The organism is Paraburkholderia sp. RL18-101-BIB-B (genome assembly GCF_046026985.1).
Lineage (GTDB): Bacteria > Pseudomonadota > Gammaproteobacteria > Burkholderiales > Burkholderiaceae > Paraburkholderia.
Genome location: NZ_JARESV010000004.1, coordinates 1 through 115,343 on the forward strand (window position 1 = coordinate 1; position 115,343 = coordinate 115,343).

94 protein-coding genes and 1 pseudogene (1 of these 95 running past the window's edge) are annotated in these 115,343 nt (G+C 63.0%); 49 read left to right on the forward strand and 46 right to left on the reverse strand.

Features of this window, described 5'->3' with window-relative positions:
- Positions 1-19: 19 nt before the first annotated feature.
- The 4 genes from P0D73_RS08350 (at position 20) to P0D73_RS08365 (ending at position 3,612) form a co-directional block, all read left to right on the forward strand.
- Entirely contained in the window at positions 20-1,336 is a 1,317-nt protein-coding gene (locus P0D73_RS08350; protein WP_408431296.1) for a DUF3443 domain-containing protein, read from the forward strand.
- Between the two features lie 140 nt (positions 1,337-1,476).
- Positions 1,477-2,070: a hypothetical protein gene (locus tag P0D73_RS08355; protein WP_408177233.1), complete on the forward strand. Its 594-nt coding sequence runs from the start codon at positions 1,477-1,479 to the stop codon at positions 2,068-2,070.
- Between the two features lie 97 nt (positions 2,071-2,167).
- Positions 2,168-2,986 (forward strand): alpha/beta fold hydrolase, encoded by an 819-nt coding sequence (locus P0D73_RS08360; protein WP_408430864.1) that lies wholly within the window; start codon positions 2,168-2,170, stop codon positions 2,984-2,986.
- A 395-nt stretch (positions 2,987-3,381) separates the two neighbouring features.
- Positions 3,382-3,612 carry a hypothetical protein gene (locus P0D73_RS08365; protein ID WP_132378762.1) on the forward strand — a complete coding sequence of 77 codons (231 nt, stop codon included), beginning with the start codon at positions 3,382-3,384 and terminating at the stop codon, positions 3,610-3,612.
- 89 nt (positions 3,613-3,701) lie between these two features.
- Here P0D73_RS08365 and P0D73_RS08370 read toward each other — a convergent pair whose 3' ends face one another.
- The gene (locus P0D73_RS08370) at positions 3,702-5,930 is read right to left on the reverse strand and encodes an NADP-dependent isocitrate dehydrogenase (protein WP_408430866.1); all 2,229 of its coding nucleotides are present in this window, start codon (positions 5,928-5,930) and stop codon (positions 3,702-3,704) included.
- Positions 5,931-6,342: 412 nt separating this feature from the next.
- Between P0D73_RS08370 and P0D73_RS08375 the strand changes: the two genes are divergently transcribed.
- A complete protein-coding gene (locus tag P0D73_RS08375; protein ID WP_408430869.1) occupies positions 6,343-8,526 on the forward strand; it encodes a TonB-dependent siderophore receptor in 2,184 nt (727 codons plus the stop codon).
- On the opposite strand, the gene P0D73_RS08380 is transcribed toward P0D73_RS08375, so the two are convergent.
- Positions 8,523-9,461, reverse strand: a complete 939-nt coding sequence (locus tag P0D73_RS08380) for a LysR family transcriptional regulator (RefSeq protein WP_408314271.1) — start codon at positions 9,459-9,461, stop codon at positions 8,523-8,525. The genes P0D73_RS08375 and P0D73_RS08380 overlap by 4 nt on opposite strands.
- Positions 9,462-9,589: 128 nt before the next feature.
- Between P0D73_RS08380 and P0D73_RS08385 the strand changes: the two genes are divergently transcribed.
- Complete coding sequence (locus tag P0D73_RS08385; RefSeq protein WP_408430872.1) at positions 9,590-11,305, forward strand: MFS transporter; 1,716 nt, start codon at positions 9,590-9,592, stop codon at positions 11,303-11,305.
- Between the two features lie 65 nt (positions 11,306-11,370).
- Here the strand turns inward: P0D73_RS08385 and P0D73_RS08390 are convergent, their stop codons facing one another.
- From P0D73_RS08390 to P0D73_RS08410, 5 genes are all read right to left on the reverse strand, one after another.
- On the reverse strand, positions 11,371-12,213 hold the full coding sequence (locus tag P0D73_RS08390) for a N(5)-hydroxyornithine transformylase PvdF (RefSeq protein WP_408314274.1): 843 nt from the start codon (positions 12,211-12,213) through the stop codon (positions 11,371-11,373).
- 34 nt (positions 12,214-12,247) lie between these two features.
- Positions 12,248-14,473, reverse strand: a complete 2,226-nt coding sequence (locus P0D73_RS08395; protein WP_408430875.1) for a TonB-dependent siderophore receptor — start codon at positions 14,471-14,473, stop codon at positions 12,248-12,250.
- Between the two features lie 45 nt (positions 14,474-14,518).
- Positions 14,519-15,889, reverse strand: coding sequence for a lysine N(6)-hydroxylase/L-ornithine N(5)-oxygenase family protein (locus P0D73_RS08400; RefSeq protein WP_408430878.1), 1,371 nt, complete (start codon positions 15,887-15,889; stop codon positions 14,519-14,521).
- Positions 15,890-16,004: 115 nt separating this feature from the next.
- Entirely contained in the window at positions 16,005-21,029 is a 5,025-nt protein-coding gene (locus P0D73_RS08405) for a non-ribosomal peptide synthetase (RefSeq protein WP_408430880.1), read from the reverse strand.
- A gap of 75 nt (positions 21,030-21,104) precedes the next feature.
- The gene (locus P0D73_RS08410; protein WP_408430883.1) at positions 21,105-30,791 is read right to left on the reverse strand and encodes a non-ribosomal peptide synthetase; all 9,687 of its coding nucleotides are present in this window, start codon (positions 30,789-30,791) and stop codon (positions 21,105-21,107) included.
- A gap of 281 nt (positions 30,792-31,072) precedes the next feature.
- Here P0D73_RS08410 and P0D73_RS08415 point away from each other — a divergent pair, with 281 nt between their 5' ends.
- Positions 31,073-32,839: a cyclic peptide export ABC transporter gene (locus tag P0D73_RS08415; protein WP_408283884.1), complete on the forward strand. Its 1,767-nt coding sequence runs from the start codon at positions 31,073-31,075 to the stop codon at positions 32,837-32,839.
- A gap of 63 nt (positions 32,840-32,902) precedes the next feature.
- Here P0D73_RS08415 and P0D73_RS08420 read toward each other — a convergent pair whose 3' ends face one another.
- From P0D73_RS08420 to P0D73_RS08450, 7 genes are all read right to left on the reverse strand, one after another.
- Positions 32,903-34,003 (reverse strand): ABC transporter substrate-binding protein, encoded by a 1,101-nt coding sequence (locus P0D73_RS08420; RefSeq protein ID WP_408177245.1) that lies wholly within the window; start codon positions 34,001-34,003, stop codon positions 32,903-32,905.
- A gap of 5 nt (positions 34,004-34,008) precedes the next feature.
- Positions 34,009-34,824 (reverse strand): siderophore-iron reductase FhuF, encoded by an 816-nt coding sequence (fhuF, locus tag P0D73_RS08425; protein ID WP_408283888.1) that lies wholly within the window; start codon positions 34,822-34,824, stop codon positions 34,009-34,011.
- Entirely contained in the window at positions 34,824-36,932 is a 2,109-nt protein-coding gene (fhuB, locus tag P0D73_RS08430; RefSeq protein WP_408177247.1) for a Fe(3+)-hydroxamate ABC transporter permease FhuB, read from the reverse strand. The genes fhuF and fhuB overlap by 1 nt, the downstream gene beginning before the upstream one ends.
- On the reverse strand, positions 36,929-37,774 hold the full coding sequence (locus P0D73_RS08435) for an ABC transporter ATP-binding protein (protein ID WP_408430885.1): 846 nt from the start codon (positions 37,772-37,774) through the stop codon (positions 36,929-36,931). The genes fhuB and P0D73_RS08435 overlap by 4 nt, the downstream gene beginning before the upstream one ends.
- Positions 37,771-38,793, reverse strand: coding sequence for a TauD/TfdA family dioxygenase (locus tag P0D73_RS08440; protein WP_408430888.1), 1,023 nt, complete (start codon positions 38,791-38,793; stop codon positions 37,771-37,773). The genes P0D73_RS08435 and P0D73_RS08440 overlap by 4 nt, the downstream gene beginning before the upstream one ends.
- A gap of 85 nt (positions 38,794-38,878) precedes the next feature.
- Positions 38,879-39,118 (reverse strand): MbtH family protein, encoded by a 240-nt coding sequence (locus tag P0D73_RS08445; protein ID WP_408314289.1) that lies wholly within the window; start codon positions 39,116-39,118, stop codon positions 38,879-38,881.
- 133 nt (positions 39,119-39,251) lie between these two features.
- Positions 39,252-39,923 carry an RNA polymerase factor sigma-70 gene (locus tag P0D73_RS08450; RefSeq protein ID WP_408314291.1) on the reverse strand — a complete coding sequence of 224 codons (672 nt, stop codon included), beginning with the start codon at positions 39,921-39,923 and terminating at the stop codon, positions 39,252-39,254.
- Between the two features lie 301 nt (positions 39,924-40,224).
- Between P0D73_RS08450 and P0D73_RS08455 the strand changes: the two genes are divergently transcribed.
- The 4 genes from P0D73_RS08455 (at position 40,225) to P0D73_RS08470 (ending at position 42,530) form a co-directional block, all read left to right on the forward strand.
- A complete protein-coding gene (locus P0D73_RS08455) occupies positions 40,225-40,527 on the forward strand; it encodes a glycerol-3-phosphate responsive antiterminator (protein WP_408430891.1) in 303 nt (100 codons plus the stop codon).
- Positions 40,527-40,835: a putative quinol monooxygenase gene (locus tag P0D73_RS08460; RefSeq protein WP_408283897.1), complete on the forward strand. Its 309-nt coding sequence runs from the start codon at positions 40,527-40,529 to the stop codon at positions 40,833-40,835. Before P0D73_RS08455 ends, P0D73_RS08460 begins: the two co-directional genes overlap by 1 nt.
- Positions 40,835-41,995, forward strand: coding sequence for an iron-containing alcohol dehydrogenase (locus P0D73_RS08465; protein ID WP_408177469.1), 1,161 nt, complete (start codon positions 40,835-40,837; stop codon positions 41,993-41,995). The genes P0D73_RS08460 and P0D73_RS08465 overlap by 1 nt, the downstream gene beginning before the upstream one ends.
- Before the next feature lie 283 nt (positions 41,996-42,278).
- A complete protein-coding gene (locus tag P0D73_RS08470) occupies positions 42,279-42,530 on the forward strand; it encodes a hypothetical protein (protein WP_342960841.1) in 252 nt (83 codons plus the stop codon).
- Positions 42,531-42,636: 106 nt separating this feature from the next.
- Here the strand turns inward: P0D73_RS08470 and P0D73_RS08475 are convergent, their stop codons facing one another.
- The 4 genes from P0D73_RS08475 to P0D73_RS08490 form a co-directional block, all read right to left on the reverse strand.
- Positions 42,637-43,056 (reverse strand): histidine kinase, encoded by a 420-nt coding sequence (locus tag P0D73_RS08475; RefSeq protein WP_408283900.1) that lies wholly within the window; start codon positions 43,054-43,056, stop codon positions 42,637-42,639.
- A gap of 72 nt (positions 43,057-43,128) precedes the next feature.
- Positions 43,129-43,914 (reverse strand): COG4705 family protein, encoded by a 786-nt coding sequence (locus tag P0D73_RS08480; protein ID WP_408283903.1) that lies wholly within the window; start codon positions 43,912-43,914, stop codon positions 43,129-43,131.
- Positions 43,915-44,103: 189 nt separating this feature from the next.
- The gene (locus P0D73_RS08485; RefSeq protein ID WP_408283906.1) at positions 44,104-45,498 is read right to left on the reverse strand and encodes a sensor histidine kinase; all 1,395 of its coding nucleotides are present in this window, start codon (positions 45,496-45,498) and stop codon (positions 44,104-44,106) included.
- Complete coding sequence (locus tag P0D73_RS08490; protein ID WP_408430894.1) at positions 45,488-46,165, reverse strand: response regulator; 678 nt, start codon at positions 46,163-46,165, stop codon at positions 45,488-45,490. Before P0D73_RS08490 ends, P0D73_RS08485 begins: the two co-directional genes overlap by 11 nt.
- Before the next feature lie 260 nt (positions 46,166-46,425).
- Here P0D73_RS08490 and P0D73_RS08495 point away from each other — a divergent pair, with 260 nt between their 5' ends.
- The 8 genes from P0D73_RS08495 to P0D73_RS08530 all read left to right on the forward strand — a co-directional run bounded on the left by P0D73_RS08495 (position 46,426) and on the right by P0D73_RS08530 (position 53,486).
- The gene (locus P0D73_RS08495; protein ID WP_408283909.1) at positions 46,426-47,445 is read left to right on the forward strand and encodes an ABC transporter substrate-binding protein; all 1,020 of its coding nucleotides are present in this window, start codon (positions 46,426-46,428) and stop codon (positions 47,443-47,445) included.
- A gap of 39 nt (positions 47,446-47,484) precedes the next feature.
- The gene (locus P0D73_RS08500) at positions 47,485-48,279 is read left to right on the forward strand and encodes an ABC transporter ATP-binding protein (RefSeq protein ID WP_408177258.1); all 795 of its coding nucleotides are present in this window, start codon (positions 47,485-47,487) and stop codon (positions 48,277-48,279) included.
- 16 nt (positions 48,280-48,295) lie between these two features.
- Positions 48,296-49,162: an ABC transporter permease gene (locus tag P0D73_RS08505; protein ID WP_132378807.1), complete on the forward strand. Its 867-nt coding sequence runs from the start codon at positions 48,296-48,298 to the stop codon at positions 49,160-49,162.
- 458 nt (positions 49,163-49,620) lie between these two features.
- On the forward strand, positions 49,621-49,887 hold the full coding sequence (locus P0D73_RS08510) for a hypothetical protein (RefSeq protein ID WP_132378809.1): 267 nt from the start codon (positions 49,621-49,623) through the stop codon (positions 49,885-49,887).
- A gap of 344 nt (positions 49,888-50,231) precedes the next feature.
- A complete protein-coding gene (locus P0D73_RS08515) occupies positions 50,232-51,665 on the forward strand; it encodes a tetratricopeptide repeat protein (protein ID WP_408283914.1) in 1,434 nt (477 codons plus the stop codon).
- Positions 51,666-51,764: 99 nt separating this feature from the next.
- On the forward strand, positions 51,765-52,247 hold the full coding sequence (locus P0D73_RS08520) for a glycoside hydrolase family 108 protein (RefSeq protein ID WP_408283916.1): 483 nt from the start codon (positions 51,765-51,767) through the stop codon (positions 52,245-52,247).
- Positions 52,247-52,939, forward strand: coding sequence for a hypothetical protein (locus P0D73_RS08525; protein ID WP_408283919.1), 693 nt, complete (start codon positions 52,247-52,249; stop codon positions 52,937-52,939). The genes P0D73_RS08520 and P0D73_RS08525 overlap by 1 nt, the downstream gene beginning before the upstream one ends.
- Before the next feature lie 229 nt (positions 52,940-53,168).
- Positions 53,169-53,486, forward strand: a complete 318-nt coding sequence (locus P0D73_RS08530) for a DUF4148 domain-containing protein (protein WP_408283921.1) — start codon at positions 53,169-53,171, stop codon at positions 53,484-53,486.
- Between the two features lie 344 nt (positions 53,487-53,830).
- Here the strand turns inward: P0D73_RS08530 and P0D73_RS08535 are convergent, their stop codons facing one another.
- The 6 genes from P0D73_RS08535 to P0D73_RS08560 all read right to left on the reverse strand — a co-directional run bounded on the left by P0D73_RS08535 (position 53,831) and on the right by P0D73_RS08560 (position 60,673).
- Positions 53,831-54,079, reverse strand: coding sequence for a hypothetical protein (locus P0D73_RS08535; protein WP_132378817.1), 249 nt, complete (start codon positions 54,077-54,079; stop codon positions 53,831-53,833).
- 204 nt (positions 54,080-54,283) lie between these two features.
- The gene (locus P0D73_RS08540) at positions 54,284-55,330 is read right to left on the reverse strand and encodes a phytoene/squalene synthase family protein (RefSeq protein ID WP_408430897.1); all 1,047 of its coding nucleotides are present in this window, start codon (positions 55,328-55,330) and stop codon (positions 54,284-54,286) included.
- 119 nt (positions 55,331-55,449) lie between these two features.
- Positions 55,450-56,334, reverse strand: coding sequence for an amidohydrolase family protein (locus P0D73_RS08545; protein ID WP_408283925.1), 885 nt, complete (start codon positions 56,332-56,334; stop codon positions 55,450-55,452).
- Between the two features lie 34 nt (positions 56,335-56,368).
- Positions 56,369-58,270 (reverse strand): feruloyl-CoA synthase, encoded by a 1,902-nt coding sequence (locus P0D73_RS08550; protein WP_408431298.1) that lies wholly within the window; start codon positions 58,268-58,270, stop codon positions 56,369-56,371.
- Positions 58,271-58,314: 44 nt separating this feature from the next.
- Entirely contained in the window at positions 58,315-59,766 is a 1,452-nt protein-coding gene (locus P0D73_RS08555) for an aldehyde dehydrogenase (protein ID WP_408430900.1), read from the reverse strand.
- 79 nt (positions 59,767-59,845) lie between these two features.
- The gene (locus tag P0D73_RS08560; protein ID WP_408283929.1) at positions 59,846-60,673 is read right to left on the reverse strand and encodes a p-hydroxycinnamoyl CoA hydratase/lyase; all 828 of its coding nucleotides are present in this window, start codon (positions 60,671-60,673) and stop codon (positions 59,846-59,848) included.
- A gap of 167 nt (positions 60,674-60,840) precedes the next feature.
- Here P0D73_RS08560 and P0D73_RS08565 point away from each other — a divergent pair, with 167 nt between their 5' ends.
- The 9 genes from P0D73_RS08565 (at position 60,841) to P0D73_RS08605 (ending at position 71,728) form a co-directional block, all read left to right on the forward strand.
- Positions 60,841-61,311, forward strand: a complete 471-nt coding sequence (locus P0D73_RS08565) for a MarR family winged helix-turn-helix transcriptional regulator (protein ID WP_408314309.1) — start codon at positions 60,841-60,843, stop codon at positions 61,309-61,311.
- A gap of 347 nt (positions 61,312-61,658) precedes the next feature.
- Entirely contained in the window at positions 61,659-62,888 is a 1,230-nt protein-coding gene (mhpT, locus tag P0D73_RS08570) for a 3-(3-hydroxy-phenyl)propionate transporter MhpT (protein WP_408314378.1), read from the forward strand.
- Positions 62,889-62,951: 63 nt separating this feature from the next.
- Entirely contained in the window at positions 62,952-64,091 is a 1,140-nt protein-coding gene (locus tag P0D73_RS08575) for a porin (RefSeq protein ID WP_408314311.1), read from the forward strand.
- 10 nt (positions 64,092-64,101) lie between these two features.
- Positions 64,102-65,835 carry a tannase/feruloyl esterase family alpha/beta hydrolase gene (locus tag P0D73_RS08580; RefSeq protein ID WP_408314313.1) on the forward strand — a complete coding sequence of 578 codons (1,734 nt, stop codon included), beginning with the start codon at positions 64,102-64,104 and terminating at the stop codon, positions 65,833-65,835.
- Positions 65,836-66,195: 360 nt separating this feature from the next.
- Positions 66,196-67,671, forward strand: coding sequence for an ATPase domain-containing protein (locus P0D73_RS08585; protein ID WP_408283938.1), 1,476 nt, complete (start codon positions 66,196-66,198; stop codon positions 67,669-67,671).
- Between the two features lie 6 nt (positions 67,672-67,677).
- Positions 67,678-68,028 (forward strand): response regulator, encoded by a 351-nt coding sequence (locus P0D73_RS08590; protein ID WP_408177269.1) that lies wholly within the window; start codon positions 67,678-67,680, stop codon positions 68,026-68,028.
- A gap of 201 nt (positions 68,029-68,229) precedes the next feature.
- Entirely contained in the window at positions 68,230-69,663 is a 1,434-nt protein-coding gene (locus tag P0D73_RS08595) for an MFS transporter (protein ID WP_408283941.1), read from the forward strand.
- A gap of 38 nt (positions 69,664-69,701) precedes the next feature.
- A complete protein-coding gene (locus tag P0D73_RS08600) occupies positions 69,702-70,901 on the forward strand; it encodes a CaiB/BaiF CoA transferase family protein (RefSeq protein WP_408177271.1) in 1,200 nt (399 codons plus the stop codon).
- A 2-nt stretch (positions 70,902-70,903) separates the two neighbouring features.
- A complete protein-coding gene (locus P0D73_RS08605; protein WP_408430904.1) occupies positions 70,904-71,728 on the forward strand; it encodes a citryl-CoA lyase in 825 nt (274 codons plus the stop codon).
- A gap of 15 nt (positions 71,729-71,743) precedes the next feature.
- Here the strand turns inward: P0D73_RS08605 and P0D73_RS08610 are convergent, their stop codons facing one another.
- A complete protein-coding gene (locus P0D73_RS08610) occupies positions 71,744-72,508 on the reverse strand; it encodes an IclR family transcriptional regulator (protein ID WP_132378845.1) in 765 nt (254 codons plus the stop codon).
- Between the two features lie 280 nt (positions 72,509-72,788).
- Here P0D73_RS08610 and tehA point away from each other — a divergent pair, with 280 nt between their 5' ends.
- Positions 72,789-73,805: a dicarboxylate transporter/tellurite-resistance protein TehA gene (gene tehA / locus P0D73_RS08615; RefSeq protein ID WP_408283947.1), complete on the forward strand. Its 1,017-nt coding sequence runs from the start codon at positions 72,789-72,791 to the stop codon at positions 73,803-73,805.
- A 48-nt stretch (positions 73,806-73,853) separates the two neighbouring features.
- On the opposite strand, the gene P0D73_RS08620 is transcribed toward tehA, so the two are convergent.
- Both P0D73_RS08620 and bla read right to left on the reverse strand, forming a co-directional pair.
- Positions 73,854-74,318 carry a DUF4126 domain-containing protein gene (locus tag P0D73_RS08620; protein ID WP_408283950.1) on the reverse strand — a complete coding sequence of 155 codons (465 nt, stop codon included), beginning with the start codon at positions 74,316-74,318 and terminating at the stop codon, positions 73,854-73,856.
- 257 nt (positions 74,319-74,575) lie between these two features.
- Positions 74,576-75,523 carry a class A beta-lactamase gene (gene bla, locus P0D73_RS08625; protein ID WP_408430907.1) on the reverse strand — a complete coding sequence of 316 codons (948 nt, stop codon included), beginning with the start codon at positions 75,521-75,523 and terminating at the stop codon, positions 74,576-74,578.
- A gap of 100 nt (positions 75,524-75,623) precedes the next feature.
- Here bla and P0D73_RS08630 point away from each other — a divergent pair, with 100 nt between their 5' ends.
- A complete protein-coding gene (locus P0D73_RS08630) occupies positions 75,624-76,502 on the forward strand; it encodes a LysR family transcriptional regulator (protein WP_408283955.1) in 879 nt (292 codons plus the stop codon).
- Here P0D73_RS08630 and P0D73_RS08635 read toward each other — a convergent pair.
- Together P0D73_RS08635 and P0D73_RS08640 are read right to left on the reverse strand one after the other, a co-directional pair.
- Complete coding sequence (locus P0D73_RS08635) at positions 76,499-76,756, reverse strand: hypothetical protein (RefSeq protein ID WP_132378856.1); 258 nt, start codon at positions 76,754-76,756, stop codon at positions 76,499-76,501. The genes P0D73_RS08630 and P0D73_RS08635 overlap by 4 nt on opposite strands.
- Before the next feature lie 68 nt (positions 76,757-76,824).
- Positions 76,825-77,322, reverse strand: coding sequence for a lecithin retinol acyltransferase family protein (locus P0D73_RS08640; protein WP_408284007.1), 498 nt, complete (start codon positions 77,320-77,322; stop codon positions 76,825-76,827).
- A gap of 471 nt (positions 77,323-77,793) precedes the next feature.
- On the opposite strand from P0D73_RS08640, the gene P0D73_RS08645 reads away from it, so the two are divergent.
- Both P0D73_RS08645 and P0D73_RS08650 read left to right on the forward strand, forming a co-directional pair.
- Entirely contained in the window at positions 77,794-78,081 is a 288-nt protein-coding gene (locus P0D73_RS08645) for a hypothetical protein (RefSeq protein WP_408283957.1), read from the forward strand.
- Between the two features lie 5 nt (positions 78,082-78,086).
- A complete protein-coding gene (locus tag P0D73_RS08650; RefSeq protein ID WP_408314327.1) occupies positions 78,087-78,857 on the forward strand; it encodes a PP2C family protein-serine/threonine phosphatase in 771 nt (256 codons plus the stop codon).
- A 24-nt stretch (positions 78,858-78,881) separates the two neighbouring features.
- Here P0D73_RS08650 and P0D73_RS08655 read toward each other — a convergent pair whose 3' ends face one another.
- From P0D73_RS08655 to P0D73_RS08695, 9 genes are all read right to left on the reverse strand, one after another.
- Positions 78,882-80,237: a sigma-54 interaction domain-containing protein gene (locus P0D73_RS08655; protein WP_408283959.1), complete on the reverse strand. Its 1,356-nt coding sequence runs from the start codon at positions 80,235-80,237 to the stop codon at positions 78,882-78,884.
- Complete coding sequence (locus tag P0D73_RS08660) at positions 80,237-83,293, reverse strand: peptidase domain-containing ABC transporter (RefSeq protein ID WP_408177279.1); 3,057 nt, start codon at positions 83,291-83,293, stop codon at positions 80,237-80,239. The genes P0D73_RS08655 and P0D73_RS08660 overlap by 1 nt, the downstream gene beginning before the upstream one ends.
- Before the next feature lie 67 nt (positions 83,294-83,360).
- On the reverse strand, positions 83,361-84,113 hold the full coding sequence (locus P0D73_RS08665; protein ID WP_408177280.1) for a peptidylprolyl isomerase: 753 nt from the start codon (positions 84,111-84,113) through the stop codon (positions 83,361-83,363).
- 37 nt (positions 84,114-84,150) lie between these two features.
- Positions 84,151-85,524, reverse strand: a complete 1,374-nt coding sequence (locus tag P0D73_RS08670) for a beta-barrel domain-containing protein (protein WP_132378868.1) — start codon at positions 85,522-85,524, stop codon at positions 84,151-84,153.
- On the reverse strand, positions 85,502-88,084 hold the full coding sequence (locus P0D73_RS08675; protein ID WP_408430909.1) for an FHA domain-containing protein: 2,583 nt from the start codon (positions 88,082-88,084) through the stop codon (positions 85,502-85,504). The genes P0D73_RS08670 and P0D73_RS08675 overlap by 23 nt, the downstream gene beginning before the upstream one ends.
- Before the next feature lie 229 nt (positions 88,085-88,313).
- Positions 88,314-89,768, reverse strand: a complete 1,455-nt coding sequence (locus P0D73_RS08680; protein WP_408177282.1) for an efflux transporter outer membrane subunit — start codon at positions 89,766-89,768, stop codon at positions 88,314-88,316.
- Between the two features lie 226 nt (positions 89,769-89,994).
- The gene (locus tag P0D73_RS08685; RefSeq protein ID WP_132378874.1) at positions 89,995-90,276 is read right to left on the reverse strand and encodes a hypothetical protein; all 282 of its coding nucleotides are present in this window, start codon (positions 90,274-90,276) and stop codon (positions 89,995-89,997) included.
- Positions 90,277-90,579: 303 nt separating this feature from the next.
- Positions 90,580-91,014, reverse strand: coding sequence for a DUF4399 domain-containing protein (locus tag P0D73_RS08690; protein ID WP_132378876.1), 435 nt, complete (start codon positions 91,012-91,014; stop codon positions 90,580-90,582).
- Positions 91,015-91,061: 47 nt separating this feature from the next.
- Positions 91,062-91,565: a DUF4399 domain-containing protein gene (locus tag P0D73_RS08695; RefSeq protein WP_132378878.1), complete on the reverse strand. Its 504-nt coding sequence runs from the start codon at positions 91,563-91,565 to the stop codon at positions 91,062-91,064.
- Between the two features lie 367 nt (positions 91,566-91,932).
- On the opposite strand from P0D73_RS08695, the gene P0D73_RS08700 reads away from it, so the two are divergent.
- The gene (locus P0D73_RS08700; protein ID WP_408430912.1) at positions 91,933-93,906 is read left to right on the forward strand and encodes an SUMF1/EgtB/PvdO family nonheme iron enzyme; all 1,974 of its coding nucleotides are present in this window, start codon (positions 91,933-91,935) and stop codon (positions 93,904-93,906) included.
- Between the two features lie 56 nt (positions 93,907-93,962).
- On the opposite strand, the gene P0D73_RS08705 is transcribed toward P0D73_RS08700, so the two are convergent.
- The gene (locus P0D73_RS08705; RefSeq protein ID WP_408314333.1) at positions 93,963-96,107 is read right to left on the reverse strand and encodes a serine/threonine protein kinase; all 2,145 of its coding nucleotides are present in this window, start codon (positions 96,105-96,107) and stop codon (positions 93,963-93,965) included.
- 415 nt (positions 96,108-96,522) lie between these two features.
- On the opposite strand from P0D73_RS08705, the gene P0D73_RS08710 reads away from it, so the two are divergent.
- The 13 genes and pseudogenes from P0D73_RS08710 to P0D73_RS08770 all read left to right on the forward strand — a co-directional run.
- Positions 96,523-96,801: a hypothetical protein gene (locus tag P0D73_RS08710; protein ID WP_408177286.1), complete on the forward strand. Its 279-nt coding sequence runs from the start codon at positions 96,523-96,525 to the stop codon at positions 96,799-96,801.
- Between the two features lie 88 nt (positions 96,802-96,889).
- The gene (locus P0D73_RS08715; RefSeq protein WP_132378884.1) at positions 96,890-97,174 is read left to right on the forward strand and encodes a hypothetical protein; all 285 of its coding nucleotides are present in this window, start codon (positions 96,890-96,892) and stop codon (positions 97,172-97,174) included.
- 183 nt (positions 97,175-97,357) lie between these two features.
- A complete protein-coding gene (locus tag P0D73_RS08720; RefSeq protein ID WP_132378892.1) occupies positions 97,358-97,567 on the forward strand; it encodes a hypothetical protein in 210 nt (69 codons plus the stop codon).
- 316 nt (positions 97,568-97,883) lie between these two features.
- Positions 97,884-98,090, forward strand: coding sequence for a hypothetical protein (locus P0D73_RS08725; RefSeq protein WP_408177287.1), 207 nt, complete (start codon positions 97,884-97,886; stop codon positions 98,088-98,090).
- A 675-nt stretch (positions 98,091-98,765) separates the two neighbouring features.
- Entirely contained in the window at positions 98,766-99,044 is a 279-nt protein-coding gene (locus P0D73_RS08730; RefSeq protein WP_408177286.1) for a hypothetical protein, read from the forward strand.
- An 88-nt stretch (positions 99,045-99,132) separates the two neighbouring features.
- A complete protein-coding gene (locus P0D73_RS08735) occupies positions 99,133-99,417 on the forward strand; it encodes a hypothetical protein (protein WP_132378884.1) in 285 nt (94 codons plus the stop codon).
- Positions 99,418-99,600: 183 nt separating this feature from the next.
- Positions 99,601-99,810, forward strand: a complete 210-nt coding sequence (locus P0D73_RS08740; RefSeq protein ID WP_408246234.1) for a hypothetical protein — start codon at positions 99,601-99,603, stop codon at positions 99,808-99,810.
- Positions 99,811-100,210: 400 nt separating this feature from the next.
- Positions 100,211-100,498: a DUF3303 domain-containing protein gene (locus P0D73_RS08745; RefSeq protein ID WP_132378894.1), complete on the forward strand. Its 288-nt coding sequence runs from the start codon at positions 100,211-100,213 to the stop codon at positions 100,496-100,498.
- Between the two features lie 7 nt (positions 100,499-100,505).
- Positions 100,506-102,143: an MFS transporter gene (locus P0D73_RS08750; protein ID WP_408430915.1), complete on the forward strand. Its 1,638-nt coding sequence runs from the start codon at positions 100,506-100,508 to the stop codon at positions 102,141-102,143.
- Between the two features lie 118 nt (positions 102,144-102,261).
- On the forward strand, positions 102,262-102,876 hold the full coding sequence (locus tag P0D73_RS08755; RefSeq protein WP_408430917.1) for a TetR/AcrR family transcriptional regulator: 615 nt from the start codon (positions 102,262-102,264) through the stop codon (positions 102,874-102,876).
- Positions 102,877-102,969: 93 nt separating this feature from the next.
- Positions 102,970-104,196: a YbfB/YjiJ family MFS transporter gene (locus P0D73_RS08760; protein WP_408430920.1), complete on the forward strand. Its 1,227-nt coding sequence runs from the start codon at positions 102,970-102,972 to the stop codon at positions 104,194-104,196.
- Positions 104,197-104,350: 154 nt separating this feature from the next.
- Complete coding sequence (locus P0D73_RS08765) at positions 104,351-104,506, forward strand: DUF3309 family protein (RefSeq protein ID WP_012429014.1); 156 nt, start codon at positions 104,351-104,353, stop codon at positions 104,504-104,506.
- 150 nt (positions 104,507-104,656) lie between these two features.
- Positions 104,657-104,761, forward strand: a pseudogene (locus P0D73_RS08770) (sugar dehydrogenase); the annotation flags it as partial.
- Here P0D73_RS08770 and P0D73_RS08775 read toward each other — a convergent pair.
- The 5 genes from P0D73_RS08775 to P0D73_RS08795 all read right to left on the reverse strand — a co-directional run bounded on the left by P0D73_RS08775 (position 104,757) and on the right by P0D73_RS08795 (position 111,042).
- Positions 104,757-106,103: a four-carbon acid sugar kinase family protein gene (locus P0D73_RS08775; RefSeq protein ID WP_408430923.1), complete on the reverse strand. Its 1,347-nt coding sequence runs from the start codon at positions 106,101-106,103 to the stop codon at positions 104,757-104,759. The pseudogene P0D73_RS08770 and the gene P0D73_RS08775 overlap by 5 nt on opposite strands.
- A 26-nt stretch (positions 106,104-106,129) precedes the next feature.
- Positions 106,130-107,428, reverse strand: coding sequence for a ribulose-bisphosphate carboxylase large subunit family protein (locus tag P0D73_RS08780; RefSeq protein ID WP_408430926.1), 1,299 nt, complete (start codon positions 107,426-107,428; stop codon positions 106,130-106,132).
- Positions 107,425-107,964: a VOC family protein gene (locus tag P0D73_RS08785; RefSeq protein WP_408430929.1), complete on the reverse strand. Its 540-nt coding sequence runs from the start codon at positions 107,962-107,964 to the stop codon at positions 107,425-107,427. The genes P0D73_RS08780 and P0D73_RS08785 overlap by 4 nt, the downstream gene beginning before the upstream one ends.
- A gap of 103 nt (positions 107,965-108,067) precedes the next feature.
- On the reverse strand, positions 108,068-109,954 hold the full coding sequence (locus tag P0D73_RS08790) for a TRAP transporter large permease (protein WP_408314342.1): 1,887 nt from the start codon (positions 109,952-109,954) through the stop codon (positions 108,068-108,070).
- 62 nt (positions 109,955-110,016) lie between these two features.
- A complete protein-coding gene (locus tag P0D73_RS08795) occupies positions 110,017-111,042 on the reverse strand; it encodes a TRAP transporter substrate-binding protein (RefSeq protein WP_408314344.1) in 1,026 nt (341 codons plus the stop codon).
- A 198-nt stretch (positions 111,043-111,240) separates the two neighbouring features.
- On the opposite strand from P0D73_RS08795, the gene P0D73_RS08800 reads away from it, so the two are divergent.
- A complete protein-coding gene (locus tag P0D73_RS08800) occupies positions 111,241-112,296 on the forward strand; it encodes a LacI family DNA-binding transcriptional regulator (RefSeq protein ID WP_132378910.1) in 1,056 nt (351 codons plus the stop codon).
- A gap of 500 nt (positions 112,297-112,796) precedes the next feature.
- Complete coding sequence (locus tag P0D73_RS08805) at positions 112,797-113,165, forward strand: hypothetical protein (RefSeq protein WP_132378912.1); 369 nt, start codon at positions 112,797-112,799, stop codon at positions 113,163-113,165.
- Between the two features lie 74 nt (positions 113,166-113,239).
- On the opposite strand, the gene P0D73_RS08810 is transcribed toward P0D73_RS08805, so the two are convergent.
- Complete coding sequence (locus P0D73_RS08810; protein WP_408431300.1) at positions 113,240-113,860, reverse strand: LysE family translocator; 621 nt, start codon at positions 113,858-113,860, stop codon at positions 113,240-113,242.
- 393 nt (positions 113,861-114,253) lie between these two features.
- On the opposite strand from P0D73_RS08810, the gene P0D73_RS08815 reads away from it, so the two are divergent.
- Positions 114,254-114,727, forward strand: coding sequence for an Lrp/AsnC family transcriptional regulator (locus P0D73_RS08815; RefSeq protein WP_408177297.1), 474 nt, complete (start codon positions 114,254-114,256; stop codon positions 114,725-114,727).
- Between the two features lie 40 nt (positions 114,728-114,767).
- On the opposite strand, the gene P0D73_RS08820 is transcribed toward P0D73_RS08815, so the two are convergent.
- Positions 114,768-115,343, reverse strand: partial view of a YbfB/YjiJ family MFS transporter gene (locus P0D73_RS08820; protein WP_408314346.1) — the 3' portion only. Its footprint extends 654 nt past the window's final position; the window shows 576 of its 1,230 coding nt (coding positions 655-1,230); its start codon lies beyond the right edge, outside the window; its stop codon occupies positions 114,768-114,770.

A 115,343-nucleotide genomic window follows, 5' to 3' on the forward strand; every position in this document is an offset into this window, starting at 1 on the left:
TACAAGGTCGCTTGATGGAATGGGGCTTAAGTTGAGAGCATTGGGGCTCGGATTGGCACTCAATCTCGCCGGCTGCGGCGGCGGTGGCGGTGGCTCCAGCAGCAACTCCACGGCAAATGCACCGGCTGCCGCCAGTGCGCCGACGGGACCGGGCGGCACGACGTCCAATCCCCTTACCAACGACTCGACACCCAACGTGCTCGCCGTCGACGCGTCTGCCGTGCCGACGCCGGCCGGCCCCGGCAACACGATGTCGGTGACGGTGAGCGGAACGGGCATTCACAACCAGCCGATGGTCAGCGTCAAAATCTGCGCGCCCGGCTCCAACGCGACCGCGAGTTGCACGACGATTCCGAACGTGATCGTCGATACGGCATCGTTCGGGCTGCGTCTGGTTCGCTCAGCGATTCCGAATGCCACCTTCAGTGCGCTCACCGCCGAAACGGATCAGTCGAGCGTCCTGCCGCTCGCTGAATGCGCGCTGTTCGGCAGCGGCTATGCATGGGGTTCGGTGCATCTCGCGGACATCGCGCTGTCGAGCGAGATTGCACCGTCGGTGCCGATTCATGTGATCGGCGATTCAGCGCTAACCCTTGCCGCGCCGAGCGAATGCCAAGTGGGCCGGCCATTGGCCACCGCCGGCGATCTCGGCGCAAACGGCATTCTCGGCATCGGCGTGAGCCCGACGGACTGCGGCTCGCAGTGTGCCCTGACGACGCTCTCGCAGTTCTATTACACCAATGCCGGCAATGCCACCTCGGTGCCCATCGCAAAACAGATCAGCAACCCGGTCGCGCGATTCCCGCAGGATAACAACGGTGTGATTCTGGAAATGGCGCAGGTGTCCGATAGCGGCAGCGCGACGGCTCAAGGCACGCTCGTGTTCGGTATCGACACGCAGGCCAATAACGTGCTGAACGGCACGGGCGCGCCGATTATCCGAACGGACCTGAACGGCGACTTCACGTCGTCCTATGGCGGCACCACGTTCACGCAGACGTTCTTCGATTCGGGCTCGACGGTGCTGTTCTTCCCGGACACGACCATCGCGCGCGACGTGTCGTCGGGATACTACATTCCGGCTGCGACCGTGGGCCGTACCTCGACGCTGGCGGGGACCAATCCGGCGAGCGTGACACTCGGCTTCAATATCGCAAACGGCGCGACGCTGACTTCATCGGGGAATAACGCATTCAATAATCTCGGCATCTATATGACCCGGCAGTTCGACTTCGGTTTGCCGTTCTTTTATGGCCGTCATGTGTATTACGGGATTTCGGGCCGCGCTTCTTCGGGCGGTGGCACGGGGCCATATGTGGCGTACGTTTCTAGCTAAGTGTCGATAATCCCGCGCGGTGTTTATCGTCAATGCCGTCGATATCCACTGTTCGCGGGACATGCAAAAGCTCGCTTGACAGAGCAGCAATCAAAACAGTGCAGACCGCACGATTTTTTTGCGTTGTCCCGGGGGACTTTATGAACAAGATTGCGATGATTTGCCTGAGTGCCGCTCTCGTCGGCATTCTGAGTGGCTGCGCCGGCACGAACTTCGTCCGTCCCGATGATGCGGCTTTGCAAAACGGCAAAACGACTATGACCGACGCGCGAGCAAAGTACGGCAGTCCGTTTCGCCAGAGCACCGTCACCAAGAACGAGGAAGACGTCACGCTGCTGTCTTACGCGTACGCATCCACTGGCGGCACGCCGCTCGAAACCGGCGTGATACCGGCGCGCTCACTGGAACTGGGCTTCTGGAAGGACGTGATGGTATCGAACGTATTCGTCTCAACATTCAAGGATGACGCCAGTACGTTCGACGCGTCGAAGCGCTCGGCCATCGTCAAAGGCACGACGACTCGCGATCAGGTCATTGCGTTGCTGGGCAGACCCGCTGGCTATGCTGTCTATCCGATCATCAAGGACAAGAATGGCCAGGCCCTCGTTTATGCGTACCACACCACGAGCGGTTCGGCGTTCAACCTCAAGTTCTCCAAGCGTGATCTGATCGTGACCATCGACCCGAATGGGGTGGTATCGGATGTGAGTTACGAGTCGTCCGGTATGCAGTGACAGCGGACTTGTCGGCACGCAAAAACTCGTAGGTCGGTTGATCTTCTGGTGGCAACGCTGGCAACCTAGCGAATCCCATACAGCGGAGACAACAGCGATGGAATCCTCCACCAACCCGCACGACGACGACCTCGAACAGTTCGAAGCTCACGGCGCGGCGCCGCTGCCGGTCCCGAGCGACGAAGGCTATGCCGAGCACGAAGGCGCGCGAATCTGGTACGCGTCGTATGGCGCCGGCGCGCCGGTGATTCTGCTGCACGGCGGTCTCGGGCACAGCGGCAATTGGGGCTACCAGGTGCCCGCGCTGCTCGGCGCGGGGCATCGCGTGGTGGTCATCGACAGCCGCGGCCACGGCCGCAGCACTCGCGACGCGCGACCCTACCGCTACGAGCTGATGGCGTCCGACGTGCTGGCCGTCATGGACGCGCTGCAACTCGAACGCGCTGCGCTGGTGGGCTGGAGCGACGGCGCCTGCGTCGCGATGGTGTTGGGCAGCGCCGCGCCGCAGCGCGTGGCGGGCGTGTTCTTCTTCGGCTGCAACATGGACCCGAGCGGCACGAAGCCGTTCGTGCCGACGCCGGTGATCGAGCGCTGCTTCAGCCGTCATGCGAAAGACTACGCGCAGCTATCGTCGACACCGGACGACTTCGAGGCGTTTGTCGGCGCGGTCAGCACGATGATGAAAACCGAGCCCAACTATTCCGCCGACGATCTGGCTCAGATCGATGTGCCGGCCGCGATCGTGCAAAGCGAGCACGACGAATTCATCAAGCCGGAACACGCCGACTATCTCGCCCGCAGCATTCCCGGCGCGGAGTTGATCCTGCTGCCCGGCGTGAGCCATTTCGCCCCGCTGCAACGGCCGGCGCAATTCAATCGCGTAATGCTCGATTTCCTGCGCCGGATCGCGGGTTGATTGGGACGGCGGCGCTCGCCACGCTGCTTTGCCATCCGGCCCGCCCGCACGAGGGCCGCACCTGAACCCCTAAAATTTCACGATGCGGAACGATCGCGCGCTTCGTAAAAAATCGTGGTGCGTGGCACAAAACCGGCATTTCGCAATGCCGCCCCACGTTGCACATCACGAAACACAGACGATAAGTCTTTCTTTTTGAAGGATATTTTTTGATCAAACGAGGCGTCTAACAACCACTTGCGACACTACCTGCTGACGTAGACTCTTTTACAAGAGCCGGTGCTTCAGTAGTCGAGCGGAGTGGGATAGGCGGAAATATAGTCTGAAGAATCCCAACCTGTGAAACGAAGCCGCCACGGCATCGCGGTTTTTAAATGGCAATTGGGAGACTAAAAATGAAAGGCTTTCGCTTCGGTTCGAATCAGGGTGCTTTCTACATTTTGCCGGGCCACGACGGCTGGGAGGCAACCTACGGCAACGAAACGCTCGGTGAATTCGCCAGCCCGCAACAGGCGGCCGACGACCTCGCGCGCGGCTTGATCTGCCCGCATCTCTCGGAAGGCGACGACACGTCGACGCTGGAAATTCCAGAGAAGCTCAGCGATTGGGAAATCGTTCACGTGTGATGGCCGGTATGGCCGCTGCTCACGTTGGAGTAAAAACGACGATGGCGCTCGAAAGCGCCATCGTAATGTTTACCGCTTACTTCGTTGCTTTAAGCAACCGCGTCCACGATCTTGTTCAGCGTGGCGCTCGGGCGCATGGCCTTGCTCGTCAGTTCGACATTCGGACGATAGTAGCCGCCGATGTCCACCGGCTTGCCTTGTGCCGCACCGAGTTCTTCGACGATCTTCGCTTCGTTCTCAGCCAGTGCCTTCGCCACGCCGGCGAACTGCGCTTGCAGCGCGGCGTCTTCGGTTTGCGCGGCCAGTGCTTCCGCCCAGTACATCGCGAGGTAGAAGTGGCTGCCACGGTTGTCGATACCGCCAACCTTGCGCGCCGGCGACTTGTCGTTGTCGAGGAACTTGCCGGTTGCCTGATCCAGCGTCTTGGCCAGAACCTGCGCCTTCGGGTTGTGATAGGCGCTGCTCAGATGTTCGAGCGACGCGGCCAGCGCCAGGAATTCACCCAGCGAATCCCAACGCAGGAAACCTTCTTCGACCAGTTGCTGAACGTGCTTCGGCGCCGAACCGCCCGCGCCGGTTTCGAACATGCCGCCACCGGCCATCAGCGGAACGATCGACAGCATCTTCGCGCTGGTGCCCAGTTCCATGATCGGGAACAGGTCGGTCAGGTAGTCGCGCAGCACGTTGCCGGTGACCGAGATCGTGTCCTTGCCGGCGCGGATACGCTCGATCGAGAACTTGGTCGCTTCGACCGGCGTCATGACGCGGATGTCCAGACCGTTGGTGTCGTGGTTCTTCAGGTATTGCTCGACCTTCTTGATGATCTGGGCGTCGTGCGCGCGCGCCGCGTCCAGCCAGAACACGGCAGGCGTGTTGGTGGCGCGGGCGCGGTTGACCGCCAGTTTGACCCAGTCCTGAACCGGTGCGTCCTTGGTCTGGCACATGCGCCAGATGTCGCCCGCTTCCACCGGTTGTTCGATCAGCACCGTGCCGGCAGCGTCCGTCACGCGAACCACACCGTTTGCCGGGATCTGGAACGTCTTGTCGTGTGAACCGTATTCTTCAGCCGCTTGCGCCATCAGGCCGACGTTCGGCACCGTGCCCATCGTGACCGGGTCGAACGCGCCGTGCTTCTTGCAGTCTTCGATCACCGCCTGATACACGTCCGCGTAGCAACGGTCCGGAATCACGGCCTTGGCGTCGTGCAGCGCGCCGTCCGCGCCCCACATCTTGCCCGACTCGCGGATCATGGCCGGCATGGACGCGTCGACGATCACATCGCTCGGCACGTGCAGGCTGGTAATGCCCTTGTCCGAATTGACCATGGCCAGTTGCGGACGCTGTGCGTATTGCGCTTTGACGTCGGCTTCGATCGCTTCGCGCGTTTCAGCCGGCAGGTCTTTCAGGCGCGCGTACAGATCGCCGATGCCGTTGTTCGGGTTGAAGCCGGCTTGCGCCAGCACGTCGGCGTGCTTGGTCAGCACGTCTTTGTAGAACACCGACACCACGTGACCGAAGATGATCGGATCCGACACCTTCATCATGGTGGCCTTCAGGTGCACCGAGAACAGCACGCCCTTCGCCTTCGCGTCGGCGATTTCCGCTTCGATGAAACTGCGCAGCGCGTTCTTCGACAGCACGGAAGCGTCGATGATCTCGCCTGCTTGCACGGCGGTCTTTTCCTTCAGGACCGTCTTCGAGCCGTCGGCGGCCGTCAGTTCGATCTTCACCGCGCCGGCTGCCGCTATCAGCGCCGATTTTTCGCTGCCGTAGAAATCACCGCCGCTCATGTGCGCGACGTGCGACTTCGAGTCCGCGCTCCAGGCGCCCATCTTGTGCGGATGCTTGCGTGCGTAGTTCTTGACCGACAGCGGTGCGCGGCGGTCCGAATTCCCTTCACGCAGCACCGGGTTGACCGCGCTGCCCTTGATCTTGTCGTAGCGAGCCTTGACGTCTTTTTCAGCGTCGGTATTCGCGACGTCCGGGTACGCCGGCAGCTTGTAGCCCTGATCGCGCAGTTCCGTGATCGCGGCCTTCAGTTGCGGCACCGACGCGCTGATGTTCGGCAGCTTGATGATGTTCGCTTCCGGACGCGTGGTGAGTCCACCCAGTTCCGCCAGATCGTCGGAGCCCTTCTGTTCCGCGCTCAGGTAGTCGGGAAATGCAGCGATGATCCGGCCGGCAAGCGAAATATCGCGCGTCTCGACGATCACGTCGGACGAGCGCGTGAACGCCTTCACGATCGGCAGCAACGAGTAGGTCGCCAGAGCAGGCGCTTCGTCGGTCAGGGTGTAGATGATCTTCGGCGGTGTGGACATGTTCGGTGCTTTGCTAGGTGAAGTGTTAGACAGAGCGTTGGGTGGTGCCGACCGGCGCGTTGCGGCAAAACAACAAGGCGGCGCGACGCACGGCACTACTTTCTACGGCCAGAGCGTGAGTATATGCGTGTTTTCCTCTACTCGCTGCTAAACAAACATATCCCGGAAACACCCTCCAAGGGGCCGAGCCCCGCCGGATAAGGCTTTGGGCCGATTTCACCTTGTCTTATGACAGATGTCTTATAGATGACTAAGAACTCGAAACAAACAGATTGTTAATGCGAATCAGATGCATTACCATTTGAGAGCAGTCGCGTTCTTACACTTCGATTACTTAACCACCCGCTTCCGATGACGTCGTTTCGCACATTTCTGGTGCGCGGCGAGCGTCACTCTGTCCAATTCGAACAACATGCAGAAATTCTTTGTCGCCGGCCGACCGGCGTTTGTGCGCGGCCAACGCCGTACTCCCTCGCTGCTGAGCGCGGGGCTTCTGGCCAGCGTCGGTTTGACGCTTTCCACGCTGTCGACTCCGGGCTGGGCGCAGGTCGCGGCCAGCGACGCCGCCGCGACGCTGCCGGCCGTGAGCGTCTCGGCGGCAAAAGACACCACCGTGGCGCAGGCCGACACGGTCAGCGCAGGCGCGCTGGGTTCGCGCAAGCAGGTGGACACGCCGTTTTCGACTCACATCGTGACGAGCGACGAAGCGCAGGATCTGTTCGCGACGACCGCCAACGATCTGTACAAGTACGATCCGGCCGTGTCGGTGATCAGCGAAAACGCGATCAGCGAAAATTCGATGTTCACCGTGCGCGGCATGCCGATCGACACGCTGAACAGCATCAAGGTGGACGGCCAGACCTTCCCGTCGTGGGATACGGATCTCTCGCTCGAACCGTTCGAGCAGGTCGAATTGCTCAAGGGCCTGTCCGGCTTCATGTATGGCTTCGGCTCGCCGGGCGGCATCGTCAATTACGTGTTGAAGCGTCCCACCAACACGCCGTACCGCAGCATCACGGTCGGCTACAGGTCGGCTGGCGTATTCAGCGAGGCCGTCGATCTGGGCGGCCGCTTCGGCAATGACGACCGTTTCGGCTACCGCCTGAACCTCGTCAACGAAAACGGCAACACCGCCGAGGACCATGGCCACGTGCGCCGCCAGGTCGCCTCGCTCGCGTTCGACTTCCGCATTACGCCGGACTTGACGTGGAGCGCCGACGCGTTCTACCAGAAGCGCAGAACCAACGGCACGCTGTTCGGCCTGATGTTCGGCGGCGACGCCGGCGGCATTCCCGACGCGAGCAAAGTCACCCACGCGCTCACGCAACCGCAGAACTACTACGAGACCGAGATGGCCTCGTTCGGCACGGGCCTGGATTACCGCATCTCCGACAACTGGCACGCGAGCCTGAAGTACCGCTTCGCCAAGGAGAACCGCACCAATTCGGATAGCTTCCTGTTCGTTTCCGACGCCGCAGGCAACTACTCGAACACGCTCTATGCGGCCATGACGCGTTACTTCTACCAGAACGTCGACGGCATGGTGCAAGGCCATTTCAACACGGGCAGCATCAAGCACGACGTGGTGGTGGGCGCCGGTTTCGAAACGCAAACCAGCGAATACAGCAACAGCACGGGTTGGAACGAAGGCTACTTCCTCGGCAACGGCAATCTGTACGCCAGCACCTTGCTGACCAACGACGAAGTCAGCATCGGCTCGGACCTGTACCGTCAGCAGCGCATCACGCAAGCCGCCGTGTACGCGAGCGACACCGTGCAGCTCACGTCGCGTCTGTCGGCGCTGGTCGGCGTGCGCTACACGCAATATCAGCAGCACGTGTACGACCCGAGCGGCGCGGTGTCGTCGCAATACCAGGCGGACCCTGTCACGCCGACTTTCGCGCTGATGTTCAAGACTGATCCGTACTCGACGCTGTACGCGAGCTACGTCGAGTCGCTGGAACAGGGCGGTGCCGCGTCCAACACCAACCTCAACTACCCGGACACGTTCGGCCCACTGCGCAGCAAGCAGTACGAAGTCGGCTTTAAAACCGACCACGCCAAGTGGGGCGCCAACCTCGCGCTGTTCCGCGTCGATCAGGGCTACAACTACACGAACGTCGACAACATCTTCGTGCAGGACGGCACCAAGCGCTATCAGGGCCTCGACGCGAGCGGCTGGCTTGCGCTCACCAGCGAATGGCGCGTCATGGGCGGCGTAATGTGGCTCGACACGAAGGCCATGGACGTCAACGATCCGACCGTGGAAGGCAAGCGCATCTACGGCGCGCCGCGCTTCACCGTGACGGGCCGGATCGAATACAACCCGTCGTATCTGCGTCCGCTGACGCTGGCGTTCGGCGGCAAGTACGTCGGCAACCAGGCCGTCGACGCGCAGAACACGCAGTTCGTGCCGGCTTACACCACGTTCGATCTGAGCGGCCGCTATGAGACGAAGATCGCCGGCAAGGACGTGACATTCCGCGCGGGGATCAACAACCTGTTCAACCGCCGTTACTGGACGACGGCGTGGGGCTACTACGTGGCGCCATCGCCGACGCGCACCGCCGTAGCCAGCGCAACGCTGCAGTTCTAAGCATCGCGTGAACTCGGGGCGCCCGCGGCGGGCGCCCCGATCATGGCGGGAATCTCCGCGACCAGCGCATCGATCGCGCAGCGCGTTTTCAGCGCCAGATAGCGACTCTTCGGCCACACCAGGTGGATCTCCTGAGCAGGCCGGAAACAATTCTCCATCACCGTCACCAGCTCGCCTGTTTGCGCATAACGGGCCAATAGCCAACTCGGCAGCCACGCGAGGCCGAAGCCGGCGAGAGCGGCATCGACAATACCCTTCATGTCGTCGAAACCAAGCTGCGGCTGAACTTGCGCGCGGCGGATTTGCCCGTCGACGTCGACCACATCCCACGGCTGCGCCGACCCTGCCCGCAAGTAGGCAATCACGGCGTGTCCGCGCAATTCGTCGACGCTCGCCGGCGTGCCATGCCGCGCCAGATAGGCTGGCGCGGCGCCGATGCTCGCGTGCTGCATGCCGAGCTTGCGCGCGGCAAGACTCACGCTGTCCGCGAGCGGACCCACGCGCACCACGAGATCGAAACCCTCTTCGATCACGTCGACGAAGCGGTCGGTAATCGAAATGTCGATCTTCAATTGCGGATGCTTGCGGGCGAGGCCGAGCAGCACGGGCGCCACGCAGTAATGACCGAAAGCCTGCGGCACGCTCACACGCAATCGGCCTTTGGGCTCGCGTCGCCCAGAGTCCAGATCGGCTTCTGCGGCTTCGAGTTCGGCCAGCGCGCGCACGCAGCGGTCGTAGTAAGCCTGGCCGTCTTCGGTGAGGCTCTGGCTGCGCGTCGTCCGATTGAGCAGGCGTACGCCGAGACGCTTCTCCAACCGCACGATCACTTTGCCGACCGCCGAGCGCGTCAGGTTCATCCGTTCCGCCGCGAGCGCGAAACTGCCCGTTTCGACCACGCGCACGAACGTCGTCACACCATCGAGGATGTCGCTCATACCCTTTGCCTTATTGGTTCCCATTGAGACACATTTCTGGGACTTTCATGCGTCAATGGGGACATAAATTCCCCCTATATTACACAGTCCGTGGTGGGCAAGCCCATCGACTAACAAGGTGAAATTTCATGTCCAATGATCCGATCGCGCCGCCACGGCGCGAAGAACGGCCCCGCGCGGCTGCGACTGCAGAGCATCGAGCGATCTCGCGCGAGCCGCGCCCTGCACGAACCATCGCGAGCGAAACTTCGCAACCGGCCACCTTCCTCTCGCTGCGCAAAAACACGCTGGCGTTGGGCGCGGTGTGTCTTGCGTCGCTGATGTTCGGCCTCGAAATCTCCAGCGTGCCGGTGATCCTGCCGACGCTCGAGCGCGTGTTGCACGGCGACTTCAAAGGCATGCAGTGGATCATGAACGCGTACACGCTCGCGGTGACCACCGTCCTGATGGCGACCGGCACGCTGGCAGACCGATTCGGCCGCCGACGCGTCTTCGTGATCGGCATCGCCCTGTTCGGCATCACCTCGTTGATCTGCGGACTCGCGCAAAGCGTGCCGACGCTGATCGTCGCGCGCCTGTTGCAAGGCGCGAGCGGCGGCGCCATGCTGATCTGCCAGGTGGCCGTGCTATCGCATCAGTTCAACGAAGGACCCGAACGCGCTCGCGCATTCAGCGCGTGGGGCATCATCTTCGGCATCGGGCTCGGCTTTGGGCCGATCATCGGCGGGGCGATCGTGGCGCTATCGAGTTGGCAATGGGTCTTCTGGGTGCACGCGCTACTCGCTGTCGTGACCTTGACGCTCGTTTTCAGCGGCGTGCAGGAATCGCGCGACCCGCACGCGCATACGCTCGACGTTGCCGGCATCGTCACGTTGTCACTGGCGGTGTTCGGGCTCGTGTATTTCATCACGCAGGTTCCGGCGCTCGGCTTCGGCGATCCGCGAGCGCTTTTCATCATCGCGGTAACACTGGTCGCCTTCGTGGCTTTTCTGTTTGCGGAGAAGCTCAGTGCGCGTCCCATGTTCGACTTTTCTGTGTTCAGGATTCCGCAGTTTTCCGGCGCACTGATGGGCTCGGCGGGCATGAACTTCAGCTTCTGGCCGTTCATGATCTATCTGCCGATCTATTTCCAGATCGGTCTCGGTTATGACAGCGTGAGCGCCGGACTCGCCTTGCTCGCCTACACGTTGCCGACGCTGCTGTTTCCGCCGCTCGGCGAACGGCTCGCATTGCGTTATGGCTCGGGAATCGCCATACCTGCCGGCCTTTTCACAATCGGCCTCGGCTTCATGCTGATGCGATACGGCAGCAGCGCCGCGCATGCTGACGTGTGGACCATGTTGCCCGGTTGCGTGGTGGCGGGCGCGGGCCTCGGCCTCACCAATACGCCCGTCACCAATACGACGACCGCCGCGGTTCCCGCCGAACGCGCGGGCATGGCCTCGGGCATCGATATGAGCGCGCGGATGATTACGCTCGCGATCAACATCGCGTTGATGGGCGCGATCCTGGTCGGCGGCATTCTGTTCAATCTGAAGACGCGACTGCCGAAGTCGCTTGACACCGCGCCGCTCGGCAAGCTCGCGGAGAAAATTGCGGCCGGCGATGTCGAAGCGATCAGAACCGGGATGCCGGCGTTGACACAAATCGACCCTTCAGGAAGCGTCGTACATGCCGCGTTGATGCAGGGCTTCGGCTGGGTAATGGTCTACGGCGGAGTCGGCGTGTGGGTGCTTGCTGCGCTCAGTTTCGTGATTTCCGGCAGCGCGTCGCGAAGACTTGGCGTCAAGAAGCACACGCCCGCGCAGCAGCAACAGCAACCAGCCCGATGCGACGCGTGCTGAACAGTGCTCCGTCGACGGCGGCGTGCGCCCACAAGTAGCATCCAAAGCGGCGCACGCTTCGCCAATCACGCCTCGACTTGCACCGACTGCCCGGCCATCATCGCGAGCCCTTCGTTCAAAGCTGGAAAAAGGCTGCGGTTGAAATTGTTCCAGCGCAGTTCGAGGATCGTATCGTCCTTATCGATTTCGGTATTCAGCACGTCGTGAATCACCTCGCCAGAATCGATCCCGTTGTCGACGTAGTGAAACGATGCGCCGGTCAGATAGAGCGGTTCGACCGCCACGGTTTCCATCGTCTTCCAGTTGACCACTTTCTTGCCGCGCGCGCCATAGAGCGCGTCGAGCGTCGCATACGCGCCGCGCCGCTCGTACGGCGATTCGGCGCGCGTGACGCCCGGATGGATATTCACGATCTTGCGATAGAACGGCGCACCCGGCCGCACCAGTTCGTCGAGAATGATCAGCAAACCATCCAGCACGACGATATCGGCCTTCAACTCCACCAGCGTATCGAGCAGATGCTTTTCAAAGGCGCTCTTGCCTGCCGGGCGGCCTGGCGCATCGACCGGTTCACGCCGATACGTCGACGGAATCGCGAGCAGTAGATCGTTGACCGGCTTGCCCTGCACACGCAAGTTCGGAGGATAGAACCAGCGCTTGCCCGGCTCATAGGCGAAGCCATATTCCTTCAGTTTCTCGCGATCCACGCTGGAGCCCGCATCGTCGTCGTAAATGACTTTTTCGAGCGAGTACTGATCGCCTAGCTCGGTGCCGTTGAGCGCCTCGACGAGCGACTCCAGCACCGACTTCATGTAGCGCGTGCCGCTCTTGTACGCGATCTCCTGGCCGGCCTTGTCGGCGGCGGCGTTTCTGAGCGACCAGATGTAAACGAGTTTCTTCTTCGGCATAGTCGGTTCCTATGTGTGAGTCATTGCCACATGCTTACCAGTCGTATTTCGCGGTTGCGATCACCGTGCGTGGATTCCCATAGAAACAGGTATTCACGGACTGGCAACCGCTCACGAACCGGCGATTGAAAATGTTCTGGCCGTTCACCGCGAAGCGCCAGTTGCGCGTTTCGTAGTGAACCGCTGCGTCGTACACGGTGTAGCTCGGCACATACAGCGAGTTGTCGGCGGCGCCCGCCGCGCCGCTCTGGTAGCGAATGCCCGCACCAAAGCCGAGACCTGCCAGCGGCCCGGCATGCCACGTCCAGTCGCCCCACAACGACGCCATCTGGCGTGGCCGCGGAATATCCACCGGCCACTTGCCGAGCGTGTCGTCGCCGGCCTTGATGTTCTTCACGTCCTGATACACGTACGCGGCGATCACCGAGAAGTTGCGCGTGACATTGCCCACGCCGCTCAACTCGATCCCGCGCGAACGCACCTCGCCGGTCTGCACGCTGGTGCTGCCGCTCGGGTCGATCGCGAGGTCCGGCGTGACGACGTTGGTCTGGTTGATCTGATAAACCGCCGCGCTGAGCATCAGGTTCTTGCCGGCCGGTTGCCAGCGCAAACCGGCTTCGATCTGCTTGCCTTTGGTCGGCTCGGCAATACCGCCGCCGGCGATCTTCACGCCGACCAGCGGATTGAACGACGTCGAGTAGCTGATGTACGGCGACAATCCGTAATCGCCGAGGTACACGAGCCCAACCCGCCCGGAGAACGCATGATCGTTCTGTTCGAGGCGGCTGCCACCGGCGATGTCGTTCTGCGCGGTGTTGCTCCAGTCCTGACGCCCGCCGAGCGTCAGCACCCAGCGTTGCCACTTGATCTGGTCCTGCGCATACACGCCGAACGCATTCATGGTCGACTTCGTGTCGGTGCGTGGGAACGCGTCCGGTCCGCTGAAGATCGCGTTGGTGATCGGCGTATACACCGGGTTGTACATGTTCAGGCTCGGACCGGTCGCCATCGATTCGCTATCGGTGGTCGACTGCCGGTTGTATTCGAAGCCCAGCAGCACCGTATGATCGAGCGGACCCGTGCCGAAGCGGGCCAGCGCCTGATTGTCGACATCGAAGCGGCTGTAGTTCATCTGGTACAGACCGACATAGCGCAGCAGCGACGCCTCGGTCGGATCGGCCGGATCGAGACCGCCGCCGAACACCTGCCCCTGATCGAGCGAGAGATGCATCAAGCGAGTGTTCTGCCGGAACGTCCACACCGGATCGAACTTGTATTCGAACTGATAACCCACCGACCATTGCTTCTTGCGGTAGTGCGAAAACTCCGGATCGCCCGTGTACAGGTCCGGCGAAATCTTGCCATTCGGATTCGGCAAAATCGTGCCTTGTGCCGGCAAGAAGTTATTCGATGCGTCGCCCCAATCCTGCAGATAAGTCGCCTCGACCGTCAGCGAAGTCTTCGCGTTCGGCTGCCACTTCACCGAGGGCGCCAACGCCACGCGCTGCTCCGGATTCGGCCCGGTCTGCGAATTGCCGTCACGTCCCACGCCGAGGAAACGATAGGACAGCGTGCCGTCCCTATCGACCTTGTCGCCCACGTCGAATGCGATCTGCTTGCGCGCGTAGTCGCCCAATTGCATTTCCACTTCGCGAATGCGCTCGCCGTTGGCGAGCTTGCTCTGCACGTCGATGATCGCGCCCGGGTCGCCCTGGCCGTACAGCACCGAGGTCGGACCGCGCAGCACCGTGATGCTGTCGATCATGTACGGATCGACACGCCAGCTCGCGAGATTGAGCGTATTGGGCACTTGCAGGCCGTCGACGAACACGGTCGGCGTGAAGCCGCGCAACACCGAATACCAGTCGGAGCGTACATCCGCACCATAGGTCGAGAAGCCCGGAATGTAGCGCAGCGCCTCGTTGATGCTGGTCGCGCCGGTCTCCTCGATCTGCAGTGCGGTAACGACGTTGATCGTCTGCGGAATTTCCTTCAGCGGCGTGTCGGTCTTGGTGCCGGTGCTGCTACGGCGTGCAACGAGGCCCACCGTGTCGTCATTGTCGGCCGAGCCTTCGACGCTGATCGAAGGCAGCGTACCGGCCGCAGTCGCGCCCGCTTGGCTCGTACTGGTGTTCTGCTGCGCATTGCCCTCGGTTTGCGCCGACTGCTGCGCCTGTGCGGTAGCGGCTGCCGCCGCATAAAACGCCACGCTCGCCGCGGCGGCGGTTGCACTCCGGCGCGTGCCTATTGCCCACTCCATCTCTCGATGCTCCAGGTTCTTCCGCGGCCAAAAGACCGCTTTTTATTAAAGAGCGAAGGCCATGCGGCCCACGCTCGTCGCGTTTTCTTGTGCTTGTTGTGTCCGGCCGGCCGACCGGTCTTGCGATGTGTGATGTGCGAGCGAAGCGGCGATTTCGTCTGAGCGCAGCGCGAGCACCGACAGCAGCGTGTCGGACAACCCGTGACTGTCTTCGCAGCAGCCCTGCAGGTAAATGCGCGGTTTGAAGCTCGCCGGCGTGGCGAGCCGGTAATCGCGTTCGACGTTGCCTTGCGCGAGCGCATCGCCAAGATGCGGCGCAAGCCCTTCCAGCAAGTCGAAATGGGTGTCGCGGCGATATCCCGTTGCAAGCACGAGCGCGTCGAATTGCTCGGCGCGTGCGTGACCGCTCAGACGGTCACGCAATGTGAGTTCGATCTGGCCGCCGGCCGTGCGCACTGCCGTTTCGATGCCGGTGTTCGCCAGCAGCCGGTGGCGCGGATCGGCGGACACGTTCTGCACATAAAGCATTTCATAGATCTGCTCGATCAGCGGACGGTCGACCACCGCGTAGTTGGTGTCGCGAAAGCGCTCGATCAGCGAGCGGCGGCCGTCGCGCGGCTGCGCGTAGACGATATCGGTAAAAGCGGGGCTGAAGATTTCGTTGACGAACGGGCTGTCGTCGGCGGGTTTCAGCGCGCTCGAACGAATGATGAGGCTCGCGTCGACGTGCGGATAGCGGCGCGTCAGATCGACGAACACCTCGGCCGCGCTCTGTCCCGCGCCGATCACCGCCACGCGTTTTTGCGCGCCGCTCGCGGGTCCGACCGCGCGGTCGATGGAAGTCAGGTACTGCGACGAATGCACGATGTTGTGCGTGCCGAGCGCGGCGAACGCCTCCGGCACCTGCGGACCGCCGCCGATGCCGACCGACAGCGCCCGCGTCACACGTTGCCATTCACGGCCTTCGCTATCGCGCGAGAAAACCCGCAGCGCTTCGACGTCGTTCGCATTCGTGGCGCTCTTGACCGCTTCGATGCCGGTCACGGTCTGCCCATAGTTCACGCGATCGTCGAACGACGCCGCGACCCAGCTCAGGTAATCATGGAACTCCACGCGCGTCGGATAGAAGTTCTTCAGATTGACGAAATCCGCCAGACGTCCGCGTTCGTAGAGATAGTTGATGAACGTGAAGCGGCTTTTCGGATCGCGCATCGTCACGAGATCCTTGAGGAAGGAAATCTGCATCCGGCAATCGTCGAGCAGCATGCCGCGGTGCCAGCCGAATTCCGGCTGACGCTCGATGAAGCAATGCGCGAGGTCCGACACGCCGGCCTCTTCGGCGAGCCGCACGGCAAGCGCGAGATTCGACGGTCCGAAGCCGATTCCGATCAGATCAAATACAGTGTCTCTGTGCATGTCGCAGGTCCTTATCGGTGGAAGCCGGCGCGCCGGATGCGCGGGCCGGTGAAAATCTTTCGTGATTGATGCCGTTTTTTATTGACTGCGTTTTTTGCCGGGTTTTGTGCTCGGCCTACGCGCCGTCGCGTAATGCAGCAACGTTCGACGCCTGCGCGACGAGCCTCACCGCCAGTTGCGCGAAGGTCGGCGCGGCGAATACGTCGGCGATCTCCAGCGCATGGCCGGCGACTCGCGCGGCATCGACGAAGCGCACCACGTCGAATGAACTCGCGCCCGCCTCGAACAGGTCGTCGTGATGCGCGGGCGTGTTGCCCTCGAAGAGATCGCCCCAGACGCGTTCAAGCGCCTGGGCGCGCTGCGATGCTTCGTCGTGAGATGTCGTGCTTGCCTGCGCGCCGGTCGCGAGGCTTGCGGACTCCAATGCAAAGCGCGCCGCCGAAGCACCCAGTTGCTCATGCGGCGCATCGACGAACTGCTGCACCACGTCCAGATAGTCGGCGGTCAGTACCTCGACAAAGCGGCCGTCCACCAACTCGTTCGCATACGAAAAAGCGCCGGTCACGCGTCCGTCGGCGTGCTCGACCACATCCAGTTCCAGTTCGAACACCACTCGATGCCGCACGTCGTTGAAGTCGTCGAGCGTGAGGCCGGCCCAGTCGCGTTCCGCTGTTCCCGCCGGGCGCAGGTAGTTGAACATCACTGAGAAAAGCGGATTGGCGACTTCGCTGCGCGGAGCGCGCAATGCCGCCACCACGTCGGCGAATGGCGTATCCGCATGCGCATAGGCGGCGAGCGCGGCGTCTCGGACTTCGGCGAGCAGCGTTGCCGGCGTGTCGGTTTTCGCGAGCCGCGTGCGCACGACAACGGCGTTGATGAAGAGTCCGAGCGCGCGGCGCGCGGCCTCGCCTGTCAGTTCACGCGTCGAGGCGAGAACGCCGACCGGTTGATCGGTGACGCCCGTCGCACGATAGAAGGCTACGTTCAGCGCGGCGTGTAACAACATAGGCAAGGTGGCGTGAACCTCGAGCGCCATCGAGCGGGCGCGGCGCACGAGCGCCGGGCTGAATTCGAACGCAAGACGGCCGGCGCTCCAACTCGGCGACGCAGCACGGCCCGACGAGGGCGACGGCAGCACATGCGACTGCACATCCGCCAACGCATCGCGCCAGAACGATAGACGCGCCCGCGCCGCGGCGACCGGCAGGATCAGTTCCTGATGCAAGGGCGATCCCGATACCGAAACCGCCGGCGACGCGCCTCGCACAATCGCGACATAAGTGGTCCGTACATCATCGAGCCATAGATCGATCGACTGACCGTCCGACACGATGTGATGCACGACCAGCGACAACACGTGATCCTGCTCGGCAAGGCGCACCAAGCGCACACGCCAGAGCGGGGCATCGTCGAGCAGATGGAATGGCGTGAGCGCGTCTTCGTCGGTCAGCGCGACACCGGCATGCTCACGGGCAGCTTCTGTCGGATTGCCGGACAGATCGATCATGCCGAGCTTAAATGACATCGGCTCGGCGACTCGTTGGCCCGGCAATTGCCCTTCACGTTCAACGAGCCGCACACGCAACGCCGGATGCCGCGCAGCTGCCTGAGCAAACGCTTCGCGCAATGCATCGACATCGAGCGCGCCACGCAAACGCAGCGCAACAGGAATGTTGTAGGCCGCGCTATCCGGCTGCGAGCGCCACAGGAACCACAAACTCAATTGCGCGGAAGAAAGCGGCAGCACGCCGTTCGCATCGGGCACGAGGCGTGAACTCGAAGCGCCGCTCGAAGCTTCGTTGCCGACATCGGCCATCGCCTCGCTGCGTGCCGCCGCCATCACCCGCTGCGCGTATTGCGCGAGCGTCGGCGCTTCGAAGAGCGTGCGCACCGGCACATCGCGTGCGAGCCGTTCGGCCACGCGCGTCGCGACACGAACCGCCGCGAGCGAATGCCCGCCGAGCTCGAAGAAATGATCGCCGCGGCCGACACGCTCCACACCCAGCACTTCGCGGAAAATCTGCGCGAGCGCGGTTTCGAGTCCCGCTGCGGGCGCCTGATAGGCACGCGCGACACGCTGCGGCTCCGGCAACGCCGCGCGGTCCACCTTGCTGTTGGCATTGCGCGGCAACGCGTCGAGCACGACGATATGCGCGGGCACCATATAGTCGGGCAACGTATGACGCAGATGCGCGTCGAGTTCGGCCGCATCCGCGCGTGTGCTGCGTTCACGCGCTTCGGCGCTCAATTCGACATACGCGACCAGCGCCGCTTGCGCACCCTTGCCATGCACGATCGCCACGGCTTCGCGCACATCGTCGTGCGCGGCGAGTTGCGCTTCGATCTCACCCAGTTCGATCCGCAAGCCGCGCAGCTTCACCTGATGATCGACGCGGCCGATAAAATCGAACACGCCGTCCGCGCGCCGCTTGACGAGGTCGCCTGTACGATAGAGCCGCGCGCCCGGCGCGCCGAACGGATCCGGCACGAAGCGCTCGGCCGTGAGCGCCGGCCGGTCGAGATAACCGCGCGCGACACCCACGCCCTCGCCGCCCAGATACAACTCGCCGATCACGCCGACCGGCAGCGGATTCAAGCGTGAATCGAGCACATGCGCCGAACGCGCGCCGACCAGCGTGCCGATCGGCAGATAGGCGCTGTCCGCGAGCTTCGTACTGTCGTCGGTCGGATAGAACATCCACAGCATCGGCGTGATGACGGTTTCAGTCGGCCCATAACCGTTGACGATGCGCGCATTCGGAAACGCCCTGCGCATCAGCGCGAACGCTTCACGCGAGGTGGCTTCACCGCCCACCGTCAGCGAACGCAAGCTCGGCGGCGCACCGTGTGCGAGTGCCCACTCGGCGAGTTGGGTCGCGCAACCGGGCGGCACGTAGGTCATGGTCACGCCTTCGCGCACCATCATCCGGCAGGTTTGCGCGGGCGGCCACAGCGTGTCCGCCGTGATCGCCACAGCCGCGCCGGACATGTACTGCGAGAACCAGCCTTCATGCGCGCCGTCGAAATTGACCGACTGGAACAGCAGGAACACGTCACGCTCGCCTGCGCCGTAGCGCTCCGCGATCGCCGCGCAGTGCAATGCAAACGAACCGTGATCGACCACCACGCCCTTCGGCTTGCCCGTCGAACCCGACGTATAAATCACATATGCCGCCTGGTGCGGCGACACACGCGGCAACTCGACATCCGCCGCCGACTGTTCGTTAACCGGCGGTTCCTCGTCGATCAGCCACAACCGCAGACGATCCGACTCCGGCAACGCTGCGAGACTCGCGCGTTCCGTGATGACGTGCGTGATCTGCGCATCGTCGAGAATCTGTGCAAGACGCTCACGCGGATGGCTCGGGTCCAGCGGCACGAATGCACCGCCGGATTTCAGCGCGGCGATCAGACCGACCAGCAGGTCCACCGACCGGCTCAGCGCCACGCCGACCCGCATCTCCGCACTCACTCCTGCCGCGACGAGGCGTTGCGCCAAACGCGCGGCTTGCGCATCCACTTCGCCGCGCGTAAGCGAGCGATGCATATCCGCGACGCCCCGCGCGTCCGGCCGCGCGTCAGCGTGGTCGGCCACGCGCTGATGCACCGGCCTGAATCCCGTCTCATGCGGGAGCGCCGTGCTATTCCACGCGTCGAGTTGTGCGCGCTCCGCTTGCGGCAACCACTGCAAATCTCCAACCGCGATGGCGGGTGCTGCCATCGCATTCGACAGCAACTCGATGAATCGCGCAGCGACGCGCTCTATCGCATCGGCGTCGAACAGGTCGAGCGCGTAGATGAAGTAGACATCGATCGAACCGTCGTCCCGTTCCTCGAAGCTCAGCGTCAAATCGAACTTGGCAAACGGCGCACCCGACGGCAACTCCGTCATGCGCACTTCCGCGAGCGACGGCAGACGGCGCCGCGCGCCATAAGCGGCCATCACCTGAAACAGCGGATGATGACTCGCGCTGCGCACCACGCCGAGCGCTTCGACCACCTGTTCGAACGGCACGTCCTGATGCGATTGGGCGTCGATCAGCGTTTGCTGCGTCGCGCCGACCAACCAAGCAAACGGCTGCGCTGGGGGAACCGGCGCGGCCAACGTGAGCGTGTTCACGAAGAAGCCGACGAGCCCGGCCACTTCGCCGCGATCGCGATTCGCCGCGGGTACACCGATCTGAATCTGCGTTTCACCCGACGAGCGCGCGAGCAAAGCACTCAATGCCGCCAGCAAGACGGCAAACGGCGTCGCGCGCTGCGCATTGGCCAGTGTCTTTACCTGCTGCGCGAGCGCGGCATCGATAACGAACCGATGCCTTGCACCACGCGCGCTGCGCTGCGCCGGACGCGGTGCGGCGCCTGGCAACATCAGCACGTCGCGATTCGCATCCAGCCGTTCGCGCCAGAACGCCAACTGGCGCTCACGTTCTCCCGCGTCGAGCCAGCGGCGCTGCCACAACGCGAAGTCGGCGTACTGGATCGGCAACGGCGCGAGCGACACCGCTTCGCTCTTCGCATACGCGCGATAAAACGACGCCAGTTCGGCCAGTATCACGTCCGCGGACCAGCCGTCGGAGACAATGTGATGCGTCGTCAGCGCGAACCAGTGCGTGGTCGCGTCGAGACGAATCAGGTGCGCGCGCATCAACGGCCCGAGCGACAGATCGAAGGACTTCGCTTCGTCGGCCCGTGCGATGTCGGCGGCGCGCGTCTCGCGCTGATCCGCGGGCAATGCGCTCACGTCACTCGCGTGCCAGGGGCAGCGCGACGGCGCATGCACCGTTTGCAACACGCCGTCGCCGCTTTCGGTGAAGGTCGTACGCAGCGCTTCGTGACGCGCGATCAGCGCATCGCACGAAAGACGCAGCGCGTTGGCATCGAGCGCGCCGTCGAGCCGTAAGCGTTCGGTGATGTGATACGCCGCCGGTTCATCGATCATCCGCGCGTGCAGCCACAAACGCGTTTGCGCAAACGAAGCCGGCACGCTCGCCGTGCGCTCGGCGCGCGGTGGAATCGGCAGCACGCGAAAATCGATGCCGGCGGCGTCGAGCTTCGCGAGAAAGGCCTTGCGCTGCGCATCCGGCAACAGCGCGAAGCGTGACGCGAGGGAAAGCAGATCCGGTTTGGCAGTGGTCATGCTGGGTTGTCTCAGTACGGGTCGGCTGGTCGACGGATCGACGTGTTGGGCGGCGTATTGGGCCGCGTATTGGGCTTATTGCAGCTCGAATTCGTCGAGGAGTGCATCGATCGCGCTCGCGGTATCACCCGCGCCGTGTGCACCGCGCTCGGCAAGCGCGCGATCGATCGCGGCGGCACAGCGCTGCAAGGTGCGTTCGTCAAACAAGGTGCGCAGCGGCAGAATCAGCGTCCAGTGCAGGTTCGCCTGCGCGTTGGCTTGTGTCGCGAGCAGCGAGTGACCGCCCAGCGCGAAGAAGTCGTCGTCGCGGCCAATCGTGTCGACACGCAGCACCCGTCTCCAGATCCCGGCGAGTTCACGCTCGGTCTCGGTGGCGGCCACGCAGACGGCGTTTTCCGGGGCCATGCCGCGCACGGGAGCCGGCAGCGCGTGACGGTCGCATTTGCCGTTCGGCGTGACCGGCAGTGCATCCATCGCGATCAGATACGAAGGCACCATGTATGACGGCAGTTGCGCGCGCAAATCGTCGAGCAGTGCCTGCGTGTCGAGCGCGTTGTCCGCGCCGCGCGCCACGTAGCCGATCAGTTGCTCGTCACGCACGATCACCACGGCGTCATGCACGCCCGGCGCCGCACGCAACAGCGCTTCGATTTCGCCGGGCTCGATGCGCTGGCCACGTAACTTCACCTGCGTATCCATGCGGCCGAGATAGTCGAGCGCGCCGTCCGCGCGGCGGCGTGCAAGGTCACCGGTTCGATAAAGCCGTGCTCCATGCGAGAACGGATCGGGAACGAAGCGTTCCGCCGTCAACGCAGCACGGCCGAGGTAGCCGCGCGCCAATCCCACGCCGCCCAGGTACAGTTCGCCGATCGCGCCTTGCGGCAGCGGCTGCAACGCCGCGTCGAGCACGTGCAGTTGCACGTTCGCAATCGGATGACCGATCGGCACGGACGCCGCGTCTGCATCGGGCGCGCCGCATGTCCAGTGCGAAACGTCGATGGCGGCTTCAGTGGGGCCGTAGAGGTTGTAGAGCCGCGCGTGGGGCAATTGTTTTGCGACGCGAGCCACTAGTTCCGGCGCGAGCGCTTCGCCACTGGCGACGATCCGCTCGATGCTCGTGCAGCGCGCCGCCGCGTGGAAGTCTTCCAGATGAGCGACGAAGGCGGCGAGCATCGACGGCACGAAATGCAGCGTCGTGACACAGTGTGTTTCGATTGCCGCGACGAGGCGCGCCGGATCGCGATGGTCGCCGGGCGCCGCAATCGCGAGCTTCGCGCCGACGGCGAGCGGCCACACGAATTCCCACACCGACACGTCGAAACCGAACGGCGTCTTGTGCAACACGACATCGTTGGCATCGAGTCGATACGCGTCCTGCATCCACGCAATGCGGTTTGCCAGCGCGCGATGCGTATTGCCCGCGCCCTTCGGCTTGCCGGTCGAACCAGACGTGTAGATCAGGTAAGCAAGCTGATCGGGCGAGACTGCCACGGGAGCGCTGAGCGTAAAGTCGGCGCCGCGTAGTGCGTCGACGGTCAGGACTTTTGTGCGGGTGCTGTCGACCGCCGCCGCGATGCGTTCCAGCAGATGCGGCTGTATCAGCACGACTGCGGGCTTCGCGTCGCCGAGCAGATACGCGATGCGGTCCGCCGGATAGTCGGGGTCGATGGGCAGATAAGCAGCGCCCGCTTTGAGCACGCCGATCAGCGCCACGACCATGTCGAACGATCGCTCGACGCACAGCGCCACCGCCGTGTCCGCGCGCACGCCGGCTTCGATGAGCGAGGCGGCGACACGATCGGCGTTCGCATCGAGCTCGCCGTAGGTCATCTGCTGCGTGTGCCCTTGCGAGTCGACGAATTCGAGCGCGATAGCATCCGGCGACGCCAGCGCCTTCTGTTCGAACTGGCGATGCAGCGCCTGCTGTTGCGCGTGCGGCCACACGTGGGTGGTCGAGTTGATGCGGGCCAGCGTGGTCAGATCGTCGGCGGTGGAAATTGAAATCGTGCCGAGCGGTGCGTCCGGATCGGCAATCAAGCCCGCAAGGCAAGTGGCAAACGCGCGATGCAATGCGGCGACGCGCGTCTCATCGAGTTGCGCGGCATCGTAGCCGTAGTCGATCGTGAGCGTGGCACCCGCTTCGATCACCAGCGTGAGCGCGAAATCCGTCGCTTCGATATTGCGCAACTCACGCAGCTTGAGCGCGCGCTCGTCGCGCCCTTGCCATGCTTCATCCACGGGATAGTTTTCGAACACGAGCAGCGTGTCGAACAATGCGCCACCGCCTTGGCCGGCCCATTGCTGGATTTCGTACAGCGGCGTATGTGCGTGCTCCGCAGCCGCGGCATTGTCGCGCTGCAAATCGTGCAGCCATGCCGATGCGCGGCGTTGCGGCAGCGGTGCGGTAATCACCGGCAGTGTGTTGATGAAAAGACCGAGCACGGTGTCGACGTCCGGCAAGGCATCAGGACGGCCGGCGACGGTCGCGCCGAAAGCGACGGCAGTGTGATGCGTCATCCGCTGCAAGGCGAGCGCCCATGCACCCTGCACCATCGTGTTGACCGTGATCTTCAGACGGCGCGCGATATCGGTGAGACGTGCCATCGTCGCCGCGTCAAGCGACTCACGCCGCGTGAAATGCTGCGGCTCGCGGTGGCTCGCGGATTCACGTTCGGCAACCAGCGTCGGTTCTTCGAGCAATGCAAGACGTTGCAACCAGAAGGCGCGCTCGCTTTCTGAGTCGCGCGCGGCCAGCCACGCGATGAAGTCGCGATAGCGCGTCTTCGCGGGCGCCGCGAAGGGTTGCGGACGCAGCGGTTCGATATAGTCGCGCAGCACGTCGGCAAAGAAACGCGCCGTGCTCCAGCCGTCGAGCAGCAAATGGTGACGCGTCCAGACGAGACGCCACGCGTCGTCCGTGATGCGGATCAGCGCGACGCGCATCAACGGCGGCGAGGTCAGATCGAAACCGCGCGCACGGTCGGCGCTGAGCCAGCTTTCGAATGCATCATGCGCATCCGCACCGCGCTCGCGCCAATCGAGAATCTCCACCGGCATGCGCGCCTGGCGATGCACGAGCTGCATCGGCGTCGCTTCGACCGGCGTGAAGCTCGTGCGCAGAATGTCGTGGCGCGGCACGGTGGCTTCGAATGCCGCGCGCAGGCGTTGCACGTCCGGCTCGATCAACGTCGCGACCAGTTGATTCACATAGGTCGATTGCTCCGGCGCGAACAGCGAATGGAACAGAATGCCGTGCTGCATCGGCGAAAGCGGATAGATGTCGTCGATGGTGCGCAAGTCGAGCGGCACGCGCTCCAGCGCGGCCTGCGTCAAACCGCCCGCGCGCGCGAGCGGATAGTCGCCTGGCGTTGCGCCACCGCCGCGTTGCGCAAGACGCGCCGCACATGCGGCGGTCAAGTCCGCGAGCGCACTTTCGAAGCGCTGCGCGATGGCTTCCACCGTGGCGCGCTCGAATTGCGTCGCGCCGTAGACCCAATGGACTTTGAGCGTGCGCGTGGCGTCACCGTCGATATAGGCGTGAATCGCCAGCGCATTGCCGATCGGCCCCGCTGGATCACGCTCGCAGCCCGCGCCGCCGAAACGCGGCACGAGCACCGCATCGCGCGGCGCGTCGAACTGGCCGAGATAGTTGAAGGTCACATGCGGGCGCGGCACGGCGGCGAGCGCGGCGCGCGTCGCCGTGTCGCCGTAGTGGCGCAGCACGCCAAAGCCGAGGCCTTTGTTCGGCACCGCGCGCAGTGTGTCCTTGACCGCGCCGAGCGTGGCCGCCGGCGTGCTTTCAAGCGTGAACTGCACCGGATAGTGACTCGTGAGCCAGCCAGGCGTGCGGCTGACGTCGACGTCGTCGAACAAAGCCTCACGGCCGTGGCCTTCGAGTTCGATACGGCACACGGGCATATCGAGCGACTGCGCCAGCGCCGCGATCAGCAGTTCGATCATCTGCGTACGGTAAGCGGCATTCGCTTCCGTCAACGCGGCCCGCGTCAGATCGGCGCCGATGGTCTGGATCACGGATTGCGCGTCGGCGTTGCTCGCCTTGGCTTGCGGACGGTCGAGCGGCAGATCGTCGTACGGCGCGGCGAGCGCGGTCCAGTACGGCAGTTCGGCGGCAAACGGAGAGTTCGTGATGTCGAGCGCGGCGCGTGCCAGCCGTGCCGCCCATTCCTGCGCGCTCGTTCCCGTCGATGCGAGTCGCACGCTGCGGCGCTCGCAAGCGGCGCGATAGGCGGCGTCGAGATCATCCAGCAGCACACGCCACGACACGCCGTCGACGATGATGTGGTGGATCGCCAGATAGAGCTTCGTCGTGCCGTCGGGCAGCAGCGCGGCCAATGCGCAGACGAGCGGGCCGTGCTTCAGATCGAGCGTGCTTTGCAATGCGTCGAATTGGGCTAGCGCGTCGGCTTCGTCGCGTGCGGAAACTGCGGCGAGCGGCAGTGTTTCGAATGCGCGCTCGCCCAAAGTCAGTCGCCATTCGCCTTGCGCACCAACCGGTGTGAAACGCTGGCGGAAAATTTCGTGGTGTGTCAGCAGCGTTTCGAATGCGCGCGCGAAAGCGTCGAAGTCGAAAGGCGCTTGCGTGTCGAGTTCGATGGATTGATTCCAGTGGCCACGCTGCGGAATCTCCAGTGCAAAGAAACGCAGTTGCGCAGGTGTGAGCGCGGCGGACTGCTCAAGTTTGGATGGTACGGCTTGCGCCTTCGATGCGCCCGGTGCAGCCTGTTGTACAGCAACATCCACCGTCGTCGCGACACGCGCGAGTTGCGCGAGCGTGGGCGCATCGAACAGTTGCTTCGGCGTAAAGCGCACGCCGCGCTTGCGCGAACGGGCGATCACCTGCAACACCAGAATCGAATCGCCGCCCAGCTCGAAGAAGTTGTCGTCGCGGCCTACGCGTTCGGCTTTGAGCACGTCCATCCAGACGGCGGCGAGGACTTCTTCCGTTGCGCCTTGCGGCGCATCGCCCGTGGCCACCAGCGGCGCCGGTGCAGCCGCCAGCGCCCGCAATGCCGCGCGGTCCACCTTGCCGTTGGCGGTCACAGGCAAGGTGACGACACGCTGCAACACGGCCGGCACCATGTAGTCCGGCAAACGGGCGCTCAATGCCGCGCGTAATGCGGCTTCGTCGAAGCGCGCACCGCTCGTCAACGCGACGAACGATGCCAAACGCAAACGCCCTTCCTGCTCGACAGCAAGTGTTTCGGCTTGAGCGATACCGTCGAGTGCGCGCAGTGCCGCACTGACCTCGCCAGGTTCGACGCGGTAGCCGCGAATCTTTACCTGATCGTCGAGCCGGCCCAGAAAATCCAGACGATGATCTGCGCGCAGTCTCACGCGGTCGCCCGTTCGGTAAAGACGCTCGCCCGGCGCGAATGGATTCGGTACGAAACGCTCGGCGGTCGCGGCGGCGCGATTCAGATAGCCGCGCGCCAAACCCGGTCCGCCGAGATACAACTCGCCGATTGCGCCCGGCGGCACGCTCGCGCCGTGGCTGTCGAGCACGCAGGCATAGGCGTTCGGCAATGGCAGACCGAGCGGCACGGCGTGCGCGCTCAGCGCATACACTGCGGCTTGCGCTGGCGAAGACGTGTCGCACGTCAACGCGCCCACCGTTGCTTCGGTCGGGCCATAGTGATTGATCACGCGGCAGGCCGGCTTGATTACCGCGATTCGCTCAACCAGCGACCAAGGCAGCGTTTCGCCGCCTGTCACCAGCGCATGCGCGGGCAGCACATCGGCCGGATGTTGCGCGTCGAGCAGCGCGTGCAGGTGACTCGGCACGATCTTGAGAATGCCGACGTTGCGCGTGCGCATTTCGTACGCGAAGCGATCGGGATCGAACGCGCATTGCGCAGGCAGCAGATGCAGCGTGCGGCCCGAGCACAGCGCGCCGAATAGCGTCGTATGGCCGAGGTCGGCAGCGACGGTGGAGACCATTGCCATGGATGCGTCGGCGACGAATGCGAGTTCGTCCAGCATGCCCTCGACATAGTCGGCCAGTGCGCCATGCGAGATGACCACGCCTTTCGGCGTGCCGGTCGAGCCCGAAGTGAAGATCAGGTAGGCGGCTTGATTCGCCAACGGGGGCGTGTGCGACGCGGTTGCGGTCGTGTCACCCACGCTCGCCGACGATGACGCTTGCGTGAGCGTATCGAAATCGAGCGCGGTCGCTGCGCCTACAGTCGTGACGTCTTTACTTGTTGTCAGGATCCACCGCGCGCCACATGCCTCAACCGAAGCCGTCAGACGCTCATGCGGCGCGGCAGGATCGAGCGGTACGACGTACGCACCGGACTTCATCACGCCAATCAGCGCGGCGGCAAAGCGCACCGACCGCTCGATACACACGGCCACCGGTTGCTCTGCACTTACCCCACGCTCCCGCAAAGCGAACGCGATACGATCCGACGCTGCGTCGACTTCGGCATACGTCAGCTGAGTATCGGCGTCCGCGAGCGCCACGCGATGCGGTGTTTCACACGCATGCCGCGCGAACAGCGCGAGCACGTTGCCAGCCGCCGGCTTCAACTCGCGGCCACGCCGCGCGGCGCGATAGTCGGCGCTATCCGCGCAATCCAGTTCGGCAATCGCACGCTGCGGATCGCGCACGGCATCGGCGACGAGCGCGGCGTAGCTGTGCAGCCATGCCTGCGCAGTCCGTTCGTCGATACCGTCGAGCGCATACGCGACGACAAGCTCGATGCCACGCGGGTCGTCCGTGAAATCGAGCGCGTAGTCGAAGCGCGCGGCGAGGTCCAGCCCCGGCGACATGCGCACCGAAGCGCCCGGCAATTCAGCCGACAGTTCCAGATCGAACTGCTGCGCGAACTTGACCTTCAGCCAGGCATCGCCGCGCCGCACCGGCGGCTTGACGGCATCGAGCACCTGATCGAACGGTACATCCTGATGCGCGAACGCATCGAACGCGGAACGGCGTACACCGTCGAGCAACGCAGCGAACGATTGGTCCGGCGCTACGCGCGCGCGCAGCGCAAGCGTGTTGAGGAAAAGACCTACCAGCGGCGCAGTCTCCGCCCGCTGCCGATGCGCGATCGGCGCGGCCACGACGACATCGGTCGCGCCGGTCAATCGGTAAAGCCAGGCGTCGAAGGCGGCAAGCAGTACCGTGAACGGCGATGCCTGCGCGCGTCGCGCCGTTTCGCGCACGGCTTCGGATAGCGCCACGGGCAAACGCAGCGCGAGGCGGCCGCCGCGATAGTCGTGCTCCGGCGAGCGCGGCCGGTCTAGCGGCAGTGCTAGCGCTTCGGGCGCGTCGCGCAATGCGTCGCGCCAGTAAGCCAGTTGCCTTTCGCCTTCGCCGGCCGCGAGCCAGTCGCGTTGCCATTGCGCGTAGTCGGCGTACTGCACCGTCAACGCGGGCAATTGCGGCTCGTTTCCCGTCGCGAAAGCGGCGTAGGCGGCGCGCAGTTCTTCGAACGCACAGCGCGAACTCCAGCCGTCGCTGATCGAATGATGCGCGGTCAACAGGAAGCGCTGCGTGTCGTCAGTGACCGTAACGAGCGCGGCGCGCACCAACGGACCTTTCGACAGATCGAAAGGCGCGCCGACATGTTGTTCCGTGAACGCCACCAAGCGCGATGCACGCTCGGGCTCGCCGGCGCCGCGCAAGTCGATTTGCGCAATCGCAACCGGTAAGCGGGCATGAATGCGTTGCACGACGATGCCGTCGTCGGACTCGACCAGCGTCGTTCGCCACGCCTGATGACGCGCGATCAAACAATCGAGCGCGCGTTGCAGCGTACCGATATCGAGTGCGCCTTGCACATCCCATTGCACGGCAACGTGATAAGCCGCGCCGGCGTCCTGTGTTTGCGCGAGCACCCAGAACCGCTGTTGAGCGAACGACGCGGCACGATCCATGAACGGCGCATCGGCGGTCCGCACGACAGTGATGGCATGCGAACCCACCGACGTTTCAGTCTCGCTGGCATCGATCAGACGCGCCAGCGCTTCGAGCGGTTGATCGTCGAACAACGCGTCGAGCCGTAGATTCACGCGCCATTCGATGCGGATCGCCGCCTGCAATTGCGTCGCTGCGAGCGAATCGCCGCCGCGTGCGAAGAAGCGGTCGCTGCAGCCGATCGGCGCAGGGTCGTTCAACAGGGTTTGCCAAAGCGTGGCGAGGCGCGTTTCGGTAGCGGTTCGAGGCGCGACGTGATTCGCATCGACGACAGCCGGCATCGTGGCAATGAAGTCGCGCAATGCGGCGCGATCGAGCTTGCCGTTCAACGTATACGGCAGGCGCTCGAAGCGCACCAAACGATGCGGCATCCACGCCTGCGGCAAATGCGCGGCGAGATGCGCCTGCAGCGCGGCATCGTCGAGTGTGTCTTGCAGCACGACGCATGCGATCAGTTGCGTTCGGCCATGAGCAGATTCGGCCAGCACACCCGCGTCGGCCACTGCCGGATGCGTCAGCAGACAAGCCGCGATCTCGCCGGGTTCGACGCGCACGCCGCGCACCTGAACCTGATCGTCGATGCGGCCGAGATAATCGAACGAGCCGTCCGCGCGTTCACGCGCGAGGTCGCCGGTGCGGTAAATCCGTTCGCCCGGTTCGCCAGTCGGATCCGGCAGAAAACGTTCAGCTGTCAGCGCCGCGCGGCCGTGATAGCCGCGCGCGAGACACACGCCGCCGAGCAGCAGTTCGCCGCTTTCGCCCAGTTGCGCCGCGCCGTCGATGCGCGCCACGCGTCGCCCGATCGGCCAACCGATCGGCAGCGAGGCAAAACCATTGCCGTCCTCGAGTGCCGGTGTCATGCCCGGATCGACGGGCCACAACATCGGCGAGATCACCGCCTCGGTCGGTCCATAGCCATTGACGAGACGCACCGACGGGAACACGCGGCGAATCTCGTCGAAACTGTCTTGCGACATCGCTTCGCCGCCGAACAGCAGCGTGCGCAGCGAAGGCGGCACGCCGAGGCGCTCGCAAACGTTCGCGAACTCGCGCACATAAGCAGGCGGCAGCGTCGTATTGGTAACGCCTTCACGCAGCATGAACGCATGCGTGGTTTCCGGCGCGAACGGCGGTGGATCACTGATCACCACGCTGCCGCCGACGGCAAGCGGTACTAACCACGCTTCGATCGAGACGTCGAAATTGACCGATGCGAAATGCAGCACGCGGTCATTGGCACCGATCGGCAACGAGCCAGCGAGCGCTTCACCGTGCGCGGCAAGCGGCCCGTGTTCGACGGCCACGGCTTTCGGCGTGCCGGTCGACCCCGACGTGTAGATCATGTAGGCCGCCGCGCGCGGATGCACCGGCGTGTCTTCTGCATCGCCGTCGAAACGAGGCGCCGCCACATCTGTCGCAGCAGCGCTTGCAACGTCGAAGCATTGCGTGAAACGCGCACGCATCGCCGCATCCGCGGACCCGTCGACGATGCCGTGCACGAGCCCCGCATCCCGCGCGACCCAATCGAGGCGCGCCGCCGGATGACGCGGATCGAGCGCGACGAACACGCCGCCCGCCTTCAATACAGCGAGCAATGCGACGAACAGATCGCAGGAACGCGCGACGCAAACACCCACACGCACTTCAGTCGTCACACCCGCTGCGCGCAGCCGTGCGGCAAGCCGCGCCGCGCGACTGTCCAGTTCACCGCGCGTCAGCCGCACGGTATGCGGCGTGAAGGACGCCAGCGCGGGCGCATCGGGATCGATGCGCGCCATGGCGCGGATCTGGTGGTGCAACGCAATCGGGAAGCTCGTCATGGGCATGAAATCCGTTAGAACTGGCCGCATAGGCCAAGTCGCAGGCCGCAATGGGCCGCTTCATTGGTGTGACGATCCGCGATCGCAAATCTTTACCGCGTGCGTTGTTTTTATTTGGACTGCATCTTTTTGACGTGGCAGAGGAACGCGCACGGTAAATGTTTGCTTCGCCCATTCGTCTATCAGGCGAGGGGCGTGTCTTTGCGCCCCGCTGAATGGCCACATGCACGCATGCGCCGCCATTCGCCGATCCATTTGCGACCCACTGCGACACATTGCCGATGACCGCTGCCAACGAGCGCTACGACGCGCCACCCTCGTCTGCTTCACCTCCCTCCAACCCTGCGGGCAAACCCGCCATGCGCCTAATCGTGGCGCTGCTCAAGCGCTCTCGCGGTTCCTTCGCGATCGCGCTGACGGCCTGCGTGCTGAACGGCATCGCCAGCGTGCTGCTCGTGGCGACACTTAGCCGCGCGCTCTCACAACCGGGCGCCGCCGATATGTCGCTCGCGATGCGCTTCGCGTTGTGCGCGGTCGTCGCGCTCGTCACGCGCGTGATCACCGGCGTGCTGTTCGCGCGCCTCTCGCAGGACACGATGGCGCAGTTGCGCGAACACGTCGCGCGGCGCGTCGCCGAAGCCGAGTTGCGCGATGTCGAACGTATCGGCGCGGCGCCCGTGCAGTCCGTACTGACCGACGACGCCACCAACGTGTCGATGCTGTTCTTCGCGCTGCCCAATCTGGTGATGCATGGCTCGATCGTGTTCGGCTGCCTCGGTTATCTGGCGTGGCTGTCGTGGCCGGTCTGCCTGCTCGCGGTGGCCGCGATCCTGGTCGGCTCGCTCGGCTATCACGCCGGCGACAAACGCGCGATCGCCTCGCTCGAAGCCGCGGGCCGCTCGCAGGACAAACTGTTCGGCTATCTCGGCGCGCTCTTCACCGGTGCGAAGGAACTGAAGCTGCATCAGGCGCGTTCGCGTCAGTTCGTGGACGGCCAGCTGGGCTCGGCCATCGACGAAGTGCGCGACCATCGGCGTAAGGCGTTCAGCGCCTATGCGGTCGGGGTCGGCTGGATCGTGTTCCTGTTTTATGTGTTTCTGGGCGTCGCCGCGTTCTGGCCGGCACTCGGCGTGCACGCCGATGCGCCGTCGGCATCGGGCTACGTGGTGGTGTTCCTGTTCATGCTGCTGCCGCTGGACGGTCTGCTCAACAACGTGCCGACGCTCAATGCGGCGCGCGTCTCGCTCGATCGCATCGAGAAGGTGATGGGCGAATTCGGCGCGCTGCGCACCTCGCCACCGCCCGATGAAAACGCTTCGCACGCGCCGTATCGCACGCTCACGCTCAGCAACGTCACGCATTCGTACTTTCATGAGCGCGACGAGCGGATGTTCCGCGTCGGGCCGGTCAATCTGACCTTCAGGCCTGGCGAGCTGGTGTTCATCGTGGGCGGCAACGGCAGCGGCAAGACGACGCTCGCGAAAGTGCTGACCGGTCTCTATGAACCCGAAGACGGTACGATCGAACTGGACGGCAAGGCGGTCGGCTTAGCTGAACGCGCCGCCTATCGTCAGCGCTTCACGGCCGTGTTCAACGATTTCCATCTGTTCGACGCGCTGCTCGGCATCGTCGATCCGAACGACGCCTCGCGCGCGCAGGCGGATGCCCGTGCCAACGCGCTGGTCGCGAAGCTCGCGCTCGATCACAAGGTGCAGGTGGTGAACGGTGCGTTCTCTACGCGAGCGCTTTCCACTGGCCAGCGCAAACGCCTGGCGTTGGTGGTCGCGTATCTGGAAGACCGGCCGTTCTATCTGTTCGACGAATGGGCCGCGGATCAGGACCCGCAGTTCAAAGCGGTGTTCTATGAACAACTGCTGCCGGAACTGCGCTCGCGCGGTAAGACCGTGCTGGTGATCAGCCATGATGACCGGTACTTCCATCTCGCGGATCGGGTGTTGAAGCTGGAGAATGGCAGTATCGTCAGTGAGACGCATGGTTCGGCACAAGCGGTGCTGAAGCCGGCGGTGGCCAACGGTACGATCGGATGATGAGGTGAATAGACTTGCTGGACGCCGTTGTTCAGGCGCGCAGCAAGTCTCAATAGAAGCCGCTTATTTTTTCACTGCAGGTGGCGGCAACGACAACAACGTATCAGTCATCGTATCCGCAAGCCGCAGCGCCGACATCGGCCCGCCAAATCCCCAGATATTCCTCTCGACGAGCCCAACGCGCCCCGCGCTGCGAGCCGGCACGAAACGCCAGATCGGCGAATCGAGTTTGGTGGCAAGCGGGACATCCGTTTCAGTCGCGCTGACGAACAGCACGGTCAGCTTCGGTTTCTTCAACAAATCTTCCGAACTCACGTACGCCGTGCCTTCGCGCGTCGCTTCGGCGGGCCACAAGCTGAGTCCGAGCGCGTGCGCGACGCCTGCCGCCGTGCTGTTGCCGGTGAATGCCCAGTAACGGTCCGGCAAGCCCAATTCCTGCAACCACGCGACCTGTTCGCCACGACGGCCTGCGTCGGCGAGACGCTGCGCGTCGCGGGCGAAACCTGCGTCGACCTTGGCTTCGACGGCGCGCGCCTCCTCCTCGCGTCCCGTGAGACAGCCGATGGTGCGCAAAATCTTGCGGCCCCAATCGAGCTGCGTGACGCGGGCGCCGTCTTCGCTAAAGTTCGGGCCGTACTTGAACAGTACGGTCGGCGCGATGCGTTCGAGCGCCGCAAAAATGGGTGCATGTCGCAAACCCACGCCGAGAATCAGATCCGGTTTGGCCGCTGCAATCGCCTCGAGACTCGGCTCCTGCCGCGTGCCGATATCGGGCACCGTCGCCAGACGTGCGTTGTCGTAGCCGATCCAAACCGGGTAATACTCGGGATCGGCCATGCCCACCGGCGTGATGCCGACCGCAGCGAGGTCTTCGGCGAACATGAATTCGAGGACGACGATGCGCTTCGGCTGTGCGGGCAGCGACGGACTCGCTTGCGACACGATCGGGTTGTCGGCGAGCGGCGTGCAGGTTTGCTGCTGCGCTTGTGCGGTGTTCGTGTGAACTGGATGACTCGTGCCCGCTGAAGGCGCGACGCTGCCACTGCCTTGCGCATACGCACACGAGTTGGAGAACAGCGTGGCCGCCACCGCAACACTTATGCAAAGTCGCCTGAAACAGGGGCTTTTCTTCGTGCGGCGCGACCACGGCGCCGATGGCGTCATTGGTGTCAATGCGAAGCGGCCTGCAATGCGATTTCCGCATCGCTCATCGTCAATAGCAGGGGGCAGCGTCCACACAGTTGCGTCTCTCCAGGAATTTCATAACGTACGCAGCACACGCGTCGTGCGCTTAACGGATTCGGCAAACTCGCAGCGCGCGGTTTTGCAAGGCGCACCGGCAGACGCAGCGGATTGGCCTCGCCATCGGCAGTGATTGGACCGAACAGCCACGCGATGTCGTCGGTCAGATCGAATTGTGGCGCGCATTGTTCGAACAGGTAGTCCAGCAGATTGCCCGCGTTGCTCCACAAGACGCGCGGCGCGATTCTGGTCATCGCGCACAGCGTCTCGATCACCGCATTGAGATGCTCGACGAGCGGCGCGTAACGGCGTGACGGGTCGCACTCAACCGGCTGCAATGCGTCGTGCTCGAAATACGCGGCGATAGGCAGGCCGTCGCGCAGCACGATATGGGTTTTATCCGGCGACATCGCAAGCGGCCGGCGCAGCAGTGCTGCCGCAACGAACCCAGCCGTCGCCGCAAAACCGAAGTAGTACTTGGTCCATTGCGACAACAATGCGCGTGCATGCGTTTCGCGCTCGCCGCCGTAGAGCGTGACCATCGCATCGAGCAATTCGGCGCGATGCTCCGCCAGTTCGCTGACGCGGGCCACCTTCAGCGAGCCGGCGTGATCGTTAGCCAACGCGGGCTCCTGACTTGCGTTTGGCGTGCCGAGCCATACATGCTCGAGATAATGCGCGATCGACTCCGGCGCGAAGCCTGCGAAGCACTGCGCGCGCTTGTCGTGATCAGGTTGCCGCATCACCGTTTGCCCCGCTTCTCGCGCCGAGCCTCCACGATCAGCAGCGCAAGCAGATAAGGCGCGCCGATCAGCGCAGTCAATACGCCGGCGGGAATTTCGCGCGGCGCCAGCAGCGTGCGCGCCGCGATATCGGCCACGACCAGCACCAGCGCCCCGCACGCCGCCGCGAGCCACAAGCGCGTGCGATGAGCCCGCGCGCCGAGTATCGACGCCAGATGCGGCGCCATCAAACCGATAAAGCCCACCGGCCCCACCGCGGCCACCGCCGCGCACGCCGCCAGCGTCGCGACGGTCAGCACCAGCGGACGCAGCACGCCGATCGGCAAGCCCAGCGACGCGGCCTGGTCGTCGCCCAATGCAAGCAGATCGAGCGGCCGCGCGAGCAGCGCGAACACCGGCAGGGCCAGCACGCACCACGGCAGCAGCGTCGTCACTTCGCCCCAACTGCGTCCATACGTGCCGCCGACCAGCCACACGACGAAGCGCGCCGGCTGCACACTTTGCTGCGTGATGAGCCATTGCGACAGCGTCGTCCACAGCGTGCCGATAACGATGCCCGTGAGCGCGACCGCGAGCGGCGCATAGCGATGCCGGCGATTCAGCAAGAGCGTCAAGGCCAGCGTGACGCCGCCACCCGCGAGCGAAGCGGCGGCCAGCGTCGAATGTGCGGCAAGCGGCCACATCACGAGCGCCGCAAGCGTCGCGAGGCCTGCGCCTTGCGTCACGCCCAGCACTTCAGGTCCGGCAAGCGGATTGCGCACGATGCTTTGCATCAGCACCCCGCTCGCGGCAAGCAACGCGCCCGCCAGCAACGCGCAGATGAGGCGCGGCAAACGCAGATCGAGCAACATCCTCGCGAGCTCGTCGCGGTGATCGAACGCAGCGAGCCAGCGCGGCCCGCCGATCGTCGTGGGGCCGAACGATGCGCCCGCGCACACGAGCACGATGCCGAGCAGCACCAGCACGCTTGCGGTCAGCGGCCACGGCCACGCATCGACCATGCGCACGAAGCGCGCGCCCGCGCGCACGACGGCACGCTCCTGACCGGCATGCAGTGCGCCCGACCACGCGGCGCCGCTGCGGACCATCGCGAGCATCAACGGCGTGCCGACGAAGGCGATCGCCACGCCGGTCGAGAGGGTCGCATCGAGATCGAGCGCCTGCACGGCGCTATCGGTGACGAGCACCAGCGCGCCGCCGACCAATGCGGACAAGGGCACGAGCGCGGCGAGCCGTGACGATTTCGCGCCGCGCACCTGACGTAGCAGATTGGGTGCGATCAGGCCGACATACGAGAGCGGTCCCGCGACACTCACCGCGACGCTTGCGAAGCCCACCGCCACTACCATCGCCGCTAGCCGCGTCGCGTCCACGCGAACGCCGGCCGCCGCTGCCGCGTCATCGCCGAGGGCGAGCGGATCGAGTGGACGAATCACGAAGGGCAAGGCAATCAGCGGCAGCACGAGCCACGACGCGGCGATCTTCAAACCCGCCGCGCCAGGTTGATAAAGACTGCCGCTCGCCCACAACGACACGCCGACGATGCTCTGCTCGAAGAACGCGAGAATCAGCGTGGTCAGCGCGGAGAACAACAGCATGCACACGCTGCCGGCGAGCACGAGCCGCAACGGCGTCGCGCGCCAGCCGCCTGCCGCCGCGGCCACGCACACGGCGGCGCCGAGACCGCACACGAACAGTAGCGGCACGGACGCCACGCCGGCCAGCGACGGCACCAGCATCGCCGCGAGCAAGCCGAGTTGCGCGCCGCCGGTGATGCCGAGCAGATCGGGCGAAGCCAAAGGGTTGCGCGTGAGCGATTGAAACAACGTGCCGGCCACCGCGAGGCAGCCGCCCGCCACCAACGCCGCCAGAATGCGCGGCACGCTCAGGTCGAACAACAGGATGCCGGCGAGTTGCGCGGCGTCGCTGCCCGCGGGCGCGGCAAGCCAGGTGCGAAAACCGGGCGCAAGCCGCATCGCGGCCACGCCGAAGATCAACGCAATGAGCGCGGCGCCGATGGTCGTGACGCGGCTTTTCACAGGCGCACGATAGCTGTCCATCACCGGCGTGCTACGTCGCAGGCGTTTGCGTGCTGCAAGCGTCGTCATGCGGCGAGGTCCTTGTTCGTGGCTTCTTCGCGAAGCGAAGCCGCGTCGCCTTCATATGCCGGCACGCACATCGGCGCGCCCGTTTGCGGATGCGCGATCTTGAGCATCGGCACGCTGAAGGTCTCGTTCAGATGACGCGGGTCGAGCATCGCATCAGGCGAGCCTTGCGCGACGATGCGGCCGGCGCGCATCAACACGATTTCGTCGCTGTAGGCCGCGGCCTGATTCAGGTCGTGCAGCACCCACACGATCGTGAGGCCGCGCTCGCGATTCAGGCGCCGCAACTCGCGCAGAATGTCCAGTTGATGATGGATGTCGAGATACGTGGTCGGTTCGTCGAGCAACACGATCGGCGCCTGTTGCGCGAGCGCCATCGCGATCCACGCGCGTTGCCGTTCGCCGCCCGAGAGCGCGGCGACGTCGCGCGCGGCGTCGTCGGCGAGACCGCTGGTGGCGAGCGCTTCGTCGATCGCCGCGTGGTCGGCGCGCGAGAGTCCACGCAGCCAGCCGCCGTGCGCGTAACGTCCGTATGCGACCAGTTCGCGCACGGTGAGGCCGGACGGGATCTGGTTGAACTGCGCGAGCATGGTGAGCGTGCGCGCCAATACGCGGCGCCGGTGCGAAGCGAGCGGCACGCCGTTGACGTCGACGCTGCCGGACAGTGCCGGTTGCAAACCGGCTAGCGTGCGCAGCAGCGTGCTTTTGCCGCAGCCGTTCGGTCCGCACAATGCCGTGACGCGGCCGGCCAAAATGTTCAGGTTCAGACCGTGGAGCACGACGTGATCGCGGTAGCCGACCGTCAGCGAATGCGCCGCAAGCGCCGCGCCCTGCGATTTCGTCATGGCGCGGCCGTCCGTTTTTCGCCTTCGGCCTCGCTGTAGCTTCGTGCCATCGCGACCACGACCTTGCGCGGCCCTTCGAACGGATCGCGCGCATGCGCGGTCAACATGTTGTCGAGCATCAGCACGTCGCCGGTCAGCCACGGGAACACAATCCGCTGCTGATCGAGCACGCCGCGGATTTCGGCGAGCGCCTCGGCTTCGAGCGGTTCACCGTCGCCGTAATAGACATTGCGCGGCACGTTTTCGAGGCCGACCGAATCGATCAGCGCTTCCTGCATGTCTTCATCGAGCGACGAAAGGTGGAACAGATTCGCCTGATTGAACCAGACATGTTCACCAGTGCGCGGATGGCGCGCCACCGCCTGGCAGCGCTCGCGCGTGCGCAACAGCAGTTCGCCGTCTTCGCTGCCGCGCCACTCGCATGCGATGCCGCGCGCACGGCAAATCTGCTCGACCGTGCGCGGGTCGTCCGAACCGAACGCTTGTTCCCACGGCAGATCTAGCCCTTGCCCGAAGTTGCGCACGTAGAGCAGTTCACGCTTCGTAAAGCGCTGGACCAGCGCCGGATCGAGCGCGCGGTAGATCGCGCGGCTATCGGCGATCGGCGTCGCGCCGCCGGTGCGAGCGGCAAGCGCGCAGTGGAACCAGATACGTAACGGCCATTCACGCGTATACGACTGTTCGTTATGTAAAGGAATCGAGCGATGCGGCGGATACTCCGTCGACGTGTACACCGCGCCTTCCACCTGGCTGCGCGGCGTCGACGCGAACTCATAACCGATCAGCGGATGCCCGAACGAGCCCGCGAAACTTTGGAACGCGTCGATCGACGCCACGCGAAAACCGGTGAACAGCACGCCGCCCGCGCGTTCGAGCGTGTCGTCGACGATCGCATGCAAGAGCGGCGCCGCTTCCTCCAATGAAATCTCCGCGCCCGCGCGCGGCGAGACGACAGTCGGCAAGCCCGGCTCGATCGATAAATCGGCGAGCGTGGGCAGCGGCATCGAAAGCATGGTCATACTCTGAATCCTTTTGCTGAAGCGGCGTGGCTGGGCGCATGCCCGAGCCCGCCGGATTGCACTGCGCGCGCGTTAGGTCGACGCGTTAGGCCGCCGCGTCCATGTGCCGGCGCAGGCTGGCTGGACGCATGTCGGTCCACACGGTCTCGATGTGCGCGAGGCACTCGGCCTTCTGGCCGCGCACGCCCACTTCGCGCCAGCCGGCCGGCACGTCGCGGAACGTCGGCCAGATCGAGTACTGCTCTTCGTCGTTGATGACGACGGTGTAGACGAGGTCGTCCGCCTCGCCGGCTGCCGCGTTGGAGGTCTGCTGTGCTTGCGTCATGATGAAAGGCTCAGTCGATGAAAAGGTCAGGAAGCGCCTGGACAGACAGCGCACTGGCATGTCCCGGCACGGCGGCGCCGGCATTCGCTCGCGCACCGCTTCTATTCAGTTGACGTTTGACGCGCGCGCTTTTTTACCGCCGGCGCGCGCGGCCGCTGCAGAATGCGGGGCCGGCCACGCCGCGATTGCAGGCGTCGAGGCAATCGGCGCAATGCTTCTCGGCGTCGCGCACCATGAAATGCACCAGCGTCTGCGAGACGTCGAGGGCGCGCGCCGTGCTTTGCAGCGTTTCCTCGCGCAGGCGCACCATTTCGAAGGCGGCGCGGCTGCGCGGCGGCAGCTGCTCGAGCGCGTTGTACACGTGCCGCAGCGTGTCGCGCACGAGCAGCGCCGCTTCCGGCGAAGGTTCCGGCGATGGCACGTGCAGGCCGTCGTCCTCGTCGGCGTGATAGCTGTTTTCGAGGCTCTGGCGGCGAAAGGCATCGATCGACGCATTGCGCACCATGCGCGTCACGTACGCGACCGGTTGACGCACCGCGTCCTGATCCGGAAAGTCGACCAGCTTGATGAAAACGTCGTGCACCACGTCTTCCGCCAGACTCGCGCAACCCACGAAGCCGCGCGCCAGATTGACGAGCATCGGGCGGTTGTCGATCAGCACGTCGAGCAGCGTGCCCTTCTCCCAATCGACCGGACGCGCATGGCTGCGCGCACGCCGCGAAACGGGTGGACAGGCGCTTCCAGCGTTGAGAACCGATATCGGCATCGCTGTTGAAGCCTCTCGCCGGACGAGCACCTCAGCCATAGATTCGCTCCGTTTTCTCAAAAGGACAGGGCGTCAATCTAACGTAAACGCGAATCATTCTCAATCAAGAATTGGAATAACCTTACAATTTCCAATAGCTTTGTCTGATGATTCCAAATGCATAAGGGTGGCCGACCGATGTTTGCCGCTCTGGGTAAGCAGGCGTGAAATTGTATAGGCATCCGTACTATTGACGGCGAAGCGTGTCGCTCGAAACAGCCGTGTAATAGTGGAAATCCGCGTCCTGGTCCCAAGCGATCGCGTTCGGCTCTCTCCCGCTCCGACGCTCGGCGCTATCAAGATGCATCAGAGTCTTCGTGGCGCACCGCTCCACGTGGCCGCGCAGCGCGTCGAGACATTGGAGCAAAATGACCCGAATCTGGTACAACTGATGCCTGCGGCCATGCTCTCGCATCTGTCGAAGCAGGACCGCAAGGCCCTGTCGCCGGTCGTCACGTCGGGTTTCGTCTGCAATAAGGGCGACGTGTTCGATGCGTTGAAGAACGGCGCCGCCGCGGTCTCGACCCGCGACAGCGGGTCATGGAATCTGGACCCTGAAGTTGACGCTAAAACGTTGAAGTACCCATCCTGTTGGAGTGACTGATGGCCAATGCTTACCTGCAGGTGATCGCGCATTATTTCGCCAAGCCCGGCAACGGCGACGCGATCGTGAAGCTCCTTACCGAACTCGCCGCGGCAACCCGAAAAGAGCCGAAAAATCTTTACTACGAATTCTTCCGCTCGCCACTGGAGCCTGACCACTTCGTGATTCTCGAAAAGTACAGCGACGCCGACGGTCTCGCCGATCATCGCGAAACCGAACATTTCCAGCGACTCGGCTTCGGCACCATTATTCCGCTGCTCGACCGGCGCGAAGTCGAAAGCCATATGGTGCCCGGAGACGCGCCATGATGAACGCATTCCGGTTTCAAACGGTGCCGACGCTCGTCGTCGAGTTCGGTGCGGCGCGCCGTCTCGGCGCTTTGTTGCGCGCGCAATTTCCGACGCTGACGCGTCTGTGCGTCGTCACGGATGGTTTTCTGCACACGAGCGGGTTGCTGAATCCGGCGCTCGCCGACCTCGCGGCGCACGGTTGGGACACCACCGTGATCGACGACGTGATCGCCGATCCGCCCGAACACATCGTGCTCGAAGCGACGTCGCGTGCACGGACTGCCGGCGCGGAAATCGTGCTGGGGCTCGGCGGCGGCTCGTCGATGGATGTGGCGAAGCTGATCGCCGTGCTCGCGCCGCAGCAACAGCAGGCGCTCAGCGAGATGTACGGCGTCAACAAGATCACGGTAGCGCGTCTGCCGCTCGTACAGATGCCGACCACCGCGGGCACCGGCTCTGAAGTCACGGCCGTGTCGATCGTGACGGTGGGCGAAGCGAAGAAGATGGGGGTGGTTGCGCCGCAACTGATCGCGGACCTGGCAGTGCTTGACGCTGAACTCACGCTTGGCCTGCCCGTTGCGGCGACCGCGGCGACCGGCGTCGATGCCATGGTGCATGCCATCGAGGCGTACACGTCCGCGCATCTGAAGAATCCGGTCTCCGACATGCTTGCGGTGAAGGCGCTCGACCTGTTGTCGCGCAATCTGCTGCCCGCCTGCGAAAACGGCCGAAACCGCGACGCGCGAGAAGCGATGCTGCTCGGTGCAACCTTCGCGGGCCAGGCGTTTGCGAATTCACCGGTTGCCGCGGTGCATGCGCTCGCGTATCCGATCGGCGGCATTTATCACGTGCCGCATGGTCTTTCGAACGCGCTCGTGTTGCCGCATGTATTGCGCTTCAACGCGGAAGCGGCGGCGCCGTTGTACGCGGAACTCGCCGAGGTGGTCGTGCCGGGTTTGACCGGCAGTGATGAAAGCAAGACGCAAGCGTTGATCGAACGGCTCGAACAGATGATTGCCGCGACGGCGATTCCGGCGCGTCTGCGTGATGTCGGCATCGAACAAAGCGGGCTCGAGCGGATGGCGAGCGACGCGATGTTGCAGACGCGGTTGCTGGTGAATAACCCGCGGCCGGTTAGCGAGGCGGATGCGCTGGCGATTTATACGTCTGCGTTTTGAGGCTGGTTTGCGTTGTGCTGCGCTGTTGGTGGTGAGGTGACAAACCAGCAGATCATGCAGCGCAACAAGCGCACCTCAGACTGAACAAACCGCGCGACGACCCGGCTTGTGTCGGGTTTTCCTTGCGTCGATCAGCGTCGGAAACCTTGACCGACGAATTGTGAGTTTGTAGGATGATGACCGCCGCTTTCGGACAAACACCACCTAACAGGCTCTGTCCACGCGCGACATAAGAACCAAAGCGACTACTCAATGGCGAGGTCATCGGGGTTATGGCATGACAATGGATGAAGACATCGCGCACGTGGCGCGTGTGATGGTGCCGTCACTGAGCGCATTTCGCGGTGAGCCCGTGCTACAGCCGGCATATTGGCGAAGACGCCTGCATCGCATACAGAACGAATTCCGGTTGACCGAAACGCAAGCCTCGCAGATCCAGCATTTGCTTAGGGATCTGGATAGCTTTGAGGCGAAAAATGGCGCGAAGAAAAAGCCGATCGGCACTCAGATTCGGGCGCCTTGGATACCGCGGTAATGAAGTGCGTGTGCTAACGGGCACGCTTAGCGCTTTTCCCACCTAACGATGCAGAATTGATCCGCTGTCCAACTGATCAATTGCACAACCGTGCGCCGTTCTCGCATCAGACTTTACCGCTCATGCGGTCCATCACCGCCAGCAGATCGGCGAGCGACTGTTTGCATTCCGTTGCATTCGGCGTGTTGGCGCGCAAGGCGCTCAACGCGCGATCAATTGATTTGTCGACCGTATGCCAATCCGTAGCTGCGCGTGGCTTCAGCGACGGTTCGGCGTCGTCCCATGCGAGTTCGAGATCCTTGATGCGCGCCTTACCACCCGCCAGATCGCCTTTCTCGACCAGTGCTGCGGTGTCCGCTGCGATCTTGCGGAACGGTGCGAGATCGCCGAGCTTCGACACTTTGACCGGCTCCGCGGCTTCGGCTGACAATAGACTCACACGGCCCGCATCGATATGACCAAAGCTGATCGCGCAGAGCGCGATAAACGAAGCGATAGCGGCTTTGCCAAGAGCACGTTGATTCATGATGGTGATCTTCCGTTGGATTCGGTACGGGATTGAAAGGGACTACGTGGCAACTCGACGAGCGGCACACGCTCAAGGTTCATGTGCCGCGCTCGGGCGCACCGTACGCTGTTCGGCCACACTGGCGACAATCACCAGCACGACAATTGCGCTCAGGAATAGCGCGCTCGTGTTGATGGTGCCGAGGCCGAAGCCGCCGTACGCGCGCGACTGCGACAGCATGTCGCCGAGGGAGGCGCCCAGCGGCCGCGTCAGAATGTAGGCCAGCCAGAATGTCAGTACCGGATTACCGCCGGCGTAATAGATCGAACTCACCAGAACAATCAGCGCGCCGAACGCCACCACACCGATCACGAAGCCGAGCCCCAGCGCTTCGGTCGCGAGATCGCCGGCCGCCGTGCCCAACGCGAACGTGACCAACACCGCGGCCCAATAGAAAAGCTCTCTGCGCGTCGTATAAATGGTGTGAATCGAGAGCGTGCGTTCGCTGCGAAACCAGAGCGCGAAAACCAAAGCGAGCGCCAGGCCGAATACGATCGTGCTGACATACAGACTGACACCGAGTTTGTCGGTCAGTGCGTCGGTAATCTGCGTGCCGGCCACACTGACCAGAACCACGGTCAGCCAATAGATCCACGGCACATATTTGTTCATACGGAGTTGCATGGCCAGCGCGGCGAGCAGTAGCACAGCCATAATCGCGTCCGTCAGCGCGGTGCCAAGACCCATGTGAACGGCCAGATAATCTGCCCCGGTCTCGCCGACCGTGGTCGCGAGAATCTTGATCGCCCAGAAAATGAGCGTAGCCTCCGGCACTTTGTTGTTCGCCAGAACAACCCGATAGTTCGACGTTTCCATCACGCTGGTTCTCCATTTTTATGAGCAAGGGGTTCGACGTTTCGAACACGAGCGCGCCTATTCAGCCAGTACGCCGAATATGCAATGGAGAACCTTATGGAAACCTTACGTGAGAGGCCAATCCTGCCCATATATGCAGCCGATGAAGATTCGTTTTCACCGACACCTTTCCTAACCTGCCTGCGGGCTTTAACCCGTCTGGGATTGCTCTGCCGCGGCCCGCGGAAACGACACACTGATGTGCACGCCTTTGCCGCCCTCGCCCGGCTTCAGCGTGATTTCGCCGTGATGGGCGTCCGCGATTTCACGCACGATGGCGAGGCCCAAACCGGTGCCCTCCGTGTCCGCCGACGCCCGGAAGAACGGCTCGAACACCCGGCTGCGCGACTCGGCCGGAATGCCGGGACCGTCGTCCAGCACGCTCACGTTGACGGTATCGGCTGTGGCGTTCACGCCCACCGTAACGTGCCCGCCACTGCCGGTATAGCGGATTGCATTCTCCGCGAGGTTCGCAATCAACGCCTGAAGCAGCCCGCGATGCCCCGCCACTGGTGCAACGCCCTGCAGTTCGGCGCCTAAATCGATGCCTCTGGCCTGGGCGAGCAACGCGAGGTCTTCCACGACCTCCAAGGCGAGCGGCACCAGATCCACCGTTTCCACGGCCAGTTGCGTGTTGTCCGCGGCCTCCGCTTGCGCGAGCAGAAGCAGCTTGTTCGTGAGGCCCACCATCGAACGGTTACTACGATGCATGGCGGCCAGTGCCTCGTCGAGCGCGGGCTTCAAGCCGTCCTGTTGACGCGCGAATTGCAATTGCGTGCCGAGCAATGTAAGCGGCGTGCGCAACTGGTGCGCGGCGTCGGCGATAAAGCGGCGTTGCGCAGCCACCTGCACGCCGAGCCGCGCGATGCACTGATTGATCGCTTCCACGATCGGCCGCAACTCGGTATGCAGACGTTCGACACGAATCGGCTCGAGTTGCATCGGATCGCGGTCCGTCACATCCTCTTTCACTTTCATCAGCGGACGCAACTCGAAAGTCAGGCCGATGCATACCAGCGCGACCGCCAACACGATCATTTCGATCTGCCTCACGAGCTGCGGTTGCCACAACTGCTGGGCCATGGCGTCGCGCGAACGCACGGTTTTACCGACCGTCACACGCACGCGGCGTGTCGCGCCGTTGTCGTACATGAGGCGCACGAGGCCGACCGCCCGTACATTGTGGCCTTGCAAATGGGAGTCGTAATGATCCGGCGTATCCGGCGCTTGCTGCGGACGCGTCGGGAAATCGGGAGTACCGGCGAGCAGGCGTCCGTCGTCAACGCTCACGCTGTAGAACACCTGATCGCGATAGGGCGACACGAATACTTCGAGCGCGGCGGGCGGCACATCCACACGCAGGAAGCCATCCACCCATTCCACTTCGCCGGCGATCATGCGCGCCGATGAGATCAGCTGATTGTCCTGCACCAGATCCGCCGTACGCCGCGCGTTGTCGTATTCGGCCTTGCCGGTCACGAATACGTACAACGCGAGTGGCACCAGCAGCCACCACAGCAAGCGCATGCGCAGACTATTGGTCATCTTCTTTCTTGCGCAGCAGATAGCCTAGCCCGCGCAGCGTGATGATCGCCGCCGAACTGCCGTCGAGTTTCTTGCGCAGACGCGAGATATAGATTTCGACGGCGTCTTCACTCGGCTCGTCGGCGAGCGTGAAGATCGCGTCGACCAGCGCCGGCTTCGTCACGGTTTTGCCCAGACGCAGGATCAGCGTTTCGAGCACCGAGCGCTCGCGCGGCGTGACGTTCAGCGGCGCGCCCTTCAGCGTGAACTGGCGCGTGTCGATGTCGAACGCGAGATCGCCGCACACCACTTCGCTTGCCTTCGAGGGCGACTGCCGACGGATCGCCACCTTGATCCGCGCGATCAACTCGCGCACTTCGAACGGCTTGACCAGATAATCGTCCGCGCCGGCGCCGAGCAGTTCCACCTTTTCGTCGATCGAGCCGCTCGCCGTCAGAATCAGCACCGGCGTCGCGTCGCCGCGCTGGCGCAGACGCCGCAGCACGTTCTTGCCCGACAGCTTGGGCAGGTTCAGGTCGAGCAGGATCACGTCGTAGTGATTGGTGCGCAACAGCTGGTCGGCCGCGTCGCCGTCCTGCACGGCATCGAGTGCGAACGCCTCCTGCTCCAGCATCTTCGCGAGCCAGTGAGCCAGCGTGGGGTTGTCTTCGATGAGCAGCAGCTTCATGGCGGGAACGGCAAAAGTCAGGCCGTCGATTGTGCCGTAAAACAAAGCGCTTGCGCGCGTCCTATGTGGTTTGCAGCATACGTTGCCGTGTTTGGGACGAGGTTGCGGCGGGGTTGCGGCGAGCTTGCGGGTTAACACCCATGATTTGCACTCGGTCCAGAAAGCTGGCAGAAGGTTTCAAATTTCTATAATCGCCGTCATTCACCCAGAAAGCGCCGCGCGCAACACCCAGCGGCGACCAAACCAAAGGAGACTGCCTCATGCGTACCTTGCGCCAGATTGCCGCCGTGTCAGGTGTTGCGTTCACCCTTGCCGCCGCTTCGGCCGCCGCTCATGCGGAAAAACTCACGATCATGGTCGGCGGTGCCACCAAGATCATCTATCTGCCCGCCAAGCTCACGGAGCAACTCGGCTACTTCAAGGACGAAGGCCTCGACGTCGAAATCCTCTCGCAACCGGCCGGCGTCGACGCGGAAAACGAACTGCTGGCGGGCGCGGTGCAAGGCGTGGTGGGCTTCTACGATCACACCATCGACCTGCAGAGCAAGGGCAAGGAAATCCAGGCGCTGGTGATCTTCGGCCAGGTGCCGGGTGAAGTGGAAATGGTCTCTACCAAGGCCGCGGACAGCTTCAAGAGCATGGCCGATTCGAAGGGCAAGACGCTCGGCGTGACCGGGCTCGGCTCGTCGACCAGCTTCCTCACGCAATACCTCGCGCAACGTGCGGGTGTGCCGTCCACACAGTACACGCTGCTGCCGGTGGGCGCGGACAACAGCTTTATCGCGGCCATCAAGCAGAGCCGTATCGACGCGGGCATGACGACTGAGCCGACCGTCTCGCAGTTGCTGAAGACCGGCGACGCCAAGGTGCTGGTCGACATGCGCACGCTCGAAGGCACGCGCGCCGCGCTCGGCGGCACGTATCCGGCGTCGAGCTTCTACGTGCAGCGCGCGTGGGCGGAGTCGCACAAGGACGACGCCGCGAGGCTCTCGCACGCTTTCGCGAAGACGCTGAACTTCATCGCCACGCATAGCGCGGAAGAGATCGCCGCGAAGATGCCGAAGGACTACTACGGCAACAACAAAGACCTGTACGTCGGCGCGCTGAAGGCGTCGCTGCCGATGTTCACGAAGGACGGCAAGATGCCACCCGACGGCCCGGAAACCGTGCTGAAAGTGCTGTCGGCGTTCAATCCTTCGGTGAAGGGTAAGCATATCGACCTCGCCAAGACCTACACCAACGACTACGTGTCGGCACCGGTCAAAACCGCGGCGAAGTAACGCCCTTTCAACATCACGAGAACAGCGAGGCACCAGCCGATGAATCAACCCCTGTCACGCGATACGCCAGCGATCGAGATGCGCAACGTATCGTGCCGTTTCATTTCTCCTGATGGCAAGGCGACGATCGCGTTGCGCGACTTCAGCATGTCGGTGGCGCGCGGCGAATTCGTCGCGGTGGTCGGCCCGACGGGTTGCGGCAAGTCCACCACACTCAGCATGATTACCGGCTTGCTGAAGCCCACCACCGGCGAAGTGCGTGTGATGGGCGCGCCGGTGGACGGCATCGATCCGCGTATCGGTTTCGTGTTTCAGGCCGACGCCGTGTTCCCGTGGCGCTCGGTGCTCGACAACGTGGCGGCAGGTCCGCTGTATCGCGGCCGTTCGAAATCCGCCGCGTACGACGAAGCCAACGAATGGCTGCGCCGCGTGGGCCTCGACAAGTTCGGCAAGCATTATCCGCATCAACTGTCCGGCGGTATGAGAAAGCGCGTGGCGCTCGCGCAGACCTTCATCAATAAACCGGAAATCCTGCTGATGGACGAGCCGTTCTCGGCGCTCGACATGCAAACCCGCACGCTGATGCAGGACGAACTGCTGCAACTGTGGGCCGGTGTCGGCTCGGTGGTGTTCGTCACGCACGATCTGGAAGAAGCGATTGCGCTCGCCGACCGCGTATTCGTACTCACCGCGCGCCCGGCGACGCTGAAGAAAGTGTACGAGATCGATCTGCCGCGCCCGCGCGTCACGTCGGAAGTGCGCTACGACCCGCGTTTCATCGAAATCTCGCGCGACATCTGGCACGACCTGCGCGAAGAAGTGCAGATCGGTTAATCAAGGAACGGCAAACATGTCTACTACCCCTCAACAGATGATGCCCCGCTCGGGCATCGACGCCGCATCGCTTGCGCAAGTCGAGCGTGTGGCGCAAAAACGCATCCGGCAGCGTCACGCGCTGGTGATCACGCTGCGTATCGTGGTGCTGGTGGTCGTGCTCGGCGGATGGGAATTGTCCGCGCGTCTGAAGTGGATCGACCCGTTCTTCTTCTCGATGCCAAGCGCGATTTTCGAACAGATCATCGACTGGTTCGTGAACGGCACGTCGCAAGGTCCGCTGCTCACCCAGGTGTGGGTCACGCTCGAAGAAACCGGACTCGGCTTCATTATCGGTTCGGTCGCCGGCGTGTTTTGCGGCATCCTGCTCGGTCGCAACAAACTGCTCTCGGATGTCTTCAGTCTCTACATCAAGATTGCCAACTCGATTCCGCGCGTGGTGCTTGGTTCGGTGTTCGTGATTGCGCTGGGTTTGGGCATGGCGTCGAAGGTGGCGCTGGCGGTAGTGATGGTGTTCTTCGTCGTGTTCGCCAACGCGTTCCAGGGCGTGCGTGAAGCGGATCGCTACATGATCGCAAATGCGCAGATTCTCGGCGCGTCGCGCCGTCAGGTGACGACCTCGGTGGTGATTCCGTCGGCGTTGAGCTGGATCCTTGCGAGCCTGCACGTGAGCTTCGGTTTTGCTCTGGTCGGCGCGGTGGTCGGCGAGTTCCTCGGCTCGAAGCAAGGTATTGGTCTGCTGATCTCCACTGCGCAAGGCGCGTTCAACGCAAGTGGTGTGTTCGCGGCGATGATTGTGTTGGCCGTGGTCGCACTGGCAGCGGATTATCTGTTGACTGCGGTCGAACAGCGCTTGTTGAAGTGGCGGCCGGCTGCGGTTTAAGTGAGCTACATTAGCCGTGTAGAAGGCCGAGTTAAAAAGAATGCCGTTCAGTCTCGGGCTGAACGGCATTCTTCTTTTTGTGCTAAATGAAAGATGGAAGTAAGGCTAAATTAACCTGATCGGATTTTTTGAAGCAAAGAGCCATATATGCATTCAGGATGGCTGATTAACGCTTGAATTTTCACGCGACCTACCCGTCTCCTTCACATGGTGGAGGCAAGACCGGCTCTCTGAGCCGCCGCCGAACAACAAAGCCTCAGCGCGCACCTTTCCTTGCTAGACGAAGCACTTCGATAACGCACCTCTCTGGTGCGCTGCGCGGAATTCGACAAGGAAGCCGGTGACCGTCTCCGCCCTGTGTCCCGTCAGGTTGTCCGGCATGTGTCGCGGACAATTCCGGCGGAACTTTCGCAATGAGGTGTCGCAAGGGCGACGCCGAGGGTTTGAAGGAGAGGGACATGAAGAAGGCTCTGATCATCGCAGGCGGACTGCTTTGCGCGTTCGCATGGCAAGCGCACGCTCAGGACGCCAGTACGGAAAATACAGCGCAAGCTCAACCGACAGCAGCCGACGCAGTGGGTGGGCAACCCTCCACCACTTCGATGTCCGGTGGCCCTGCAAAAGCACAGGGACTGACGCGTGCGGATGTCTACCAGCAACTCATTCAATCGCAGAAAAATGGCGAGGCGGCGCGCCTGCAAGATCTGTTCAAAGGAGGCAACTGAACGACGCCGTGGTATTGGAGCCGACCGCATAGCCGAATAGCTCGCCTCCGGCTTCGCTGCACGAATGACGCCGTATTTTCCCCGTCGCGCGACAGGACGAAGTGAATACGGCGCCTAATCGAAGCATCCCTTTCTCCCCTCTCCGCAAACTCCCCACCTGTCTCCCGCCAGCAAACTTGCGATCGGCATTCGTTGGCCCGCGCGCAACATATTTCCGCCCTCCCAGTCGCCGCAATAGCGTATAGGCCCGCTGCATAAGGCACTGTGCGCAATGGCACGGTCAATGCGTAACAACCGTCACCCAGTCGTGCATTCACCAACATCGGCTGAAATCGAGGTGCGTCATGTCGAGTGTGCAGAGTCAACGTCGACCAATGAATTGGCGAAGCCGGTCTTTTTCCGCGGCAAGCGGTTCGACGCATCGCGCGGGAAATCGCCACTTTTCAGCCGGACTCGTGCCGTTCGGGTTGCGGACCGCAGGTTTCATCGGTCGAGGCCCGAAACAATTGTGGCCGTACGTTTTGCCGTGGGTTTTCGCGGTGCTCACCATCGGTTTTTTCTGCCTCGTCGTGCGTGGCGTGCTCACGCGGCAACTGCTGGTGCCACCTGTCGAGACGCCGCAGTCGCTGGTGGAACGCGGCTACACGTCGAACTTTCTCGCGGAACGCATCATGTCTTCGATGCGGGCGATCGGCCAGGACGCCGAGTCGATTCCTCACGACACCATGACGGACAACGACGCACAACCGGACATTCAGATCCCCGGTCAGGAGATGTCGTATGCGACCACCGTGCGCTTCATCAAAGGCGTCATCAAACGCACGGATGTCATGGTTCATGTCGGCATCACGAAGGTCAACGACAGCGCGGATTCCTATGTAGCGCACGTGCAGATTGAAGGCGGCCCCTTCAATTCCCGCGAAAGCACGGTGCCTTTTGAAGGACGCGATCTGGAGAAGTTCGTGCACGACATTGCGGTCAAAGCCATGCGTCTTGCCGAGCCGAATATTCTCGCCAGTCATCTCTATTCGCAAGTCCAGAGAACCAAGTGTTCGCTCGCGCAATGCGACTACGGCGAGGTCGTTTCGATCTACGACGAAGTGCTGGCACTGCCCGCCTCCGAGCAAGGCGAATGGGCGCTCGCCGGCAAAGCGTGGCTGCTTGCCAATCAGGGGCTATCCAAAGAGGCCGAACAGCAGACTCGCGAAGCACTGACCGTGTACAAGCATTCGGCGGTGCTGCACGCAAGCCTTGGCATCGCACTCGAACAGCAGCATCGCATCGATGACGCGCTCGAAGCGTTGCGAGCTGGCGCCAGCGAGAAATCGAAGACGGCCGAAAATCTGCGTCTTCTCGGCGACGTGCTGTTGCATGCGAATCGCTATGCCGAAGCACTCGATGCATTCAAGCAGGCGGACAGAATGAAGCCGGACTCCGTCGACAACCTGCACGATTGGGGCGAAGCGCTCGTCACCGTCGGCCGCTATGACGAAGCGATCGAAAAGCTCTCGCGCGCCGTCGCGCTGCGCCCCGATCTGGCGCCCTCTTACGCGGAATGGGGCCGGGCACTGGATCGCAAAGGCGATCTGCCCGGCGCCTCGCGCAAATATGCCCAAGCGTTACAACTCGATGCAGGGACTTTGTCAGCGCGGGAAAGTCATCTGGCGCGGCTTGCCCGAGCGGCGCAGGGGGGCAATCGCCCGGACGCATCGAAACCCAATGGCGGAGTCAGACCTGTTGCGAACCCGCCCGCCTCGCTTTCGTTGCAAACCGCATAAGGAACACCCAGCCGCACCGAGTGGTACGCAATGCAGATGGATTGATCCCGCAGCACCTAACCGTTGCACTAAAGCACCTAGTTGAAGAGGAGATGTTCGATGGACAATTTCGAAGAGGCGTTCAAGGCTCTGATCGGCAATGAAGGCGGTTACTCCTTCAATCCGCATGACCCTGGCGGTGAAACAATGTGGGGCGTCACGGCGCGCGTGGCACGCAGCGCCGGTTATACCGGCGCCATGAAAGACCTGCCGCTGGAAACCGCCAGACAGATCGCCAAACAGAAGTATTGGGATCCTCTGCATCTCGACGAACTCGATCCGCGTGTGGCCTTCCAGATATTCGACGCCAATTACAACGGCGGCCTGGTGGTGTTGTGGATGCAAAAAGCTTCCGGCGCGAAAGAAGACGGCAAGTTCGGCCCGGACACACTCGATGCGGTCAAAAGCGCGGACCCACTGAAGTTCGTCATGCGCTTCGCCGCTTATCGCTTGCGTTACCTGCGCAATCTGCACGCATGGCCCAATTTCAGCCGTGGATGGACCGAAAGAATGGCCGCTAATCTTCTCCTGGGAGCAGCATGATGGACTGGTCTAAAGTAGCGTCGAACATCGGCAGCAGCGCACCGCTTCTCGCCGGCCTCGTGGGTGGTCCGATTGGCGTGGGCGTGACGGCCGCCGCCGCGATCATTTCGCATGCGCTCGGCACGCCGAGCGATCCCGGCGTCGTGGAACTCGCGTTGAACGATCCCACCGCACTGGAGAAAGTGCGGCAAGCCGAAAGTGCGAACTCGTTGCAATTGCAACAACTGATGGTCAGCGCCGCCCAGGCGAGCCTCGCGCACGAAAGCGATATGGCCCGCATCCAGGCCGCCGATCGGGCCGACGCACGCGCCATGGGAATCAGCAATAAGGACTGGGTGCCCAAAGTCCTTGCAATGGCGGTCACCGCCGGCTTCTTCGGCATTCTGCTGCTCATGGCTTTCCAGCCGCTGCCGGGCACGAACAAGGATCTCGTCAACGTGATCGTCGGCGCATTGGGTACGGCGTGGATCAGCATCATCGGCTACTACTTCGGCACGTCGGTGGGATCGATGCGAAAGACCGAGTTGCTCGCCAAGCCCAGCGTTCCCATCACGCCGGACAGCGCCGTCACGCTTCGCGAGCCCGCAACGGCTTCGGCGGCGCGTCCACAAGCAGCGCCTGCGCCGTCGCACAGCGAGGTATTCCAGCAATTCTCGCCGGGTGGACAGGGTCCGATTTTCTCGGGCAGTTGATTGGCGCTTCGTTCAAGAACCAGACGATGCACGCGACGAGTGAACGGCTCGCCGCGTGCATCGTCGCGCGTTTCTCGCCCGCGGAATTCCGGCTGGTTGTCTCAAATTTAGCAACAAACATTACCTCAAACGGGGATTACTCTATCCAGGTCGCAAAACTACAATCCAATCACTGAATACGAACAAGAACGTTCGTAGCAAGATAAAACCGAATTGGAGGTAGTTCATCATGAAATCGCTCATTCAAGCTGTCGTTATTGCCGCTGTACTCGCCGCTCCTGTTGCTTCGTTTGCGCAGTCCAACCAGCCGGTGACCCGCGCTCAAGTGCGTGCCGAACTGATTCAACTCGAAAAGGCAGGCTATCAGCCCGGCCTCGCCGACCCGTACTACCCCGCCGACATCCAGGCCGCAGAAGCTCGCGTCGCTCGTGAGAACGGCACCGCACAGGCAGCGCAAAGTGGTTACGGTGGTGTGGTGAGTGGCGCCTCGCAAGCGGGCAGCGCGGTTCAAGCGAACGGCCCGAAGTCGATTTACTTCGGCAACTAAGCGGCGTCGCGCGGTAATCAAGCAGTAACCCGACCGTAACCAGCCATTCGGCGAGTCGAACTGCACTAGCGGCAAGTGCTGCGCGGCGATTGACCGCCTGGCGCACCAGTAACCGGTGCGCGATGATTCAAAACGAACTGGCCCGCGACCGAGTATCCCCGATCGCGGGCCAGTGGTGTATTGGTTACCTCCGTCATCGGGCTCCCGATGGCTTCGCCTGGACCCTTCACGGTCCGGGCGTTTTTTATTGGCGCCTTGTTCGGCAGCGCCTTTGTCAGTATCGAAACGGCGCCCGCAATGGCGGACTACGTGCCGGTTTCGGATAGTGGGTCCGGTGACCCGCGTCAGTCGCGTGCGACCAGATCGCCCACTTGACCGCGCCCGGTGACGAGACAGCTCGAGAGGAAATTCTCGCCCTGGCTGCTGGCCCCGATGTCTCCAAAGCCTTTTTTCAGCGCATTCGATTTGACCAGCTCCGCCCCCTGGTGACACGTTATTGTCCCCATCTCTCCCGCTTGCGCACGCATCAGCGCCCTATCTGCCATCAGATAGCCTAGCAACAGCACTACGGCAATATTGAACGCTTGTCTCATGGTTCGTCTCCTCTTTTGAAGAGACTAACGCGAACCATGGATACACGGTCCTAGGGGTTTCCCGATCGATGGCTATTCCATGATGCAGATTAAATCAGGTCACGCTTTCACGCAGTCCGTTATGCGGCGTGGCTCGATCCGGTCTTGCCCGTAGAAAATGGAACTCCTGAATGCTTCGCTGACACACCGCGTGTTCCGTCACCCTCACAGCCGGGCTTCGATCTGCCTGATTCGCTGTTCGATGGCATTGCGCACCAGCGCATTCGAAGACACCAGCAACAGCGACGACGCGATGATCTGATACACCCTATTGCGTCGCACCTTGGACACTTTCTGCGGATCGAGCCAGGCGCTGTTGTCCGCGAGCAGGATCAACGTCTCGAGACCAATCAGAATCGGCCACAAACATGCGAGACGCAAACGCACGGAAAACGCGGGAATCGCTAGCGTGTAATCGAGGGCTTCGCGGAAATGATCGAGTGTCTTACGCAAAAGTTCGACCATCAGCGGCCGGGCACGCACCGAATTGGCCGGCAGCAGCAGATCCTGCGCGCTTAGGCCATATTGGTCGAGCAGGGTCTGCGGCAAATAACAACGGCCGATTCGCAAGTCCTTGCCGCAATCGCGCAACACGTTGGTCATTTGCAGCGCCTTGCCGAACCGCACGCCGCGCCGTGCCATCGTCTCGGGCCGCTCCTTCAGCGTGCCAGGCATGTGCGCGTAGGTCATGGTGGTCCAGAATTCGCCGACGCAGCCCGCCACCAGATACGTATAGCGGTCGAGTTCGTCGTATTCGCGCAGCGACGCGATCTGACCGGAACGTTCGTCGGGGAAGGTGCGAAGATCGAACTCCATGCCTTCGGTCAGCGTCGAGACGATCTCGCGCACGGCCTTGCGATCCGATTCGCTCAGCTGCGACAACACATCGAGCGCGGGGCCGAGCGATTCGAGCAGCACTTTCTCGTCCGACTGGATCTGCTGCCCCGCCACTTCGGCGGCCATGCGCTGGAACAGCGCGCCGTCGTCGGTAGCGCCATTCACCTGAGCACGCAGCGACAACAGCAAGGCGAGGCGTTGTTCCGGCGAGATCAGCGAGGTGTCCGCAATCGTATCGGCCGCGCGTGCCAGCAGGTAGGCGAGTCCGATCGGATCGCGCATCCCGACGGGCAGCACGCGCAGGGTGAGATAGAAGGAGCGTGAAACGCCTTTCAGGAGCGGGCCAAGAAGGAAGGCCCGGGTCGGATTCGGCATGGATGAGATCAGGTCGGTATTGGGCAAAAAAGCAGGCAAAAATCAGGCGCTGCCGAATTGTATACGGCGAAGCGCCTCTGCCGTGCGCAGCGGACCTGCACTGCTACCCACGAACGCTTTTAGGTGTCGTTCTGAAGCCCCAGCAGGCCGATCGCGTTCTGCTTGAGAATCAAAGGCTGCACCTCTTCCCTGAAACCGACCTGCCTGAAATCCTCCAGCCAGCGGTCCGGCTGGATCAGCGGAAAATCCGAACCGAACAGCATCTTGCGCTTGAGCACCGTATTGGCGTGGCGGATCAACTCGGGCGAGAAATACTTCGGCGACCAGCCGGACAGGTCGATATAGACGTTTGGCTTATGCAATGCGATCGACAACGCCTGCTCCTGCCACGGCCACGACGGATGCGCGATCACGATGTTCATATCGGGGAAATCCGCCGCGACGTCGTCGAGATGAATCGGCTCCGAATATTTCAGGCGCAGTCCGCCGCCGCCTCGCATGCCCGACCCCATGCCGGAATGGCCGCTGTGAAAAACCGCCGTGAGCCGGTGTTCGGCGATCAGTTCGTAGAGCGGATAAGCAAGCCGGTCGTTGGCGAAAAAGGCTTGCATCGTGGGATGAAACTTGAAACCGCGCACACCGTATTCCTCGATCAGCTTGCGCGCCTCACGCACTCCCATCTTGCCCTTGTGTGGATCGATACTCGCGAAGGCAATCATGATGTCGCGGTTTTTCTGCGCGAATTCAGCGATCTCCTCGTTCGGGATGCGCCGCCGTCCGAGGTTCGCTTCGCAGTCCACGGTGAACATCACGAAGCCGATCTTGCGCTCGCGATAGTGTTCGATGGTCTCGGGAATCGTCGGCCGCCGGCCGAGTTTCAGCACGGTGCCGAAGTACTTGTCGGCGGCATCGTCGAATTCCTTGCCGAACAGATCCGGCGGCTGGCAGCACGAAACTTCCGCGTGCACGTGAGTGTCGATTGCGACGAGTTGGTCGAGATTCATCTAGCCTTTCCTGTCTGATCCTGCGGCGCACGCGTCACGTCGCGCCGCATGCACTCGCGACGATCACCGCGGGATCGCGCTGTGCCGCGTCATACATCGCTTCGACGAGCGCGGCACGATGCGTCAACACCGCGCGTTGATTGATCGAGCCTTTGTCGGTGATCTCACCGAGATCGAGCGACGGCGCGACGTCCATGAGCCGCAGCCGCGCAATGGTGGTCGCGCCGCCCGTGGCACCGCGATTGAGCGCGTCGAGCAGCGTGGCGAAGTGCGCGCGCACGGCGGGTGCTTCGACCACCTCTTGCGCGCTCGCCGAAACGGGCAAACGAGCCAGCCGCTTGCAATCGTCGAGACGTGGGAAGACCAGCAGCCCCACATCGTCGCGATTCATGCCGGCGACCACCACGTCCTGCACATACGGTGCGCCTTCAGAAATCACGCGCGCCCGCATCGGGCCGACGCTCACGAAAGTGCCCGAACTCAGCTTGAAGTCCTCGGCAATGCGCCCATCGAACAACAACCCAAGTTCCGGTTGCGCCATGTCGACAAAGCGCAGTGCGTCGCCGCTGCGGAAGTAGCCTTCTTCGTCGAAGACGTTCTCCAACTCGGCCGCGTCGGCGCGCCAGTACCCGGCCATGACGTGCGGCCCGCGATAACGCGCCTCGAGCTTGTCGCCGACCGGCGCGAGTTTGACTTCGCAACCGTGCGCGGGCAGGCCCACATAGCCCGCGCGCATGATCGGCCCCGTGGTGAACAGACACGACGGCGACGTCTCCGTCATGCCGAGTCCGGCCATGATGCGTATCCGCTCGCCGCAATACGTTTCAGTGACGCGTTCGAGCCTGTCCCACGCCGCTTGCGACAAGCCGGCACCGGAGAAGAAATACACCTTCACGCGCGAGAAAAAAGTCTCGCGCAATTGCTCGTCGCGCTCCAGCGCGATCGCCAGTTCCTCCCAACCCTTCGGCACATTGAAGTAGATAGTCGGGGCGATCTCGCGCAGATTGCGCAGCGTTTCCTCGAACTTGCCGTTGACCGGTTTGCCGTCGTCGATATAGAGCGTGCCGCCGTTGTAGAGCGCGATGCCCACGTTATGGCTGCCGCCGAACGTGTGATTCCAGGGCAGCCAGTCGACCAGCACCGGCGGCTCCTTCGCGAACTCGGGGAACGTTTCGAGCAGCATCTGCTGGTTGCTGCATAGCATGCGGTGGGTGGTCGGCACCGCTTTCGGCAGTTTGGTCGAACCCGAGGTGAAAAGGAATTTGGCGATCACGTCGGGGCTCATCGTGGCGTGAACTGAGTCGACCGTAGTGGGCGTTGTGTTCAGCAGGTTGCTGAACGAAGTCACGTTGCGGGTCGTCGGCTGTTCTCGTGGCAAGTTGGCGGCAAGTACTTCGACATCGGCCGGCACGACCGCCTCGATTGCCTTGGCGAACGTATCGTAGCTGCTTGCAAACACGAGACCTGGCGTCAGCAGGTCGATCGTATGGCGCAACTTGCCGAAGTCGCCGGAAGCAAGCGCATAGGCCGGCGAAATCGCGGCATAGGGAACGCCGGCCCACATTGCGCCGAGCGCAAGTTGCAGATGTTCGAGATCGTTGCCCGACAGAATCACGATGGGCCGTTCAGCGGAAAGTTCGCGCGCGAGGAGCGCCTGGCCGATTGCGCGAGCGCTTTGCAACGCCTTTGCGTAGCTCAGGCCGATCCATTGACCGTCGCTGTCGCGACGTGCCGCGAGCCATCGGTCAGGATGCGCTTGCGCGCCACTTGCGAGCCGCTCCGTCATACGTTGCGGATGCTCGCCGAGTGGTTCTGCCGCGCGCAGATACCACGTGGCGCCCTGGCGCTGCGTGTGCAATGATGAAGCGCCGATCGTCGTCGCCCGGTAGCGCTTCGGCGCACCGGGGGTATTCGGTTGTATCGGCTCGGAATGCAAAGCCTGTCTCCTATCGATCAGAATGAAAATCGCGATCGCAACGATCAAATCGGATAGTGCCGCGGTCCGGTTTGAATCGTGATCCAACGCAGATCCGTGAACTCGGCAATCGACGCCTTGCTGCCGAATCGTCCGTAGCCGCTTTTCTTCACGCCGCCGAACGGCATCTGCGCTTCATCGTGCACGGTCGGACCGTTGATATGGCAGATGCCCGATTCAATGCGCTTCGCGACGTTCAACGCGCGCGACACATCGCGGCCGAATACCGCTGCCGAGAGTCCATATTCGCTGTCGTTGGCGATTCGAATGGCTTCTTCGTCGCCGTCCACGCGTTGCACCGTCACCACCGGCCCGAACGATTCTTCCGCATACAGCTTCATTGCAGGCGTAATGCCGTCGACAATCACCGGTTGCATCACAGCGCCTTCGACCGTGCAGCCGACCGGCAACCGCGCGCCCTTCTCATGCGCGTCTTCGATCAACGCCTTGATGCGCCGCGCGGCAGCCGCGCTTTCGAGCACACCGAGTACGGAATCCGCTGCGGCCGGGTTGCCGGCTTTCAGGCTTCGCGCTTTCGCCGCGAGTTTCTCCACCAGCGCATCCGCAATCTTCCGGTCGACGATCACGCGCTCCGTCGACATGCAAATCTGCCCCTGGTTGAAAAACGCGCCGAACGCGATGCCTGCGACGGCCGCATCCAGATCGGCATCGTCGAGCACCACGACCGGCGCCTTGCCGCCGAGTTCGAGCAACGCCGGCTTCAGATGCAGCGCCGCATGCTGCGCGACGATGCGCCCCACTCGCGTCGAACCGGTGAAATTCACCCGACGTACCGCCGGATGCGCAATCAGCCGCTCCACGATCGCCGGCGCGTCTTCGGCGGAATGTGTGATCACGTTGACGACGCCATCGCCGAGCCCGGCTTCCTGCAGCACGCTGCCGATCAACCGATGCACGCCCGGACAACCTTCGGACGCCTTGAGCACGACCGTGTTGCCGCACGCGAGCGGCATCGCAATGGCCCGCGTGCCGAGAATCACCGGCGCGTTCCACGGCGCCATGCCGAGCACCACGCCGCATGGCTGGCGCACCGCCATCGCGAGACTGCCTGGCACATCGGACGGAATCACGTCGCCGTCGATCTGCGTGGTCATGGCCGCGGCTTCGCGCAGCATGTTGGCGGCCAGCATGACGTTGAAGCCGTACCAGTTCGGCATCGCGCCCGTTTCGGCGACGCCGGTTTCGATGAACTGCGCGGTGCGGGCGTCCATCAGATCCGCTGCCGCCAGCAAACGCTTGCGACGCTCGGTCGGTGCCAGCGCCGACCAGGCCGGAAAGGCCCGCGCGGCCGCTTCAACCGCGGCGTCGGCATCGGCCAACGTGGCCGCCGCCGCACGCGAAGCAGTCTGGCCGCTCGCGGGATTGATCCGCTCGAACGTCTTGCCGTCCGATGCGCCGCGGCTTTCGCCGCCGATCAACAAAGTCACTTCATGCATGTCCGTCGTCTCCTCGCTGTCTCTCTCGCTGCATCACTCACCGTAGTGCGTGAACCGAAGTCCACGCCGATGCGACCGATTAGCGCTTGTACGTTTGCAGACCGGGCTTGATCGCCTTGTCGTCGAGGAACTGCTTGAGGCCCTGTTCGCGGCCGCCTTCGGGATCGCGCAATTGCGCCTGATCGAGCTTGGCGTACAGATAGTCTTCGTTCTGATCCCACGTCAGTTCGCGGCAACGCTTGAAACCCTGCTTGGCGGCTCGCAACACCACCGGATTCTTCTCGAGCAGTTTGCCGGCGAGCGCACGCGTAGCTTCGCGCAGCTCGGCGCGCGGCACGCTCTTGTTGACGAGGCCCATCTGCGCCGCTTCCTGCCCGGTGAACGTCTCGCCCGTCATGATGTAATACAGCGCCTGACGATGCCCGACGGTATCGGCCATTGCTTTGCTCACCAGGTTGCCCGGCGGAATGCCCCAGTTGATTTCGGAGAGGCCGAACACGGCTTCGTCGGCGGCAATCGCGAGGTCGCACGCCACCAGCGGCGAGAATCCGCCACCGAAGCACCAGCCATTGACCATCGCGATGGTCGGCTTCGCGTACATGCGCAGCAGTTGCCATTGCCACCGGCACGCGTCGCGGCGAATCTTTTCCTGCAGGATTTCGGGGCCCGCGTCGACTTCGCGGAAATATTCCTTCAGGTCCATGCCGGCAGTCCACGCGTCGCCTTCGCCGGTGAGTACCAGAACCTGGGCTTCCGCGTCCAGCTCAACGGCTTCGAGCACCTCGATCATTTCCTTGTTCAGCGTGGGGCTCATCGCGTTGCGCTTCTCAGGTCGATTGAACGAGACCCATGCGATTCCTTCCACGACATCGACCTTGACGGTTTTCCAACGGCCTTCATAACTCATCTGCTTTCTCCGTGAACGTTGGCCGCGACCGCGGCCTGATGAACACATTTAATATCAGGCTGCCTGATATGTAAAGTGGAAAATCGCCCGCTCGGTGCAAACCCCTAGCGGCGGAATTTCCGTCGAGGCGCGCTAAGATGCGGGATAGACCGAACCTTCTGCCCACGATGAGCAAAAATCAAAACTCGCCTGCCGAGCCGACCGCCACACGCACTCGCCGTTCCAGCCTGCGCCTGACCTATGTGATCGGCAGTCTCGACCGCATCCTGCGGCGCCGTATGACCGAAGCGCTCGCGCCGCTCGGCCTGACGCTCGCGCAATTCACCGCGCTTTCCGTGCTCGAAGCCAAAGGGCAAGCATCCAACGCACAGGTCGCCGAGCGTTCCTTCATCACGCCGCAGTCGGCCAATGAGGTGATGAATGCGATGGCAAGCCGCAACTGGGTAAGCCGCGAACCGGACCCGACGCACGGCCGCATCGTGCTGCTGCGACTGACGGACGAAGGGCGCGCCGTGTTGCGCGAATGCGAGCAGGCCGTCAAGGCCATCGAGAAGCAGATGATGGAAGGCATCGAACTCGACGCCGCCGGCGCGGTGCAGACCCACCTCGAAACTTTCGTTCGTAATCTGCGCGGCTAGATCCGCTGGCCGCCTCGCCGAATTGCTAGGTGTTTTCACCGAACAATTTGCGCTTGTGTTATCAGCCTACCTGATATTAAATCCAGTCCACGATGCGGCGTGTGGAGACGCGCCGCATCGCCTCGAAGCAAATGCACCGTCGTCTGGCCATCGAAACGATGCGCCGCGCGCGGCGGTGATTGCTGCGCTGCTGCAGGGTATTCCATCGTGGCCTCGACGATGATCTGACGCCCGCATGCCAAACCCGTCTGGCATGCACGACGGCGACTCGGCATCTGCTGACTTCCAGCGAAACCGGAAAACCACGCCATTTAATAAGGATCACTAACGTGAAAAGAGCCGGAACATTGAATTCGACCGAAGGCACTGCGCTACCGGCAACGTCCAGCCGGACAGGCGCCTTCGTCACCCTCGGATTGTGTTTTGCGATTGCCCTGCTCGAAGGGCTCGACCTGCAGTCGGTCGGCGTCGCCGCGCCGCGCATGGCGCGCGAGTTCGGCCTCTCGGTCGCGCAGATGGGCCTGGCGTTCAGCGCCGGCACCTTCGGCCTGCTGCCTGGCGCGATGTTCGGCGGGCGGCTCGCCGACCGCATCGGCCGCAAGCGCGTGCTCGTGATCTCCGCCTGCCTGTTCGGCCTGCTGTCGATCATGACCGCGCTAGTGAGCGACTTTCACACGCTCGTGATTGTGCGGCTGCTGACAGGTATCGGACTCGGTGGCGCATTGCCGAACCTGATCGCGTTGTCGTCGGAAGCGGTCGAGCCGCGTGCGCGCAGCACCGCCGTGAGTGTGATGTATTGCGGCATTCCGTTCGGTGGTGTGATCGCGTCGGTGATCGGCGTGCTAAGTGCGGGCGACACCGAGTGGCGCCACATCTTCTACGTCGGCGGCGCGGGACCGCTGGTGCTGGTGCCACTGCTGCTCGTGTTTCTCGCGGATTCGAAGGCGTTCACGCAAGCATCGCGCGATGGCCACGCCAAACCGGCACCGGTCGGTGAAATCCTGTTCGGCGGCACACGTGGCCTCTCCACCGTGCAGATCTGGGTCAGCTACTTCTGCACGCTGATCGTCCTCTACTTCCTGCTCAACTGGCTGCCCTCTTTGATGGCGGCAAGCGGTCTGACGCGCGCGCAGGTCGGCTACGTGCAGATCTTTTTCAACATCGGCGGCGGCATCGGCGCGTTGTGCATCGGCATGTTGATGGACCGCATGCGCTCGGGCGTGGTGGTGGCGGGCATGTATGTCGGGATCATCGCGTCGCTCGCGGCGCTTTCGATGGCGCCCGGCTTCGGCGCGCTGGCGGCCTCGGCCTTCTTCGCGGGGATGTTCGTGATCGGCGGCCAATCGGTGCTGTATGCGCTGTCCGCTGCGTTTTATCCGACGGCCATGCGCGGCACCGGCGTCGGCGCGGCGGTGGCGGTGGGCCGCGTCGGCTCGGTGGTCGGGCCGCTGGCCGCGGGTCAATTGCTGGCGATGGGGCGCAGTTCATCGACCGTAATCGGCGCAAGCATTCCCGTCACGCTGATCGCCGCAGCAGCCGCGCTGCTCCTGCTACGCCGCCCGCGCGCCGACGACTGACCGTCCGCACAAAAAATTCAACAACAACACACACATTCATTCAACGGTTCGGAGACACCCTTCATGCAAGCATCCGCACGTCTTTTACTCTGCGGCGCACTGTGCACCGTCAACGGCGCCGCAGCGGCCCAATCGAGCGTGACGCTCTACGGCATTGTCGATACCGGCATCGAATACGTTTCGCACGCGAACGCCGCGGGCAAGAGCGTGTTCCGCATGCCGTCGGTCACGGGCGAATTGCCTTCGCGCTGGGGGCTGCGCGGCAATGAAGACCTGGGTGGCGGCTATAGCGCGGTCTTCACGCTGGAAAGTGGCTTCAATGTGCGAGCCGGTGACCTCGGCCAGGGCGGGCGGCTGTTCGGCCGTCAGGCATTCGTCGGTATCAAGAGCCCATACGGCACGGTCTCGTTCGGCCGCCAGTACACGATGACGTACCTCGCGCTGATGGGCGCGGACCTGATCGGCCCGGACATCTATGGTCTGGGCTCGCTCGACGCCTATGTGCCCAACGCCCGCGCCGACAACTCGGTGGTCTACCTCGGCAGTTATGCGGGCGTGACGCTCGGCGCGAATTACTCGTTCGGCCGCGATTCCGCCGGCACCGGCAACTCGCCGGGCCAGGGCACGTGCACCGGTTCGGTCGCCGGACAGGCAACCCAATGCCGCGAATGGTCAGTCATGCTGAAGTACGACGCGCCGCTCTTCGGCGTCGCGGCGTCGTATGAAGAGCAGCGTGGCGGCAGCACCGCGGCGGCGAACTTCTTCGACGGCATCGCGCCGACTCCGCTCACCAGCGCCGGCGACAAGGACATCCGCGCGCATGTGAGCGCCTACGCGAATCTCGGCAAGGCAAAACTCGGCGTGGGATGGCTCAACCGCCGCGTCGAGCCGGCGGCGGACACGATTGCGAGCGTGCGCTCGAATCTGTTCTTCGTCGCCGCGTCGTACTACGTGACGCCTGCCTTCATCGTCGACGGCGAGGTCTATCACATCACCAATAGCGAGCACGACACCCGCGCCACGATGGGCACCCTGCGCACCACCTATCTGCTTTCGAAGCGCACCGCTGTCTACGCCCAAGGTTCGTACCTCGGCAACAGCGCGAAAGCGCGCTACTCGGTCAGCGCCGGCGGCGGCGGCACGACGCCCGCGGCAGGCACCGGCCAGACCGGCGTGATGGTCGGCGTTCGTCATTCGTTCTAGGAGACACTGCATGAAATGCACCTCTATCGCGCTCGCAGCGGCTGCGGCGCTCACACTAGCCGCGTGCGGCGGCAACGATCTCGGCAGCAGCGCGGGCACCAGCGCCAACACCGCCGCGTTGCCGCAACTGAGCGCCGCCACGCCTGGCACGCTCGCCGGCAATTGCGCGGCGCTCGCCGCGAAGCTCACATTCGCCAATACGGTCTTCACCACGGTGACGGACATCGCGGCAGGCACGCTGAAAGTAGCCGGCAAACCGATCGCCGAACACTGTCTGATTCAAGGCAGCATGAATCAACGCGTCAGCAGTGTCGACGGCAAGACCTACGCGATCGGCTTCGAAATGCGCCTGCCGATCGCATGGAACGGGCGTTTCTTCTATCAGGCCAACGGTGGCCTCGACGGCAACGTGGTCACGGCCACCGGCGAGATCGGCGGCGGCGGTCCCACGAGCGACGCGCTCAATATGGGCTTCGCGGTCATCAGCTCGGATGCGGGGCACAGCTCGGCGCAAAATCCGCTGTTCGGTCTCGACCCGCAAGCGCGCATCGACTACGGCTACAACGCAGTCGCCACGCTCACGCCGATGGCCAAGCAGGTCATCAAGCTCGCTTACGGCAAGGCACCGGACCGCAGCTACTTCGACGGCTGCTCCAACGGTGGACGTCATGCAATGGTCGCGGCGGCACGCTCGTCGGCGGAATATGACGGCATCATTGCGGGCGATCCGGGCTTTCATCTGCCGAAGGCGGCCGTCGGCGAAATGTGGAGCGCGCAGCAGCTCGCGAAAGTGGCGACCGCGACAACGTCGAACGGCCTGCCCGATATCACAACCGGCTTTACCGCGGCAGAACGTCAAATGGTGGCGTCGAAAATACTGGCCAAGTGCGACGCGCTCGACGGCGCCAGCGACGGCCTCATTCAGGATATCAAGGCATGCCAGGCAAATTTCAGCCTCGCCACCGATGTCCCGACCTGCACGAACAACGTGCGCGACGGCACGTGTTTGACGGGCGCGCAAAAGGACGCCATCGGCAATGTGTTCTCCGGCGCGCGCAACAGCGCAGGCACAGCCCTGTATGCGAGCTTCCCATACGACGCCGGACTCGGCCCGGGCTGGTCGGCATGGAAGCAGGCCAACTCGATCACACTCGATCCGGCCGCAGCCGCCTTCACCTTCACCACGCCACCGCAAAGCGCTTCCGTGTTGAGCCAGTTGTCGGCGTACGCGCTGAACTTCAGCATGGACACCGACGCGCCGAAGATCTTCGCCACCAGCGGCACGTATAGCGAGTCGGCGTGGTCCTTCATGACGCCGCCCGACGAAACCAACCTGAGCGCATTGAAGCAGCGCGGAGCGAAGCTGATGGTTTATCACGGCACGAGCGACCCGGTGTTTTCATCGAACGACACGACTGACTGGTATCAGCGGCTCACGACGGCAAACGGCGGCGACGCTTCTAACTTCGCCCGTCTTTACACCATTGCCGGCATGAACCACTGCAGCGGTGGACCGAGCACCGACCAGTTCGACATGCTCACGCCGCTCGTCGCGTGGGTCGAACAGGGCAAAGCGCCGGACAGCGTGGTCGCCACCGCGCGCGACGCGAGCAATGTCGTGCCGAACACGGACGTGCCTGCCGGTTGGGGCGCGGGACGCACGCGGCCACTTTGCGCGTATCCGAAAGTGGCGCGCTATCAGGGCGGCGACGTCAACGCCGCGAGTAGTTTCGTTTGTAGTTGAATCGAAAGCGGGTTGTCGGCCCGCCTCGCTGTAAGCGCCTCGCGCATGCGGTGCACCTTTGCACGAATTGCATGCGCGAGGCGTTGTCTGAATCTCCCTCTGCTTACATCGCGTTGAAAAGTTCGCCGCCACTCCGGCGGTCGGCAACGCGCCACTCCACTGCCTCGAACGACCGCGAACCGCACGCCTGCGTGCCGTTCGCCAAGCGCGTCGCCGCCAGGTAGAATCCCCTGCATCTCATGCCGACGCGCAGCATTGCCGCCCCGGAGCGGGAACGCGGCTTGCTAATTAGAGGAGTTGAGCAATAGACGATTCCTTACGAGCCGTCGCTTCTCCGCACTTTGAAATGACACTTCGACAATGACTAACCACGAATCTCAGACATCTTCCCGATCCAACGTGGAAACGGGCGTCCCCGGTCTCGACGAGATCCTGGGCGGAGGTCTGGTCCGCGGCGGCGTGTACCTGCTGGAAGGCATGGCCGGCGCCGGCAAGACGATTCTGTCGAGCCAGATTGGTTTTCATCGTGTAAGCCAGGGCGAGAAGGTGCTGTACATGACCTTGATCGCCGAATCGCACGACAAGCTGTTGGGTCATCTCAAGGGCCTGAGCTTTTTCGACGAGAAAGCGGTCGCCCAGCAGATGCTGTTCGTGTCCGGCTATCACGAACTGATGCAGGACGGTCTCGACGGCTTCCTCAAGCTGATTGCCTCGAGCATTTACGATTACCGCCCGAGCCTGATGATCATCGACGGCTTTCGTAGCGCGCGTGAATTCAGCGAGACCGAGCTGTCGCTGTCCAAGTTCATCCATGAGTTGAATGCGCTGGTCGCGGCGATGGATTGCACGACCTTGCTGCTTGCCCCGCTCTCCGGCAACGAACCGCATCCGGAACATACGCTGGTCGATGGCCTGATCGAGCTGAACCGATTCAACGACGGCATGCGCCGCGCGCGCGAAATCGAAGTCCACAAGATGCGCGCGCGCAATCATCTGATGGGCAAGCATTTCTTCCGCATTGCCGAAAGCGGGCTCCTGATGTTCCCGCGCCTGGAAGCGCAATCTGCTCTGCCGCCGGGTCCGGTCGATCTGAAAGCGCGTCTCGGCTTCGGCCTTCCGCATCTCGACGGCCTGCTCGGCGGCGGCTTTGCGCAAGGCTCCACGACCACGCTGATCGGGCCGTCGGGCGTCGGCAAGACGTTGCTCTGTCTGCAATTTCTCGCGGCCGGCGTCGCGCGCGGCGAACGCTGCGTGTACCTTGGCTTTTACGAAGGGCCGCAGCGGCTGATCGGCAAAGCGGAGGCCGTGTCGATCGGACTGACGGACGCGCACGAGGACGGCCGGCTCGTGATCCAGTGGCAACCGGCCATTGAACTGGCCGTCGACGAACTCGCGGCCACCGCGCTCGCCACGGTCAAGAAGATCGGCGCGTCGCGCATCGTCATCGACGGGGTAGAAGGTTTCCGCGATTCCGCGTTGCGCACCGAGCGCTTTGGCCTGTTCCTGAATGCGCTGCTGCACCAGCTTCGCGAGGCCTGCGTCACCACGCTCCTTACAGAAGAGTTGCCGCTTTACGCCGACCCCGGCCACGCGAAGAGCGTGCGGGTTTCGGCCCTGACCGAGAACCTCGTGCTGCTGCGTTACGCCGAAACGGAAGCGGGTCTGCGGCGCATGATTTCCGTGGTCAAGCAGCGTGAAAGCGCCCACGACACTTCGTTGCGCGAGCTTGTGATTTCGTCTCAAGGCCTCGACGTGAGCGAAAACTCGGGGAGCCCCGCCAGCCTGTATTCGGCGGCCGGCCTGACGGCCACGCTGCCGCCGCGACGAAACACCTAGCCGCCCATGAAAACCATTCTGGTCGTGGACGACGAGTTCGACATCCTGACAGTCTGGCGGCTGTTGCTGGAGCGGCACGGCTACACCGTGCTGACGGCGTCGAACGGGGCCGCCGCGCTCGAGCAGATACGCAAGACCCGGCCCGACATCATCGTGTCGGACTGCATGATGCCGGTCATGTCAGGGCTGCAACTGTGCGCGGCGTTGAACGCCGATCCTGATCTGCGTGCCATTCCGATCATTCTGTGCAGCGCGGCCGCCGATATCCCCGTGCAACCGAATCCCGTCATCGAATACGCGCGCAAGCCGCTTTCGTTCGACACGCTGCTGGCCATGCTTCAACGCATGGCCACGTAAAGCAGCGAACCGCCCACGCGGCGGACGGGCGGGCGCGCTTGCTGCGCCAACGCCCGTCCGCAAGCGACTTTCCCCTCTCTCCAGGTAAAAACCCGGATTCCTGACGTCGGCCGCACGGACTAATCTCGCCACACTCATTAAACAGAACGTCGTTCTTTCTAACAGAACGACACTGACGAAAGACACCCGAAGGAGGATTTCATGGCAAGCCTGCCGATCGACACGCCCGGCGCGTCGCCCCATTCAAGCGCCGGCGCGCCGGAGCCCACGCCCGGCGTCAACGCGCGCATCGACCGCCTGCCCGCGACGCGTGCCGTGTGGATGCTGGTTTTCCTGCTGTCCATCGGCGGCTGGTTCGAGTTCTACGATCTGTTCTTCACCGCGTACGTCGGCCCCGGCCTCGTCAAAAGCGGTGTCTACTCGACAACGACCGCGTCGTTCTTCGGCGTGTCCGGACTCGGCGCGTTCGTGGCGGCGTCGTTTGCCGGGCTTTTCATCGGCACGTTCTTTCTGGCGGGCATGGCCGACCGCTACGGCCGCAAGACGGTGTTCACTATTTCGCTGCTGTGGTACTCCGCCGCGACGCTAATCATGGCGCTGCAAAGCACGGCGCCGGCCATCAATCTGTGGCGTCTGATTGCCGGCATCGGCGTGGGCGTCGAGCTGGTGACGATCGATACGTACGTCAGCGAACTCGTGCCGAAACATTTGCGTGGCCGTGCCTTTGCGTTTGTTCATCTGGTGCAGTACACCGCGGTGCCGTCGGTCGCGTTTCTCGCGTGGTGGCTGGTGCCGCTCACGCCGTTCGGACTCGACGGCTGGCGCTGGGTCGTGATCATCGGCGCGTTGGGCGCGGTGGTGGTGTGGGCAATTCGCCGACGCGTGCCGGAAAGCCCGCGCTGGCTCGCGCAGCAAGGCCGCGCCGCCGAAGCCGAGCAGGTGCTGCAGGCGCTGGAAGCGAAAGTCGCCGCGCAATACGGCAAACCTCTGCCGCCCGCCGTGCCGACTGTCGAACCGGCGACCACCAAGGCCGCCTTCCGCGAAATCTGGCAGCCGCCGTATCGCAAACGCGCGATCACCATGCTCGTCTTCAATCTGTTCCAGGCGATCGGTTTCTACGGCTTCGCCTCGTGGGTGCCGACGCTGCTCGTCTCCAAAGGCGTGACGATCACGCACAGTCTGCTGTACTCGTTCGTGATTGCGGTTTCGAATCCGTTCGGGCCGCTGATCGGCATGGCGATCGCGGACCGCATCGAACGGAAGACGTTGATCGTGTTGTCGGCACTCGGTATTGCCGTGTTCGGCAGCCTGTTCGCGACGCAAACCTCGCCCGCCATGCTGATGACGCTCGGCGTGCTGATCACACTGAGCGGCACGCTGCTCTCGGTCGGCTATCACGCGTATCAGACCGAACTCTTCCCGACGCGTTTGCGGGCGCGCGCCGTCGGCTTCGTCTACTCGATGTCGCGTCTGTCGGCCATGTTCTCCGGCTTCATGATCGCGTTCGCGCTGCGTCACTTCGGCGTAAGCGGTGTGTTCGCGCTGATCAGCGCGTCGATGGTGATGGTGATGGGCGCAATCGGCATCTTCGGACCGCGGACCAACCATCGCAATCTCGACGAAATTTCGCATTGAACTGCGTCGCATCGTATTTTGAACAAGAGGCTTTAAAGATGACGCTGCCGTTGGCTGGAGTCCGCGTACTGGACTTATCGAATGTATTGGCCGGGCCGTTTTGCGCGTATCAACTCGCGTTGCTCGGCGCTGAAGTGATCAAGGTCGAACACCCGGAAGGCGGCGATCTGGCGCGGCGCCTCGGCGCCGACAAGGATGCGTCGGCGCGCAACATGGGCGCCTCGTTCGTCGCTGTGAACGCGGGCAAGCAGTCGCTTACGCTCAATCTGAAAGACCCGCGCGGCAAGGCGATTTTGCGCGAGCTCGTCGAAACCGCGGACGTGCTGGTCGAAAATTTCCGGCCCGGCGTGATGACGCGTCTCGGCCTTGATTTCCAGGCGCTGCGCGAGGTCAATCCGAAGCTCGTGTATTGCGCGATCTCCGGCTTCGGCATGGACGGCGAGTTTTCAAAGCGCCCTGCTTACGACCAGATCATTCAGGGCATCTCCGGCGTGATGAGCGTGACCGGCGATGCCGACAGCGCACCGTTGCGCGTCGGCTATCCGGTGTCGGACACAGTGGGCGGTCTCACCGCGGCGTTCGGCATTTGCGCCGCGTTGCTCGACGCGCGCGCCACGGGACACGGTCGCATGCTCGACGTGTCGATGCTCGAAGCCACGCTCGCAACCATGGGCTGGGTCGTCTCGAACTTCCTGAACGCCGGCGTCACGCCGACGCCAATGGGCAACGAGAACTTCACCGCCGCGCCGTCGGGCACTTTCAAAACCGGCGACGGCCCGCTCAATATCGCCGCCAACGAAAATAAGCAGTTCGCTAGCTTGTGTCATTTGATCGGCCGCGCCGATCTGCTCGACGATCCGCGTTTTTCCGAGCGCAACGCCCGCAAGCTGAATCGCGCGGCATTGAAAGCGGAGATCGAAGCGGCACTCGCGCACGATAGCGCCGCAAACTGGGAAGCGCGTTTCTTCGAAGCAGGCGTGCCAGCCGGCCGCGTGATGTCGGTGCCGGAGATTCTCGCGCATCCGCATCTGGAGTCGCGCGGCTTCATCCGCGAATTTGCCGCCGACGGCAACACGGACCGCCAGCGCGTGACCCGCGCGGGTTTTCGTCTGCACGACGCGGACACCGCGCCGAGCACGCCCGCGCCGGTTCTCTCGGCTCATACGCATGAACAACTCGCCGCGCTCGGTTACGACGACGCACACATCGACCAACTACGCGCCGAAGGAGTGATCTGAACATGACGCAAGCATTCGACGCAGCGAAGCTCGCTGCCGATTATTGGAGCACCTCGATCATCGACATTCATCCGGGCTCGATCAATGTGCGCGGGTTCCCGATTCAGGAGCTGATCGGCAACATCAGCTTTCCGCAGATGATCTGGCTGATGCTGCGCGGCGAACTGCCCGACGCCGCGCAGGCGCGCTTGTTCGAAGCGGCGCTGGTGTCGTCGGTGGATCATGGCCCGCATGCGCCGTCGATTGCGATCTCGCGGATCGCGACGAGTTGCGGCTTGCCGCTGAACGGCGCGATGGCCTCGGCGATCAACGCGCTCGGCGACGTGCATGGCGGCGCCGGTCAGCAGGCGGTCGAACTGTACGACTCGATCGATGCGCGCATGCAAGCCGGCGCCACGTTGGAAAACGCCGTCGAACAAGGTGTGGATGCCTTCATCGCGGCGCACGGCAAATATCTGCCGGGCTTCGGGCATCGTTTTCATCCGGTCGATCCGCGTGCGCCGCGGCTTCTCGCGTTAGTGGACGAGAATGTCCGCGCGGAGCGTATCAGCGGACGCTATGCCGCGATCGCACGCGGCATTGAAGCGCTGCTCATGAACCGCAAAAGCAAGCCCGTGCCGATGAATATCGACGGCGCCACCGCGGTGATCTACGCCGAACTCGGCTTTGCGCCCGAGTTGGCGCGTGGTGTGTTCTGCCTGTCACGGGCGGTCGGCATTCTGTCGCATGCATGGGAACAGCGCGGACGCAAAGAGCGCAACAAAGGTCCGATGCCGCGCCAGATGGCCTACACGTACACCGGCAAGCCCGAGCGGCATTTGCCTTGATCCATTTGCCCTGAGCTACTTGTCCTGAACTTCGGCCGCGCGCCGCTGCGCGTTGCGCATGGCACGCGAATCGCCGCCCAAGGCGTCGGTGGCGCGCGCGGCGCAATCGAACAGCGCGCCGAGATTGCGTTCGAGAAACGCGTGATCGATACGCGAGCTCGGACCGGCCAGCGTCACCACGCCACGCAGGCTCTGGCGCACGCCGAATACCGGCATGGAAATACCCGCCGTCTCCCGGTCGCGTTCACCGATCGACACACAGTAGAAGTCCTCGCGAATCTTCTCGTACGGTGCGCCCGGCATGCCGTCGAAGGCGAGCAATGCGTGGCCGCCCGAGCCGCTTTCCAGCGGCAGCACGTCCCCTTCACGCACGTGAAAGCGCACCGCGTGCTTCGAATCCACGCGATGCAAACACACCCGCACCGCTTCGTCGCGCACATAGAACGACACGCTTTCGCCGCTGATTTCGGCGAGTTCGCGCATGAGCGGCACCAGAATATCGCCGAGGTTCAGGCTGCGCTGATACAGGGCGCCCAGCATGAAAGTGGCGGAACCGAGCTGATAGCGGCCGTCGTCGAGACGCAGCAGCAAGCGATGCTGGATCAGCGAGCCCGCGAGTCGCAACAACGTGCTCTTGTAAAGCCCCGTGCGCGCCGCCAGTTCGGCGAGCGTGAGCGCGTCATCGTCCGGCCGGAAGGCGAACAGAATGGCGCAAGCACGATCGATGACGGCAACACCCTCGCTTTCCTTCGTGTTCGATTTGTCCGCAGGCGTTGGCATGGGTGGCATGACTTCATAGGGAAGCGGAAATTTTACGCCATGACGCCGGGCTGTCATACCCGCCACGGGCGCTTCGGCGCCGATTCCGCGCGGAATCCGGAGCATGAGCGCAAACCACGGCGCAAACGCCCACCGAATACGGCACGTCTCATCTTGAGACGATCGCGCGATTTGTTGAGCGCGCCCAGCATTCAGCGTTTGGCCGCCGGCTTTTACAGTACGTCATCGATCGTGCGAAGCCGCAACAGCGGAGCGCGACACAACTTTCGGAGGATCGGTGATGAACAGTAAGCGTGGGACGATTCCAGTTGCCTTCTTCGGGATCGCGGTGGGCGCACTGGCGTTCGCCAATCTGTGGCGCGTGGCAATCAAGCTCTGGCACCTGCCCGCCGCCGTAGGCGACTTGATGACAGTGGCCGCGCTCGTCGTGTGGCTCGTGATTCTGGTGGCATACGGGCAAAAATGGCTGACGCATGCCGCCGAAGCGTGCGCGGAAATGCAGCATCCGGTGCAATCGTCGTTTGCGGCGCTCGGCCCCGTCTCCAGCCTGCTGGCCGCGCAGCTTCTGCAACCGTACGCGCATACGTTGGCGCTTTCGTTGTTCGGCGTGGCCGTGCTCGCGCAACTGGCGCTCGGCATGTATTTGCATGGACGGCTCTGGCAGGGCGGCCGCAAGCCTGAACTGGTGACGCCCGCCATTTATCTGCCGACCGTGGCGCCGAGCTTCGTAGCCGGCACGGCTTCGGCCGCCTTCGGTTTCCATCAGCTGGGCGCGTTGTTTTTCGGCGCGGGTTTGCTGTCGTGGCTCGCGATCGAATCGCTGATCCTGCACCGCGCCGCCGTGCATGAACCGCTGCCCGACGCATTGCGCCCGGTGCTCGGCATCCAGCTTGCGCCGCCGGTGGTGGGTGGCGTGACCTATCTGAGCCTGAGCAGCGGCGCGCCTGACCTGCTCGCCCTCGTGCTGCTCGGTTATGGCTTGTACCAGGCTCTGCTGCTCCTGCGTTTGCTGCCGTGGATTCGCCAACAGGCTTTCGTGCCGGCTTATTGGGCCTTCAGCTTCGGCGTCGCCGCCCTGCCGACGATGGCGCTTCGGATGGTCGAACGAGGCGCGACGGGTCCGGTTGAATGGGCCGCGCCGGTTCTGTTCATCGCGGCGAATGTGATCATCGCGATTCTGGCGGTGAAGACGTTGGGCTTGCTGGTGCGCGGCAAGCTGATTCCCGCCACCGCGGCTATCGGTGCCCTGCCCGCACCGCGGACATCCACCGATTCACGTATCGCACGGGCCAGCTAGACTGCCCAAACCGCTTCAGCGAGGCGCCCCGCGTCTCGCTGAAGCGCATCAACGCAACGCCATCATGATCAACGCCGCGCCGACGATCGCCACAGCATCTTCGATCAACGCCGCCGGCTGGTCCCGCCCGATCGCACGCGCCATCGCGCCGCGGACTCTCGCGCCGCCCACGGTGCCGATCACAACGCCAATCAATCCCGCGATCAACCCGTTCCCCACTCCGCCATGCGCCGCACCGATCGCCGCACCGCTCAATCCGCCGAGCACGAGACGCGCGCCGAATTGCATCGGCACGGTACGGCTAGGGGTTTTCGGCAGTTGATCGGTGATCAGTTCGACGATGGCCAGCACCGTGAAGATATACGGCGTGGCGGTGAAGCCGAGAAATGCCAACGGGGTGTCTTGCAGCGGCAACCAGCCCAGATGCGCCGCCCAACTGACCGCGGCGGGCGCGGTCATCGCGCGAAGACCGGCCACGACGCCGATCAGCAATGCCAGGACATAGACAGACATGGGGGACTCCGAATCAAGGACAACGATGCGTGGTTGAACAAGCCGACGGCTTACCTGGACGAACGTCGGCAGAAGGTGTCGAGCATTTCCATGGACAGTCAACTTCTCACCGCATCCATCGAGGCCGATTCGCAGTTGCCTCCTTTCGGTGTGGCCCTAGTGTCGCATACTTCGATCGGCGCATCGGCGGCGATGACCGCCGGATTTATCGGCCATCGCATCTTGCCGCGTTGCGTGCCTCACTGTCCGCGCCGAGATCAGATAGACGTCACCACCAGCGCGCCCACGTTCGCGATCGCCGCGTTGCTGCGTGCCGCGTCGCCATCCGTTTCAGTCAGGTACACGGTTACCAGCACCGGACCGCGTCCGGGCGGCCACAGAATCGCCACGTCGTTGGCGGTGCCGTGATCGCCCGTTCCGGTCTTGTCGCCTACGCCCCACTCCTTCGGCAGCTTCGCGCGAATCCGTGCGCCGCCGGTCTCGTTGGCCGCGAGCCAGGCCAGCAGTTGCGCTCGCGACGACGAGGACAGATGCTCGCCGAGCAACAGCTCGCGCAGATTGCCGAGCATGGCATTGGGCGTGGTGGTGTCGCGCGGATCGCCGGGAATGGCCTCGTTCAGTGTCGGCTCGTTACGGTCCAGACGCGTGATGCCGTCACCGAGGCCGCGGGCGAACGCGGTCAACCCAGCCGGCCCGCCGAAGGTCGCCAGCAACAGATTCGCTGCTGTGTTGTCGCTGAGCGTGATCGCCGCCTTGCATAGCTCGGCGATGCTCATGCCCGCGTTACCGGTGAGTTCGCTTGTGTGCTTGCTCGTAGCCGGCGAGTTCGACACCACGTCGCTTTGTGAGAACACCACGCGCCGCTGCAAGTCTTCCTCGCCGCGATCCGTGCGCGCCAGTACGGCGCCCGCCGCCAGTACCTTGAAGGTGCTGCACATCGGAAAGCGCTCGTCGGTCCGCAAGCCGGCGTGCAAGCCGGACATCGTATCGACGATCGACACACCCAGCCGCCCGCCGCTCGCCGCTTCGATTTCAGCGAGCCGTCTACGGATCGCATCCGCCTTGGCCAGCTCGCGCCCTTGCGCCGCCGCGCCCGTTTTCACCGCCTTGCCGCATGCCTTGCCGAACGCGCCGGCACTGCCAACCGCAACCCCAGCTATCGAAACACCCAGCATCGCGCCCGCGAACTTGCGTCTTGTGATCATCGCCGCTCCTTTGTGTGAAGCCGCAACTATCGGTTTTCCGCCGGCCGCTGACAAACGATGATAAGTTAGCCAACTCACAAGAAAAACTTATGCCTTCGCCATGAGACCGTACCTTCCGTTAAACGCGCTGCGCGCCTTCGAATCGTCCGCCCGACACCTGAGCTTCACGCGCGCGGCGCTCGAATTGAACGTCACCCAGGCCGCCGTCAGCCAGCAAGTCAGAACCTTGGAGGAGCGGCTGGGCACCGCGCTCTTCAAGCGTCTGCCGCGCGGCCTCGCCATGACCGACGAGGGCCTCGCGTTGCGTCCGGTGCTGACCGACGCATTCGATCGCATTGAGGCCGTGCTCAAGCAATTCGAAGGCGGCCACTTTCACGAGGTGCTGACGGTCGGCGTGGTGGGCACCTTCGCGGTGGGCTGGTTGATGCCTCGCCTCAAATCGTTTCGCGACGCGCATCCGTTCGTCGAACTGCGGCTGCTGACGAACAACAACCTGGTCGATCTCGCCACCGAAGGTCTCGACTTCGCGATCCGTTTCGGCGACGGCACGTGGCCCGGTTCGCTCGCGACCCGCCTGCTCGACGCGCCGCTCGCGCTGCTCTGCACGCCGGAAATCGCGGCGCGTCTGTCGAAGCCGGAGGATCTCGCCGACGAGACCTTGCTGCGCTCCTATCGCGCCGACGACTGGATGAGCTGGTTCACCGCCGCCGGTATTCCGCCACGGCCAATTCGCGGGCCGGTGTTCGATTCGTCGCGGCTGATGGTGGAAGCGGCGATGCAGGGCGCGGGTATCGCGCTCGCGCCCGCGCTGATGTTCGATCACGAGATCAACACAGGCCGGCTGGTGCGCCCGTTCGAAGTGGAGGTTCACGCCGGCAGTTATTGGCTGACATGGTTGAAGGGCAAACCCATGACGCCGGCGATGCTGCTGTTCAATCAGTGGATCATCAAGGAAGCGTCTGCGCAGGTGCGGAGCTAGGCAGCTAGCAAAGCGCGGCGATGGCCATTCATTGCGGGACGCTCCGCTTGCGGCGGAAACACATTCCACGAACCGTCGTCATGACGGAAAAAGAAGATCGACAGCAGACCGCTCGGCCGCAAGGCTTCCACACACACATAGCGCTGATGTTGCGACGCACGGTGGCAGAACTGCACGACACGTGCGGGCATCGACGGGGTCGGGGCGAGCCATTTGTCTACGGCCCAATGCAAGGACTTTTCTGCGGCGGCCATGATGTTCTCCTTGAATCCTTGAATGATTGAGTCACTAAAATGAGTCACTGAGATTCGGTGTCGCCGGTTCAGGCCATTTGCGCGGAACCGTGAACGCCCTTCGCGGTGCTTTCCACAAAAGCCTTCACGAGGCACACCAGCGCATGCATGCCGGTGCGCGGATGGCGCAGGCAGCAATGCACTTGTTCGCTACGGCTTTCGCCGAGCAGGCACCATGCGCAGAAGTGCTCGCAGTTGTTGGTCAGCAGGCGATAATGGTTTTCGCCGAGGCGGGAGCGTGCGCGGCGCACGGCTTCGTCGCCGACGTAGCGGGCGGACGGGGTTGAACGGATCGTCAGCGGATGGCCGGCGGCGAAACGTTCCAGTTCCACTTCCTCAACCGGGCCGCGATGCGCCGAACTCGCAAAGCCTGAGTAATGAACCACGCGGCCATTGCCCACATAAATGCCGTGGTGTTCGTACCCGGGGCGTTGCGTGACGAGATGCGCGCCGATCGGCAGGTCGATGGTGGACGCAGCGTCGCAGCGGTCTTCGCTGTTTTCGCTGCTGGTTTGGTTCGTGTTCATGGCTGGCCTCGCTTCGATTTCCAACACTGTTGCGAGATCTTTTGCATCATTCGGGCCATGTGCGCGAAAGCCTTTATTTAAAGGGCTTCGCGGGAAAACGAGGCGTTCCGGATGCGACGAGTGTACGTTGCGGGCCGACAGAAATCTGGCCGAAGTGTTGGCGAGCGGCGCTCTTTTGTCGCTGCGGTGGAAGGGGATGTGCGTCGATTGAAGAGGCGCGGCGAGCACGAGGAATGTGTTGGGTCGCGCACCGTTTCGAGTACGGGCATGTTGGCTGCCAGCCGACCGATGAATTCATGCGAGCAGGTGCCCTGTATACGCAAGCTCGCGGAATCGTCCGGCAATCAAGGCGTTACGACAAACCGCCTGAATCACTCACGAATTGGCATGGCACTTGCACTATAACGGCCAGATACTTCTTAACCGCGCGTCACCGCGCGCGTTACACACGCGGCCAACCGGAGAAACGACATGGCTTCTATCACAGTAAGCGACCTCTCGCTGAACCTCGCGCTAGATCGTAAAGCGATGGCGGCGATCCGCGGCGGCGGCGGCGCCCCGTGGGTGTACGGCTGGATTCAGCCTTATGTACGCGATACGCCGAGCTTTGGACCCGTCGTGAACCTGTACGATGTGACGAACAACTTCTATGCTAACCAGATGATCAACACGTTCCAGTCGGTCGATGTACGCAACACCGGCGCGAACTCGAACATCAGTGTCTCTCCCGAAGCACGCAGCAGAAACGATACGGTGTAAGCGTTGTGACCTGTGCGAGCCAATTTCGCTGGACGTCGTCCGCGCGCTCCGACGCCGGGCGCGTCCGCGAGATCAACGAAGATGCCTGCCTCGACCAGTCCGCACTCGGACGCTGGGCCGTCGCCGACGGCATGGGTGGACACGCGGTCGGCGATCTGGCGAGCCGTCTGGTGATCGATGCGCTTGGCCGGCTCGCGTCGCCGGTCAGCATGAAGTCCTTCGTCGCCGACGCGCGCGCGCGCCTGCAAACCGCCAATCGTCAACTGCGGGAAGAAGCCGCGCGCCGTCAGGTGCAGCGTATCGGCAGTACGGTCGTCGTGCTGCTCGCCTGCGATCGTTTTTGCGGCTACATCTGGGCCGGCGACAGCCGCCTGTACCTGCTGCGTGAAGGCAGCCTGCGGCAACTCACGCGCGATCACAGTCAGGTGGAAGCGCTCAAGTCGCTCGGCGTGCTCACCGAAGAAGAGGCGCGCCATCATCCGGCGCAGCACATGATCACGCGCGCGGTTGGCGCCACCGACGTGCTCGAACTCGACGACGATGCCATCGAGGTCGCGGACGGCGACGTCTTCCTTCTCTGCAGCGACGGCCTGAGCAACGAAGTCGGCGAAGACGACATGCTCGCTGTGCTGAGCAAGACGGCAGGCGCGAACGCGTCTGAAGAACTCGTCGACCTGGCGCTCGCGCGCGGCGGCCGCGACAACATCACCGCCGTGGTCGTGCGCGCCGAAGACCCTAATGCGTCAGACAAAACTCTGCTTAACCCGGCGCCATGAAGCTATTGGCGTGACGCGGCGGTCTCAGGTCTCGTTGTCTTCATCGTCGTGGTCTTCAGCGCCGTTCTTGTTCCCGGCCGGCTGATTGCGATTGCGGAAATCCTTCGAATGCAGGCCGTGTTTCTTCAGAAGCATCTGTAGATGCGAGCGGTTCATGTCGATACGACGCGCGAGTTCCGCGACCGTGCCGCTCACTTCTCGAAGGCCGCGCTCGAGAAAGGCTTTTTCGGCGTCGTCGCTGGCGGCACGCTTTGCGTCGCTCAGCGACATCAGGTTCGCCACGCTGATCGGCTCCTGCCCCGTTGCGGTCGTGGCGCTGGCTGCCACCGCCGAGCCGGGCGCCGCCGGCCGCATGTCCACCGGCAAATGTTCGACATCGGCCATATCGCCGGCCAGACACGACACCCGATACATCACGTTGCGCAACTCGCGGATATTGCCCGGATACGCATAGTTCAGCAGAAAGTCCCGCAGACGCGGCGTCATTCGCACGGGCCTGCGCTTTAACGTGCCGGCGGCTTCATCGCCGAACCACGCGATCAGCAGTGGAATTTCATCGCGACGCTCCCGCAGCGGCGGCAACGTCACATGAATCACGCTGAGCCGGTAGAACAGATCCTCGCGGAACTTGCCCTCTTCGCTGAGTTGCCGCAGATTGCGATTGGTCGCCGCGACGATGCGCGTATCCACCGCAATCGTTTCATCGGATCCGACGCGCTGGATCTCATGCGCTTCCAGCACGCGCAGCAGCTTCACCTGGCCGGCGAGCGGCAACTCGCCGATTTCGTCGAGAAAGATGGTACCTGTATGCGCGCTTTCGAATTTCCCCTTGCGATCGTTCGAAGCGCCCGTGAACGCCCCCTTGCGATGCCCGAACAATTCCGACTCCAGCAGATTGTCGGGAATCGCGCCGCAGTTCACGGAAATGAAGGGTTTATCGGAACGCGAGCCGTTGGCGTGAATCACCTTCGCCATCAACTCCTTGCCGGTGCCGCTTTCGCCGTCGATCAACACGGGCAAATCGGTCGGCGCCGCTTTCTCGGCGATTTCAAGCGATTCGAGCAGGCGAGGATTGTCGCCAAACGTCCCTTCGAAAATGAAACTGCGTTCGAGCAACGCTTTGCGGCGCGCGCCGCGCGATAAATCGCCGCGCTCCTGCGGCTCCGCGGCCACTGCCGCTTGCACGAAGCGCTCCTTGTGCGAGAGCTGCATCACTTCGTCGCGCAACGAGGTGGCTTGCCGGAGCAGCTTGTCGATGTCCGCGCGCTCCAGCCGCGACGACCAGCGCAATGTCGAGCGCAAAATCTCGATCCGCTCGATCAGCCCCGCGTACGAAATCGCGGGGCTGGCCTCTTCAACCTGGTCGAGTATCTTCATCATCACGCACTCAACTGTTTCTGGACCAGCTGGTAATACATGCCGCCGCGCTGGATCAGTTCATCGTGACGGCCCTGTTCGACAATCGCCCCTTCGTACAGCACGAGAATCTTGTCCGCACGCATGATCGTGCTGAGCCGGTGCGCGATGATCACCGCCGTGCGGCCCTTCAGAATGTCGTGCATATTGCCGAGGATGTTGCTCTCCGATTGCGAGTCCAGTGCCGAGGTCGCTTCGTCGAATACGAGCAGACGCGGATCGTGATATAGCGCCCGTGCAATGCACAGCCTTTGGATCTGCCCGCCGGACAACCCAATTCCGCGTTCGCCCACAATCTGCTCATACCCGAGCGGCATCTTGCTGATGAATCCATGCGCGTCGGCCATCTTCGCGACTTCCTCGATGCGGCGCCGGTCGGGCGCGTCGTCGCCGCTCGCGATGTTCTCCGAGATCGTGCCGGAGAACAGCAGATTACTTTGCATCACATAGCCGATCTGCGCACGGTAATAGGCTTTGTCGACCACGCCGAGATCGTAGCCGTCGATCGTCATCTTGCCTTCGGTCGGCGCGTAGAAGCCGACCAGCAATTTCGCGAGCGTCGTCTTGCCCGACCCGCTGCGCCCGACAATCGCCACCAGTTCGCCGGGTTTGATATCGAAGCTGATGTTTTCGAGCACGTACGCCGAGTCGTTTTCGCCGTAACGGAAATAGACGCCGCTGAGGCTGATTTCGCCTTGCAGTTCGGGCAGCATCACACGTGAAGGCAAATCCTGAGGCTTCTGCTCGGGCTCGATATCGAGCACATCGCCGAGGCGCTCCATCGCCACACCCGCGTCGTTCAACATGCTCCACAAGCCGACCAGGCCCATGAGCGGCCCCAGTACGCTACCCATGAATGCATTGAACGCGATCAACTGACCAATCGTCATTTCACGCGCGAGCACGAGATTCGCACCGACCCAGAGAATCGCAATCGTCGTCGCGGAGTTCAGCAACTGACTGCCGAGTCCCACGAGAATGTTGAACGCGTGCGCGCGATATTGCACTTCGAGTGCCTTCGCGTACTTCTTCTCCCAACGCAGACGCACCGGCCGTTCGATACCCATGCCCTTGATGGTCTCCACGCCGGCGAGCGCTTCCATCAGAAATGACTTCGATTCGGTCGACGCGGTGAACACTTCGCGCGCATAGCCTTTGATCTTCGGCGTGGCGATCGCGGTCAGCGCCATGATCGGAATGACGAACGCGATCAGCACCAGCGTCATCTTCACGTTGTAGACGAACATGATCGTGAAGTAGATGAACACCATCAGCAGATTCAGCGCCGTGGTGACGGTGGATTCGGTGAGGAACGCGCGGATCGTCTGGTTCTCCTGGAAGCGCGCGAAAATGTCGCCGGTCTTGCGCTTGGCGAAAAACGAAAACGGCAGCGACATGGTGTGCTTGAAGAACTGCGACATCATCGCGAAGTCCATGTTGCGCACCATGAAATTCGCGAGGTACGCGCGAATCGACGACATCAATTGCGAAAAGACATTGGCGATGATCAAGCCGCCAATCAGCAGATGCAGCAGGCTGACATTCTGATGCACGATCACGCCGTCGAGAATGTTCTGGATAATCAGCGGGGGAATCACGCCCAATACCTGAATCACGAAAGTGGCGAGAAACAGGTGGCCGAGAATCTTTTTGTACGGCTTGAGGTAGCCGACGAAGCGTATCCACGGCGAACGCGCGGCGGACATTTGCAGCAGATGCGGTCCACCTGTAAACAGCAAACAGGTGCCGCTCCAGCCGCGTTCGAAATCCTCCACGGTCATTTTTTTGAATCCGACCGCAGGGTCCGCCACCCACACGTAATCCTTGGAGAGCCCGTACACCACGACGTAGTGATAGCCCTCCCAGTGCACGATGAACGGCAGATCGAAACCGCGCAACGAATCGAAGGTACATTGCACGCCGCGCGCCGTGAAGCCGAGCGATTCACCGGCGCGGGCGAGACTGTCAAGCGTCGCGCCCTGGGTCGTGACGTTGGCCAGTTCGCGCAATTTGCCGAGCGTCATCGGAATGCTGTAGTGGCGGCATACCATCGCAAGGCACGCTGCACCGCAATCCATTTCTTCGGCCTGTTCGACCAGCGCGAAGCGTTTGATGACTTTCTCGCCGAACTCGGGCTTGCTCTGCAAATCGAGCATCAGCGGCAGCTTGCGCCGCTGTTCGACCCGCTTTTGCCGCTGCAATTCGCGGTCGCCGTAGCGAATCCGCTCGTCGAGCACTTCGCGCAGCTTCGGATTGCGTTCGAGAATGAAATGGACCGTGCGCTCCGGAATCACCAGCAGCCGCGTATCGGTCGTCGCGACCACCGACGCCATCTGCTCCTGGCGCATCAAGCAAGCTTTCTCGCCGAATATTTCGCCTTCGCCGAGCGTGGCGAGCGTGTAGTCATGCCCCTCCTCGTGCCGCACGATACGCACTGCGCCTTGGCGCACCACGTACAGGCGCCGGTCCTCGCGGCCGTCCTGCTTGAGGATTTCCTTGCCCGCAGCCACCCGTTTCACGCCGACGCTGCGCACATACTCTTCGAGTTCCGCCTTGTTCAGCTTGCCCCGCAGATCGAATAACTGCGCGACGAAACCGCCCGCCGAATTGATCGCCACGTAGCTGGCAACGAAAGCCAACGCAGCCTGATTGCCGGCCATGACCGGTTCGATCGCGGCACGCGGAATGAACAGCAATTCGGTTTTCGCCGATGCCCGCACTGACGCTTCGTGGACATAGGTACGCAACATCGCAATATCGGCGAAGATCTCGCCCGACTTGCGCACCCCCATGCTGGTTTCCTTGCCATGCTCTTCCGTGAAGATCCGCACGGAACCCGAGCGAATCACGTACAGCCCGTCAGCCGTCTCGCCCGCGGAACAAACCGTTTCGCCGAACGAATAGAAGCGCGCTTGCGCATATTCGGCAAGACGCTCGATCTCATCGCGCGAAAACGGCGAGAGAATTTCCACCGAGGTGAGAAACTCGGCTGCGGAAGGCGCGGTCTGGGGTGCATCCATGTGCTTGCGGACCTCGAATCGGCGTGTCGTTGCGTTGTTTCAATACGGCGTGCTAGCCCCGATCGGGCTAGCGCGCTTCGATCACGTGCTCCTGAGCGCGTGCAATCAGCCAGCCCTCGCGCAGCAGCCGCCGGACTTCGGAGGCCACGTCAGCGTCGAGCGTCGCCGGATATTTGGCCGTCACGGCGAAAATCTCGAAGCACGAGCGATCCGCCGACGGAAACGGACCAAGCAGATCGCCCACCGCCGCGTTGAAAATCTTCGCTTCGATTTCCGGCTTCAACGAGCCGCGCAGCACCTTGCCGATTACGCCGCCCGCTTCGCGCGTATCCGCGATCGAATGCTCGCGCGCCATGTCGGCGAAACTGTCGGGATCGTCGTGCAGGTACGAAATCATTTCCTTCGCCTTGCCCTCGCTGTCGAGCACGATGTGGCTCACTTCGATCGCATCGAACTTCGGCGAATTCAGCGCGAAGTAATCCTTGATCGCGACCTCGTTGCCGATCTCGTCGAGCATCTTTTCCTGATACAGGCCGTCGGTAATGAAGGCCTCGAATTCGTCGAGGCTGACATTGAGGGCGTCGAGGTACTGATTCATATCCGTCGCGCGATGCAGGCCTCGCACGCGGCGGAACTGATCGGCGCGTTGCTGGATTTCATCGGCGGTGACAGTCATGCCTTGCTTCTTCGCCGCGTGAACCGTGAGCTTGTCGCGCACGATCTGCTCGATCAGGCTCTCGAACTGGCCGGTCAGTTTCAGAAGACGAATAAATTCGGCCACGTCCACGACTTCGTCATCGATTCGCACTATCGCGGTCATTTCTTCCGCTCCTTTAATTGACGTGTGATCCGCGCGGTCATCCCGCAACCTGCCTGAACGGATCGAGACCCAGATCGATCAGGCGCCGCTCGCGCACCACGATCTCAGCGCTTGCCGTCATGCCGTAGCGCAACGGATAGCGCGTGTCGGCAATCTGGTAGTAATTTTTGTCGAGCGTGACGCGGCCTTCGTAGACCGGCTGCTTGTCCGTCGCCGACGGCTTGGTGGCCGGCGAAATATAGGCCAGCGTGCCGCTGATCAGCCCATAGCGTTGATACGGAAAGGCGTTGAATTTGAGCTTGACGGGCAGGCCCTCATGCAGAAACGCGCGATCGTGTTCAGCAATTTCGATCTTCAGCACAGGCCGTGCGTCTTTGGGCGCAATGCCGCCGAGCGGCGCGTTCGCCTGAATCTTGTCGCCGCGCTGCGTCGACGTCACGTCGGTGATGACGCCCGAGACCGGCGCGAGAATCAGCAGGAAATTGTCTTTGTCGATGTTCTCGAAGCGAATCCGCGCGGCCGCTTCGGACACCAGCCGCGCACTTTGCAGTTGCAGGCGCAACTTGTCTTCCGCGTCGGTAATGTCGCGCACCGCCGAATCGTATTGAAGCTGCAGGTCGGTGGTCTGCTGGCCGCTGGTTTCCAGTTGCGCATTTGCCTGCGTATATTCGTGGCTCAAGCGGAAATCCAGCTCTGCGAGCTTCGATTGCGCGACCCGGTACGCGTTATCCGCTTCCATCGCCGCAGTGCGTTTCTGCTCCACCTGCAATTCGGCAATGCCGCCGCCGCCCGGCTGCGCGAAGAGACGCGAGTAGCGGTCCAGTTCCTGACGCGCCGCTTCACGCGTGCGCCGGGCATTGTCGAGGATGCTGCGTGCTTCGTCGAGTTCGGCCTTCTGCCCTTCCGCGAGTTTGGTGGTGCCTTCGGAGACGCGATTTTCGTGCTGGCGCGCTTCCACTTCCATCTGCGTCTTGAGCGCGGCTGCTTTGCGCTCCAACAGCGCCTTCTTCTCGGGGAATTGCTTCCAGTCGCGCTCGGCGTCTTCCAGTTTGAGTTGGGCTTGCAACGCGTTGCTGGCGGCCTCGATCGCGCCACGCGCATTCAGGCGCGCGAGCACGTCGCCTTTCGACACCGGTTGCCCCTCGGCGATATACAGATCGGCGAGTTCGCCGTCGATCGGCGCATAGATCCGGCGCACCTCCGATTCCGGCGACAAAGTGCCTTGCGCGCTGACGATCACGTCCGCGCGTCCCACGAACGACCACAACAGCCCGACCACGACCAGCGCGACCATCGCCCAGATCAGCGCGCGCGCGAGCCGCACCGGCTCCGCCATCAGAATCGCGATGCCCTCGACGCTGTGATCCTCCAGCGCCTCCGACAACGGCCTAGGGTGATTGTCGCGTTTCACTCTGCTCGCCCCCGATCAATGCCAGCTTCGCTTTCAGAAGTCCCGGATCCAGCACCATGCGCAACTCCGTCAGCGAACGGCGCTGCAAATTGGTTTCGGCCTCGATATCCGCAAGCAGCCGGTCGAAGTCGGCGGGATGATCGGCCTTCAGTTGCGTGTAGATTCGCATGCCCTGTTGCGCCGATGTTTGCGAATCGGAAAGCAGACGCGCCTCGCTGCGAAATCCCGGCGAAATACCGGCTTCGAGACGCTGCGTACCGCCGATCGAGCCACCCGCGCGATACTGTTTCCACAGGCTCTGGGCGCGCAGCATCAAGTCTTGCGCACGCGCCAGCGCTTTGTCGTGCAAGGCGGCGACGTCTTTCTGGATCGACTGCAGGAACCACACGTCCGTTGCCGGGTCGAGGCTCGCGTAGAACGACAGCAGGCGCTGGTCGTAATCCTTGTCGCCGTGCGTCTTCTGCAATTGCGCGTACTGATCGAGCAGTGCCTTCTTGTGCGCCAGTTCCGCCGCGAGCACGTCGGACCACGGCCCTGCGGGCATGGCCTGCAAACCTGCCAGCGCCTGTTGCGCGTCGCCACGCCGCCATGCCGCTGTCACCGCGTCATGGCGCGCAATCACGTCTGACGAAGGCAAACGGCTGGCCGCCAGCTGTTGAAATTGAGCCTGAAAAGGCGGCGTGCTGAAACGCGCCGACTTCAACATGGCGAGCAACGGCACCAGTTGCCGGCTCAACGCGGCGTTCAACAAATCCGTGTATTGGCGCAAATCCTGACGCACCCGATCAATGCCGGCGAGACGCGGGTAGCGCTGCGCGTAATCGTCGAGCACGGGAGGCAGCGCGTCGGGTTTGTCGCGCGCCAGTTCGGTGCGGATCGTCCCATTCAGACGGTCGATGGCGGCGAGGTACACCGAATCATCGCTTTCCAGTTTACGCAGATGGCTCAGCGCCTGCGCATAGGGATCGGCGAACACGGGCACGTAGGAAGCGATGCGGTCGAGCGCGCGCTGATGGCTCTTCGCGTCGTCTTCCCAGCGTTGCAGCAGGTTGTTGATCGTGCCCTCGTCCGCGTACATGCGAATCGGCGCGTCCATGCCGCCGCGCGCCGCGACGAAACGCTCCAGATCGCCCACCCATTGCAACTCGCCGATCAGCGACGCGGCGTCCGCATTGTTCGCGCTCAGCGAGCGCATCTCCTTGAGCAACGCGTCGGCTTGGTCGAACTGAGCCTTTTGTAACGCGTTCAGCCAGCTGGGGAGCTTCGCCTTCAACAACGCTTCGCTCGCTAGCGCGCTGACTTTGGTGTCCGTGGGATGGTTCGCCAGATAGCCCGATGCCGCCGTGACCGCGCTCGTGTAATCGCCGTTCGCCAGCAGGTTCTTCAACTGGCGCTCCGACGAACCGCGCATGTAAAGCGCCGACGCAATCGCCACTATCACCACGACGCCCACGCCGCCCCATGTCGCCATGCGCCGCACGCTCGCGCGATCGTCGATTGCAAACGCCTTGCCGAGTTCGCCCGCGAGCAAGCGCCAACGGCGCGGCCGGCCCTTCGCGGCGGCCGTGCTGGCAGCGCCATTCGCACCGTTGGTTCCGTTCGTGCCAGTCGCCCCTCTTGCCGTGCCGGTCGGCGCGTCGCGCTTCGCATGCGCTGACGCGGCCTGTGCCGCCTCGTTGACTTCGTCTTCGCGTTGGAGGCCGGGGTCGACGCAAAAGATATCGAGGAATGAATGCGCGGCGCCGATGAAGGTGGTCTTGTCGGGATCGGCTGCTTCGTCGGCGGCCGGATTGAGGAATAGTTGTGTCACGGTGGGCTCGACTTCAGGGGGTTTCTGCAGCGTCACCCTGTAGACGAAGTGGTCTCCGCCAAATGCAACGAGGTCGCCCTCTACCAGTGGCAGCGCGGACTCGTCCAGCCGCTTTCCGCCGACGAATGTGCCGTTGGTGCTGCCGAGATCTTCGACATAGAGCTCGCCACCCTTCAGAAAGATATGCGCGTGACGGCGCGAGATGTAATTGACCTGATGCGGATAGCGGTCCTTGTAGCGCGAGAAGACTTCGTCCGCTTTGCTGACCAGAAACGGAAATGCCTGCACCTCGATGGGTTGCAGGCCGAGATCGTCGCGCTGCGGCACGAGCAGCAATCCCGGTGCGGTGGGCGAACTCGCGGCCGCCACGATACGCGCGCGCGGCTCGATGCTCACCCGGTAGCAGAGCTCGCCGCCGAAGCACAGTTCGTCGCCGGCGCGCACGCGGGCCGGTGTTTGCCGCACCGCCACGCCGTTCACCGTCGTGCCGTTCTTGCTGCCGAGGTCGGCGACGTAGACCGCGCCGTGTTCCGTGAAAACCCGCGCATGACGGCGCGACAGGCGCGCAATCCGCTCGGCGGGATAGTCGGTAAAAGGTGCCTCGCTGCGCCCGATTGCAAACAGGTTGTCGACGATCCGGATCGCGTCGAGCGCGGGACGTTGCGCGGACGCAGCCGGCGACAACACCACGTCGAACGCGGCGTCTTCTGTCGCGCGCATCTCAGCAATCGGAGCTTCGCCGGCGGCCATTTTATCTGGATCACTAAGCGTTTACCCGCTGCGGCGAGAGCGCAACGGAAACGGGACGAAGGACTACGGCGGAAAGATATTGTTCGAGTGAGCCGTGCAAAAACCGGCCCCTTAAAGATTGTAAGTCACACATGGCGAGTGTCAATTTTCCGATCGTCGAATTATGAAGGCAACGAGTGCGTCAGATACAGCCGAAATACCCACGCTGCGCGCCACATTGCGGATTAGCTCAGTGTTCCTTTACTTCTGCCTGCACGTCGACGCTCGGCCAGCCGCCGCCCAGCGCTTTATAAAGCAGCACCGTGTCGGACAGAATCTGTTGATGGTTGGCGAGCAATTCCTGCTGCGCCTCCAGCAAGGTCCGTTCGGTTTCGAAAACCTCCAGTTGCGACACCACGCCGAGGCGCAATTGCGACTGGATCTGGTCCGCGACGATTTGCAGCCGCGACACCTCCTGCTGCAACTCCACCCGCTGTTCCTTGTGCGAATTCACATTGACGAGCGAGTTTTCCACTTCCTCGAACGCGGTCATCACCGCCGCGCGATACTGCTGTTCGGCCACCGTCGATTGCGCTTGCGTGACTTTCACATGCGCCCGCACGCCGGGATCGAGCAGCGGAATGTTGATGCTGGGCATAAAGCCGTACGTGAACGATTTCAGCAGATCGGTCAGCGCAAAACTCGCGGTGCCGGCGTGCCCGGTCAGGCTGATGGTCGGCAGCTGCGCGAGCTTGGCCTGCCCGACGAGGTCGTACGCTTCCAGCACTCTGAACTCGGCGGCCACCACGTCGGGACGGCGCGCCAGCAGTTGTGCGGGCAGACCGTCCGGCACGGGCGGCAATTGCACGCGCTGCTGCAAATGCCCCTTGGGCATCCGAAACTCGCCCGCCGGCACGCCGATCAGCGTGCAAAGCGCGTTATTGGCCAGCGCGCGTGAACGGCGCAGGTCGAGCAGTTGATTGGTCAGGCGGTTGATCTCCGCCTGCTGGCGCAACACCTGGGTTTGCGGTATGAGGCCGTTGCGGCGCTGGCCGTCGTAAATCGCGAGAATCTGCCGGTTCGTTTCGAGCGTTTTCTGTTGCTGCTCGATCTGGTCGTCGAATTGCAGAATCTGGAAGTACGTGCTGGCCACGTTCGACACCAGTTCCAGATAGCCGGCGCGCCAGTCCGCCTCGCTGGCATGGAATTCGGCCTTTTGCGCCTGCACGCCCTTTTCGACTTTGCCCCAGATATCAATGTCCCAGTTCACCTGCGTCGCGAGGTTGTACTGCTTGGAGAAGGTCTGGTGCGTGGTCTTTTCGAAATCGGCGCCGAAGCCGAGATCCATGGTCGGCAAGGCGCCCGCTTTGGCTTCGCCGATCTGCGTGCCGGCCACGTCGATACGCGCGGCCAGTACCTTGATATCGAAGTTGCCGGCAATCGCTTTCGCGATCAGCGTGTCGAGATAGGGATCGTGGAAGCCTTTCCACCAGTCGGGTTCGATCGTCGCGGCGGCCGATACGGGCGCGCCTTTCTGATCCGACCACGAGGCTTTGGCAGGCGTGTCCGGACGCTTGTAGTCGGGCATGCTGACATCGACACAGGCCGACAGCGAAAGCGCGCATACCGTCGCCGCGCAAACGCAGCGCAGCGCAGATGTCCTGCGGAAGAAGCGCTGACGAGCTGATGAAAGCAACGCTGACACGATGGTCTCCGATGGCGCCCAATTCGTTGCACGAGTGGAGCGCGCCCTTTAAGTAAAGCATCTCCTGCGCGGCTTCACCATCGAAGCGATGCAAGAAGATCGGCGCGGGAATCGGGCGGTGAAACGGGGGGTCGCGTGAAAAGAACGATTGGCTGCGAAATCTTTTTGAGGAGCGGCCGGTAAGAGTCCGCGGAGGCTGTCGTGCCTCCGCGGCGGCCTGCGCCGTTTAGTGCACGTTGATGTTGTTGCTGGCGTACACGTGCGGGTTGATCGTGGACGAGATGCCCGAGACGAACGCTGCGTTGTTGCCGTTGGCGTTCTGGATGTTCATCGTTGTGTTGATCAGCTGGGTGGCGTCGACGGTCTTGCTGTTGTTCGGCGCATACACGGGCATGAAGTTGAAGTACGACGAGGACGGATAGTAGCCGGTGCCGCCGCGCACGGCGCTCATGGCCTTGCTGTCGAGTTGTTCGGTGATGGACAGGTCTTTGATCATCAGCGTGTTCATGGTAAATCTCCTGGGAAGGGAATACAGCACAGTTTGCGGTTGGGTTCGAGCAACTTGTCTGCTCGAGTGTCACTAATGCATGGGCTGTGCCAGGATTGCTTTCCTATCCTAAGAAATGTGCCGGAATGCTGTAGATAAAGGGTCGCGGGGCTGGCAGTGAGGCGAACGTGAGACAAAGCGGTGAAGCGGCGTCCGGAGGATGGTGGATTGCGGCCAACAACCCGTGAGAAATTGTCGGCTGCTGCGTGACACTGAGGCGCTAACCGATGCGCCGCGTCACGCCGCGCAATACGCAACCGCGCGTCACCGCGCAATGACGGTGATCTTCTTCGAATACACCGGCGGATTGTGCGGCACGTGCATGTCGTCGCCCATCAGCAACTGCAGCGTGTGCTTGCCCGGCGGGAGTTGAATCATGGTCTCCGTTTCGCCCGCGCCGAAGTGCAGGTGATTGCGATCCGATGGAATCTCCTGATCCATCGGCGGCAAGTCAGTGTCGATCAGCAGATGATGGTGGCCGGTATTCGGATACTTGACGCCTTTCGGCGCCACGCCCATGTAGCGCAGGCCGAACCACACCTTGAACGGCTTGTTGGCAGGGACGACCTGGCCATCGTTGGGATAGCCGATATACGCATAGGCGCCGGCCGGCGCCGGCGTGCTGCCTGCAAGAGCGACATTCGGCGAAGCCAATGCCGCCGACATGACGAGCGCCGCGACCGCGATGATCTTGTACATGAAGGTCTCTCCGTCCTGACGGACCCGCTTTGAACGAACGGATCGCGCTAGTCTTTTAGCACGGTGATGGTGATCTTTTTCGAATACACAGGCGGCACATGCGGCACGTGGTTGTGGTCGCCGAGAATGAGTTGCAGCGTGTGCTTGCCCGGCGGCAACTCGATTCGCGCGTCCGTCTCACCCGCGCCGAAGTGCAGGTGATTGCGATCCGATGGGATTTCCTGATCGAGCGGCGGCAGATCGGTGTCGATCAGCAGATGGTGATGGCCGGTGTTGGGGAATACGACGCCCTTCGGGCACACGCCCATGTTCCGCAGTCCCATGCGCACCCACAACTTGCCGCCGTGAATCACCGTGCCGTCCGATGGCCAGATGATGTATTCCTCGGCGCCCGGCGGCGACGCCGTTTGTTCGGCTGCCGCAAAGACGCTCGGCACCATGTTGCCGAACATGAGGACGAGCGTCGCGCGTAAAGCCCGGCGCAGCGCCTCGCGACGCGCATTCGATCCATGACGCACGTCGAGAACAACGGGGGTAACGGTTCTTCGCATAGCGCACTCTCCCGAAGAGTGGTCATGGCCAGGTCGGCTGCACAAGGCAGGCCGGGCGTTCCGGCTGGATGTCGCGGGCGCACGCGCGATTGGACGGCCACTTGGTTAAAACGAGCTTGCCGCCCTACTTTGTGAATTAGCTTAGGTCGTAACTTGCCAAAAAGATACGCCACACTCGTTAACCGTATAACGCATTCGGGGCACGCGGACAGTTGTGGCGCGCAAAGCGCGTGCTATCGTTATTAAGAGGTTGCAGATGGATGGTCGATAGCGGCGTCGATGTTTCTCGCAATTCACTCCAGCAGTTGATGCGAGTGGCGTGGTCCTCGATTGCCTATGTTCTGTCCGGAACAAACAGGATGTAAAGATGTGGCGAATATTCATGCTGGTGTGCGTGGCCGGGGCGATGCAGGCGCATTGGGGCGACGCTTTTGCGGCGCCGCAACGTGACGGCGCCGAGCGGGATACGAGTGCGGCGAGTTTGCCGCTCACGCTGGTCACTCCGTTCACGCCGCCACAGGGCAATCTCCTTTCTCCACGTATCGCGCTTGTGATTGGTAATGGCGCGTATGGTGCGGACGGTGTGGATCGTGCGGATCGCACTGACACGCAAGTGGACGCGCTGCGAGAGAACGCGCCGCGCGACGCCGAAGCCATGCGCGACAGGCTCCAAACGCTCGGCTTCGACGTCATCATGCGCACGAATGCGACGCCGCAGCAAATGCGCGAGGCCATCGGCGAATTCCATCAGCGCTTGCGGGCAGGCGGTGTTGGCCTGTTCTATTTCGCGGGGCACGGCATGCGAATCGGCCCGCAAACACTGCTCATCCCAGCGGGACTCGATGCCCGCTCGCCGGCTGAGGTCGTGAGCAACGGTGTCGATTTGCACGCCGTATTGCAGGCCATGCGCGGAGCGCGTGACGGCCGGCTCAATCTGGTGATCCTCGACACGTGCCTGAATAATCCGTTCTCAGCGGACGTGACGAACGATACGGCCGCGCTTCCGGGCAATACCGTGGTTGCCTACGCAACCGCGCCCGGCGGATTCGCGGCGGACGGCACACGCCACGGTGTCTATACGAATGCATGGCTTCACGCGCTCGACAGCGCTCCGTCACTGGCGCTGCCAGATCTGTTGCAACGCGTCGCAGCGCAGGTTCGCGACGCGACCGGCGGCGAGCAATCGCCGTGGCTTGCCTCGTCGCTTCCTCAAACCTTGCTGATGGCCGATGCTGCGTCCACCGCTCGGGACAATCCCTTGGTCTCGCTGCATAGCAGAGGCATCCTGCCGAAAGACAGCAGCGAACAATACGAAATCACGTTCTGGAATTCGATCAAGGACAGCAACTACCCAGGGGACTACGAGGCGTATCTGAAGGCCTATCCGAACGGCCGCTTCGCCACGCTCGCTCATGCGCGCATCGACCGCTTGCGTGCTGCGGCGACGTCGAACGCGCCGTCCACGGCCACGCCTGCTGCGCCTTCAGTTGCGCCCGCGCCGCAAGCCGCGCGGCCAACGCCGCCGGCTAGCACCCCGGCACCCAAGCCCACTGCAAGTGCTGCTCCGCCGGCCGCACCACCCGCAGCAGCGGTCGCGCAAAAGCCCGTCACGCATGCGCCGGTTGCCGGCGAAAGCCGCGATTGCGCCACCTGTCCGATCATGATCACCGTGCCCGCGGGTTCGTTCTCGATGGGCAGCAGTACCGACGACCCGTCCGAAAAGCCCGTTCATCACGTGACCATTGGCGCGCCGTTCGCGATCGGCAAGTACGAGGTGACGGTCGACCAGTGGAACGCGTGCGTCGCCGCCAATGGCTGCCAGAAGCTCACGCCGGAAAGCAACACCAACAAGGCCGCACCGGCGCGCGACCTCAGTTGGGACGACGCGCAGCAATACGTGAAATGGTTGAGCAAGACCACCGGCAAACCGTACCGCCTGCCCACCGAAGCGGAATGGGAATACGCGGATCGCGGCGGCACCACGACCGCCTACTGGTGGGGCGATCAGATGCGCAAGGGCAACGCCAATTGCAAGGACTGCGGCGAACCGTGGCACAAGGAAGGACCCGAGGCCGCCGGCTCGTTCGCGCCGAATCCGCTCGGCCTGTACGACATGAACGGCAGCGTCTGGGAATGGACCGCCGACTGCTGGCACAACTCCTACCAGGGCGCACCCGCCGATGGCCACGCATGGGACAGCCCCGGCTGCGACATGCGCGTGATTCGCGGCGGTTCGTGGCGCGAAGGCGGCAGCTACATGCTCAGCGCGACGCGCTTCAAGTACAGCTCGGGCGTGCGTCAATCGCAGGATGGCTTCCGGGTCGTCAAAGATCTCAAGTGACTTGCCGGCTTCGCGGGCGGTTCATAGCCGGCTCGCGAGCCGCGCTCGCACGCCGCTCACGGCGAGCGTGGTTTCGTCGTGATCGGCGCGAAATCGGCGACGATGTGATCGTGGCCGTATTTGCCGCCGATCTGCGCAAGCCGCGTGTCGAGTGCGCGCAGATAGTCGGCGCGCGATTCGCTCTCCGGGCGCGGCTTATCGAAGAGCGGCGCCGGCGTGATCAGCAGCACGACCATCTCCGATCCGAACGGCTTTGAAATGATCCAGTCACCCGCGCTGCCGATCGTGGCGGCGTAGTGCGGTGGCGCCTGATTGTCCTTCGCGCGCGGGCTCGGCACCATGTGCACGACGCTGCCGTCGAGCTGGTAGTAGTCGAGGTTCACATACGAGTCGTAACCCGGCGTGGTGACGTCGACGACCAGCGGGTTGCCTTCGCTCAACTGGCCACCTGGCGGCCGCACATGCAGGGCCGCGACGTGACCGGCCTGCATGTTGTGAATCCAGTAGGGCGCGAATGCTTTGATGGTGTCGCATTTGTCGTCGGCGAGCGGCTCGACCTGGAGCGTCAGCGTATCGACGCCCGGCAACGCCGCCAGCGTGTCCTTCAGATGCGCCGCGCCATAGCGTTGCGAGACGTAGCCACGCACCGTCAGCGAGTGGTCCTGGACTGACGCGGACAGCGCTGAACAGGGCACTTGCGCCAGCGCCGGCGTGACGGCGGCGAGGGTCAGCGCCGGCTTCGGCGCGGGCGCCGCCGGTGGCGTGGCGGGCACTGCCGCGACCGGACTTGCCGGCGGTGCCGCAGGCGGCGCGCTCACCGGCCCCGACACCGTTCCTTCCGATGACGACGAACCCGTCTGTTCCGCCAAAGCCTGCGAAGCGCCCGTCTGCGTCTGTGATCCGCTGTGCCGGTTCGGCGCCGAGCGGAACGCGAACACGCCGACCGCCGCCGCGCACACCACCGCGAAACTCGCGAGCCCCACCTTCGCCAGCGTTCCTGACTTTTCCGCACGCGCTTCGTTATCGAACTCCGCGATGAAGCGCACCACGCTCGGCATGCGCGAATTGCGATCAAACGACAGCGCGGCACGCAGCGCGCGCCATTGCCTGGAATCGAGATTGGCCGGCCGCTGCGGCTTGAAATCGGCATTGCGGGCTTGCGTCGCCGACAAGCGATCGAACGGATGGTGACCGGTCAGCAGCTCGTACGTGATGCAGCCGAGCGCGTAGATGTCGTCGCGCGGATCGGGCTCGCGGTGCTCGATCATTTCCGGGCTGGCATACGCGGGCGTCAATGCGCCGAGGCTGCCCGGATCGAACACGGTTGCATCGCTCTCCTCTTCCGGACGCTGGAACACGCGGGCAATGCCGAAGTCGATCACCTTGACTTCGGCATTCGTCGTGAGAAACACGTTGGCGGGCTTGAAGTCGCAATGCACGAAGCCGCGTTCGTGCGCATAGGCGAGCGCGCTGCACATGCCGCGCACGATCGGCAGCGCCGCGCGCACCGGCATGCCCTGGTAGCCCGGCGTGCGCAGCAACTGGCTGAGCGGCTTTCCGGACAGGTACTCCATCGTCAGATAGACGATCGGCCCGTCGCGGTCGAAGTCGTACACCGTAATGATGTTGCGATGCGCAAGCACTTGCGCCTTGCGCGCCTCGCGCTGCAACGCCACCAGCGAATTCGGGTTGCCGCGGAACTGGACGTTGAGCACCTTGATGGCGAGATACGGCTTGCGATCCGAGGCCTCGAGCTTGCGCAGATCGAGTGCCTTGTACACCGTGCCCATGCCGCCGACCCCGAGGCATTCTTCGAGCACGAAGCGGTTGTTGAGTGTGTCGCCGGTGCCTTTGATCTGGTCGTGTCCCGCGGCACTGCCGGTGCCCGCTGCGTTGGCCGAGCTTCCCGCGCTGCCCGCGCTGGCTGACCGTACCGACGGAATCTCGACAGTGGTCTGGATGCCGGTTTCGTCGCCGCCCGCCGCTACGTTCGACACGCGCAACTGCTCGATGCGTCGCCGCACTTCCACGTAGAGATCGTCGGGGAGCGGAGCCTTGCGATGTGCCGCGCCGAGCATGTCCAGCAGCTGCGTGGGGCCGAGTCCTTCGGTCGTCAACGTGCTGTCGAGTTGAGCCACGAACTCGTCACGGGACAGCTCGCCGTTCTGAAAGTCGTGAATCACACGCGCAAGGCTAGCCATTTGTGCGAAGCGCCGCCGCTGCCGTTGGGCCGGATCGCGCGCGATCCAAACCTCTCGGGCTGATAGAGAACCTTTCGTAACCAGTTACATGTGCCGCTTCGATACTAGCTCCCGCTCCGTGCTTTCGCAAACCAGGATTGGCCCGCTGCCTGCGCGGCGAGCCCATGTCGTGCGACATCCAACAGCACGCGGTGGTCTGTCGGGCATATGCCGTCAGTCGTTCATCGCTTTCACGCGGCTGTTCGCTACCGCGAGCCCGGCACTGCAACGTGAAACCCTTGTGCAGCAGACCTCCACCAACTTTCTTAGGAACCTTGAATATAACTGGCACAGCCCGTGCATTAGTGATACCCGAGCAGACAAGTTGCTCGCACCCAACCGCAAGACCCTGACCTTTACCTTCTGGAGACTCACCATGAACACGCTGATGATCAAAGACCTGTCCATCACCGAACAACTCGACAGCAAGGCCATGAGCGCCGTGCGCGGCGGCACCGGCTACTACCCGTCCTCGTCGTACTTCAACTTCAGCCCCGTCTTTGCTCCGAACAACAGCAAGAAGGTCGATGCCACCCAGCTGATCAACACCGAACTGAACCTGCAGAACGCCAACGGCAACAACGTCGCGTTCGCCACCGGCATCAGCTCGACGGTCAACCCGTACATCTCCACGAGCAACAACATCCACGTGTAACACGCGGCCAGGCGAGGCGACCGGTTCGCCGGTCCGCTTCGCCTGCCCACGATTACCCCCGTCTTCCGCGCACCTTTGGAGAAGCACCATGTCATCCCTCATGATTCGCGATCTGTCCGGCACCCGCGAGCTCGACCGCCGCGCCATGTCGGCGGTGGCCGGCGGCACCGGCAGCAGCGTGCCCGGCCTGCCCTCGGTCGCCGGCCTTGGCGGCATTGCCAACGTCAACGTCTCGATCAACCAGAACCTCAACCAGCTGCAGTACGTCAACGTCGCCGCACTCAACAACGTCGGCGTGATCGGCGCGGGCTTCGTGCCGCTGCACCTGAACGTCAGCCCGTCGCTGTGGGGCGCCAACTACGCCAACGTGTGACGGCTTGCCGTAGCGAGGGCCGGGGGGCCTCATTCCGGCCGGCAGATCATCGCCGGCCAGCGAGCGGCAGACAGATTTCCTATACTGATAGTGCGAGGAGACCTCAGCACATTTCACGACACACCCGAGCGGCGGCCGGCGCATTGCACCGGCGCGCCGCTCGATTTCTTTCCTGGAGCCACCATGACCAAGCTGATCATCAGGGACCTCACCGATAGCGTCGAACTCGATCGTCAGGCGATGGCGGCCATCGTCGGCGGCGCACGTATCGGCGCGCGGCTGAACGCGGCCGTGCCACTGGTGCCGGCTTCGGCACGCGTGGTCGAATATCCGCCGGGATTCCCCGCAGCGCATCAGACCATTGCCCGGGCCGCCGTGCAGCGCAAACCGTAGCGCGCCTCGCCCAAGCGTCGCACAGTCACGGCAACGGCACGCGTCACCCACGCGTGCCGTTTGCTTTTGTTGCCGACGGAGCGGCGTAAGCCGACATTCCGCACGCGATTGGTCGGGCCTCGACGAACAGTCCCGTCGATCCTTGCGCTCACTGAACGTCATGCTCGGCGAACGCATGACGTCTATCGCTTGCTGGCCTTGTGTGGCCGCCTCGCATTCGGTTTCCTCGCTCATCGCGCACAAATTGGCATAACCCTTGCAGAACGAGGGCTGAGCACAGCATCGTGCTCGCCTATCCACCTTCAGGAGTAACGCCATGAAATCCACGCTCATCATCAAAGACCTACCGCGCTCCGCGGATCAAGTACACGACGAATTGACGCTCACCGCCGGGCAGATGAAGGCGCTGCGCGGCGGCCGTTCCGTCGTCGTCACAGTCGACCGTGGCCCGCTCGGTCACGTCGACGATTTTGAAATCAACACCGCCATTTTCGAAGGACGCATTGGCGGAACCTACTTATAGGACGCGCGAGATGTCCGCAATTAGAAACAGGCCTCCTTCACGTCTTCGCTGTTGGAGGGGGCCTGTTCATTGACGTGCTGAATGTCCCGCGTCTCGTGTTCTTATCGATGCATGCCTCCTGCCAGGCAACCCGTTTCAAGCGGCGTCGGCTTGACGCTCACACTTCGACGTCACGACGTTGAACGACACCTCTTCGGCCACTGCTTCGTCCAGGCCAACCAATCCATCGAATTCCTCGCACGAAGTCATTCAGTCGGCGACAGCATCGGGCGACCGTTGAAGCGATCCGCGTCTACGACGGCATAACAGCCGACCGTGCTGTGCCGCGAATCTCCCTCGCTTTCTTCGATTCCAGATCGACACCGTTCGCACCCTCTCGAACTCTGAACGCCACCGGTCAAAGCGGGTCCATTGGCCACTGCCCATGTCGTGCGACATCCAACAGCATGCGGTGGTCTGTCGGGCATATGCCGTCAGTCGTTCATCGCTTCCATGCGGCTGTTCGCTACTGCGAACCCGGCACTGCAACGTGAAACCCTTGTGCAGCAGGCCTCCACCAACTTTCTTAGGAACCTTGAATATAACTGGCACAGCCCGTGCATTAGTGATACCCGAGCAGACAAGTTGCTCGCACCCAACCGCAAGACCCTGACCTTTACCTTCTGGAGACTCACCATGAACACGCTGATGATCAAAGACCTGTCCATCACCGAACAACTCGACAGCAAGGCCATGAGCGCCGTGCGCGGCGGCACCGGCTACTACCCGTCCTCGTCGTACTTCAACTTCAGCCCCGTCTTTGCTCCGAACAACAGCAAGAAGGTCGATGCCACCCAGCTGATCAACACCGAACTGAACCTGCAGAACGCCAACGGCAACAACGTCGCGTTCGCCACCGGCATCAGCTCGACGGTCAACCCGTACATCTCCACGAGCAACAACATCCACGTGTAACACGCGGCCAGGCGAGGCGACCGGTTCGCCGGTCCGCTTCGCCTGCCCACGATTACCCCCGTCTTCCGCGCACCTTTGGAGAAGCACCATGTCATCCCTCATGATTCGCGATCTGTCCGGCACCCGCGAGCTCGACCGCCGCGCCATGTCGGCGGTGGCCGGCGGCACCGGCAGCAGCGTGCCCGGCCTGCCCTCGGTCGCCGGCCTTGGCGGCATTGCCAACGTCAACGTCTCGATCAACCAGAACCTCAACCAGCTGCAGTACGTCAACGTCGCCGCACTCAACAACGTCGGCGTGATCGGCGCGGGCTTCGTGCCGCTGCACCTGAACGTCAGCCCGTCGCTGTGGGGCGCCAACTACGCCAACGTGTGACGGCTTGCCGTAGCGAGGGCCGGGGGGCCTCATTCCGGCCGGCAGATCATCGCCGGCCAGCGAGCGGCAGACAGATTTCCTATACTGATAGTGCGAGGAGACCTCAGCACATTTCACGACACACCCGAGCGGCGGCCGGCGCATTGCACCGGCGCGCCGCTCGATTTCTTTCCTGGAGCCACCATGACCAAGCTGATCATCAGGGACCTCACCGATAGCATCGAACTCGATCGTCAGGCGATGGCGGCCATCGTCGGCGGCGCACGTATCGGCGCGCGGCTGAACGCGGCCGTGCCACTGGTGCCGGCTTCGGCACGCGTGGTCGAATATCCGCCGGGATTCCCCGCAGCGCATCAGACCATTGCCCGGGCCGCCGTGCAGCGCAAACCGTAGCGCGCCTCGCCCTAGCGTCGCACAGTCAGAGCAACGGCACGCGTCACCCACGCGTGCCGTTTGCTTTTGTTGCCGGCGCCCCGCAATAGTTAACGTGAACAACCCACGAGATATTCCCAACTGGCAACAGCGCTCTTCGCTTTCTCGCCATGAAAAAGCGCTTGTTCAATTAGCCTGGTGAATGTCCGCACGCGGCGACGCCGCCCGCCCTACGCTCACCTATGATGCTTAGGACGCCACGTGGTTTTCTTATCGCTGTCCGCCAATAGCACGCACTATTCGGACAGCTTGCGGGCGCAGGAGTGAACACGGCGCACCGCAACCGCGACGCGCCGTACCCATAAGCGACGATGGCAGCGCGCCACGAGCCGGCATCGCCAATTCGGATTGGAGACGCGCAATGAAATTTATCGTCCTATGGAATGGTCTGCCGACCGCCGAGAGTTCCGTCATCGAACGTTTCATGAAGACCGGCGGCCGGGTGCCGGAGGGAGTCAAATTGCTGGGACGCTGGCACGCTATCGGCGGCTTGCATGGCGTTGCTATCGTCGAGTCTGACGACACGGGCGCGATGGCGGCGCTGGCGCTCGAATGGGGCGACCTGCTCACGATGAACATCTCCCCAGCCCTGACCGACGAAGAACTGGGCGGCGCCCTCGGCAAATATGCCGCAGCGGGTAACAAGTAAGCACGCCATGAACGCCGGGCTCGCCGCGCCGCTTCCGAGCGGGCAACTGCTGCCGTTCCGCGAATCGCTGCTTGCGATGCTCGGCATCGCCTTCGTCGCGATGCTGGTGGCGCTGGATCAAACCATCGTCGGCACGGCGCTGCCGCGTATCGTCGCCGAACTGAAGGGCTTCGACCTGTACGCGTGGGTCGCGACGTCGTACATGCTGGCCTCGGTCATCACGATTCCCATCTTCGGGCGGCTGGGCGATCTATTCGGCCGCAAGCGGTTTCTGATCGCCGCGATCCTGTTGTTCACCGGCGCCTCGGTATTGTGCGGGCTCGCCAACAGCATGTTGCTGCTGGTGATTTCGCGCGGCCTGCAAGGGATCGGTGGCGGCATTCTGATCGGCACAGTGTTCGCTACCGTCGCTGATCTATTCCCCAATCCGAAACTGCGGCTGCGCTGGCTGGTGTTCGTCACCTCCGCCTTCGGCGTGTCGAACATGATCGGACCGACCCTCGGCGGAATGCTGACGCAGTACGGCGGCTGGCGGCTGGTGTTTTTCGTCAACGTGCCGGTCGGGATCTTATCGCTGCTGTTCGTGCAACGCTTTCTGCCGCCGCTGCTTCACCTGCGGCACAAGGGGCCCGTGCGGCTCGACTGGCTCGGCGCGTTCGTGCTCGCGGTCACGTTCGGCTCATTGCAAGTGCTGATCGAACTGTTTCCGAGGCGCGGTTTCGACACCACGACAGTCGTGCTGACCATCGTAGCTGCGACTTGCGGGCTGATTCTCTGGCTATGGGAGCGGCGCATCGGCTATCCGATCGTGCCCGTTGACATGCTCATGGACCGCAAGCTCTCCGCGCTCTTCGCGATGTCGGTGCTCGGCGGCTTCGCGCTCTTTTCGCTGGTGTTCTACGTACCGCTGCTGTTTCAAGGCGGCTACGCGATGTCGGCACATGACTCCGGCATGCTGATCACGCCGCTGCTGCTCGGCACGACCGTAGGCAGCGTGCTCAACAATCGTATCGTCACACGGATCCGCCGCGCGAACGGCATCATGTACGCCGGTTTTGCGCTGTCCGCGCTCGCCTGTCTCAGTGTAGTCGTACTGCGAGGCACGGAACCGCATCTGGTGTGGGCGTCGTGCATGGGGATCAGCGGGCTCGGCCTCGGTCTGGTGGCAACCAGCCTGACAGTCTGTTCGCAGCAGATCGTCGCGCGAGATCATGTCGGCGCAGCCACCGCGCTGCTTCAATCACTGCGGACGTTCGGCGGCATGCTCGGCACGGTGATGACCGGCGCGTTGCTCGGGCATCTCTATTCGCGCGGCGTGCATCGCTCACTCGATTCCTATCAGGCGACGCAGTGGTTCAAATCCTTCGCCAGTCCTGAACTGTTGGTGGACCGCGCGGAACAGGCCGCGCTGATCAATCGTCTGGTGAGTGCCGGCCAGTCAGGCGACGCCATGATGAGGTCCGCGCGCGAAGCGCTGGTGCAATCCATTCACATCGGCATTCTGGTGGCCGGCGCCGCCGCGTTGATCGGCCTGTGTCTCGCGTGGTTCGTGCCCCCCGTGCGAATCAGCTATCCGGACACCGAACTCGCACCGGACGGGCAACCGCCCGCCGACGCCCTACCCCCAAACCGCAGCGCACTGTAAGCGCGCCGTCGGACGTCCTCGAATCTTCTTCTTGCGTTCTGTATCACTCGATATATAATCGCTTTCTATATCGACTGATACAGAACTAGTCGTCAGTGACGCTGGAAGGACATTCACCATGGCAAGACCCCGCGAATTCGATGAACACGAGGTGCTGGAAGCCGCCAGCGCGGCCTTCTGGACGAAGGGCTACGAGGCGACCTCCACGCGCGACCTGGTCAAATCGACCGGCCTGACACAGCCGAGCCTCTACAACGCGTTCGGCGACAAGCGCACGCTGTATCTGCGAGCGCTCGAGCATTATCTCGAGCACACCTTGCGCGAACGGATCCGGCGATTGGAACGCACCGTATCGCCGGCTCTATGCATCACGATGTTTTTCCAGGAGATCCTTGAGCGAACGCTCGCCGATCCCGCCCAGCGCGGCTGCATGCTGGTGAACTCGGCGCTGGAAACCACATCGGAGGACGAAATATTCCGTGACATCGTCGCCACGGAATTCGCCGAAATCCGCGCGTTTTTTTACCGCTGCGTGGTTGCGGCCGGCGAGAGCGGCGAAATCACCACCGTCGTTTCCGCCGATGACGCCGCCACTCATCTGCTCGCCACATTGATCGGCGTTCGCGTTCTCGCGCGCGTCAATCCGCAACAGGCGCTGCTCATCGGCGCGATCGCGCCGGTGTTGCTGCTGCTCGGTTTGCCTGCCCTCCCGGCAACCGACAACGGCGTCTGAGCCCGGCGCCTGACAAGGCGCGCCCCTTCGCTTCGCTTTCCCCACCGACATCCGGCAGCGCCGCTACCAGCGCGCACCGGTAAAGGAACCGTCATGTCCGCTGCACCCATAGCGTCCGATAGTCCAGTCTCACTCGATGCCCGCGCGCTCTTCGCAACGCTCGCGGGGCTGTGCGGCAGTCTCGTCGCCATCGGCCTCGCCCGCTTCGCATACACGCCGTTGATTCCCTCGCTGATCCAGGCGCACTGGTTCACGTCGTCGCAAGCGGTGACGCTCGGCGCGGCGAATTTCGCCGGCTATCTGGTCGGCGCGTTGATCGGCCGTCCGCTCGCAGCGGCGCTGTCGAACCGCAGCGCGTTGCGCATGCTGATGGCGGTGGTGACGGCCGCCTTCTTCGCTTGCGCGTATCCGCTTTCGGTGAGCTGGTTTTTCACGTGGCGTTTGTTGTCGGGCATTTCCGGCGGCGCGATCATGGTGCTGGTAGCGACATCGATTCTTCCGCACATTCCGGCGCCGCGCCGTGGCTTCGTGAGCGGCATGATCTTTCTTGGACTCGGCTTGGGTATCGCGGCATCCGGCACATTGATTCCGCAGTTGCTTCACTATGGTTTGCAAACCACGTGGATCGGTCTCGGCGCGGTGGCACTGGTGCTGACCGTAGTGAGCTGGTTCGGCTGGCCTTCGACGAATCCACCCGCACCGGTCGTGCCGTCCGGCGCGCATCACGCGGCGCGCCCTCACGGCTTGACCCTGCGCGTGCTGTACGCGCAATACGCGGCGAACGCCCTCGGTCTCGTGCCGGCGATGGTACTGCTCGTCGACTATGTCGCTCGCGGCCTGGGACGCGGCGCGGCAATCGGCGCGAACTACTGGGTGCTGTACGGCCTCGCTGCGATCGCCGGACCGGTGATCTGCGGCAACGTGGCCGATCGCATCGGCTTTGGCAAGGCGTATCGCGTCGGACTGCTTCTGCAAGCGGCCGCTGTCGCCATGCTCGCGTTTTCGGGCAGCTCGTTCGTGCTGGCCGCCTCGACCGTAATTCTCGGCATCTTCACGCCAGGCATCGTGCCGCTCGTGCTCGGCCGCATTCATGAACTGGTGCCGCACGATCACACCGAACAACGAGCCGCATGGAGTCGCGCGACGACAGCCTTCGCGCTCTTCCAGGCGCTCGGCGGCTATGGGTACTCGTACCTCTTCTCGCATACGCATAACGACTACGCGTTGATCTTTACCTGTGGAGCAGTGGCGCTAAGTATTGCCTTCGTCGCTGATCTCCTTGCGTCGCGTATCGGCGCCGCACGCCACACCGCGATGTAACTGGTTTCGAACGTGTCCCGCTCGACTTTTAGCCTTGGGCATGCGGCTTGCTCAATCATGGCACCGATACTGCCTTTGGCAGGTACGCCCGCAGGGCGTGCCTTGCGCGGCTGTCGTGAAGGCAGGTCCAATCAACCAGGCGGAGGTCATTCATATGTTGGGAACTATTCTTCTAGTCGTGCTGATTCTTCTGCTCATCGGTGCGCTCCCCACGTGGCCGCACAGTCGTGCGTGGGGTTACGGTCCTACGGGCGGTCTAGGCCTCGTTGTGATCGTGGTGATCGTATTGCTGGTCGTCGGCGTCATATAGCCGCAACTTGCTTAAGCATTTCGTAGTGCCCGTGTTCTTCGGAATCGGGTCGGCCGCCGGATATCGGTGCAGTTCGCTGCATGGATATCCGGCGGCCTTGCTATGTGGATGGTCGATGCACATTCCCACCTTGTCACGCCGGGAGCAGCGATGGAAAAGTTACTCGCGAATCAGGTCGCTCTGGTCACGGGAGTAAGTTCGGGCATTGATTCCGGCGTCGCCAAAGCGCTCGCGGATGCCGGCGCGGTCGTTAGCCGTTGCCTTCGAGCAGTTGCTCGAACAGATCCGCGTCGCCCATTTGCCCGCCTTTGAGCATGATCTCCATGCCGTCGAGTTCCGCGCGATCGGCGTGGAGACGGCACACTGTGACGCCCGCCGATAACGGCGCGAGATACGAGAGTCCCCATGCGCCGAGCGCGCGTACGGCAAAACTCGACGTGTCGCCGCCCGCAATGCCGATGCGGTGCAAGCGCACGGCGCCCAGTACCTGTTGCAAGAGTGAGGCACAGGCATGCGCGAGTTGCGGCAGCGCGCCGCCTTCGCTCGACGCGCGGCGCGTCGTGAAAGCCAGCACGTTGCGTCCGTCGCGCAAGGGCCCGGCTATCGCGGCCAGGCGCTCCGCCAGATAGTTGGAGGCGGCGTCACCGGTCATTTTCAGCGGGTCCAGTTCCACACGCAGATAGGATTGCGCGGCGCCGATCTGCACTTCGGTCAATGGCGAGAGACTGCCCGCCAATACAAATACGGGGCCGCGCGCGGGAGTCAGCAGCGGCATGGTTCGGGTTTCCGCAGTGGCATCTTTAACGCGGTTGTCATGCGCCAACGCATAAGCCTGAGCGACGCTGCTCGCACCGACCGCGAGCAATGGCGCCGACGCCGCGGCATGACGCGCGATCACGCGGCCAATCGCTTGCAGATGCGAATCGTCGAGCACGTCGAACAGCACGGCGTCGGGTTTCGAATCGAGCCGGTGCTGCACTTGCGCCTGAAGTTCGGCGTCGCCGTGCGCATAGCAGCGCCAGTCGATCGATTGCACATTCTTCACACCTTGGCGCTGAAGATGCACACGCAAGTCCGCTTCGTTCATCGGCGTAACGGGATGGCGGCTCATCGTCGGATGACGGTCGATGCGGTAGATCGACTGCGCGCTATCATCCGCGCCGGCTGCCGCGAAGAGTTCACCGAACACGCAATAGCGCCGCAGATTCGGCTGACCGCCAACCACCGCGACGAGTTCGTTCGCGCAGTACTCGCGCAACGTGCGGATCGCCACGCCGATGCTACCGGTTTCCGGCGCGCTATCGAACGTCGAGCACACCTTGTAGTGCATCACCCGCACGCCGAGCGCGGCGAAGGCGGCGCCGACACGCTCGAGTTCCTGCCGCTGCGTGGCGGGCGGCATGGTCCGCGCGGCGCCCGCTACGCCGAGTGCGTCGAGCCGGCCGAGCATCGAAAGACGCGCGGCATCCGGCGGGGCGAAGAACAGCATGGTGCGCAAACCGGCGCGGGCGAGATGGGCCAGCGTGTCGGTTGCGCCGGTGAAGTCGTCGCCGTAGAAGGCGTAGGCCGGACCGTTGCTATGTGCTTCGTCGCTCATCTTTTGCTCCGTGCCGCCGGCGATGTTCACGTGCGGCTGCCGAAAAACGCCAAGGCGCGCCGCAACTCCGGCATGTGCTCGGCGTACACCGGCAGCGGCGTGCCCGCCTGCACCGCAGCCCACGCCTGGCGCACGCTCGTGACGCCCGCCGCGGGACCGTCCGGATGCGCGAGAATGCCGCCGCCCGACATGAACAGCAGGTCGGTGGAGCGCACGGCGTCATATGTCGCTTGCACGGTGCCGGCCCATTGCCCTGATGAAAACGCCGGCAGCACGGTATCGTCGCAACCGGTGGCGAGCGGCGTCGCGCAATCGCGTGCCGACTCGATCACTTCGGCGTCGCTCTGCGCGAATTTGCCGGCAAGGCCATGCACGTGCATATGATCGACGCCGCTCAGTCGCCACAACGTCTGATACGCCTGAAACGACATGCCCAACGCCGGATCGCGCGACATCATGCCGTAGCCGTTGCGGTGCGCGTGAAGCACGAGCGGCGTCGCGCGGCGCAGCGTCTGGATCGCGGAAAAGCCGCACCAGTTGATGCTCGCCATCACGCAACTGCCGCCCTCGCGTTCGACCAGTTCCGCGTGACGGCGCATGGCGTCGAGGTCGTCGGTGATATTGAACGCGACCATCACAGGACGGCCGCTGCGTTCACGGTAGCGGCGCACTTCGGCCATCACCGCCCGCACGCGCTCCGCCAGCGGCGCATGGGCGGGATTCGCGCATACTTCGTCATCCTTGATGAAATCGACGCCCGCTTCGCACAGATCGCGCACCAGCGCCGCCGTTTCCGCCGCGCTTAGGCCGACGTTCGGCTTGATGATGGTGCCGATCATCGGCCTGTCTTTCACGTCCGTCAGCGCGCGCGTGCCGGCCACGCCATGACGCGGTAACTCGAACCGCGCACGGTACGAAGCCGGCAAGCGCAACGACAGCAGCCGCATGCCGGTCACTTCGCCGAGATCGTACAGATTGCCGGCGACGGTGGCGGCCAGCGTGGGCAGATTCGCGCCGATGTTGGCGAGCGGAAACGACAGCGTGATGCGCGCGCGCCGCCACGGTCCCGGTGTGCGTTGACGCTCGAGCCATGCGTTCGGCAAACTGGGCTGTGCCGCTGCCTCCAGTTCCTCGATGCGCAGCACGCTCGCGCGGCTGCGCGCGCGCAGCGCATCGGATTCGTTGGCGACGCGCACGAACGTGCCGCTCGATTGCTCGCCGGCCATGACATCGGCGACACGTGCGGGATCGAGCGGCGTCTCGATCAGATAGTCGGCCTCGAGCGTATCGTCGTCGACGGCGCGCGGTTGCAGCGTCTCGCTCATAACGTGCCCAGATCGGGAAAGCGGCGCACCGGCTCGCGGCCGTCCCAGTCGCGCGACGCCGCGTAGATCATGTCGAAGAGCTTGCCCTTCGGCCCGGCGATCTCGGACAACTCGATTACCGTGCCGGGATGATTCTCCGTATCGAAGTAGACGAAGCGCCCGTTGCGCCCCACTTCGCCGCTCATCGCGACTTTGAAACCCTGCTCCTGCAGACGCGCGAGATCCGCGTCGAACGACGTGGTCCAGTACGCGTTGTGCTGCAAGCCGGTATGGCCCGCGGCGAGAAAGTCGCGATACATCGAGGGCGCGTCGTTGCGTGTCTGGATCAGTTCGATCTGCAACGGTCCCGAGTTCGCCAACGCCACCGAGTTGTGCACCTCGTACGATTGCCCACGGTAGGTGTAGTTCTCGATCGGCACGCGTTCGTTGTAAAACCACGGACCTACGCCGAGCACGCGGCTCCAGTAGTCCATCGCGGCCTCGATGTCCCGCACCACATAACCTGCCTGCCGGATTTCGCCAAAGAAACGACTCATAAAACTCTCCCGATGCTGCGGGGTTGAAAGACGAGCGACGCCCCGGCGCGGCGAAAACGCGGTGCCCGAAGGTCGAACCTGTTAATAAACTTGAGAGACCTGCTTAGAGAAAACCGATCGAAATCCAGGGAATCGCCGCGACCAGGATCAGGCCGAGGATCAACGCGCCCATATACCCGACAATCGGACGAATGCCCGCATCGGGATTGACCTTGCTGATCGCGCACGCCGAGTAGTAGCCGACACCGAACGGCGGTGAAAAAAGACCCACCCCCATCGAAAGAATCACGACGATCGCGTAATGCACTTCATGCACGCCCGCGAGCCGCGCGATGGGAAACAGCAGCGGCCCGAACAGCACAATGGCGGGAATCCCTTCGAGCACGCTGCCGAGCATCACGAACACGACAATCGACACCGCGAGAAAACCGTACGCGCCGCCGGGCATCGAGCCCATGAGTTGCGCGAGGTCCTGCGAAAAGCCGGATTGCGTGAGCGCCCAAGCCATTGCCGTGGCGCAGCCGATGATGAAAAGAATCGCGCCGGACAAAGTCGCCGCATCCACCAGCATGCGGCCAAGCCGCCGCCATTCGAAGCGGCGATACACCAGCAGGCCGATCAGCATCGAATAGGCGATGCCGATGGTCGACACCTCTGTCGCCGTCGCCACGCCTTCGACCACCGCCATGCGAATCACGAACGGCAACGCCAGCGCCGGCAGCGACACGATGAACAGACGCCCGATCTGCCGCTTGCTGAAACGCTGCGCGCCGCTCAGGTCTTCCTTGCGATAGCGCCACCACACCACCACGCAAAGAATCAGCGCGAGCACCGCGCCCGGCAGCATGCCCGCGGTGAAGAGCGCGGATATCGACAGCCCCGTCACTGAACCGATCGTGATCAACACAATGCTCGGCGGAATCGTTTCGCTTTGTGCCCCGGTCGTGGCGAGCAGCGCGACCAGATCGCCTTCGGAAGCACCGCGTTTTTTCATCTCCGGAAACAGCACCGGCGCGATGGCCGCCATGTCGGCCACTTTCGAACCGGAGATGCCCGACACCAGATACATCGCGCCGATCAATACGAACGACAACCCGCCATGCACGTGACCGACAAGACTTGCGAGAAACTCGATCATCGCGCGCGCCATGCCGGTCATTTCGATCAGCAAGCCGAGGAAGACGAAGAGCGGCACAGCGAGCAGCACGAGATGCGACATGCCCTCGTCCATGCGGCCGACTACGACTTCGAGCGGCGTGAAGGTCGAGAGTCCCAGATAACCGAACGTGGCAAGCGCAAACGAGAAGCCGATGGGCACGCCAGAGAAAATCCCGATCGCCACCACGCCGACGAAAAAGATCACCAGATTGGTTTTGCCGAGCGTCTGAAACCACGGACCGGCGAACACGGCCACCGCGGCCAGCACAGCCGTAATTGCGAGCACGATCATGACGTCGCGCACGCGGCTCACCTGGGCGAGACGGATCAGACCGACCAGCAGCATGAGCGCCGCGCCGATCGGCAAGGCGAGCGCGCGCCATGCGTTGCTGATCTGCAAGGCGGGCGTCACGATCGCTGCCTCGCCGGACGCATAGTCGTAGGCGGGAGCGATCAGCAGCGCAAGCAACGCGATCGATGCGGCGATCGCCAGCGTGTCGACGAACGCGCGCCGCTGCGGCGAGAGTCGGCTGACCAGCGCCGTCATCCGCATATGTTCGCCGCGCCGCAACGCCAGCACGGCGCCGAGCATGGCGAGCCACAGGAACAGAATCCCGGCCAGTTCATCCGACCACACGAGCGGCTGATGCAGTACGTAGCGGCACACCACGCCCGCGAGCATCACGACGATTTCCACGACGAGCAGCGCCGCCGCGCACACTTCGACGAGCGCGATCAAGCCGCGATCGAAGCTCCTCAGCCAGCGGCGCGGCATGCTCGCCGCGTGCAACGGCACGCCCGCGTCCGCCGGATTCAATGCGTGATTCGACATCCTGCTGTCTCCTCGCGGCGACTCGCCGCGCTTCGTCTCAGGCTCACCCGTATGCAGCACGCTCAAGCCAGCTTGCCGACCGATTGTTCGAGCAGGTCCCACGCCTGATTGCCGAACTTGCTTTTCCACTCGGCGTAGAAACCCGCCTGGCGCAGCGCCGCGCGGAACGTGTCCGGCGCGGGACGGTTGATCGAGAGACCCTTGCTTTGCAGATCCGCGACCGCCGCGTCGTTCAGCTTGCGCACGTCTTCACGCTGCCTGAGCGCCGACTGGTTGAACGCGTCGCTGGCAATGCCCTGCAAATCCTTCGGCAAGCGCTGCCACGCGCGCGGGTTCAGCACGAACCAGTAGCCGTCCCACATGTGATTGGTAAGCGAACAGAACTTCTGCACTTCGTAGAGCTTCGCGACCTGCACGATCGGCAGCGGGTTTTCCTGCGCATCGACGATATGGGTTTGCAGCGACGAATAGACCTCGCTGAATTGCAGACTCGTCGGCGCGGCGCCGAGTCCTTTGAACATGTCGATGCTGAGCGGACTCACCGGTACGCGAATCTTCAGACCGCGCATGTTCTGCGCGCTGGTGATGGCGCCGGTGCTGGTGGTCGTCTGACGAAAACCGTTGTCCCACATCTTTTCGAACGATTCGAGCCCGGCCTTCTGCATCGCGGCGCGCACGTAGGCGCCGAGCTTGCCGTCCATGGCGCTCCACACCTGGTTGTAGTCGCTGAACGCAAAGCCCACCGCGTTGATCGCAACCGATTGCGCGAGCGTCGATACCACCAGCGCGGACGGCGTGAACATCTCGATGCCGCCGCTACGCACCTGCGCGAGCATGTCGGTATCGCCGCCCAACTGGTTGTTTGGGAATATCCGGATCTCCATGCGCCCTTTCGACGCCTCTTTGATCTGATTGGCCGCTTCCTGCGAGCGCACGTTCAGCGGATGCGTGAGCGGCAGGTTGTTGCCGTACTTGAACACGAACTCCGGGCCGGACGCCGCGCGCACGATGGCCGGGAAGCCCAGCGCGCTGGCTACCGGCACGGCGGCTGCGGCACGCAGCAGGGTGCGTCTCGCGAGGTTGGTCATTTGAGCGTCTCCTTGCTTATAATTGATGTGACTGTCGAATCCATCAAAAACCATCATCGCCTGCTCGCTACGCCGTGATTTCCGGTCTCCGGTGTTGAGTCGTCGCGTGATAGCTGCAAGACTAGGCGTGCGCGGCAAGTGCTGTCAAACCGCGAACTTGATGTTTTTTGATGGAATTCCCTTCTCCGAAGGACCGCTATGTCCGAAACGGTTCACCTCACCGCCGCCGCGCGCGCCCGCATTCCCGACATTGCACGCGCCGCCGGTGTTTCGACCGCCACAGTGGATCGTGTGCTCAATGGCCGCGAAGGCGTGCGCGCCGTGACGGCGCAACGCGTGTTGCAAGCGGCCGCCCAACTCGGTTATCTGCTCACGCCAGAGGCGCCCGTCGTGCCCGCCTCGAAGCCGATGCGCATCGCGTTTCTGCTGCCCGCCGGCACCAACCGCTATTTGCACATGCTCGGCGACTACATCGACTTCGCACACGATCAGTGGAACGCGTTGGACATGAAGTGCCGCGTGCACTACGTCGAGAGTTTCAACCCGAAGGAACTGGCCGACCGTCTGTTGCACTACGGACAGCGTGCGGATGGCGTCGTGTTCATGGCGCTCGAACATCCGGTGGTGCGCGACGCCGTGAATGCATTGGCGGACCAGGGCGTGCCGGCCATCACGCTGATTTCGGATTTATCGAATGCGCGGCGGCTGGCTTACGTGGGCATCGACAATCGTGCGGCGGGACGTACCGCTGCGTTGCTGCTCGGGCGCTTCATGGGCCCTCGGCCGAGCGGAAAAATCGCCATGCTCGCGGGCAGCCTCAACTATCGCGGGCATGAGGAACGTGAGATCGGTTTTCTGCATTTGATCGAATCGACGTTTCCACAAGTGCGTGTGATCGGATTACGTGAGGGACACGACGATAGCGAACGCAACTATATGCAGACACGCAAGCTGCTGGAGCAGCATCCCGATCTCGCCGGCATTTACAACAGCGGCGGCGGATCGGATGGCGTGGCGCGCGCGATTGTCGAGGCGCGCTCAGAGCAGAAGATTCTGTTTGTCGGTCATGGCTTGACGCCTGACACGCGAGCGTTGCTGATCGACGGCACCATGGATGCGTTGATCACGCAAACGCCGCAAGCGATGGTGGGAAATTGTCTGCGCATTTTTCGCAACGTGCGCGAGAAGCGTGACGCGATGAGCGACGTGAAGCCGGTGCAATTTAGCATCGTTCTGCGGGAGAATTTGCCTTGAAATTTTCGTGGGCCGTCGATCCAAACTTGCTTAGGGTGAGGCTCGGCGTGGTGTCCGGCAGCATCGAACTGCCGCCGCTGGCTTGAGATAACACGTCAGGCACGCCGGATGCTCAATCACCTTCGTATTCAAACCTCGATACGAAAGGAGATCACATCATGCCTTACCTTCTCGGCTGGTTGCTTGGCGTCCCGTTGATCGTACTGGTCATCCTGTACCTCATCTTCCACTAATCCTTAGAACCTGCTCGTTTGCGCAGTTGATCCGAGGTTCGTTCCGCTGCGCCGCAGCCCCACCCGGCTGCGGCGCGCAAGGCGGCGCCAGCGTCCGGGCGTCGCCTTTCGCGCGTCCGCGCGATGCATGCGCGCCGAGTCATCGAGGCACCTATCTTTCCGCTTGCGCTGCGCGGAATGGCGCGTAAAACTAACCTTCCCTAGTCCGCGCAAAATGCCATATCTGCACACGTGCGCTCAGAATGCGTGCGAGGCAAGGAGGGACCGATGGCCAGCAACGAGTACACGCTGTCACACCAGGACGTGGTGAAAGCCGTCATTATTCATCAGGATATTCACGAGGGTTTCTGGACGCTGAACATCAATTTCGACGTCGCCGCCAGCCACGGTCCGCAACTACCCGACCCGTGCCTTGCCGTGACGATCAAAGGCATCGGCATCATGCGCGCGTCGCCTGCCGATCCGTTTGCGATCGACGCCGCACTCGTCAATCCGCCGGCTCAGCATGTCGAGGGAACGGTACGCATCGCGGCGGCTGTCAACGGCGCGCATCAAAGCGGCATGCAATTCTGCCGCGACGTCTATCGCAATGTCGCGGTACAGAGCGCGGTCAAAGCGCCTACCAAACCAAGTTGATTAAGGAGCCACGCGTCGCTTTTATTTCAAGGCGACGCGTGGCGTGGTGTTCGCCGCGCGATCCAGTGACGCGCTCAGCGCGCCGCCGCCATCAGCGCGCCCATGCCGACCAGCACACTACCCATCAAACGATTCACGGCGCGCAGCCGCTTCGGCCGGTGTAAAACGGTGCGCAAGCGGTGCGAGCAAATTGCCGTCGACGCCACGCCCAACGCAAACACGCATGCAAATGTTGCGGCCAGCAAAAGATATTGCTGATTCGCGGACCAGTGCGCCACATTCGAAGGAGCGCTAATGAACTGCGGAAAGAACGATGGAAAAAACAGCAGCGTCTTCGGGTTGAGCCCCGAGGTGGCGAAGCCGCGCCAGAACAGGCTTCGTTGCTGAGCGTCGGCGGCCGGCGTCGCAAGACTTCCGCTGTGCCATTGCTTGCAACCGAGATACACCAGATAGATCGCGCCGGCCCAGCGCGGCGCGGTCAATGCGCGCTCGTCGATCAGCAGCAGCGAGTTCAGGCACAACGCGGTAAAGAGCAGTTGCAGAAGCACCGCACAGGTGCCGCCCCACACGCACGGCAGCGCGGCGCGCCAACCGGCGCTGAGTGCCTGACTCATCGTCAGCACATTGACGGGACCGGGGGAATAGACGAGGAGTAGAGAAGCAAGAAGAAATGAAACGTACAACGGGATCGGCATCGAAAGGCGTGTGGTTGCGGCATGCCAGTACATCCCGCCGCTATCCGCTCGGATCGAAAAACCCGGTCGTGCGGACGATCATGCTGGCAGGCATTCGGTTAGGAACATGCGTCCATGCCCGGCGAGCGCGTCTTACGGCGCTGGTAACGCCGCAATTCGCCTGCGTGCTGCCTCCTGTGAAAGACAGCGAGACACCGGATGGCAGCTTGTGGCCGCGCAAGGCCGCAGGCGCGAGGCCCGCAGCCCGGACGGTTGTCCCGGGCATGAATGCACCCTGAAAATATACCGGGACGCAGGCTGGATAGGCTTCTTAAAGCAATGAGCTTCCCGCGCGATGTCGGGACAATCTTCCTTTAGAATGCGATTTTCCAGAACAAGCTTCCAGTACCGCCCATGACCACCCGAAATCGCCCGCTCGACAACCAGGATCGCAAGATCATGCGCGAGTTGCAAAAGAACGCGCGCCTCAGCAATGCCGAGCTAGCGGAACTGGTCGGCATGTCGACCACGGCGTGCTGGAATCGCACGCGTCAGTTGGAAACGGAGGGGTATATCCGCGGCTACGTCGCGCTGCTCGATCAGCAGAAGCTCGGCTTCGCGGACATCGTCCTGCTCGAAGTGACGCTGGACCGTCACGACGACGACGCCCTCGCCCGCTTCGGCGCCGAATTGGCGACGCTGACCGAAGTGCTGGAGGCGTATCTCGTGTCGGGCGACTACGACTATCTGGTGAAGGTGGCGGTCGATGGCACGGCGGGCTACGAGCGGTTTCTGCGCGAGAAGCTCTACAAGATCGCCGGCATCCGGCATAGCCGCTCGATGTTCGCCTTGCGTTGCATGAAGAGCATCCCGTCCGTGCAGGTGTGAAAAACGTGAAGCGCAATTGCCTGAATGCGCGGACTCACGTTCAGCGCAACGCTTTCTGACACGCCGCCAGCACCGCGCCTGCCGCGAGCAGCAGCGCGGAATACACCAGCCCGCGCGCGAGACCCGCGCCGTCCGAGACCCAACCGATCACCATCGGTCCGACGATCTGCCCGAACGCGAACACGATCGTGAACGCGCTGATGCCTTTGGCCCAATGACTCGCGGGCAGATTGTGGCGCACGAAAGCCGTGGTCGACGCCACAGCGGAGAGAAACGTCGCGCCGAACAGGACGCCGGACACGAACGCCACCCACGGTTGCGTGAACAGAGCAGGCAGCAGCGTCGCGACCGCGAGCAAAGCGTTGAGCACCGCGAGCGCCTGGCCACCGCGCATGCGATCGAGCAACCCCGACCACACGCGCGCCGAGACCACCGTCGCCACGCCTAGCAGCAGATAAAACCCCGTAACGACAGCCGCGCTCATGCCCGCATTGCGCAACAGCGCGACAATAAACGTCATGTAGCCGATATAGCCGACGCCGAACAAGCCGTAGCCCGCCAGCGCGAAACTGAATCGCGGCCAACGGGGCGCATCGGCGGTGGCGTGTGATTGCGT

Coding starts and splice junctions, on each gene's coding strand:
- P0D73_RS08785 (WP_408430929.1), bottom strand. CDS start 107,964: ATGAGTCGTTTCTTTGGCGAAATCCGGCAGGCAGGTTATGTGGTGCGG.
- P0D73_RS08640 (WP_408284007.1), bottom strand. CDS start 77,322: ATGAACACGAACCAAACCAGCAGCGAAAACAGCGAAGACCGCTGCGAC.
- P0D73_RS08730 (WP_408177286.1), top strand. CDS start 98,766: ATGAACACGCTGATGATCAAAGACCTGTCCATCACCGAACAACTCGAC.
- P0D73_RS08660 (WP_408177279.1), bottom strand. CDS start 83,293: ATGGATGCACCCCAGACCGCGCCTTCCGCAGCCGAGTTTCTCACCTCG.
- P0D73_RS08515 (WP_408283914.1), top strand. CDS start 50,232: ATGTCGAGTGTGCAGAGTCAACGTCGACCAATGAATTGGCGAAGCCGG.
- P0D73_RS08805 (WP_132378912.1), top strand. CDS start 112,797: ATGGCCAGCAACGAGTACACGCTGTCACACCAGGACGTGGTGAAAGCC.
- P0D73_RS08455 (WP_408430891.1), top strand. CDS start 40,225: ATGCATCAGAGTCTTCGTGGCGCACCGCTCCACGTGGCCGCGCAGCGC.
- P0D73_RS08755 (WP_408430917.1), top strand. CDS start 102,262: ATGGCAAGACCCCGCGAATTCGATGAACACGAGGTGCTGGAAGCCGCC.
- P0D73_RS08530 (WP_408283921.1), top strand. CDS start 53,169: ATGAAATCGCTCATTCAAGCTGTCGTTATTGCCGCTGTACTCGCCGCT.
- P0D73_RS08475 (WP_408283900.1), bottom strand. CDS start 43,056: ATGAATCAACGTGCTCTTGGCAAAGCCGCTATCGCTTCGTTTATCGCG.
- P0D73_RS08495 (WP_408283909.1), top strand. CDS start 46,426: ATGCGTACCTTGCGCCAGATTGCCGCCGTGTCAGGTGTTGCGTTCACC.
- P0D73_RS08750 (WP_408430915.1), top strand. CDS start 100,506: ATGAACGCCGGGCTCGCCGCGCCGCTTCCGAGCGGGCAACTGCTGCCG.
- P0D73_RS08780 (WP_408430926.1), bottom strand. CDS start 107,428: ATGAGCGAGACGCTGCAACCGCGCGCCGTCGACGACGATACGCTCGAG.
- P0D73_RS08740 (WP_408246234.1), top strand. CDS start 99,601: ATGACCAAGCTGATCATCAGGGACCTCACCGATAGCATCGAACTCGAT.
- P0D73_RS08565 (WP_408314309.1), top strand. CDS start 60,841: ATGAGCAAAAATCAAAACTCGCCTGCCGAGCCGACCGCCACACGCACT.
- P0D73_RS08445 (WP_408314289.1), bottom strand. CDS start 39,118: ATGACGCAAGCACAGCAGACCTCCAACGCGGCAGCCGGCGAGGCGGAC.
- P0D73_RS08630 (WP_408283955.1), top strand. CDS start 75,624: ATGAGACCGTACCTTCCGTTAAACGCGCTGCGCGCCTTCGAATCGTCC.
- P0D73_RS08470 (WP_342960841.1), top strand. CDS start 42,279: ATGGATGAAGACATCGCGCACGTGGCGCGTGTGATGGTGCCGTCACTG.
- P0D73_RS08645 (WP_408283957.1), top strand. CDS start 77,794: ATGGCTTCTATCACAGTAAGCGACCTCTCGCTGAACCTCGCGCTAGAT.
- P0D73_RS08420 (WP_408177245.1), bottom strand. CDS start 34,003: ATGACGCCATCGGCGCCGTGGTCGCGCCGCACGAAGAAAAGCCCCTGT.
- P0D73_RS08380 (WP_408314271.1), bottom strand. CDS start 9,461: ATGAGCGACATCCTCGATGGTGTGACGACGTTCGTGCGCGTGGTCGAA.
- P0D73_RS08480 (WP_408283903.1), bottom strand. CDS start 43,914: ATGGAAACGTCGAACTATCGGGTTGTTCTGGCGAACAACAAAGTGCCG.
- tehA (WP_408283947.1), top strand. CDS start 72,789: ATGAACAGTAAGCGTGGGACGATTCCAGTTGCCTTCTTCGGGATCGCG.
- P0D73_RS08735 (WP_132378884.1), top strand. CDS start 99,133: ATGTCATCCCTCATGATTCGCGATCTGTCCGGCACCCGCGAGCTCGAC.
- P0D73_RS08535 (WP_132378817.1), bottom strand. CDS start 54,079: ATGAGACAAGCGTTCAATATTGCCGTAGTGCTGTTGCTAGGCTATCTG.
- P0D73_RS08810 (WP_408431300.1), bottom strand. CDS start 113,860: ATGCCGATCCCGTTGTACGTTTCATTTCTTCTTGCTTCTCTACTCCTC.
- P0D73_RS08665 (WP_408177280.1), bottom strand. CDS start 84,113: ATGACCGCGATAGTGCGAATCGATGACGAAGTCGTGGACGTGGCCGAA.
- P0D73_RS08775 (WP_408430923.1), bottom strand. CDS start 106,103: ATGAGCGACGAAGCACATAGCAACGGTCCGGCCTACGCCTTCTACGGC.
- P0D73_RS08575 (WP_408314311.1), top strand. CDS start 62,952: ATGCAAGCATCCGCACGTCTTTTACTCTGCGGCGCACTGTGCACCGTC.
- P0D73_RS08600 (WP_408177271.1), top strand. CDS start 69,702: ATGACGCTGCCGTTGGCTGGAGTCCGCGTACTGGACTTATCGAATGTA.
- P0D73_RS08370 (WP_408430866.1), bottom strand. CDS start 5,930: ATGTCCACACCGCCGAAGATCATCTACACCCTGACCGACGAAGCGCCT.
- P0D73_RS08745 (WP_132378894.1), top strand. CDS start 100,211: ATGAAATTTATCGTCCTATGGAATGGTCTGCCGACCGCCGAGAGTTCC.
- P0D73_RS08360 (WP_408430864.1), top strand. CDS start 2,168: ATGGAATCCTCCACCAACCCGCACGACGACGACCTCGAACAGTTCGAA.
- P0D73_RS08705 (WP_408314333.1), bottom strand. CDS start 96,107: ATGGCTAGCCTTGCGCGTGTGATTCACGACTTTCAGAACGGCGAGCTG.
- P0D73_RS08490 (WP_408430894.1), bottom strand. CDS start 46,165: ATGAAGCTGCTGCTCATCGAAGACAACCCCACGCTGGCTCACTGGCTC.
- P0D73_RS08685 (WP_132378874.1), bottom strand. CDS start 90,276: ATGAACACGCTGATGATCAAAGACCTGTCCATCACCGAACAACTCGAC.
- bla (WP_408430907.1), bottom strand. CDS start 75,523: ATGATCACAAGACGCAAGTTCGCGGGCGCGATGCTGGGTGTTTCGATA.
- P0D73_RS08635 (WP_132378856.1), bottom strand. CDS start 76,756: ATGGCCGCCGCAGAAAAGTCCTTGCATTGGGCCGTAGACAAATGGCTC.
- P0D73_RS08395 (WP_408430875.1), bottom strand. CDS start 14,473: ATGGAGTGGGCAATAGGCACGCGCCGGAGTGCAACCGCCGCCGCGGCG.
- P0D73_RS08435 (WP_408430885.1), bottom strand. CDS start 37,774: ATGACGAAATCGCAGGGCGCGGCGCTTGCGGCGCATTCGCTGACGGTC.
- P0D73_RS08655 (WP_408283959.1), bottom strand. CDS start 80,237: ATGATGAAGATACTCGACCAGGTTGAAGAGGCCAGCCCCGCGATTTCG.
- P0D73_RS08350 (WP_408431296.1), top strand. CDS start 20: ATGGGGCTTAAGTTGAGAGCATTGGGGCTCGGATTGGCACTCAATCTC.
- P0D73_RS08725 (WP_408177287.1), top strand. CDS start 97,884: ATGAAATCCACGCTCATCATCAAAGACCTACCGCGCTCCGCGGATCAA.
- P0D73_RS08700 (WP_408430912.1), top strand. CDS start 91,933: ATGTGGCGAATATTCATGCTGGTGTGCGTGGCCGGGGCGATGCAGGCG.
- P0D73_RS08450 (WP_408314291.1), bottom strand. CDS start 39,923: ATGGCTGAGGTGCTCGTCCGGCGAGAGGCTTCAACAGCGATGCCGATA.
- P0D73_RS08415 (WP_408283884.1), top strand. CDS start 31,073: ATGACCGCTGCCAACGAGCGCTACGACGCGCCACCCTCGTCTGCTTCA.
- fhuB (WP_408177247.1), bottom strand. CDS start 36,932: ATGACGACGCTTGCAGCACGCAAACGCCTGCGACGTAGCACGCCGGTG.
- P0D73_RS08760 (WP_408430920.1), top strand. CDS start 102,970: ATGTCCGCTGCACCCATAGCGTCCGATAGTCCAGTCTCACTCGATGCC.
- P0D73_RS08560 (WP_408283929.1), bottom strand. CDS start 60,673: ATGAGTTATGAAGGCCGTTGGAAAACCGTCAAGGTCGATGTCGTGGAA.
- P0D73_RS08695 (WP_132378878.1), bottom strand. CDS start 91,565: ATGCGAAGAACCGTTACCCCCGTTGTTCTCGACGTGCGTCATGGATCG.
- P0D73_RS08500 (WP_408177258.1), top strand. CDS start 47,485: ATGAATCAACCCCTGTCACGCGATACGCCAGCGATCGAGATGCGCAAC.
- P0D73_RS08795 (WP_408314344.1), bottom strand. CDS start 111,042: ATGACCAACCTCGCGAGACGCACCCTGCTGCGTGCCGCAGCCGCCGTG.
- P0D73_RS08555 (WP_408430900.1), bottom strand. CDS start 59,766: ATGCATGAAGTGACTTTGTTGATCGGCGGCGAAAGCCGCGGCGCATCG.
- P0D73_RS08400 (WP_408430878.1), bottom strand. CDS start 15,889: ATGCACAGAGACACTGTATTTGATCTGATCGGAATCGGCTTCGGACCG.
- P0D73_RS08585 (WP_408283938.1), top strand. CDS start 66,196: ATGACTAACCACGAATCTCAGACATCTTCCCGATCCAACGTGGAAACG.
- P0D73_RS08590 (WP_408177269.1), top strand. CDS start 67,678: ATGAAAACCATTCTGGTCGTGGACGACGAGTTCGACATCCTGACAGTC.
- P0D73_RS08410 (WP_408430883.1), bottom strand. CDS start 30,791: ATGACGAGCTTCCCGATTGCGTTGCACCACCAGATCCGCGCCATGGCG.
- P0D73_RS08610 (WP_132378845.1), bottom strand. CDS start 72,508: ATGCCAACGCCTGCGGACAAATCGAACACGAAGGAAAGCGAGGGTGTT.
- P0D73_RS08720 (WP_132378892.1), top strand. CDS start 97,358: ATGACCAAGCTGATCATCAGGGACCTCACCGATAGCGTCGAACTCGAT.
- P0D73_RS08595 (WP_408283941.1), top strand. CDS start 68,230: ATGGCAAGCCTGCCGATCGACACGCCCGGCGCGTCGCCCCATTCAAGC.
- P0D73_RS08405 (WP_408430880.1), bottom strand. CDS start 21,029: ATGACCACTGCCAAACCGGATCTGCTTTCCCTCGCGTCACGCTTCGCG.
- P0D73_RS08510 (WP_132378809.1), top strand. CDS start 49,621: ATGAAGAAGGCTCTGATCATCGCAGGCGGACTGCTTTGCGCGTTCGCA.
- P0D73_RS08390 (WP_408314274.1), bottom strand. CDS start 12,213: ATGCCGAAGAAGAAACTCGTTTACATCTGGTCGCTCAGAAACGCCGCC.
- P0D73_RS08675 (WP_408430909.1), bottom strand. CDS start 88,084: ATGGCCGCCGGCGAAGCTCCGATTGCTGAGATGCGCGCGACAGAAGAC.
- P0D73_RS08815 (WP_408177297.1), top strand. CDS start 114,254: ATGACCACCCGAAATCGCCCGCTCGACAACCAGGATCGCAAGATCATG.
- fhuF (WP_408283888.1), bottom strand. CDS start 34,824: ATGCGGCAACCTGATCACGACAAGCGCGCGCAGTGCTTCGCAGGCTTC.
- P0D73_RS08520 (WP_408283916.1), top strand. CDS start 51,765: ATGGACAATTTCGAAGAGGCGTTCAAGGCTCTGATCGGCAATGAAGGC.
- P0D73_RS08355 (WP_408177233.1), top strand. CDS start 1,477: ATGAACAAGATTGCGATGATTTGCCTGAGTGCCGCTCTCGTCGGCATT.
- P0D73_RS08375 (WP_408430869.1), top strand. CDS start 6,343: ATGCAGAAATTCTTTGTCGCCGGCCGACCGGCGTTTGTGCGCGGCCAA.
- P0D73_RS08540 (WP_408430897.1), bottom strand. CDS start 55,330: ATGCCGAATCCGACCCGGGCCTTCCTTCTTGGCCCGCTCCTGAAAGGC.
- P0D73_RS08710 (WP_408177286.1), top strand. CDS start 96,523: ATGAACACGCTGATGATCAAAGACCTGTCCATCACCGAACAACTCGAC.
- P0D73_RS08765 (WP_012429014.1), top strand. CDS start 104,351: ATGTTGGGAACTATTCTTCTAGTCGTGCTGATTCTTCTGCTCATCGGT.
- P0D73_RS08440 (WP_408430888.1), bottom strand. CDS start 38,793: ATGACCATGCTTTCGATGCCGCTGCCCACGCTCGCCGATTTATCGATC.
- P0D73_RS08790 (WP_408314342.1), bottom strand. CDS start 109,954: ATGTCGAATCACGCATTGAATCCGGCGGACGCGGGCGTGCCGTTGCAC.
- P0D73_RS08715 (WP_132378884.1), top strand. CDS start 96,890: ATGTCATCCCTCATGATTCGCGATCTGTCCGGCACCCGCGAGCTCGAC.
- P0D73_RS08385 (WP_408430872.1), top strand. CDS start 9,590: ATGTCCAATGATCCGATCGCGCCGCCACGGCGCGAAGAACGGCCCCGC.
- P0D73_RS08525 (WP_408283919.1), top strand. CDS start 52,247: ATGGACTGGTCTAAAGTAGCGTCGAACATCGGCAGCAGCGCACCGCTT.
- P0D73_RS08620 (WP_408283950.1), bottom strand. CDS start 74,318: ATGTCTGTCTATGTCCTGGCATTGCTGATCGGCGTCGTGGCCGGTCTT.
- P0D73_RS08580 (WP_408314313.1), top strand. CDS start 64,102: ATGAAATGCACCTCTATCGCGCTCGCAGCGGCTGCGGCGCTCACACTA.
- P0D73_RS08485 (WP_408283906.1), bottom strand. CDS start 45,498: ATGACCAATAGTCTGCGCATGCGCTTGCTGTGGTGGCTGCTGGTGCCA.
- P0D73_RS08690 (WP_132378876.1), bottom strand. CDS start 91,014: ATGTACAAGATCATCGCGGTCGCGGCGCTCGTCATGTCGGCGGCATTG.
- P0D73_RS08800 (WP_132378910.1), top strand. CDS start 111,241: ATGTCCGAAACGGTTCACCTCACCGCCGCCGCGCGCGCCCGCATTCCC.
- P0D73_RS08365 (WP_132378762.1), top strand. CDS start 3,382: ATGAAAGGCTTTCGCTTCGGTTCGAATCAGGGTGCTTTCTACATTTTG.
- P0D73_RS08465 (WP_408177469.1), top strand. CDS start 40,835: ATGAACGCATTCCGGTTTCAAACGGTGCCGACGCTCGTCGTCGAGTTC.
- P0D73_RS08460 (WP_408283897.1), top strand. CDS start 40,527: ATGGCCAATGCTTACCTGCAGGTGATCGCGCATTATTTCGCCAAGCCC.
- P0D73_RS08545 (WP_408283925.1), bottom strand. CDS start 56,334: ATGAATCTCGACCAACTCGTCGCAATCGACACTCACGTGCACGCGGAA.
- P0D73_RS08505 (WP_132378807.1), top strand. CDS start 48,296: ATGTCTACTACCCCTCAACAGATGATGCCCCGCTCGGGCATCGACGCC.
- P0D73_RS08605 (WP_408430904.1), top strand. CDS start 70,904: ATGACGCAAGCATTCGACGCAGCGAAGCTCGCTGCCGATTATTGGAGC.